Raw genomic sequence first — 112741 nt, forward strand, 5'->3', positions numbered from 1 at the left:
TCGCGGTCGTTGGCCGCGCCCTGCTGCAGGGCCTGGGCGAGCAGCTCCATCTCCTCGGCGACCATCGCCGGGGCGTACAGCTCGACCATCCGCAGCGTGCCCTGCACCTGGTGCAGGTAGCCGGCGCAGAAGCGCATGCGGTTGGCATCCGCCGGGTTCTCGACGAACGCCTCGATCTCCCCGCGCGCCTGGCGCAGGGTCTCGTCCAGCTCGGGCTTGACCCAGCCGAGCACGGCGTGGCTCATCGCGTCGCGCAGCGCGCTCATGCAAGCCTCCATTCCGCGAGGCGGCACAGGCGCGAATAACGGGCCATTTTCATTCCATCGTCCCCTGTCAGGCCCTTCGTCATCAGCCAGGCAGCTTGAAGTCGGCAACCGAACGACGCAGGTCCGCAGCCAGCTGCGCCAGGTGTCCGATCGACTCGGCCGTCTGGCCGGCGCCACGCGACGTCTGCGCGGAAATCTGCCGGACCACGTCCATCGTCTTGGTGATGTCGGCGGCCGCGCCCGCCTGCTGCTGGGCGGCAACCGAAATGTTCTTGATGAGGTCGTTCAGCGCGTTGGACACGCGCTCGATCTCGGTCAGCGCGGTACCGGCGTCCTCGGCCAGGCGGGCACCGGACACCACTTCGGCGGTGGTCTGCTCCATGGAGCTGACCGCCTCGTTGGTGTCGGCCTGGATCGCCTGGACCAGGCCTTCGATTCGCCGGGTCGCGTTGGAGGTGCGTTCCGCCAGTCGCTGCACTTCGTCCGCCACCACCGCGAAGCCGCGGCCCGTCTCGCCCGCCGCGGCCGCCTGCACCGCCGCGTTGAGCGCCAGGATGTTGGTCTGCTCGGAAATGTCGTTGATCAGTTCCACGATCGAGCCGATCTCCTGGGACGACTCGCCCAGGCGCTTGATGCGCTTGGAGGTCTCCTGGATCTGGTCGCGGATCTGGTCCATGCCGTTGATGGTCTCGCGCACCACGCCGGCACCTTCGGCCGCGATGACCACCGAACGCTGCGCCACTTCCGCCGATTCGGTGGAGTTGCGCGACACCTGCTCGATGCTGGCCGCGATTTCGTTGATGCGCTCGGAGGCGGCGGTGATCTGCTCGGCCTGGTGGTTGGACGCCTCGGCCAGCTGCAGCGCGGTGGCCTGGGTTTCCTGCGACGAGGCCGCGACCTGCACCGAGGTGTCGTTGATCGTGGTCACCAGGTTGCGCAGTTCGTCGACTGCGTAGTTGATGGCGTCCGCGATCGCGCCCGTCATGTCCTCGGTCACCGAGGCCTTCACCGTCAGGTCGCCTTCACCCAGCGAGCTGATTTCGTCCAGCAGCCGCATGATCGCCTGCTGGTTGCGGCTGTTGAATTCCACCTGCGCCTGGTAGCGCGTTTCCTGCTCGCGCTGGCGGTTGCGCACCGAGCTCCAGACGAAGCCGATCAGCGCGATCAGCGCGAGGACGCCGGAGACCGCGCCGATGTAGAAGTTCGGGAAGATGCGGGTGTCGCGGACCGAGCCGAAGGCGGCGAACGCGTCGAACAGGCGCTTGCTGTCGTCCAGCATCTTGCCCGAGCCGGCGGCCAGGCTGGCCGACGCGCTCTGCGCCGCGAACAGGTTGCGCGAGCTGGCCAGGATCGCTTCCACGTCCTTGCGCATCTCGTTCCACTGCTCCTGCGATTCCTGCAGGGCGGCCTGCGCGCCGGGGATCTTCACCTGGGCAATGCCCAGTTCCTCGTTGCCCTGCATCAGGCCGTTGAGCACCTGGCCGAACACCACCGAGTCGCGCGCCAGCGCGTCACCGGCGGCGGAGGCACCAGGACCACCTGCACGGATTTCCGTGACGCGGCGGGCCATGGTGCCGGCGACCACGACCTGCTGCAGTGCGTTGAACACCTGCGACGCCGGGGCGCCACCGGCGGTCATCGCGCGCACCACCTCGTTCAGCTGCGCCTGCAGCTGCGGCACGCGGCCGACGAAGCGGTCCGCATTGCCGGCCAGGGCCATCACCGCGTCCTGGGACTCGATGATCTGGTCGGCGTTCTGCGCCAGCGGGCTCCAGGTGCGGCCCAGCTGCTCCAGCGGGCCGGACACGCCCGGCTCGCCGCCGAAGCGCTGCTGCAGGCCGCCCACCGTGTCCACGATCCGGGCGCGGGTCTGGCGGAAGGCCTCGAACGCCTCGGCGTTGCCGCCGACCGCGTCACGGCCCTGGTTGGCAAGCTGCTGCGAGAGCACCTGCAGGTCGGCCGCGCCGGTGCTGGCGCCGGCCAGCCTGCTGCCCTGGTAGGTCGCCACGCCGGTGTTGGTGGCGAACACGACCACCGACAGCACCAGCAGGACCAGCCAGAACCCGGTGCCGACGCCACCCAGGCGGCTGGTCTTGGGAGATTCCGGTGCAGTGCTCATGCGCGTAGTGCCTCGATCGGATGCTTGGAAAGGCCGGCGGTCACGCCGCGGCCTGCCTGAATTCAGGGGTGCGGGCAAGCCGCGAGAGTGAGAAGACCGCCCAGTCGAGGCCTTCGCTGTGGAAGGCGCGTTCGACGAAGCTGGCGTAGCGGCCGCGTGCGAGCGGCTCGGGATCGATCGCCTGCTCCTCGCCGAAGGAGCGCTGGCCGTAAAGCTCGTCGATGGTCAGGGCCACGTCGCCGCCCTGCTGGCGCATGACCAGCACGCGCTGGCCCTCGTGCAGGACGGTGCGCTCGCCTTCCAGGAACAGCTTCAGGTCGACCACGGGGAACAGGTTGCCGCGCAGGTTGCCGATGCCCAGCAGCCACGGCTGCGCCCCGGGGACCGGAGTCACCGGGGGCATGGGCATGATCTCGACGACCTCGCCGAACTGCGAGACCAGCCGCTGGCGGCCGATCCGGTAACCGACGCCACGCCAGGTCTCCTGGCCCAGCTCGCGGGCCGGGAGCTGCACGGCATGCGCCAGGCTGCGGCGCTCGTAGTCGGAAAGGATGTCGAACGGGGTGCGCATCAGGCGGCACCTACGAGCTGGTTGATCCGCGCCATGAGGTCTTCCTCGCGCGGCGGTTTGACGACGTAGTCCACCGCCCCCTGGCGCATCGCCCAGGCGCGGTCGGTCTCCATGCTCTTGGTGCTCACGATCAGCACCGGGATCTTGTTGGTGGTCCCGTCGCGGGTCAGCGCGCGGGTTGCCTGGAAACCGCTCATGCCAGGCAGGACCACGTCCATCAGGACCAGGTCCGGCAACTGCTTGCGGGCCAGTTCAAGTCCGTCCTCGGCGTTGGTCGCGAAGATGACCTGGTGGCCGCCGCGCTCCAGCCATTGCGTGAAGACGGCACGGTCTGTCGGCGAATCTTCGATCAGCAGGATTCGAGCCATGTTTTGCCTGCCCCCCGGTCAGGCGTTGACGTACGTACGGATTGCTCCGAGCAGTTCTTCCCGCGTGAATGGCTTGGTGAGGTACTGCTCCGAGCCGACGATTCGGCCGCGCGCCTTGTCGAACAGGCCGTCCTTGGAGGACAGCATGATGACCGGCGTCGACTTGAATTTCTGGTTGCCCTTGATGAGCGCGCAGGTCTGGTAGCCGTCGAGCCGCGGCATCATGATGTCGACGAAGATGATCTGTGGCTGCTGGTCGGCGATCTTGGCCAGCGCCTCGAAGCCATCACTGGCCGTCACGACCTCGCAGCCCTCGCGCTTGAGCAGGGTTTCGGCGGTGCGGCGGATGGTCTTGGAATCGTCGATGACCAGAACCCGCAGGCCACCCAATGCCCCGGCTGGGGCCGTGTTGTCTGTCATTACCCTGTTTCCCCTTGCGCGCGGCGCTTCTTCATTCCCGGCACCGCTGCTTGGGTGTCTATATCCCAGTACGGGTGAAACCTGTCAAGCCCGACGTTTTTTTGGCGCTACCTGCATCACCGGCGCCATGCGACCTGCTGCCCACATGCCGGACGTGAAGGCCACCACCGGCCGGTCGCGACGGTGGGGATCGGCTAACATCGGCGACCTGCCCTCTCCCTGTTCCGGCCCCGCCCCATGCCCCTGGACGTCGTCGTGGTGATGGACCCGATCGGGTCGATCAAGATCGCCAAGGACACCACCTTCGCCATGCTGCTGGAGGCCCAGCGGCGCGGCCACCGGCTGCACTACGTGCGCCCCGGCGGGCTGTCCCTGCGCGACGGCCGCGCCTTGGCCATCGCCGCCCCGCTGCGGGTGCGCGACGACAAGGCCGGCTGGTTCGAGCTCGGGGACTACGCCGAGCTGCCGTTCGGCCCCGGCCAGGTGGTGCTGATGCGCAAGGACCCGCCGTTCGACGGCGAGTACCTCTACGACACCCATATCCTGGACATGGCCAAGGCTGCCGGCGCCGAGGTGGTGAACAACCCCCAGGGCCTGCGCGACTTCAACGAGAAGCTTGCCGCCCAGCTGTTCCCGCAGTGCTGCCCGCCGACCCGGATCAGCCGCGATCCGGCCGAGCTGAAGGCCTTCGCCGCCGAGCACGGCCGGGTGGTGCTCAAGCCGCTGGACGGCATGGGCGGGCGCTCGATCTTCCTCAGCCAGGCCGGCGATCCCAACCTGAACGTGATCCTGGAAACCCTGACCGAGGGCGGCCGCAAGCTGGCCCTGGCCCAGCGCTACATCCCTGAGATCACTGAGGGCGACAAGCGCATCCTGCTGATCGACGGCGTGCCGGTGGACTACTGCCTGGCGCGGATCCCGCAGGGCGACGAGTTCCGCGGCAACCTGGCCGCCGGCGGCCGCGGCGAGGGTCGCCCGCTGGGCGAGCGCGACCGCTGGATCGCCGCCCAGGTCGGCCCGGAGATGCGCCGCCGCGGCATGCGTTTCGTCGGCCTGGACGTGATCGGCGACTACCTCACCGAGGTCAACGTCACCAGCCCGACCTGCGTGCGCGAGCTGGACGCCCAGTTCGGCCTCAACATCGCCGGGCTGCTGTTCGACGCCATCGAGGCCGGGCCGGCCGCATGAGCACGGCGGAGGTGGCTGCCCCGCGCATCGGCGAGCGCCAGCGCCTGAGCGCGACCCTGGTGCTGTCGGCACTGGTCCACGGGATCGTGATCCTGGGCCTGGGCTTCGCCTTCCGCGGCGAGGCCCCGCTGGTACCGACCCTGGACGCGATCTTCAGCAACACCAGTACCGAACTGACGCCCGAGCAGGCCGACTTCCTGGCCCAGGCCAACAACCGGGGTGGCGGCGAACACGACCAGGCCCAGCGCCCGCGCGACAGCCAGCCCGGCGTGGTGCCGCGGCCCGAGGAAGGCGAGGCCCCGCTGCCGCAGGCGGCGCAGGAGCCGCCCCCCGCCCCCGAGACCCAGGCCCGGGTGGTGACCAGCCGCCGTGGCGAGCAGCCGGTACCGGAACCGCAGCCGCTGCAGCAGGCCGAGACCCTGCCCCCGGTGAGCCCGGCCAGGGCCGCGCGCGACGCCGAGATGGCGCGCCTGGCGGCCGAGGTCTACCTGCGTTCGGAGCTGTACGCCAAGCGCCCGACCCGCAAGTTCGTCTCCGCCAGCACCCGCGAGTACGCCTACGCCAACTACCTGCGCGAGTGGGTGGACCGGGCCGAGCGGATCGGCAACCTCAACTACCCGGACGAGGCGCGCCGTCGCCGGCTGGGCGGCCAGGTGGTGATCAGCGTAGGCGTGCGCCGCGACGGCACGGTCGAGAGCACCCGCATCCTGCGCTCCAGCGGCACCCCGCTGCTGGATGCCTCGGTCGAGCGCATCGTGCGCCTGGCCGAACCCTTCCCGCCGCTGCCGGAGACGAAGGACGGCGTCGACGTGCTGCACGTGACCCGTACCTGGGTGTTCAAGCCCGGCGGCCAGCTGCATACCGAATAGGCGCGCTGCCGGCCTGGCGCAGGAACGGAAAACGCCGGCCCGGGGCCGGCGTTTCCGTGTGCGGGGGTGCGTGGCGGGAGGTGCCGGTCAGTCGCCCTGCCACTTGCCCAGCGCGGCCTGGCCATTGGCGCGGGCACGGGCGTAGACCGCGTCCTGGGCCTTGCGCACGTTGTTCTTCATGTCCCGCGCCCACAGCTGCAGCGCGGCCTGCTGCATGGCACGGCCGTAGGAGAAGCTGAGCGTCCACGGGTTCGGGCCGAGCCGGTTCATCGCGTCCAGGTGCGCGGTGGCCGCCTCGTCCGGCTGGCCGCCGGACAGGAACACGATGCCCGGCAGGATCGCCGGCACCGTGGTCTTCAGGCACATCAGGGTGGACTCGGCCACCTCCTGCACGTCGGCCTGCTCCGGGCAGTCCTTGCCGGAGACGACCATCGAGGCCTTCAGGATCGTGCCTTCCAAGAGCACGTTCTGGTCGTACAGCGAGCCGAACAGCGAGCGCAGCACGGCCTCGGTGACCTCGTAGCAGGTCTCGATGTCGTGCTCGCCATCCATCAGCACTTCCGGCTCGACCACCGGGACCAGGCCCTGCTCCTGGCACAGCGCGGCGTAGCGCGCCAGGGCGTGGGCGTTGACGTCGATGCAGGTGCCGGTGGGGATGTCCTCGCCGATGGTGATCACCGCCCGCCACTTGGCAAAGCGCGCGCCAAGCCGGTAGTACTCCTGCAGGCGCTCGCGCAGGCCGTCCAGGCCCTCGGTCACCAGCTCGCCGGGGTAGCCGGCCAGCGCCACCGTGCCCTTGTCGACCTTGATGCCCGGCAGGATGCCGTGCCCGGCCATGTACTTCGCGAACGGCACGCCGTCGGCGGTGGACTGGCGGATGGTCTCGTCGTACAGGATCGCGCCGGAGATGTGCTCGGACAGCTTCGGCGTGGTCAGCAGCAGCTCGCGGTAGGCGCGGCGGTTCGCTTCGGTGTTGTCGATCCCGACCGCGGCGAAACGCTTGCCGATGGTCGCGGTGGACTCGTCGATGGCGATGATGCCCTTGCCGGGCGCGACGAGCGCCTGCGCGGTTTCGGCCAGCTGTTCGATGCTCATTGGGGGGATCCTGGGCGGGGGAACGGGGGTCCGAAAAGTATAGCGGTCGCCCCATGCAGGCCCGGTGCAGCGCGCGTGTTTCCCGCGCATCCGAAAGCAGACGGGCGCCCCGAAGGCGCCCGTCCGTCACGTCATGCCGCGAAACTTCGGCTTACAGGTCGCCCAGGCCGCTGGCGCGGCCGTCGGCACCGACCTCCAGCAGGCGCAGGGTGTTGGTCGCGCCGTGGGTTTCCATGTGCTCGCCGGAGGTGAACACCACGCGGTCGCCCGCCGCCAGCATGCCGGCGTCGACCAGCACGCGGATGCTGCCGCGCGCGGCCTCGCGCGGGGTCAGGCCACGGCTGTCGAAGTTGATCGGGAACACGTCGCGCATCAGCGCCATGCGCCGGCGCGCGCCGTCGTGGCGGGTGATGGCGTAGATCGGGGCCTTGGCACGGAAGCGCGACAGGTAGCGCGGGGTGCCGCCGGACTCGGTCATGGCCACGATCGCGCGCACGCCGATGTGCTCGGACAGGAACATGGTGGCCATGGCGATGGCCTGGTCCGCGCGCTCCAGGTTGCGCTGTGCGTTGGCGAAGTCGACCTGGCTCTGGAACTGGCGCTCGGCGCCGACGCAGATGCGCGCCATCGCCTCGACCGCCTTGACCGGGTAGGCGCCGGCCGCGGTCTCGGCCGACAGCATCACCGCGTCGGTGCCGTCGATCACCGCGTTGGCCACGTCCAGCACCTCGGCGCGGGTCGGGATCGGGCTCTCGACCATCGACTGCAGCATCTGGGTGGCGGTGATCACCACGCGGTTGCGGGCCAGCGACTCGCGGATGATCTTCTTCTGCAGGCCCGGCAGCTCGGCATCGCCGATCTCCACGCCCAGGTCGCCGCGGGCGACCATGACCACGTCGGAGGCGTCGATGATCTCGGCCAGGTTCTCGATCGCCTCGGTGCGCTCGATCTTGGACACCAGCGCCGCATCGGAGCCGTGCTCGCGGGCGATGCGGCGGGCCTCGTTCATGTCTTCGGCGTTGCGGCAGAAGGACACGGCGATGAAGTCCACGCCGATCTTGGCGACGATGCCGATCAGCTCCTTGTCGCGCTCGGTCAGCGCGCCCAGGGACAGGCCGCCGCCCTGCTTGTTCAGGCCCTTGCGGTCGGACAGCACGCCGTCGTTGAGCACGGTGCAGACGATGCGCACGCCATCGACCTGCTCCACCTTCAGCTGCATCAGGCCGTCGTCCAGCAGCAGCACGTCGCCGGCGGCAACGTCGCCGGGCAGGCCCAGGTAGCTGACGCCGACCTGGGTGGTGTCGCCAGCCGGGGCATTGGCATCGGCCACCAGGTCGAAGCGGTCGCCAGCCTTCAGCACCACCTTGCCCTCGGCAAAGCGTTCGATGCGGATCTTCGGGCCCGGCAGGTCGGCCAGGATGCCGACCTCGGCACCGACCTTCTGCGCGGCGACGCGGACCTCGGCGGCGCGCTTGGCCTGGCCGGAGGGATCGCCGTGGGAGAAGTTGAGCCGGACGACATTGACGCCCGCACGGAAGAGCGCCTCGAGGACGCCGGGCGGGTCGGTCGCCGGGCCGAGGGTGGCGAGGATCTTGGTACGGCGCAGGCGGTCGGTCATGTTGCGAGGTGGCTCCCTGAAAGGCAGGGAAAACTAACACAAAGGCCCCCGCGAACGGCAGCGCTGTCATGGTGCGCAAACCCGCATCAGGCAAGGATTTCTTTCCAGACAGCTACATACGCATGGGAATGGTGTTCAGGCTGGTGGTACCGCTACCAAGGACACCGTCGCATAATCGGGGGCGAACCCGTCTGCGCGCTCCCTCCGGGGGCCGGCCGGCCCGATGCCCGCTCCGCTTTCCAGGAACCGACATGACCAGCACCGACACCTCCTCCCCTTCCCGCCTGCAGCAGCTGCGCGAGCTGTCCGTGGTGGTGGCCGACACCGGCGACTACGACGCCATCGCCCGCCTGCGCCCGGTCGACTGCACCACCAACCCGACCCTGGTGAAGAAGGCCCTGGACCTGCCGGTGTACGCCGAGCTGATCGATCGCGAGCTGGCCTGGGCACGCACCCAGCCTGAAGCCAACCGCGCCGTGGTCGACGAGGTCGCCGACCGCCTGACCGTCGGCGTGGGCACCATGCTCAGCGCCCTGGTCCCGGGCCGCGTGTCCACCGAGGTCGATGCCGACCTGGCCCACGACACCGCCGCCACCGTGGCCAAGGCCCGCAAGTTCATGGCCATGTACGCCGAGCGCGGCGTCGCCCCGGAGAAGATCCTGATCAAGGTCGCCGCCACCTGGGAAGGCGTGGAAGCCGCGCGCCAGCTGCAGGCCGAAGGCATCGACTGCAACCTGACCCTGATCTTCAACCCGACCCAGGCCATCGCCTGCGCCGAGGCCGGCGCGTTCCTGATCTCGCCCTTCGTCGGCCGCATCCTCGACTGGTACAAGGCGCGCGGCCAGGTCCCGGCGACCATCGACGAGGACCCGGGCGTGAAGTTCGTCCGCGGCGTGTACGAGGAGTTCAAGAAGCGCGGTGCCGCCACCGTCGTCATGGGCGCCTCGTTCCGCTCGGTGGACCAGGTGCTGGCCCTGGCCGGCTGCGACCGCCTGACCATCTCCCCGGACCTGCTGGAGCAGCTGGACCAGTCCACCGGCCCGGTCGAGCGCAAGCTGGCCCCGGTGCCGCGCGAGGATCGCACCATCGCCCCGGTCACCGCCGAGAGCTTCGCCGCCGACCTGGCCGCCGACGCCATGGCCAACGAGAAGCTGGCCGAGGGCATCGCCGCCTTCGCCAAGGACCTGGACGCCCTGCGCAACGACATCGCCGCCCGCCTGGGCGCCTGAGCGTCGCGGGGCCCACCGCCGACCGGAATGAAAAAGGCCGCCCCACGGGCGGCCTTTTTCTTTGCGCGTGACCCCCGTAGCCCGGATAAGCGGAGCGCATCCGGGAACACGCAGGAACGGGTGATCCTGGAGACCCCGGATGCGCCACGCGGCCTTCGTCCGGGCCACGCTGACTCCCGCAACCGAAGCCTGGATCTCCACGCCGCGGAGGCCGTCGTCCCGAGGGGGCATGGCGCAAGCAGGCCATGGATGGCCTGCGCTCGCGCGTTGGAGCCACGGACGGCGTAGCCGCGCGATGCGCCGTGCCCCCTTGGGGCGGCGGCCCCGTCCGAAGCCAGCTATACCGCCGCTGCTGTTGCTTCGTTCCGATGGAGATCGGGGAGCGATGAATGACCTGACCGGAACGGGAAAGGCCGCCCCGTGGGCGGCCTTTTTCGTTGCGCCGGACACTTGCAGCCCGGATAGCGGAGCACATCCGGGGACACACCAGAATGGTGAGCCTGTGACCCCGGATGCGGCCTGCGGCCTTACACGGGCTACGCGGACCCCTACAACCGAAGCCTCGATCTCCACGCCCCAGAGGACGCCGCCCCAAGGGGGCATGGCGCAAGCAGGCCATGGATGGCCTGCGCTCGCGCGTTGGAGCCATGGACGGCGGAGCCGCGCGATGCGCCGTGCCCCCTTGGGGCGGCGGCCCCGTCCGAAGCCAGCCATACCGCCGTTGCCGTTGCTGTCACCTTTGCCCGAACGCCGCCCGCCGCCTCAGATCGGGCAGGACACCCCCGTCCCGCCCAGCCCGCAATAACCATTCGGGTTCTTGGACAGGTACTGCTGGTGCAGGTCCTCGGCGTAGTAGAACGGCGGCGCCGGGAACAGCAGCTCGGTGGTGATCGGCGGAAAGCCGGCTTCCGCCAGCGAAGCCTGGTAGGCCTCGAGGCTGGCCTGCGCCGCCGCGTGCTGGGCGCCAGAGTGGCAATAGATCGCCGAGCGGTACTGGGTGCCGACATCGTTGCCCTGGCGCATGCCCTGGGTCGGATCGTGGCTTTCCCAGAACACCTTCAGCAGCGTGGCGAAGTCCACCTGCGCCGGGTCGTAGACCACCCGCACCGCCTCGGTGTGCCCCGTGCGGCCGGAGCAGACCTCCTCGTAGGTGGGATTCGGCGTGCCGCCGCCGGCGTAGCCAACCGCCGTGGTGAACACCCCCGGCACCTGCCAGAACTTGCGCTCGGCGCCCCAGAAACAGCCCAGGCCGAAGTCCGCCACCTCCATGCCCGGGAACTCCCCGCGCAGCGGCCGGCCGTGGACGTGGTGCACGTTGTGCAGCGGCAGCGGCGTGTCGCGGCCCGGCAGCAGGTCTTCCGCGCGTGGCATGCGCTGCTTGTACGCACCGATGCCGAGCAGGGTTTGCAGGTCCATGGGGAGGTTCCTTCAGGCCGGCAGCAGGCCGGGGTCGGCTTCCGGGATGGGGTCCGCCGGGTCGTCCCGCAAGCCCGCCGCCCGCAACGCAGCGTCGGCCTCGGGCAAGGCGGCGTCCGGCACGCAGACCCGCAGCACCCCGAACAGCGGCAGTTCCCCGGCCCCGCCCAGCAGGTTCTCGCCGAACACGAAGGCCGGGATCCCGGCGTCCTCCAGCACGTGTTTCGCCAGATGGGCGTCGATCAGGTTGTGGGCGCGGTAGGCGACCTGCATGCGGACTCGCTCGGGATGGGGCCTGGCCCGAGCATACGCCGGCCCCGGATGGCGGCCCTGAACGGCCGCGCCGGCGCGGCCCGGTGGGCGCGGCGCTCGGCTAAACTTGCGGTTTGCCTTCGCAGCCCCCGCCACGATGTCCGAAGCCACCACGCCCGCCGCCGACGCCGCCCCCGAGAAGCGCGACTTCATCCGCCAGATCGTCCGCGAGGACCTGGCCAGCGGCAAGCACACCGCGATCAAGACCCGCTTCCCGCCCGAGCCCAACGGCTACCTGCACATCGGCCATGCCAAGGCGATCTGCCTGGACTTCGGCGTGGCCGCCGAGTTCGGCGGGCGCTGCAACCTGCGCTTCGACGACACCAACCCGGCCAAGGAAGACCCCGAGTTCGTGCGCGCCATCCAGGACGACGTGCGCTGGCTGGGCTTCGACTGGGCCAGTCTCCGCCACGCCTCGGACTACTTCGAGGTCTACTACCTGGCCGCGGAGAAGCTGATCAAGGACGGCAAGGCCTTCGTCTGTGACCTGTCGGCCGAGGAAGTGCGCGCCTACCGTGGCACCCTGACCGAGCCGGGCCGCAACTCGCCCTACCGCGAGCGCAGCGTCGAGGAGAGCCTGGACCTGTTCCGGCGCATGCGCGCCGGCGAGTTCCCGGACGGCAGCCGCACCCTGCGCGCCAGGATCGACATGGCCAGCGGCAACATCAACATGCGCGACCCGGCCCTGTACCGGATCAAGCACGTCGAGCACCAGAACACCGGCAACGAGTGGCCGATCTACCCGATGTACGACTTCGCCCACTCGCTGGGCGACGCCATCGAGGGCATCACCCACTCCCTGTGCACCCTGGAGTTCGAGGACCACCGCCCGCTGTACGACTGGTGCGTGGACAACGTCGACCTGGCCGGCCACCCCGAGCTGCTGGAGCCGCTGGTCGCAAAGGGCCTGCCGAAGGAAGCGGCCAAGCCGCGCCAGATCGAGTTCTCGCGCCTGAACATCAACTACACGGTGATGAGCAAGCGCAAGCTGACCCAGCTGGTCACCGAAGGCCTGGTCGACGGCTGGGACGACCCGCGCATGTACACCCTGCAGGGCCTGCGCCGCCGCGGCTACACCCCGGCCTCGCTGCGCCTGCTGGTGGACCGCGTCGGCATCTCCAAGCAGAACTCGGTGATCGACTTCTCGGTGCTCGAGGGCTGCCTGCGCGAGGACCTGGACGCCACCGCGCAGCGGCGCATGGCGGTGATCGACCCGCTGAAGCTGGTGCTCACCAACCTGCCGGAAGGCCACGAGGAATCGCTCACCTTCCCGAACCATCCGAAGGACGAGTCGCAGGGCCAGCGCCAGGTGCCGTTCTCGCGCGAGGTGTGGATCGAGCGCGAGGATTTCGCCGAAGTCCCGCCGAAGGGCTGGAAGCGCCTGGTCCCAGGTGGCGAGGCCCGCCTGCGCGGCGCCGGCATCGTGCGCATCGAAGAGGTGGTGAAGGACGAGGCCGGCAACGTGGTCGAGTTGCGCGGCTGGCTGGATCCGGAATCGCGCCCGGGCATGGAAGGCGCCAACCGCAAGGTCAAGGGCACCATCCACTGGGTCAGCGCCCGTCACGCCGTGGCCGCCGAGATCCGCCTCTACGACCGCCTGTTCGTGGTCGAGAAGCCGGACGACGAGTCCGACGGCAAGACCTACCGCGACCACCTCAACCCGGAGTCCAAGAAGATCGTCCGCGGCTGGGTGGAACCGGCCGCCGCCGGCGCCGCGCCGGAGCAGTCGTTCCAGTTCGAGCGCACCGGCTACTTCGTCGCCGACCGTTACGACCACACCGCCGAAGCGCCGGTGTTCAACCGCAGCGTGACCCTGCGCGACACCTGGGCCAACGGCTGAGCGTCCGCGCCTGAAGCCACGTGGCCGGCCCATGCCGGCCACGTTCCACCCGATGTCTCCTTCCGCCGCCAATCCGAACGCGCATCCCGGCCTGGCCCGGGGCGTGGCCAGCGGCGTGGCCGCCGGCGCGCTGTGGGGCCTGGTGTTCCTGGCGCCGCAGCTGCTGCCGGACTTCGGTCCGCTGCAGCAGTCGGTGGCGCGTTACCTCGCCTACGGCCTGCTCGCCCTCGCCCTGCTCGCACCACGCTGGCGCCGCGCCACCGCGCCGCTGGGCGCGCCGGAATGGCGCGCGCTGGTGGTGCTGAGCCTGCTCGGCAACCTGCTCTATTTCGTGCTGCTGGCCAGCGCGATCCATGCCGCCGGCGGTGCCGCGACCGCGCTGATCGTGGGCCTGGTGCCGGTGGTGGTGACCGTGGCCGGTGCACGCCGGCGCCACGCCGCCGGACCGCGCCTGCGCGTGCTGGCCGGACCCTGCGTGCTGTCGGTGCTGGGCATGGTGCTGGTGGCGATCGACGCGGTGCGGGCCGGACGCGGACTCGGCGGCGATGCCGCCAGCAGCGTCGGCGGACTCGTCTGCGCGGTCGGCGCGCTGGTGTCGTGGTCGGCGTATTCGGTCGGCAACGCACGCTGGCTCGAGCGGCGCCCGGACATCTCCAGCCGCGACTGGTCGCTGCTGACCGGCGTGGCCACCGGCGGACTCGCGCTGCTGCTGTTGCCATTGACGCTGTGGAGCGCGACCACGCATGGAAGCAGCGCCTGGCTGCGCCTGCTGGCGATCTCCGGCGCGCTGGCGCTGTTCGCCTCGGTGATCGGCAACGCCTTCTGGAATGCGGCCAGCCGGCGCCTGCCGCTGAGCCTGGCCGGGCAGATGATCGTGTTCGAGACCCTCTTCGCCCTGCTCTACGGCTTCCTGTGGGAATGGCGGCTGCCCGGCCTGCTGGAACTCGCGGCGATCGCCTGCCTGCTGGCCGGCGTGCTGTGGTGCGCCGCGCTGCACGCACCCGGCGACAGGCCGGCCCACGCCGGTTAGCCCCGGTCATGGGCAGGTCGATACACTGCACGCCCCCGCATCCCCCGAAGAGAACCATGCTGCACGCCCAGGTCCACCTCACCCTCCCGGTCTGGATCCACGACGCCGTCGATCCGTCCGCCGTATTCGCTACCGACGAGGAGAAGGTGGCGCTGGCCATCGAGCTGTCGCGCCGCAACGTCGAGGCCCGCAGCGGCGGCCCGTTCGGCGCGGTGGTGTTCGGCCCGGACCACCGCGTGATCGCCACCGGCGTGAACCGCGTCGTGCCGCATACCACCTCGCTGGCGCATGCCGAGAACATGGCCTACATGCTGGCGCAGCAGAAGCTGCAGACTCCGCGCCTCAACGACGTGCTCGCGCCGGTGACCCTGGCCACCTCCTCGCAGCCGTGCTGCCAGTGCTACGGCGCCACCATCTGGGCCGGCATCGACCGCCTGCTGATCGGCGCCCGCGCCGAGGACGTGATGGAGCTGACCGAGTTCGACGAAGGCCCGCTGCCGGCCGACTGGACCGGCGAGCTGGGACGCCGCGGCATCAGTGTGACCCGCGACATCCTCCGCGACCAGGCCCGCGAAGTGCTGCGCGCCTACGGCGAAAGCGGCGGCGAGAAGTACTGATGCCCTCCACGCCGGGAACCCTGCGATGAACGGACTGCTCGGCTACTGCCGCCAGGGTTTCGAGCCGGAACTGGCCGCCGAACTCGGCGAGCGCGCTGCCGCGGCCGGGATCGCCGGCTATCCGCGCGCCAGCCGCGACGATGGCTACGTGCTGTTCGTCACCGGCGACGAAGCCGATGCGCGTGCGTTGGACCGCGCCCTGCCCTTCCGCGACCTGGTGTTCGCACGGCAGAAGCTGCGCCTGCTGGCCGAGCTGCGCGGCATCGATCCGAAGGACCGGCTCACCCCGCTGCTGGCCGCGCTGCCGGAAGGCCTGCGCGTGGGCGACCTGTGGGTCGAGCACCCGGATTCGGACGCGGGCAAGCCGCTTTCCGGCCTGGCGCGCAGCTTCGGCAACGCACTGCGCCCGGCCCTGCGCAAGGCCGGCGTGTTGAGCGCAAGGGAAGACGCGCGCCTGCCCCGGCTGCATGTGTGCCTCCTGGCCGGCGACCACCTGCTGCTGGCCCTGGCCGACCCGCGCGACAGCTCGCCGTGGCCGCTGGGCATCCCGCGCCTGAAGCTGCTGCCCGATGCGCCCTCGCGTTCGGCGCTGAAGCTGGAGGAGGCCTTCCTGGCCCTGCTCGGCCCGGAGGAGCGCGAGCGCCAGCTGAAGCCCGGCATGACCGCCGCCGACCTCGGCGCCGCGCCCGGCGGCTGGACCTGGGTGTTGACCCGCCACCACCTGCGGGTGACCTCGGTCGACAACGGCCCGCTGCGCCAACACGTGCTGGACACGGGACTGGTCGAGCACCTGCGCGCCGATGGTTTCCACTGGAAGCCGGCGCAGCCGCTGGACTGGATGGTGTGCGACATGGTCGAGCAGCCCAGCCGGGTGGCCGCGCGCATGGCGCAATGGTTCGCCGAGGGCTGGTGCCGGCAGGCGGTGTTCAACCTCAAGCTGCCGATGAAGAAGCGCTGGCAGGAGACCCGGCTGTGCCTGGACCTGTTCGCCGCGCAGGCGGGCAAACCGCTCACCATCCGCGCGCGCCAGCTGTACCACGACCGCGAGGAGATCACGGTCCTCGCCATGCCGGCAGGCTGAGCCGTCGGCTTCCGCGTCGCCACCGCATGCGGTGGCGCTGTCGCATCGGGCTTCGCGACAGCACCGGCTGCCGTTTCCGGCAGCCGGGCGTGGCCTATTCGCCCGCTGCGTAGGGCGAGCGCACCGGCTGCGGCTGGCGGCCGAGGCTGCCGCCGTAGCGGTCCAGCAGGAAACGCAGGTACAGGTTGGTACCGAACTGCTGGTAGTCGCGCGCGTTGTTCATGTCCAGGCGGCCGCCCAGGAACAGCTGCCGCGACAGCTGCCATTCGGCGGCCGCGCTCAGGTTGTAGGACACGCCGGTCTTGGTCTGGCCGTCGTACACCGGCTCGATGTACTCCGGGGTCAGGCCCAGCATCGCCGCCAGCGAGGCGGCTTCGTAGGCGGCGGCCTGCAGCTCGGGATTGCCGGGGAAGTACGGCGCCGCGTCGACCTTGAAGTGCTGCACGCCGACGCTGGCATCGACCTGCCAGGCCAGGCGGCGGCTGGCGCTGCGGCCGTTCCAGTGCGCCGGGAAGCCCAGGTCGAAGTAGGACTGCGGGCTGAAGTAGCCGCCGTGGCCGTAGGTGAAGCCGCTGAGGTTGAGGTCGTGGCGCATGGCGGTGAGGTTCAGGCCGGCGGTCAGCGACTGGTTGGCGGTCTCCAGCGCATGCACGTACACGCCCACGCTCGCCTCCTGGCGCTCGTTGGCGGCCACGTTCTCGCCTTCCAGGCGGTGCCAGCCGAAGTTGGCGTAGGTACCGATCAGGCCGTTGTCCATGGTCGCGTCGACCTTGGCGCCGGTGGCGGTCACCCCGCCCCACTGCATGCCGGTGCGCGGATCCTCGACGCCGGCGAAGGACAGCAGGCTGTCGGTCATCGCCCGGCGCGAGGCGGCCACGCCCCAGGTCACGTTGTCGCCGGCCTGGCCGCGGTACTGCACGCCGCCGACCACCTGCGACTCCTGGAAGCCCAGCGGCGAGCTGCCGATGTCCACGCGCAGGCCGCCACGCTCGTAGGCCACCGAGACGCCGGCACCGCTGGCGTCCTGGCTACCGACCGGGCGCGCGCCGGCGGCGTTGGCCACCATCGCGTACAGGGTGTCCTGGAAGGCCAGCGGGGTCTGGCTGGCGCTGGAACCGCGCGCCAGGCCCTGCAGCTGCGCCTGCTGCTCGGCGGTGAGGCCGCGCGCCAGGGTGGCGTTGCCGAGGATCTGCGAGGCGATGTCGCCGATCGGCAGGTTCGCCAGGTCGCGCGAGAGGATGTAGCTCGGCAGCGGATCCTCGTACAGCGCCGCCAGCGCCGCGGCGCGGCGCTCGGCATTGGTCAGGGCGCCGTCGGTCAGGTTGAACAGCTCCTGGTAGCGGCCGCTGGACAGGGCGATGTCGTACAGCAGGTTGCGGGTGGCGTTGGTGTCGCCACGGGTCAACAGCAGCTGGTACAGGCTGGAGCCGACCAGTTCGTCGACCGGCTCGCGGTCGGCGGCCAGGGCACCGGCCAGGGCCGCCTGCGGGCCGCCGCCGAAGCGGCTGGCCACGCCGTACGCGGCGTCCATGCTGCCGGCGTCGAGGATGGTCGGGGTGACGGTCACCCGCAGCTTGCCCTCGCCCACCGCGAAGCGACCTTCCAGCGGCACCTCGAGGTCGTCGAGCCGGCCCAGGCCGGCCTCGCCGTCGCGGCTGCGGTAGGCCGAGGCCACGCCCAGCTGGCTGCTGTTCTGGCCCTGCAGCTCACGCAGCTCGTCCAGCACCGGATTGCCGCTGCCGGGCTGCGGCCGCGCCGCGGTCGCCAGCGAGGGACGCGGCGCGTCGGCCACGGCCACCGGTTGGCCCGGGACCGGCAGCGACAGGCCACCGACCACCGGGGCCGGCTGCAGGTTGGCGGCCTGCGCCACCGCTGGCGGCGGCAGGTCGTTGGCGCGCACTGGCGCCGGATCGTAGGCCACGGCCTGCACCGGCGCCTGCACCGCCACCGGTGCGCTGGAGGCGAACATCGGCGCGGCGGGCGCCGCGGCCACCGGCTGCGCGGCCAGCGGATCGAAGCGCTCGCCACGCAGGGCGTTGCCACGTGCCTGGCCGCCGGTCAGGCCGGCAAACGGGTTGAACGCGCGGCCACCACTGCCGGCCAGCGCGGTGCTGGCGGCCGGATAGCCATGGTCGGTCTGGCCGGCGTTGCGCGCCTGGGCGGCGATGGCGGCGCGGAAATAGCGCTCGGCCTTGCGGTTCTGTCCGGCGGAGCGGTACACGCGGCCGGCGCCGGCCAGCACGTCGGGCGACTGGGGCTGGCGGGCCAGCGCCTGCTCCAGGTAGTACTCGGCCGTCTCCATGTCGCGCAGCGCGGCGGCGCTGCCGGCGGCGGCAACCATCGCGTCGACGTCGCCCGGGGCCAGCTGCTGCTGCTGCTGGTACAGGGCCAGGGCCTGGCGCTGGTCGCCGGCGGCGGCGTACAGCCGCGCCAGCGCGGCCACGGTGCGCGGATCCTGCGGCTGCTGGGCCAGGATCGGGGCCAGGGTCTCGTAGGCGGCCTCGAGGTTGCCCATCTCGCGCAGGGCGTCGACCTGGCGCAGCACGTAGCCGGTGCGCAGGTCCTGGTAACGGCTGGCCTGGGCCGGGGTCATCGGCGCGTCGGCCAGCTTGCGCAGCAGCGCCGACAGCTCCACGTCCTGGCCGGCGCGCAGCAGCACCGAGGCGTACTGCAGGCGTTCCTCGGTTCCGGCGTCGGGGCCGGCCAGCAGGCGCTGCGCCAGTACCAGCGCGCGCTGGCGGCTGCCGATGCCGGCATAGGCTTCGGCCAGGGCGCCGGCGGTCTCCGGGCGCTGCAGGCGGTCGCCCAGCGAGGCCTCCACCCGGGCCAGCAGCAGCTGCGCCTCGCCGGCGCGCTCCTGCGCGGCCAGCTGGCGGGCCTGCGCGGCCTGCACGTGGATCCAGGCCACGTCGTGCAGGGACGACATCGCGCTGTCGCGCGAGGCCGGCGGGATCCGCTCGAGGTTGGCGTAGACGCTGCCCCAGTCGCCCTGCTCCTGGGCGTAGACCGCGGCGGCGTGCAGGGTCTGCGGCGATTCGTCGATGGCCAGCAGGCCGTCCATGATCCCGCGCGCCTGGTCGGGGCGGCCGGCGCGCTGGTACAGGCGCGCCAGTTCCAGCCGCAGCCACGGGTCGCGGCCGTCTTCCAGCAGCGCGTCCTCGAGCTCGATCCGGGCGGTGTCCAGGTCGCCGGCGGCCAGCGCCTCCTGCGCCCGCGCACGGGCCAGCGAGGCACGCAGCGCACCTGCGCCACCGGCGCGCTCGCGCTGCTCCGGGGTCAGGCGTTCGTAGAGTGAGGCGGCCTCGGCGGCACGGCCTTGGCGACCGAGCAGGCCGACCAGGCCCTGCAGCGCGCCGGCGTTGGCCGGATCAAGCTCCAGCGCCTTGCGGTAGCCGGCCTCGGCGGCGGCCGGGTCGCTGCCTTCCTGCAGCTGCGCCAGCAGCACGTGGCCAGCCGGTTCGCGCGGCACCAGCTGCACCGCCGCGGACACCTTGCGCACCGCGTCGGGGCCGCCGTTGCGGGCGCCCTGCAGGGTCACCCAGTACTGCGCGGTGTCGGCGGCCTGCTTCCACTTGCGGTTGGCCGCGGCGGCCGGGCGCAGCAGCTCGCTGGCCTCGGCGAAACGCTGCTGGCGCAGGCGCACCGAACCGAGCCCACCCATCGCCTCCGGATCGCGTGGTCGCGCGCGCAGGACCTGGGCGAACCGCGCCTCGGCCACCGCGTCGTCGCCGCCTTCCAGGGCGCGGAAACCCTCGGCCAACAGGCGCTGGTTCGGGTCCTGCTGGGCTGCACCGCCGGTGGCCTGGTCGCGCAGCTGCGCGCGCTTGGCCGCGACCTCGCGGTCGTTGGGCTGGATCTTCAGGAACTCGTCGTACAGCGCGGCATCGGCGCGGGTGGCGTTGAGCCACAGCAGCGCCTGGCGCCAGGCCGAGCGCGCCGGGCCGCCGACGTCGTCGCGCGAGGCCAGGCCGCGCAGGCGGGTGATGCCCTCGCGCCGGGTCGGCTCGCGGTAGGTCAGCACCTGCCCCAGCGCCAGCGAGGCGGCCGGGCTGTTGCTGTTGCCGGCGACCCGGCGCAGGCCGTCGCGGGCGCGCTCCCAGCCGTCCGGGGTGCCGGCCAGCACCTGGTAGTACTCCAGCGCCAGGTCGTCCGGCGGACCGCCCTTGCCGAAGGCCTGGTCGTAGGCGCGCACCGCCTCGGCGTAACGGCCGGCGGCGGCAGCGCGGCGCGCGGTCTGCAGCGCGTTGTTGCTGCCGCCGCTGCCGCCACCACCGCCCAGGGCCATGCGCAGGCGGGTCGCCTGCGGCGAGTCCGGATGGCTGGACTGCAGCTGGGTCAGCCGGCGCTGCGCCTCGGCACGGCGGCCCTGGTTGAGGTCGATCAGGGCCAGGCCGAGCAGCGCGTCGGGCTGGTTCGGATCCACCGCCAGCAGCTTGCGCCAGGCCTCGGCGGCCAGGTCCTCGCGGCCCTGGTCCTGCCAGTAGTTGCCCTGGTTGACCAGCTGCTGGGTGGCCGAGGGCGACTGCGCCAGCAGCGGCGCCGCCAGCACGGACAGGCCCACCAGGCAGAGCGGTTTCAGCGTTTCACGGAACATGGCGTACTCCAGGCGGGGTGCAGGCGCCCGTCGGCGGCGATACGGTAGCGGCGATCCATCCAGCCCTTGCCGAACAGCACGAGGCAGCGGTCGTAGTAGGTAAGCGAATCGGCGGCCGGGCCGGAGGTCGGCACCAGCGCGGCCTGCGCCCGGGCCAGCGCGTGCTGGCCCTGGCTGGCGAGGTAGGGCAGCAGGGCGGCGGCGAAACCCGGCGGCGGCGCGCCCATGCCGACGCCGTTGCGCACGTCGATCTTCTCGGCGAATGCACCCTGCGCGCGCAGCATCCGCAGCGGCCCGGCCAGCGCGGCCATCAGCGGCTTGCGCAGCGGATCGGACGGACTGGTGATGCCGGCCCACAGGTAGGTGCGGATGGCGTCGTAGCTGCCCATCGGGCCCTTGTCCGGGTCGACCACGAAGGCCTTGCCGTTCCAGCGGGTCCAGTCGGGGGCGAAGCCATTGGGTGAGGCCTGGCGGACCAGGGCCACGCTGCGCTCGGCCAGCCTGCCCCACGGTCCCTTGCGGTCGTGCGCGGCGAAGCGGCGGAACGCGAACAGCGGCAAGTAGCAGGGATTGAGGGTCCAGCTGCCGGCATGCACGTAGCCATGGTTGCCCGGCAGCAGCATGGTGCCGAAGCCGGGCAGCTCGGTGACCTCGGCCTTGTTCATCAGCGCCAGGATCTGGCGCCCGGCCTGGACGAAGCCGGGGCGGTTCCACAGCCGGCCGGCCTCGAGCAGGGCGTAGGCGATCCACAGTTCGCCGTCGGAGGCGGTGTTCTGGTCCAGCACCCGCCAGCTGCCGTCGCCGGACTGGCCCCACAGCCATGCCGGCAGGTACAGGTCCGGACGGCCGTTGCTGAGGTTGCGCCGGGTCCAGGCCAGGATCCGCTCGAACAGCAGCTGGTCGTTGTCGACCAGGGCGAAGAACAGGCCGTAGGACTGCGACTCGGAAGTGCTGCGCAGGTCGGCGTTGACGAAGTCCACCACCCGCCCGTTGTCCTCCACGTGGCGGTCGACGAACCGGCGCCAGTCGGCCCAAGGGCCCAGGCAGGCCGGTGGCTCCGCCGGTGCGGCCAGCACGTGCGCCGGCAACGCCCCGGCGATGGCGGCCGCGACCAGCGCGCGCAACGTGCCGCGGCGCGCCTGGTCCGGGCCTTCGCTCATGCCTTGCATCTTCTTCAACCGCCCGCCCTGGTCCTCGACGCCGCACGACGCTGCAGCAGCCAGCGCGCAACCATCGCCAGCAGCAGGCTGGCCAGGCACACCAGCACCGCCAGCCACAGCGGGTGGTTGCCGAAGAACCAGCGCATCGCCGTCAGCGGCGGCAGCTTGCCGACATGGTAGGTCTGGTTGCCGGCCAGGCTCACGACCTTGTCCCGCTGCAGCAGGACCACGCTGCCCTGGAACGCGGCCAGCTTCTCCGGATCGAACCAGGCCTCGAACAGGCGCGCGACCTGGGCCGGGTCCTCGGCCTGCAGCGCGACCACGCTGCGGCCACTGCGCAGCGGCGATTCGAAGCCCATCAGGACCACGTCGCCGGCTTCCGGACGCACCGCGACCTCGGCCGTGGTCGGCAGGTCGGTGCGGCGCGAGTCGGGCGAGAAGAAGAACGGGGCGTGGCGCTTGAGCCAGTCGGTCAGCGCATAGCTGCGGCTGCCGTCCCGGGTGTTGCCCAGCGGCAGGTGGGAAGCCCAGCGGGTGAACAGCGGCTGCGAGCGGCTGGAGCCCAGCACCACCAGGTCGTGGCCGGCGTACTGCTCGACCTGGGCGGCATTGACCACCTGCGCGCGCAGCGCCGGGTAGCCGGTGGAAGCACCCATGCGCCCGAACAGCGCCAGCGCGTTGGCCACGTCGTCCTGGCCCGGGTTGTCCGGCATCACCACCGCGGTCTCGGCCAGGTCGGCCAGGCGGGTGAACGGGAAGCCTGCATTGCCGAACGCCGCCAGGTTGGGCATGGCGATGAAGTGCGGGAAGCCGCTGACGTCGATGGTCGAATCGCCGTCGATCGCCGCCGACACGTCCGGGAACGTGTTCTTGCAGGCCTCGGCCACCGGGCGGTCGAAGAAGAAGTGGAAGCGCAGCTGGCTGCTGGACGAGAACGGACCGGTCGGCAGCATCAGCGGCTGCTCGATCGGCATCTGGCCCTTGGCCTTGAGGCTGTTCCACAGCCGGACCGGCGCCGGGCGCGCGTGCGGGCGGCCGTTGAGCGGCAGGGTGGTGACGAACGCATCGTTGATGCTGACGTTCATCGCTGACTTGTCCGCGCCCTCCGGCAGGGTGTAGCGGTAGCGCAGGTTGACCGGGATGCCATCGCTCTCCCACACGAACAGGTCAGGCGCCAGCTGCAGGCCGATGCGGATCAGGTCCGGGTGGTAGCCGCGCACGTTGAGCGCGGCCTGGTCGCGCACCAGCTCGTCGAAGCGTACCGGGCGGTCGCTGGGCACCCAGTTGGGGGCGTCGTAGGGCTTGCGCGGCTCGACTTCCCTGTAGCCCTGCACCACCGCCAGCTCGCCCGACAGCGGCGTGCCGAGCGACATGGCGCTGGCGGCGACGCGCAGCTCGGCCTCGTCGCGGCCAAGCACCAGCAGCAGCTTGCCGTTGGGATCCTGCGGATGGTTGGTGATGGCCAGGGTCGGGCCGTTGATCTCGGGCAGCTGGATGCCCGGCGGCGGGTTGCGCGTGGTGCCGAACACCACCGCGTTGCCCTGCACCGGCAGCATGCCGGTGTAGGTCGGGAACAGCGCGCCGCGGTATCCGGCCTGGGCGCCGAACCAGGAGGCGGCCACGCCGGCGGCCTGCACGGTGGCGTTGGACGGCTGGCCCGGGAACACGAACGGCAGTTCCAGGCGCGAGGTGTCGCGCGGGTCGAAGAACGGCAGCGGCAGCAGCGACAGGTCGTTGGCCAGCTGCAGCGGCGCCCACGCCAGCTCGACATAGCTGCCGCGGTCGATATTGGCCCACAGGCTGGTGTGGTCCGGGTCCTCGCAGTCCCGGGTGTAGTGTCCGATCAGCTGCAGGTTGATCCAGTTGTGGTCCACGAACAGGCGCGGATCCAGTTCGATGTCGCGCTCCAGCTCGCGGCCGGCATCCTCGGACGGCACCGGCACGGTGGCCGCGGTGACGCCGTTGACCGTGACCTTCAGGTGCGACAGGTCCGGCAGCAGGGCCGGCGAGTAGCTGTACTTCAGGTGCAGGGTGGCGCGCTGGATCACCTGGTCGCTGCGCACCGGGAACGGCACGCCGGCCGTGCCCTGGATGCCGCGCAGGGTGATCTCGTAGTCGATGCCGAGCTGGCGCAGGGTCGAGCGGCTCTGGCGCAGGTCGGCGGGAACCGGCGCCAGCGGCGCGAGCGGCCCGGTGGCAGGCATCGGATCCACGGCTGCGGCCGGGTCCTGCGCGTGGGCCAGTCCGAACAGGAAGGCAAGGGCGAAGGCGGCCGGGGTTCTCAGGCGCATGCGGTTGGCGGCAGGCTGGTTGGAATGGGAAGTGGTGCTCATGCGTTGTCTCCGGCGCGCGGGCCGCGGAAGCCGGAACGGCTGCTGTCGGCGACATGGCGGCCCAGCGCCATGAAGCCGCGCACGCTGGCGCGCAGCACGCCGCCGAGCGAGCCGAGGAAGGTGTCGCGGTCGTGGCGGCCCCACTGCGACATCCACAGGTCGGCGCGGGCGAAGGTGGAAGCCACCAGCCAGCGCTCCTGCTCCAGGTCCAGTTCCTGGAACTCGATGCTCACGCCCTGCTCGTCGCGGTCCTGACGCACCACCGCCGGCAGTCGGTAACTGCGGCCGCGGTGGCCGAGCTCGACCTGCACCTCGGTGCCGGGCGCCATCGGGTACGGGGAATCCGGGCGCAGGGCCATGCCGCCGGTGGAGAAGTCGACGGTGTGGCAGGGCACGGCGGTGCCGTCGGGCATGTGCAGCACCGCCGGCATGCGCAGCGGCACGCGGTGGGCGCGGCGGATCTGTCGCTGCTCGCTGCAGGTGGCGATGGTCGCGCCGAGGATCATCATGTTGTACGCGGTCCAGCCGAGGTTGAGCCACAGCGTCTGCACCTCGCCGCTGTCGCCACCGAAGACCAGGCGCAGCACGCCGGCGGCCATGCCGGTGAGGTTGAGCACCAGCAGGAACAGGTAGGGCTTGGCGATCTGCGCGTCGAAGTAGCTCTTCCGGACCAGGCCGCCCTTGGCGGTGACGTTGAACTTGCCCAGCTTGGGGTTGATCACCGCCATCGTGGTCGGCAGCAGGATGTACCAGGCCAGGGTGGTCTCGTAGACCTCGTTCCACAGCAGGCTGCGGTAGCGCCCCTGCACCCGCAGGTTGGTCAGGCCCGACTGCAGGATGTGCGGCAGCGCGTAGGCCAGGATCATCAGCGCCGAGGCGTGGATCACGTGCGCGCCGAACAGCAGGAAGGCCAGCGGCGCGGTGAGGAAGATGATCCGCGGCAGGCCGTAGAAGAAGTGGATCATCGCGTTGGTGTAGCAGAGCCGCTGCGCCAGCTTCAGCCCGCGGGTGAACATCGGGTTGTCCACGCGGAAGATCTGGGCCATGCCGCGCGCCCAGCGGATGCGCTGGCCCACGTGCGCCGACAGGCTCTCGGTGGCCAGGCCGGCGGCCTGCGGGATCGGCAGGTAGGCGCTGTCGTAGCCGCGCTGGTGCAGGCGGATCGCGGTGTGCGCGTCCTCGGTCACGGTCTCCACCGCGACGCCGCCGACCTCCTCCAGCGGGCCGCGGCGGATCACCGCGCAGGAGCCGCAGAAGAAGGTCGCGTTCCAGGTGTCGTTGCCGTCCTGGAGCAGGCCGTAGAACAGGTGGCCCTCGTTGGGCACCTTGCCGAAGGTGTCGAGGTTGCGCTCGAACGGATCCGGCGAGAAGAAGTAGTGCGGGGTCTGCACCACCGCCAGGTTGGGATCGCGCACCAGCCAGCCCATCGCCACCTGCAGGAACGAGCGCGAAGGCATGTGGTCGCAGTCGAAGATGGCGACGAACTCGCCCGAGGTCTTCTTCAGCGCGGCGTTGATGTTGCCGGCCTTGGCGTGGCTGTTGTTGGTGCGGGTCAGGTAGTGGACGCCGGCCTGTTCGCAGAACTCGCGCAGCTCGTCGCGGCGGCCGTCATCGAGCACGTAGACGTTGAGCCTGTCCTCCGGCCAGTCCAGCACCGAGGCCGCCAGCACCGTGGTGCGCACCACCGACAGCGGCTCGTTGTAGGTGGGGATGAACACGTCCACCGTCGGCCACAGCGCCTGGTCGGCGGGCAGCGGCACCGGCTTGCGGTTCAGCGGCCAGGCCACCTGGAAGAAGCCGAACACCAGCACGACGAAGGCGTACAGCTCGGCCACCAGCAGGCCGCTGCCCAGCACCATGTCCAGCGGCGTGCCGACGCCCATGGTCTCGGTCAGGCGCCACCAGATGTAGCGGGTGGACATGGTCAGGGACAGGCCCATCAGGGCCAGCACCACCACCGGGCTGGAGCTGCGGCGCAGCAGCAGCGCGGCCACGAACACCGCCGCCGACAGCAGGAACTGGTGCTTTACATCCAGCGGGACGCTGGCGACGAAGCCGATGAGCGACAGCCCGGCCACGCACAACACGGCCAGCGCCAGTTTCTCCAGCGGAGTGCGCGCACCCCGTGTCTTCCCCTGCCCCATCTGCTCTCCCTTCATGCGTGCGGCGCCCCGTCATCCAACCGCGGACATGCCGCCCGCTTCCCGGCTGCTCAGGAACCGCGCAGCCGGCGCAAAGGACTATCGCTGCCCGGACGGGCACCCTCGCCCGCCAGCCGGTCGAACAGCTGCTGCAGCGGGGTGCGCGCCGGTGCCGGCTGGGCCGCCGCCGCGGGGACGGCGTGGATCACGCGGCCGCGCGGGGCGGGTGCTGCCGGTGCCGGTGCCGGTGCCGGTGCCGGTGCCGGTGCCGGTGCCGGTGCCGGTGCCGGTGCAGGCGCGGCGGGTCCGGGAGCGGGCGCCGGTTCGGGCCTGGCCGCGGACACCCGGGAGGGTTCCGGCCGCCTGGGCGCCGGCGGGGCCGGGTGCAGGCGCTCGCCACCGAAGTCGCGGTAGCCCGCGTCGCCGTCGGCTCCGAGGCGCTTGAACAGGGAGGCGACGTCGTCGTCGCCGGAAGTGCTGTCGGGCTTGGACATGGGGGAATCCTCAGGACACGCGGGACAGCACGAAGCTGTCGACATGGTTTGCATCGGCGTGGGTGCAGGCCACGTCCAGCACGGACGCGGTACCGGCGGCGCGGAACCAGGCCCGGTACACGCCTTCCAGGAACGCGGCCAGCCACGGCCGCCCCGCTCCACCGGCGGCGGCCAGCGGCGAGGCGAAATGCCGGATCAGGACGCGGTCTTCCATCTCCTCGAATTCGGCCCTGCCCCACTCGATCGGCGCCCAGACTGCATTGGCCGCGGTCTGCAGCGCGTCGAGGGTCGGCACTTCCGGCAGCGGGTGGTCGCCGGCGAAGCGCTCGCCCAGGCGCGCCATCAGCCGCGCGCGGTCTTCCTCGTCCAGGCCATGCTCCAGCTCGTCGCACAGGGCGCGCATGAAGCCGCGCCACTGCGGGGCACAGCTGCGGGTTCGGTAATGGTCCAGCAGGTCGTCTGGGGTCATGCGGGATCCCACCGGGGCGACCGGGGATTGGGGGAAGAAGGACGGCCGGCATGGAACGCAAGTCCGATGCCATGCATCCGTGATGACTAAAAATATGCGAATTGGGTCGCAAAAACCAGCGGAGGCCGCCCACGGTTTATCGCTTCCTGACGTAACGCGTCACTTTGTGACACACCCTGTCAGGCCGAGGCTTCGGGTACCGGCGGCTCCACGGAGAATACCTGGCGCAGGTACGAGAGGTAGCCAGGGTCGTCGACCATGGTCTTGCCCGGGCTGTCGCTGAGCTTGGCCACCGGCTGGCCGTTGCAGCGGACCATCTTCAGCACGATCTGCAGCGGCTTGGGTCCCAGGTCGTTGGTGAGGTTGGTGCCGACCCCGAAGGACATGCGGCAACGCCCACGGAAGTGGTCGTACAGCGCCATCACCCGTTCGATGTCCAGGCCGTCGCTGAACACCAGGGTCTTGGTGCGCGGGTCGATCCGGTGCGCCTGCAGGTGGGCGATGATCCGCTCGCCCCATTCGAACGGATCGCCCGAGTCGTGGCGCATGCCGTCGAACAGCTTGCAGAAGTACAGGTCGAAGTCGCCCAGGAAGGCGTCCAGCCCGATCACGTCGGTCAGGGCCACGCCGAGGTCGCCGCGGTACTCGCGCGCCCAGGTGTCGAACGCAGCCACCTGCGAGTCGCGCAGGCGCGGGCCGAGGGCCTGGAACGCCTGCAGCCACTCGTGCGCCATCGTGCCCTGCGGCACCAGGCCGTACCTGCGGGCGAAGTGCACGTTGGAGGTGCCGACGAAGTGGGTGCCGAACTCGGCGCGCAGGTGCGGCAGCACCTCGCCGTGCCAGGCGTGCGAGTAGCGCCGGCGGGTACCGAAGTCGGTGATCACGCAATCCTCGAAACCCACCGCCTCGCGCAGCCGCGCGGTCTTGGCGCGGATCCGGCGCAGGCCCTCCTCGCGGTCGGCCGGCCCGAAGGTGCCGGTCATGTACAGCTCGCTGATGATCGCCAACAGCGGCACCTCGAACATGATGGTGTGCAACCAGGGCCCGCGCAGGCGCAGCTCGATGCCGCCGTTCTCGTCCGGGTTGGCGCGCAGCTGCACGTACTTGCGGTCGAAGTGGAACAGGCCGAGGAAGTCGACGAAGTCCGGCTTGATGAAGCGCAGCCCGCGCAGGTAGTCCAGTTCCTCCGGGGTGGCGCGCAGCGCGCACAGCGCGTCGATCTGGTCGGAGATCGCGCCGAGGAACGGGACCAGGTCCACGTCCGGCGAGCGGCAGCGGAACAGGTATTCGACCTGGGCGCCGGGGTGCTGGTGCAGCACCGCCTGCATCATCGTCAGCTTGTACAGGTCGGTGTCGAGCAGCGAGGGAATGATCGGCATGGGCGCCTCCAGGGACGTCATCGGCGCGGCCACATCCGCGGCAGCTTCGCCGCGAAATGGGCCCAGATCGCCGCGAACACCGCGGCACGGACGGCAAGGCCGCGACGCGGGGCCTCGAACCGGAAAAAGTACCGCCACAGCCCGCGGTGCTTGTGCCACTCCACGAACAGCGGCCGCGAACGGCTGGAAACGCCGCGCACGTGCAGCACGGCCACGTCGTTGGCCACCGCCACCAGGGCACCGGCCTGGCGCGCACGGCGGCACAGGTCCAGGTCCTCGGCATGCAGGCGGTAGCCCTCGTCGAGGCCGTCAATGCGGTCGAACAGCTCGCGCGGCATCAGCATCAGTGCGCCGGAGACCGCATCGACCGGCTGCAGGGTGCGCTCAGGGTCGGGCGGGACCTCGAGCTTCACCCCGCCCGTCGGGTTGCGCAGCATCGCGGCGAAATCCGGGTCGCGGCGGCGCGCGGCGCCGTCGTGCATGCCATCCTCGCCGTACAGGTCGGCGCCCAGCAGGCAGGGCCGGCCCTGGGCCAGCGCATGCGCGCGCAGCCGCACCAGCGAATCGCGTTCGACCTGCAGGTCGGGATTGACGAAGGCCAGCCACGGCGCATCGCTGTCGCGGGCGCCCTGGTTGCAGGCCACGGCGAAACCGGGGTTGTCGGGATTGGCGATGAAGCGCACGCGTGGATCGGCCAGCGCGTGCTGGCTGGCGATATCCAGGGTGCCGTCATCCGAGCCGTTGTCGACCACGCGGATCTGGGTGACGCCCTCGGCGATGCGCAGGCGGTGCAGGCAGGCATCGAGGGTGGAGGCGCTGCGGTAGCTCACCACCACCGCGGCGATACCTGCGGTCGTGGCACTCATGCGTCGGCCCCGGCGACATCGAGGTCGAACAGGTCGTCCTGGCGGCTGTCGCGCAGGCGTCCATGCAGCGCTTCCAGCTCGGCGCGGGCGTCGCGCAGCGGGTCGCGCATCAGGAAGTCGGCCAGCCGCGACTGCCATGCCGGCCAGCGCGCGGCCAGCACGTCGAGGTCGCCGGGCGCGGCCCCACCCTCGCCGCCACGGGCGACGAACGCGGTCTCGCACAGCACGTTGCGCCAGCCCAGCCCGGCCAGGCGCAGCGACAGGTCGACCAGGGCTCCGTACCAGGAGCCGAAGCTGGCGGTATCCAGGCCACCGGCGCGGGCGCGCGCCGAGCCGCGCAGGGCCACGGCGTGGTCGACCGCGGCCGGGAGCTCGGGGTGGCGCGGAGGCATCGCCGCGCAGGCCTGCGCGGTCAGCGCCGGCTCGGCTGGCAGCGGCGCGACCTCGCCCAGCCGCGGCCAGCTGGCCAGTTCGCCGGCGTTGCACCACGGCGTGGCGGTGGCGATCGAGGCGTCGCGGCCCAGGCAGGCGGAAAGCTGCGCCAGCCAGCCGGGCAGCGGCCGCGCATCGGCGGAAAGCACCACCACGTCGGCATCGCCACAGGCGGCCAGCATCTGCTGCAGGTGGGCGACCGGACCGACCGGCTGCGGGCGGCGGGTGTACTCGGCGCGCAGGCGGGTGGACTGCAGCCAGCGCTCGACAAGGGCGATGCCACGCGGCCCGGCCTGGGCGTCGTCGGCCAGCCACACCGGGGTGCCGGCCGGGGTGGCGGCATCCAGCGCGGCCAGGCAGGCGTCCAGCGCGTCCTCGTCGGCGGCAAGCGGCAACAGCACGATGGGCAGGTCGCTCACGGTCGGGCGCGGACTCCTGGTAGGGACGGCGCAACTTTAGCAGGGCCGCGGCGAACGGCTGCCGGCGGCGGATACGCGACGGCGCCCCGCAGGGCGCCGTCGTCCACTCCACTTCGCAGCGGTGGCTCAGCCGACCCAGACCCGGGCGTTGCGGAACATCCGCATCCACGGCGAGTCGACGCCCCAGTCGGCCGGATGCCAGCTGAGGTTGACCGTGCGCGCCACCCGCTCCGGATGCGGCATCAGGATGGTGGCGCGGCCGTCCTCGCTGGACAGGCCGGTGATGCCGTCCGGCGAACCGTTCGGGTTCAGCGGATAGGTGGTGGCGATGTTGCCGTCGCCGTCCACGTAGCGCAGGGCCACGCGCGCGGCGGCCTGGTCCAGGGCCGAGTCGAACTCGGCGCGACCCTCGCCATGCGCCACCGCCACCGGGATGCGCGAACCGGCCATCCCGCGCAGCAGCACCGACGGCGACTCGACCACTTCCAGCAGCGCGGTGCGGGCCTCGAACTGCTCGCTGCGGTTGCGCAGGAACTTCGGCCAGTGCCCGGCGCCGGGGATGATGTCCTTGAGCTGGCTCATCATCTGGCAGCCGTTGCACACGCCCAGCGAGAAGGTGTCCTGCCGCCCGAAGAACGCGGCGAACGCGGCACGCAGCTCGGCGCGCTCCAGGATCGAGGTCGCCCAGCCGCGGCCGGCACCGAGCACGTCGCCATAGCTGAAGCCGCCGCAGGCGGCCAGGCCCTTGAACCCGTCAAGGCTGATGCGGCCTGCGATCAGGTCGCTCATGTGCACGTCGACCGGCAGGAAGCCGGCGCGGTCGAAGTTGCGCGCCATCTCGACGTGGCTGTTGACGCCCTGCTCGCGCAGGATCGCCACCTTCGGCCGCGCGCCGGTATTGATGAACGGCGCGGCCACGTCCTCGGCCGGGTCGAAGCTGAGCTTCGGCTTCAGGCCCGGGGCCGCGAAGTCGCGCGCCACGGCGCGCTCCTCGTCGGCGCTGTCCGGGTTGTCGCGCAGCTTCTGCATGGCGTGGGTGACCGACCACCAGGCGTCGAACAGTTCCTCCCACTCCCACTGCGCCAGCAGCGCGCCGGCCTGGCGCACGCGCACGCGCGGGGCCTGGGTCGGGCGTGCGATGCGCTGGGCGCATTCGGTCAGCGCGTGGCGCTCGATGAGGTCGGCGAACGCGGCGCGGTCCTCGTCGGCGACCTGCACGATCGCGCCCAGCTCCTCGTTGAACAGGGTGCGGAACGGATCCTCGCCCCAGCCGTCGAGCACGATGTCCAGGCCCCGACGCGAGGCGAAGGCCATCTCGCACAGCGCGGCGAAGGCACCGCCGTCGCTGCGGTCGTGGTAGGCCAGCAGCAGGCCGGCCTCGCGCGCGTCGCAGATGAGCTCGAAGAAGTTGCGCAGCAGCTCCGGGTTGTCCAGGTCGGGCACTTCGCCGCCGAACGCCGGCAGCTGGCCTTCGGCATGGACCTGCGCCAGGACCGAGCCGCCCAGGCGCTGGCGCCCGCCACCCAGGCCGATCAGCCACAGCTCGCTCTCCGGCTCGTCGGCCAGCAGCGGGGTGAGCTGGGTGCGCACGTCGGCCACCGGCGCGAACGCGGAGATGACCAGCGACACCGGCGACACCGACTTGTGGGCCTGGCCGTCGGCCTGCCATTGCGCCTGCATCGACAGCGAGTCCTTGCCCACCGGGATGCTGATCTCCAGCTCCGGGCACAGCTCCATGCCGACCGCGTGGACCGCGTCGAACAGCAGCGCGTCCTCGCCCGGGTGGCCACAGGCGGCCATCCAGTTGGCGGACAGCTTGACCTGCTCCAGCGCGTCGACCGGGGCCGCGCACAGGTTGGTGATCGCCTCGCCCACGGCCATGCGCGCGGCCGCGGCCGAATCCAGCAGGGCCAGTGGGGTGCGCTCGCCGATGGCCATCGCCTCGCCGGCGAAGCCGTCGTAGTCGGCCAGGGTGATGGCGCAGTCGGCCATCGGCAGCTGCCACGGGCCGATCATCTGGTCGCGCGCGGTCAGGCCGCCGACGCTGCGATCACCGATCGTCACCAGGAACGACTTGGAGGCCACGGTCGGGTGCGCGAGCACGCGCAGGCCGGCCTGGCGCAGGTCCAGCGCGGTGGTGGCCAGCGCCGGCCACGGCGCGGCAGGCGGATGCGCGGCGTCGCGGTGCATCTTCGGCGGCTTGCCGAACAGCACGTCCATCGGCAGGTCGATCGGCGCGTCGGCGGGGATGTTGCCCGGGGTCGCGCCATAGGCCACGACCAGCCGCTCCTCGGCGGTGGCCACGCCCACGGCGGCGAACGGACAGCGCTCGCGCGCGCAGATGTCCGCGAACTCCTGCAGGCGCTCGGCCGGAACGCCGAGCACGTAGCGCTCCTGCGACTCGTTGCACCAGAGTTCCAGCGGCGACAGCGAGGGATCGTCGGTCGGCACCCTGGCCAGGTCGATCACGCCGCCCACGCCCGAGTCGTGCAGCAGCTCGGGGATGGCATTGGACAGGCCACCGGCGCCGACGTCGTGGAAGAAGTGGATCGGGTTGCGCTCGCCCATCGCCACGCAGCGGTCGATGACCTCCTGGCAGCGGCGCTCCATCTCCGGGTTGTCGCGCTGGACGCTGGCGAAATCCAGGTCCTCGGCGCTCTCGCCGGAAGCCACCGAACTGGCGGCACCGCCGCCCAGGCCGATCAGCATCGCCGGGCCGCCGAGCACGATCACCGCGTCGCCGGGCTTGAGCGGGATCTTCTCGACCTGGATGCGGTCGATCGCGCCCAGGCCGCCGGCCAGCATGATCGGCTTGTCGTAGGCGCGGGTCAGCTCGGCGCCTTCCGGCAGCTCGAAGCTGCGGAAGTAGCCAAGCAGGTTGGGCCGGCCGAACTCGTTGTTGAACGCGGCGCCGCCCAGCGGGCCGTCGAGCATGATCTCCAGCGCCGGCGCCATGCGCGGATTGAGCACGCGCTCGCCCTCCCACGGCTGCGGCAGCGTGGGGATGCGCAGGTGGGAGACGCTGAAGCCGGTCAGGCCGGCCTTGGGCTTGCCGCCGCGGCCGGTCGCGCCCTCGTCGCGGATCTCGCCACCGGCGCCGGTGGAGGCGCCCGGGAACGGGGAGATCGCGGTCGGGTGGTTGTGGGTCTCGACCTTGATCTGGAACGCCGAAGGCACCGGCGGCTCGGTCCGGTACTCGCCGGTGGCCGGGTCGGGGCGGTAGCGCGAAGCCACGTGCCCCTCGATCACCGCAGCGTTGTCGCTGTACGCGCTGAGCGTGTGCTGCGGGGTCTTCTGGTGGGTGTTCTTGATCATCCGGAACAGGGAGCGGTCCTGTTCCTCGCCATCGATGGTCCAGCTGGCGTTGAAGATCTTGTGCCGGCAGTGCTCGGAGTTGGCCTGCGCGAACATCATCAGTTCGACGTCCGACGGATCGCGGCCCAGCTCGCCGTAGCGCGTGCGCAGGTATTCGATCTCGTCCTCGGCCAGGGCCAGGCCCAGGCGGCGGTTGGCCGCTTCCAGGTCGGCCAGGGCGATGCGCTCCAGCGGGCGCCGCGCCGGCGCCGAGAACAGCACCGAGGCCCCTTCGCGCGAATCCAGCAGCGACTGGGTCATCGGATCGTGCAGCAGCTTGCCGACCGCGGCCTGGGTGGCGGCGTCGGACGGCCAGCCCACCAGGTCCAGGCGCAGGCCGCGCTCGACCCGGGCGACCGGCTGGCCGGCGCCCTGCAGCAGCTCGGTGGCCTTGCTCGACCACGGCGAGCGCGTGCCCAGGCGCGGGACCACGTAGCGCGACAGCGCGCCCTCGGCGCGCGGTGCCGGCTCGGCGCCTGCCTGGAGGATGCGGTTGAGTGCGTCGGGATCCGGCGTCGCATCGCCCGGCTGGACGAAATAGACGTGCCAGGCACCTTCGATGCGCAGGCCGGGGACGAGGGACTGCAGGCGGGTTTCGAGCCGCTGCCGGCGGAACGGCGAAAGGGCGGGCGCGCCCTCGAGGACGATCATGTCCGGGAGATGTCGCTGGGAAAGGCCGTCCATTGTACCGGAGCCGGCGCGCGGCTTTCCCGGATCGCCCGGGACACGCGACCGGCGGTCATCGCCGCGGCCGGTCCGGGAGCCGTCCAGCAGGTGGCAGGCGGCGCGGGCCGCCCGCCACCGCGGGGTTCAGCGGCTGCCGCCGGCGGTCTTGCCGGCCAGCCGGTCCAGCGCCTTGCGCAGGTCGGCCGGCGGCGAATAGCCGCCCAGCTGGGTGCCGTCGGGCGCGAACACCGCCGGGGTGCCGTTGACCCCGATGCGCTTGCCCAGCGCGTAGTGCATCGCCACCGGGCTGGTGCAGCTGCGGGCCTGGACCGGCTGGCCGGTCTTGGCCCTGGTCAGCGCCTGGCGGCGGTCCGGCGCGCACCAGACCGAGACCATGTCGCGGAAGTCCTGGCTGGCCATGCCCATGCGCGGGAAGGCCAGGTACTCCACCGCGATGCCCTGGCGGTTGTACTCGGCGATCTGGTCGTGCATGCGCCGGCAGTAGCCGCACTCGACGTCGGTGAAGACGGTGACCGTGTAGACCGGGTTCGGCGGGGCGAAGACGATGCGCTCCTCCTTCGCCACCCCGGCCAGGGCCTGGCGGCGGAAGTCGGCCAGGCCGGGGCTGGCGGCCGCGGTCCGGTTCTTCAGGTCGATCGGCGGGGTCTGCACCAGGTAGCGACCGTCGTCGGAGACGTACAGCACCTGGCCGTCGAGCAGCACCTCGCGGAAGCCAGCGAACGGCGCGGCCCCGATGTAGTCCGGCTCGGCATCCGGGATCACCTCGGCCAGCGAGGCACGCACCGCCTGCTCAGCGCCGGGCGACGCGGCGGCCTTGGCGGGAGTGGCGGCCTTGCCGGCGGACGCGGGCGGAGCCGGCTGGGCACAGGCGCCAAGGCTGGTCGCGCAGAGCAGCGCGACGGCAAGCATTCGGAACATCACGGAGAAACCTGTCAGGAAAGTCTGAGGCCGGGGATTCTGGCACAGGGGCCATGAGCGGAGGCCGACACGCCCTCCCCTCGCCCGCCACACGCCCCCCCCGGTGGACGTGCGCCGGGGCGCGGGCCGGGGATAAGGGTTGCGTGGCCAGTGGCGCCCGCACTACCTGCACGCCACTTGGCGGGGACGGGGTCGGCGGGCCGCGCGGCAGTGCCGCGATCGCTTCGCTCGAGGCATTCCGCAGCCGTCCATGGCGTAACCGCGCCAATTCCGGATACCCCTGCCCGGCCATCCATGGCCGGGGGTTCGGCAGGCCGCGCGGCAGTGCCGCGATCGCTCCGATTGATGCATTCCGCAGCCGTCCATGGCGTAACCACGCCAGCTCCGGATACCCCTGCCCGGCCATCCATGGCCGGGCGTTCGGCAGGCCACGCGGCAGTGCCGCGATCTGCGGCACTGGACACGTGGCGCTGCCGTCCATGGCGTGACCCCGTCGGCTCCGGAGGCCCCTGCCCGGCCATCCCTGGCCGGGCGTTCGCCCCTTTTGCGGCATGCCGCAAAAGGGGCTCACCCCCTCGGGTGGTGCCTGGCGTGCAGGCGCTGCAGGTGCTCGCGCGCGACCAGGGTGTAGATCTGGGTGGTGGACAGGCTGGCGTGGCCCAGCAGCAGCTGCAGCGCGCGCAGGTCGGCGCCGTGGTTGAGCAGGTGGGTGGCGAAGCTGTGGCGCAGGCCGTGCGGGGTCACCGTGCGCGGGTCGATCCCGGCGGCGGCGGCGTGGCGCTTGATCGCCCGCCAGAAGTCCTGGCGGGTGGGCGCGCTGCGGCTGGCGCCAATGAACAGCGGCACCTCGCCGCTGGCATCGGCCGGCACCGGGCGACCGCCGGTCAGCGCCGGGCGCGACTCCCGCAGGTAGCGTTCCAGCCAGTCCTGGGACTCCTCGCCCAGCGGCACCAGCCGCTCCTTGGAGCCCTTGCCGCGTACCCGGACCACCCCCTGGCGCAGGTTCACCGCGTTGGCCGGCAGGTTGACCAGCTCGCTCACGCGCAGGCCGGCGGCATACATCAGCTCGAGCATGGCACGGTCGCGCAGGCCTTCCGGGATGGACACGTCCGGCACCCCCAGCAGGGCCTCGACCTGCGACTCCGACATGGCCTTCGGCAGTGGCCGCGGCATCCGCGGCGGGTCGATCAGCGCGGCCGGATCGTCCTGGCGCACGCCGGCCAGGACCAGGTGCGCATAGAACGCGCGCAGGCAGGCACGCAGCCGGGCATTGCTGCGCGGGCCGTAGCCATGTCCCGCGCGCCAGGCCAGGTAGCCGAACAGGGCTTCGCGATCGGCACCCACCAGCCCGCCACCAGTGCCGTCGCGCCAGCGCGCCAGCAGTTCCAGGTCGCGGCGGTAGGCGTCCAGGCTGGCCCGGGCCAGGCCGCGCTCGGCCCAGGTGGCGTCGAGGAAGCGGGCGATGGCGCGCGCGTCGTCCTCGCGCAGCGGCGGCAGGGACATCGCCAGTTCGCGGCGCTCGGCCGGGGTGCGTGGCCTTGCGCTCACCGGGTGGTTCCGGCGAGGTGGTGGCATGGGAAGCGGCAGCTCATCGCCCACAGGATACGTCGCCGCGCCGCTATCCTTTGCGCCATGCAAGCCACCCCGCCTCCTGCTTCCGACGCCGCCACGACCACCGACGAGCGGCCTTCCGCCCTGGTCCCGTGGCGCCTGCTTTCGCTGTTCTACGACCTGTGGCCGGTGGTGGCGCTGTGGATGCTGGTGGCGATCCCGTTCGTGCTGGCCGACGTGGCCATGAGCGGCGGCGACACCCGCCACAACATCGAGCCTTTCAGCCTGATGGCGTGGATGGAGTGGATCGCGTGCTGGGTGGTCACCGGGTTGTACGCCACGATCAGCTGGCGCCGCGGCGGCCAGACCCTGGGCATGCGCCCGTGGCGGCTGAAGCTGCAGGGCGGCGACGGCGGCGCGCCCTCGTGGCGGGCGCTGTGGCTGCGCTACGCGGTCGGCACCATGTCGCTGCTGGCCGCCGGACTCGGCTTCTGGTGGGCGCTGTTCGACCGCGAGCGCCTGGCCTGGCACGACCGCGCCAGCGCTACCCGCCTGGTGCGGCTGCCGAAGCGGAAGAAGTGAGTCCTCAGCCGGACTTGCGCCGGAACAGGAACCACGAGGTCGCCAGCATCAGCACCGGCGGCAGCGCGTAGGCGATGCGGTAGTCGAAGCGGAAGGCACCGGCCAGCCGCCCGAACTGCATCTGCAACAGCATGAAGCCCAGCGCGAAAACGATGCCCAGGAACAGGCGCTTGCCCATGCCGCCGCTGCGCAGGCTGCCGAAGGCGAACGGCACCGCCGCCAGGCACAGGGCCAGCACGTTGAGTGGGTAGAACCAGCGGCTCCAGTAGGTGTCCTCGTAGTCGCGCGCGTCCAGGCCGTTGCGGCGGCGGTACTCGATGCTGGCCTGCAGGTCGGAGGCGGACAGGTTGCGCGGACGGGTCACGCCGGCGGCCAGGGCGTTGGCATCCAGCTCCGAATCCCACTTCTGCTCTTCGGCGGTCTCCTCGACCGCGCCGGCGCCGGTGAACGCCACCCTGCGCACGTCGCGCAGCTGCCAGCCGTTGGCGTCGTGCACGACCAGGCCGGCGCGGGTCAGCGAGCGCACCTCGCCCTCCTCGCCGACCTCGTAAAGGCGCACGTCGCGCAGCTCCAGCACGCGCTGGCCGCCCTCGACCCGCTCCTGGCCGTCGATGGCATTGAGGAAGGTGTCGCCCTCGCGCGCCCACAGGCCGGAGTAGCGGGCCATGGCCACGTTGTTGTTCTTGGCCGCCAGCTTGAGCTGGTCGGCCTGGCGCTGGCCCCACGGAGCCAGGGTCTCGCCGGTCACGACCATCAGTCCGGTCAGCAGCACCAGCGCCGCGGCCACCGAGATGGACAGGCGCCGCCGCGACAGGCCCAGCGCGCGCAGCGCGGTCAGCTCCGAGGTGCCGGCCAGCTGGCCCAGGCCCAGCAGCGAGCCGATCACCGCCGCGTAGGGGAAGATCGTGTACGCACGCCGCGGCACCGAATAGGCGACCACCGCCAGCGCGGTCGGGAAGTCGTAGCTGCCCTTGCCCAGGTCGCCGAGCTGGCCGGACAGGGCCAGGACCACGTCCAGGCCGACCAGCACCGCCCAGGTCAGCAGCACCGAGGCCAGCACCACCCGGCCGATATAGAGGTCATGCAGGCGGATGGGCAGCCTCATGCGGCGGCCCTCCGCGCACGCGGCAGCCGGCCATCGCGCAGGTACAGCCAGATCGCCAGGGCCATCAGCGGCAGGGTCAGCCACCACAGGCCGACCGGCGCCGGGAGCTTGCCGTCGGCCAGCATCCGCACGCCGATGAACATCAGGTTGAGCCCCACCAGGTAGGCGAGGAAGCCGAGCATCAGCCGGCCGTAGCGCTGCTGGCGCGGCGAACTGCGCGCCAGCGGCACGGTCAGCAGGGCGAAGGCCAGGGCCATCAGCGGCGGGGTCAGGCGGCCATGCAGCTCGGCGATCGCCGCCGGGCGGCCGTCATTGAACAGGGACAGGGTCGGGGCGATGGCCGGGTCGTCGTCGGCGCGCTCCTCGGCCCGGTCCGGCAGGGCGACCTCGTTGACCGCGTAGCGCATCAGGCGGAAGTCCAGGCCCTGCTCCAGCGGCCCTTCCAGGCGCCTTCCGTCGGCAAGTCGCAGGAAACGGTCGCGATCGCCGCCGAACTCCAGGCTTCCGGTGCGGGCGGTGACCACGTCTACCCGGCCGTCCCGCTCGCGCTGCAGGAACACGCCCTGCAGGGTGCGGCCGTCCTCGCTCATGCCGTCGATGTAGACGATGCCGCCGCCATTGGGCAGCGAGGTGAAGCGGCCCGGCTCCAGCCCGGCCACGATCAGGCTGCGGTTGGCCTGCTCGATCATGTTCGCCGCGGTGCGCTGGGCCCAGGGTCCCAGCCACAGCGAGCACATGCCCACCGCGACCACCACCGGGACCACGGCCATCAGCAGCGGCCGCAGCAGGCGCTTCGGACCCACGCCCACGGCGTTGAGCACGGCCATCTCCGAGTCCCGGTACAGGCGGGCCACGGCCAGCATCAGGCCCAGCATCAGCGCCAGGGGCAGCACCAGCGGCAGGTAGACCAGCAGCTGCAGGCCCAGCTGGGACAGCAGCAGGCGCGCCGGCAGGCCGCCGTCGGCGATCTCGCCCAGCACGTCGACCAGGACCCCGCCCAGGCTCACCGTGAGCAGCACGATCAGGGTCGCCAGGAAGCTCTGGACGAAATCGCGCAGCAGGTATCGATCGAGCTTCGGCATCGGCGGGGCCAGTCCTATAAAATCCCGGGTTCGCTTCGCGGACCCCGCCGGCCGGATCTTCCGGCCCATGATCGAGGGGCGATCCGCGATTGTACGTACCTGTCGTAACGATCTGGGAATCTGCTCAATGGCCCTGCAATTCACCCTGAACCGCGAGGCCGCCGCGGCGGCCGCCCTCGACTGCGTCGTCATTGGCGCCTTCGCCGACAAGACGCTCACGCCCGCGGGCCAGGCGATCGACGAGGCCAGCGGCGGCCGCCTGCGCGCCCTGCTGGAGCGTGGCGACCTCAGCGGCCGCACCGGCAGCAGCCTGGTCCTGCACGACCTGCCGGGCGTCACCGCCCCGCGCGTCCTGGTGCTGGGCCTGGGCGAGAAGGCGAAGTTCGGCGTGCCCCAGTACATCAAGGCCGCCGCCGACGCGGTGCGCGCGCTGAAGACCGGCCCGGTCGCCCGCGCCCTGTTCACCGTGTCCGAGGTCGAGGTCGCCGGCCGCGACCAGGCCTGGAACGTGCGCCAGGCGGTGGTCGCCGCCGACCACGCCGCCTACCGCTACACCGCCACCCTGGGCAAGAGGAAGGACGAGCCCGGGCTGCGCGAGCTGGCCATCAGCGGCGAGGACGCCACCGCCCTGGCCCAGGGCCAGGCTATCGCCGAGGGCGTGGCCTTCACCCGCGAGCTGGGCAACCTGCCGCCGAACATCTGCAACCCGGCCTACCTCGCCGCGCAGGCCCAGGCCTTCGCCGCCGCCCACGAAGGCGCCGAGGCCGAGATCCTCGACGAGCAGCAGATGGAGGCCCTGGGCATGGGCTCGCTGCTGGCCGTGGCCCGCGGCTCGGCCAACCGGCCGAAGCTGGTGGTGCTTAAGTGGAACGGCGCGGCCGACAAGACCGCCAGGCCCTACGTGCTGGTCGGCAAGGGCATCACCTTCGACACCGGCGGCGTCAACCTGAAGACCCAGGGCGGCATCGAGGAGATGAAGTACGACATGCTCGGCGCCGGCAGCGTGCTGGGCACCTTCGTCGCCGCGGTGAAGATGAAGCTGCCGCTGAACCTGGTGGTCATCGCCCCGGCGGTGGAGAACGCGATCGACGGCAACAGCTATCGCCCGTCCGACGTCATCACATCCATGTCCGGCAAGACCATCGAGGTCGGCAACACCGACGCCGAGGGCCGCCTGATCCTGTGCGACGCCCTGACCTACGCCCAGCGCTTCGAGCCGGAGGCGCTGGTCGACGTGGCCACCCTCACCGGCGCCTGCATGGTCGCCCTGGGCAAGTTCGCCACCGGCCTGATGAGCAAGCACGACGACCTGGCCAACGAGCTGCTGGTCGCCGGCGAGCACGTGTTCGACCGCGCCTGGCGCCTGCCGCTGTGGGACGAATACCAGACCCTGCTGGATTCTACCTTCGCCGACGTCTACAACATCGGCGGCCGCTGGGGCGGCGCGATCACCGCCGGCTGCTTCCTGTCGCGCTTCGCCGAAGGCCAGCGCTGGGCGCACCTGGACATCGCCGGCTCGGCCAGCGACGAGGGCAAGCGGGGCATGGCCACCGGCCGCCCGGTCGGCCTGCTGAGCCAGTGGCTGCTGGACCGCGTCGCCGAAGGGACCGCCGCTTAAGCGGCCGCCCATGCCCCGCGCCGACTTCTACCTGATCGCCAAGCCCCGGTTCGCGGAGCAGCCGCTGCTGCTGGTCTGCGAGCTGGCCAAGCGCGCCCATGCCGCCAACCAGTTCACCCTGGTGCTGGCGCGCGACGCGGCCCAGGCCGAGGAGATCGACGACCTGCTGTGGTCGTTCGAGCCCGACGCCTTCATCCCGCACCAGATCGCCGGCGACGAGGAGGACGAACTGACCCCGGTCCTGGTCGTCCCGCCGGAGATCGAGGCACCGCCGCGTCCGCTGGTGATCAACCTGCGCGACGCGGCCTGGACCGAGCCCTGCGAGCGGGTACTGGAAGTGGTGCCCGCCGACCCCGCCGCCCGCGCCCCGCTGCGCGAGCGCTGGAGGCAGTACCAGGCGCTGGGCTACGACCTCAACAAACATGACATGTGAGGAGCCGTGATTCGGGATTGGTGATTGGTGATTCGAAAAGGCGACAGCAAAGCCGCCTGCACCTCATCCGAACCGACGAAGCACTGCTCTTTCCAATCACGAATAACGAATCACCAATCACGGCCCTTATGTCCACTCTTCCCTCCGGCTACGAACCCAAGACCTTCGAATCGCGGCTTTATGCCGAGTGGGAGACCAGCGGCTGCTTCACCCCGCGCGGCGAGGGCAAGCCCTATTCGATCCTGCTGCCGCCGCCGAACGTCACCGGCACCCTGCACATGGGCCACGCCTTCCAGCACACGCTGATGGATGCGCTGGTGCGCTTCCACCGCATGGACGGCCATGACGTGCTGTGGCAGATGGGTACCGACCACGCCGGCATCGCCACCGAGATGGTGGTCAGCCGCAACCTGGCGCTGGAAGGCAAGGGCGAGACCCGCGACTCGCTGGGCCGCGAGGGCTTCATCGCCAAGGTCTGGGAGTGGAAGGCCACCTCGGGCGACACCATCGAGCGGCAGATGCGCCGCCTGGGCGCCTCCGGCGACTGGTCGCGCAGCACCTTCACCATGGATCCGCAACCTTCGGAGGCGGTGGTCGAGGCCTTCGTGCGCTGGCACGAGGAAGGCCTGATCTACCGCGGCCAGCGCCTGGTCAACTGGGACCCGGTGCTGAAGACGGCGATCTCCGACCTGGAGGTGGAGAACGTCGAGGAGGACGGCTTCCTCTGGTCGATCCGCTACCCGCTGGCCGATGGCGCCAGCTACGAGCATGTCGAAGTCGATGCCGACGGCAACGAGGTCCTGCGCGAGGTCCGCGACTACCTGGTCGTGGCCACCACCCGCCCGGAGACCATGCTCGGCGACACCGCGGTGATGATCCATCCGGAGGACGCGCGCTATCCCGGCCTGATCGGCAGGGAGGTGGTGCTGCCGCTGACTGGCCGCCGCATCCCGGTGATCGGCGACGACTACGTCGACCGCGCCTTCGGCACCGGCGTGGTCAAGGTCACCCCGGCGCACGACTTCAACGACTACCAGGTCGGCCAGCGCCACAAGCTGCCGCTGATCAACATCTTCACCCCGGAAGCCAAGATCGTTGGTTCTCCGACGGATCCGATTGCCCAGATCGTAGCGAGTGCCGACAAGTCGCTGGGTACCGGTCACCGCTGGGTTGAAGCCATCCCTGCTGCCTACCGCGGCCTGGATCGCTATGAGGCCCGGAAGGCAATCATTGCGGACCTGGAAGCCGAAGGCCTGCTGGTCGAGACCAGGCCGCACAAGCTGCAGGTGCCACGCGGCGACCGCACCGGCCAGGTGATCGAGCCCTACCTCACCGACCAGTGGTTCGTGAAGATGGACGCACTGGCCAAGCGCGGCCTGGGGCTGGTCGAGTCGGGCGAGGTGAAGTTCGTCCCGCCGAACTGGATCAATACCTACCGCCACTGGATGGAGAACATCCAGGACTGGTGCATCAGCCGCCAGCTGTGGTGGGGCCACCGCATCCCGGCGTGGTTCGACGCCGAGGGCAAGTGCTACGTCGGTCGTAGTGAAGCCGAGGTCCGCGAGAAGAACGGCCTGGGCGCGGACGTCGTCCTGAGCCAGGACAGCGACGTGCTGGAGACCTGGTTCTCCTCGCAGCTATGGCCGTTCTCGACCATGGGCTGGCCCAACCAACAGGCGATGGCCGAGCGCGGCTTCGACCGCTACCTGCCGTCGTCGGTGCTGGTCACCGGCTTCGACATCATCTTCTTCTGGGTGGCGCGCATGATCATGGCCACCGACCACTTCACCGGGAAGGTGCCGTTCCGCGACGTCTACATCACCGGCCTGATCCGCGACGCCCAGGGCCAGAAGATGTCCAAGTCCAAGGGCAACGTCCTGGACCCGCTGGACATCATCGACGGCATCTCGCTGGAGGACCTGGTCGCCAAGCGCACCCGCGGGCTGATGCAGCCCAAGCTGGCGGAAAAGATCGAGAAGGCCACGCGCAAGGAATTCCCCGAGGGTATCGCCGCCCACGGTGCCGACGCGCTGCGCTTCACCATCGCCGCGCTGGCCGGCCACGGCCGCGACATCAAGTTCGACCTCGGCCGCGCCGAAGGCTACAAGAACTTCTGCAACAAGCTGTGGAACGCCACCCGTTTCGTGCTCATGAACACCGACGGCGCCAGCTTCGGCGGCGCGCCGCAGCCGGTGACCGATGCCGAGAAGTGGATCCTGGCGCGCCTGGCCGCGGTCACCGCCGAGGCCCGCGCGCAGTTCGCCGCCTACCGCTTCGACCTGCTTGCGCAGGCGCTTTACGAGTTCGCCTGGAACGAGTTCTGCGACTGGTTCGTGGAGCTGGCCAAGCCGGCGCTCGGCGGCGATGACGCCGCCGCCGCGGCCAGCACCCGCCACACCCTGCTGCATGTGCTGGAGTCGCTGCTGCGCCTGCTGCACCCGCTGGTGCCGTTCGTGACCGAGGAGCTGTGGCGCCAGGTCGCACCGCGCCTGGGCATCAACGAAGCCACCATCTCGCTGCGCCCTTATCCGGCCGAGGCCGACTTCGCCGGCCAGGACTACGCCGCCGCGGAGGCCGACATCGAGTGGTTCAAGGCCATGGTCTCCGGCCTGCGCCGCGTGCGCAGCGAGCTGGGCGTGTCGCCTGGCAAGCCGGTGCGCCTGCTGCTGGCCGACGGCGTCGATGCCGACCGCTCGCGCGTGGCCCGCTTCGAGTCGCAGCTGCGCTTCCTGCTGCGGCTGGAGTCGGTCCAGTGGCTGGATGGCGCCACCGCCCCGGCCTCGGCCGCGGCCGTGGTCGGCGAGCTGAAGCTGCTGGTCCCGCTGGAAGGCCTGGTCGACCTCGACGCCGAGCGCGCGCGCCTGGACAAGGAAATCTCCCGCATCGCCAGCGAGAAGGAAAAGAGCGAGGCCAAGCTGGCCAAGTTCAGCGACAAGGTGCCGGCGGCGGTGGTCGAACAGGAGCGCCACCGCCTGGCCGACTGGACCACCAAGCTCGCCGCCCTGACCGAGCAGCGCGCGCGGTTCTGACCGCGCCCGCTGAGCCCCTCTTCCAAGAAGAGGGAAACCGGACGCGCGCGAAGCCGCGGCAACGCGGACGCATGCCGCAAGCGGCACATGGACGTGCCGCGGTCGCGCATTGGAGCGGACGGAGCCACGCGATGCGGCATGCCCCTGCGCTGCTGCGGCTCCGTCCAGAGCCGACTCACCCGGCGTTCTTCGCTTTTACTGTCGATTCCCGCGCCGCCTAAAGCGGCGGCATCCGGTCGATCTCGCCGGAGACCAGCTCCATCGCCATCACCAGCGCGTCCTCGCGGCCGTTGTGGGCCGGGTAGTAGCGCGGGCGGCGGCCGATCTCGTTGAAACCCTCGCTGAGGTACAGCGCGATGGCCGGCGGATTCGAAGGACGCACCTCGAGGAATACCCGGTGGGCGCCGCGGTCGCGCGCGGTCTTCAGCAGCGCCCGCAGCAGGTGGCGGCCGAGGCCGCGCGACTGCCGCTCCGGGGCGGTGCACAGGTTGAGCACGTGGGCCTCGTCGGCGGCGATGCTCATCACCCCGTAGCCGGCGGGCATGTCGTCGGCCAGGGCCAGCAGCGAGGGATAGCCGGCCAGCAGGCAGTCGCGGAAGATGCCGCGGCTCCACGGGAACGGATAGGCCCGCTTCTCGATCGCCATCACCGCATCAAGATCGCCCTCGCGCATCGCCCGCAGCCGCCAGTGCGGCTTCGCGGTCTCGCGATAGGCGGCGATGCTCACGCAGGCCTCCGCAGCGCGCGCAGCAACGGCCACAGCCGGCGCTTGGCGGAGGGATCGGCGCGCAGCATCTCGCTGGGCCACTCGGCCAGCAGCGCCTGCACCCGCGGATCGGTCGGCGGCAAGCCGGAAGCGCGCAGCACGGCCAGCTGCAGGCGGTCAGGCAGGGCTGCAGGACGACGCATCGCCCCGTGGCGCGGCAGCGCGGCCGGCGCCGCGGCGGGTTCCGCGACGCGCGGTTCCGGCGACATCGGCGGAGCCCGGCGCGGTGCCGGCGGCGCGACATCGCGATCCAGCGGCGATGCCTGGCGCACCTGCATCCGCTCCTGACGCGCGGGCTCCTCGACCGGCGCGGCCGGCGCGGCCAGCGGCTCCTCGTCGCCGGCCACCCGCATCACGTTGCAGCCCAGCGCCTGCAGCCAGTAACGCTGCTGCGGGCTCCAGGGACCGCCGGCTTGGGCCTGCATGGTCAGGCCGCCTCCCGCGACGGCCGGAAGCGAAGCCAGGCCCACATGACCGGACCGGACAGCGCATAGAGGACGCCCACCGCCAGCAGCGCGCGCGGCAGGTCGATGACCAGCACCGCGATCACCACCGGCACCACCAGCAGCACGGCGAACGGCACCTTGTCGGCGCGCGCACCGCCCTCGCCACTGCCCTTGAAGCTCCAGTAGCGGATCTGGCTGACCATCAGCAGGGCCGCGCACAGGGTCACGCCGAGGGCGACATAGCGCAGCTCCTCGCCGCTCCAGCCCAGCTCGCCGTCGGCGAAGGCCCAGACGAAGGACATCATCAGCCCGGCCGCGGCCGGGCTGGCCAGGCCGATGAAGAACCGCTTGTCGACCACGCCGACCTGGGTGTTGAAGCGTGCCAGGCGCAGCGCAGCGCACGCGGCATAGAGGAAGGCGATCGCCCAGCCCACCCGGCCGGCGACGCTGCCGTCGAACTTCAGCGAGGACAGCGACCAGTGGTACATCACCAAGGCCGGGGCCAGGCCGAAGCTGACCAGGTCGGCCAGCGAGTCGTACTGCACGCCGAAGGCGCTGCTGGTGCCGGTCAGGCGCGCCACCCGGCCGTCGATGCCGTCGGCGATCGCGGCCACGAACACGGCGATGGCCGCCGCGGTGAACTGGCTGTTGGCCGCCGCGATGATCGCGTAGAAGCCCGCGAACAGGCCGCAGGTGGTGAACAGGTTGGGCAGCAGGTAGATGCCGCGGGAACGCGGTGGCGGGCGGTCGAGATCCATGTCGCCAGTGTACGGGGCCGCCGCCCGGCTGCGAACTGGTCCCTTGCCACGCGGGCCCCCGGATGCTGCAATCGGCCCCTCACCGCCCGCCTGGAGCCCTGCCCGATGCGCCCGACGACCCGCGCCTGCCTGCTGCTGCTCGTGGCCGCCACTTTCGCCAGTGGCACCGCCCTGGCCTCCACCATCTACAAGTGGAAGGACGCCAATGGCGTCACCCACTCCTCCGACCAGCCGCCCCCGGGCCAGCGCTACGAGACCCGCAAGATCAACGGCGGCGGCTACGCAGTGGAGACCCCGGACGCCGAGGAAGCCCCGGAAAGCGCAGCCTGTGCCAGCGCCCGCAAGAGCCTGGGTGCCTTCGACAGCTCCCGCCCCGTGCAGGTGGACACCGACGGCGACGGCAAGGCCGACCGCACCCTGAGCGACGAGGAGCGCCAGTCGCATCGCAGCGTCGCCGAGGCCGCGGTCAAGGCCAACTGCCCGGGCGGCTGAGCCCGTTGCCGGCTGTGCCGGCATCTTCGAGCATCACCCCGATCCCCCGCCCGGCGCGGGGGATCGGCGTTTCCGGCCCACCCTTTCTCCGGCCCAGGCCAGTCGCCGCCAGTCGGCAAGGCGGTAGAGGCGTCCAGCACCAGGATCGGCAGCGCGCCGAAGACGGTGTAGCCGATGTTCCGGGACAGGTAATCCGCGCCCTTTCCCGGGGAAACAGGTGTCCCTTCCACTCCCGTCCCCGGGCCCGGCCGCGACCCCATGTATGGATCCGCCGTCCGCTGGCCCCGGGACAAGCCAGTGGAGATACCCGGCCGGCTACAGCCGGGGCCCTTGCGCGCACCGGGGCCGGCCACGGCTGGCCGCCGATCACCGCGCCCGCGGCCCGCCACGGCCCCGGTGCTGGCAGAATGTCGGGTTTCCGCACCCTTCCCCGGCATTCCGATGCGTCTTTCCCGCTTCCACCTGCATACCACCAAGGAAACCCCGGCCGACGCCGAGCTGGTCAGCCACAAGCTGATGCTGCGCGCCGGCATGATCCGCAAGCTCGCGGCCGGCCTGTACACCTGGACCCCGCTGGGCCTGCGCGTGCTGCGCAAGGTCGAGGCGGTCGTGCGCGAGGAAATGAACCGCGCCGGCGCGGTCGAGCTGCAGCTGCCGACCATCCAGCCGCGCGAGCTGTGGGAGGAAACCGGACGCTGGGGGAAGTTCGGCGGCCAGCTGCTGAAGATCAAGGACCGCAAGGAAGCCGAATACTGCTTCAGCCCGACCGCCGAGGAGGCGATCACCGATTTCGCCCGCCAGGAACTGAGCAGCTACAAGCAGCTGCCGGTGAACTTCTACCAGATCCACACCAAGTTCCGCGACGAGATCCGCCCGCGCTTCGGCGTGATGCGCGCGCGCGAGTTCCTGATGAAGGACGCCTATTCCTTCCACGTTTCCGACGAGGACCTGGCGCGCGAATACGAGAACATGAAGGCCGCCTACATCCGCGTGTTCGGCCGCCTGGGCCTGGAGTTCCGCGCGGTGCAGGCCGATTCCGGCGCCATCGGCGGCGACGCCTCGCAGGAATTCCACGTGCTGGCCGATTCGGGCGAGGACGCGCTGGCCTTCTCCACCGCCTCCGATTACGCGGCCAACGTGGAAACCGCGCAGGCCGCCGCGCCGGGCCCGCGCCCGGCTGCGACCGAGGAAATGCGCAAGGTGGAAACCCCGGTGCAGAAAACCTGCGAGGACGTGGCCGCGCTGCTGGGAATCCCGCTGCAGCGCACGGTCAAGTCGGTCGCGGTATTCGGCGAGCAGGGTTTTGTCCTGGCCCTGGTCCGCGGCGACCATTCGGTAAACGAAATCAAGCTCGCCAAGGTTGACGGAATCGGTGAATACCGCCCGGCGACCGAGGCGGAAATCCTCGAGCACCTCGGCAGCGAGCCGGGTTTCCTCGGCCCGGTGAGCCCGAAGAAGGCCATCCGCCTGGTTGCCGACCGAGAGGTCGCGGCGATGGCCGATTTCGTCGTTGGCGCCAACGAGGCCGGTTTCCACCTGGCCGGCGTGAACTGGGGCCGCGACCTGGCCGAGGCCGACGTGGTCGCCGACATCCGCAACGTGGTTGCCGGCGACCGCGCCGCGGACGGTGGCGAGATCCGCCTGGCCCGCGGCATCGAGGTGGGCCACGTGTTCCAGCTCGGCCGCAAGTATTCGCAGGCCATGGGTTTCACCGTGCTGGACGAGAACGGCAAGGCCGTGGTCCCGGCGATGGGCTGCTATGGCATTGGCGTTTCCCGCATCGTCGCCGCGGCGATCGAGCAGAACCACGACGAGGCCGGCATCGTCTGGCCGGTGCCGATGGCGCCGTGGACCGTGGCGGTATGCGTGATCAACCCGAAGAAGGACGCGCAGGTCGACGAGGCGGCCGAATCGCTGCTGGTCGAGCTACAGGCCGCCGGCATCGACGCGGTGCTGGACGACCGCGGCCTGCGTCCGGGCCCGATGTTCGCGGACATGGAGCTGATCGGCATCCCGCACCGGGTGGTGGTTTCGGCGCGTGGGCTGGAGGCCGGCACCTACGAATACCGCGCCCGCAGCGGTGGCGAAGCCGAGGCGCTGGACCGTGCGCAGCTGCTGGAACGCCTGCGCCAGGCCTGATTCCACGCGCCGGCCTGCGGCCGGTTTGCACCACCGCAGGCCAATATGCAGCGGCCCGATTATCCCGATGGATAATCGGGCCGTTTGCATTATTGACACGGCATTCATTGCCCCCGGTATTTTCCTGCATTAAGCTGCGCGGGATTGCATTGCCTACGGACGGGCTATTTCCCTCGATTGAACGGAGAACCTGATGTCGATCGACCTGAATAACCTTTCCCCGCGGGAACTGGGTTCCCTCATCGCCACCGCCAGGAAGCGCCAGGCCCAGCTTTCCAAGCGCGCGCCCATCACCAAGGTCCGCGCCAAGCTGACCAAGCTGGCCAAGGCCGAGGGCTACACCATCGAGGAGCTGTTCGGCGGCTCCGGTGCCGGCACCCGTGCCAGCGCCGCCGCGCCCGCCCGCGCCCGCAAGCTGGGCAAGGTCGCGCCGAAGTACCGCAACCCGGAAAACCCGAAGGAAACCTGGACCGGCCGTGGCAAGCAGCCGCGCTGGCTGGCGGCCTATACCGCCCAGGGCCGCGACCTGGGCGAGTTCCTGATTCCCGGTGTCGCCGCGCCGACGCCCGCCAAGGCCGCCAAGGGCGCGCGCAAGCGGGTGGTCAAGAAGTCCCGCGGCAAGTAATCCGCTGCAAACGGAAACGCCGGCCCCCGCCGGCGTTTCCATTCGGGTTCCCGCCACCGCGTATCCGCGGCGGCTCAGAGATTCTTGCGCGCCGGCAGCAGCAGGTTGCCGAACAGCAGGCCCGCGACCAGGGCCACGACGATATTGATCACCAGCAGCATGGCGCTCTGCCCGGCGTCCACGTCCTGCTGCTGGACCATGGTCAGCAGCCCGCGCAGGCTGGCGCTGCCGGGCACCAGCATGATGATGCCGGGCAGGCGGATCAGTGCACCGGGCCGCTGCAGCCAGCGGCCGAACCCGTTGCCGGCCGCGGTCAGCACCAGCGCCGAGAGGAAGATCCCGACCGGGCTGCCCCAGGCGTGGCCGGCGTAGCGCGAGATCAGGTAGCCGGTGATCGCCGCCCCCATCACCCACGGGTAATCGCGGGCGCTGGCCTTGAACAGCACCGCGAAGGCGAACGAGGCCACCACCATCGACAGCCACTCCACCGCTTCCGGCTGCGGCCGCAGCGCGCGCGCCTGTGGCTCCAGCCCGACCACGTCCAGCAGGGTCACCGCCACCACCGCGCCCACGGTCAGCTTCAGCACCGTGGTCAGGGCGCCGGCGAAGCGCACCGTGCCCGAGACCCAGTGCTGGCTGGACAGCTCGTTCATGGCGTTGGTGATCGCCATACCGGGGAGCAGCGCGACCAGCGAGGCGATGACCACGGTATTGATGTTCAGCGGCGCCACCAGGGCCGCGACCAGGCTGACCACCGCGCCGGCGGCCAAGGCCGAGACCGCCTCGCTGGCATCCTTGAGTGCCGGGCGGCGGCCGCTGTACTGGTCGAGCAGGCCGATGAGCACGCCGGTGACGGCGGCCACCGCGATATCCAGCCACGGCAGCCGCCACAGGCCGGCCACGCCGGCCGCGGCCAGGCCGAAGCCGATCACCTGCATCACGCTCGCCAGCATCGAGGGCGGCCGGTCCAGCACGCGCAGGGCGGTATGGCCCTGGGCGATGGTCAGCTGGCCGTTGGCCACCGCCTCGGCCACGCGGTCGGCCTCGCACAGCTTGTGCAGGTCGTTCTCGCCCGGCGAGAGCCGGATCACCCGGGTGGTGTCGGTGCTGCCCAGCGGCTTGCCCGGGTCGCTGAAGCTGAGGATCAGGCCGGTCGGGTTCGACCAGGCCTCGCATTCCAGGTCCAGCCGCTGCGACAGCGCGGTGATCGCCGCCTCCAGGCGCTGCGCGGTGGTGCCATAGCGGTGCAGGCGCACCGCCATTTCCGCGACGAAGGCGATGCGCTGGGGGTAGCTGGCCTGCGGCCGCGAAGGTGCACTGGACATGCGCCTAGTATCGCCCGGCGGTCGGCGCAGCAGTCACCCGCTTGCCTGTATGCTGCGGCCGGCATGGACCCGACCCCCACGACTCCCCCAGGCTGGACGCAGGCACCCGAGGCCGGGCAGGTCCGCCTGCAAGGCGACTGGATCCTCGACCACGCGCTGGAGATGGCCGCGCGGCTGCGCGAGATCCCCGGGGACGTGGCTTCCGTGGACGCCAGCGGGGTCGGCAGGATCGACTCGGCCGGGATGATGCAGCTGGCGCGCTTCGCCCGCCGGCGGGAGCTTGCCGACGACGCGCTGCATTTCAGCGAAAGCCACCTGCCGCTGGTCCAGCTGATCGAGGACGTGCCCGACGACCGCCCCCGGCGCAAGCGCGACTACGGCTTTGCCGCCGCGCTCGAGCGCCTGGGCCGGGCAACCCATACGGTCGGCCGCAACATCGTCGAGCTGCTGGGCTTCACCGGCGAGAACCTGGTCAAGCTGCTGCGCCTGCTGCGCCAGCCGCGCCGCTTCCGCCTGACCGCCACAGTCTCGCACATGGAACAGGTGGGCCTGGACGCGCTGCCGCTGGTGGCCCTGCTGTCCTACCTGGTCGGCGCGGTGATCGCGTTCCTCGGCTCGACCATCCTGGCCGACTTCGGTGCCGAGATCTTCGTGGTCGAGCTGGTGTCGATCGCCTTCCTGCGCGAGTTCGCGGTGCTGCTGACCGCGATCGTGCTGGCCGGCCGCACCGCCTCGGCCTTCACCGCGCAGATCGGCTCGATGAAGGCGCGCGAGGAGATCGACGCCATCCGCACCCTGGGCCTGGACCCGATCGAGCTGCTGGTGATCCCACGCCTGGTCGCCCTGCTGGTGATGCTGCCGCTGCTGACCTTCGTGGCGATGATGGCCGGCCTGGCCGGCGGCGTGACCGTCGGCGCGTTCGACCTGGAGATCCCGCCCCAGATGTACCTGGCCCGGATGGAGGAGACCATGCAGGTCCGCCATTTCCTGGTCGGCATGTCCAAGGCGCCGGTGTTCGCGATGGTCATCGGCCTGATCGGCTGCCTGGAAGGCATGCGGGTCCAGGGCTCGGCCCAGTCGGTCGGCGAGCGCACCACCTCCAGCGTGGTGCAGACGATCTCGCTGGTGATCATCATCGATGCACTGGCGGCACTATGGTTCATGAATATGGGGTGGTGAGGAGCCGGGATTGGTGATTGGTGATTCGTGATTCGTGATTCGTGATTCGTGATTCGTGATTGGTGATTGGTGATTGGTGATTGGTGATTCGATGAATGGTGATTGGTGATTCGTGATTGGTAATTCGCAAAAGCCGGAAGCAGGCAGCCGGGCAACCGGAGGGGATGCCTTTGCTGTTACGAATCACGAATCACGAATCACTAATCCCGAGCCCGCGGACACGGATGGCGGCTCGGCCGCCATCCGTGTCCGCGGGCTGATCAACCGGTTCGGCTCGCAAACCGTCCACGACGGGCTGGACCTGGACGTGCGGCGCGGGGAGATCATCGGCGTGGTCGGCGGGTCGGGTACCGGCAAGTCGGTGCTGATGCGGACCATCCTCGGGCTGCAGCGGCCGACCGATGGCGGGATCGAGGTGCTGGGCGCGGATGCGCGTTCGGACGATCAGCGCCAGCGCCAGTTCATCCAGCGCAGCACCGGGGTGCTGTTCCAGGACGGCGCGCTGTTCTCATCGCTGACCGTGGGCGAGAACGTGGAGGTGCCGCTACGCGAGCACCATCCGGAACTTCCGGACACCTGGCGCCGCGAGCTGGCGCTGCTCAAGGTCAAGCTGGCCGGCCTGCCGGCGGACGCGGCGTCCAAGCTGCCGTCTCAGCTGTCCGGCGGCATGCGCAAGCGCGCCGGCCTGGCCCGGGCGCTGGCGCTGGATCCGCCGCTGCTGTTCCTGGACGAACCCACGGCCGGCCTGGACCCGATCGGTGCGGCCGCGTTCGACAACCTCCTGCGCACCCTGCAGCAGGCCCTGGGCCTGACCGTGTTCCTCATCACCCACGACCTGGACACCCTGTACGCTATCTGCGACCGCGTGGCGGTACTGGCCGACCGCAGGGTCGTGGTCAACGCACCGCTGGCGGAGGTCGAGCACTTCGACCACCCCTGGGTCCAGGAGTACTTCCACGGCCCGCGCGCCCGCGCCGCGCGCAACGACGGCGCCCCGCGCCAGGAGTCGGACTGAGATGGAAACCCGCGCCAACTACGTGTTGATCGGCGCCTTCACCATCGTGGTGTCGGTGGCCCTGCTGCTGTTCGGCCTGTGGGCGGCCAAGTACTCGTCCGAGCGCAGCTGGCAGCGCTACATGATCGTGTTCGACGAGGCGGTCACCGGCCTGTCGGCGGGCAGCACCGTGCAGTACAACGGCATCAGCATCGGCTCGATCGACAAGCTGTCGCTGGACCCGCAGGACCCGCGCCGGGTGGTGGCGATCATCCGCGCCGACGCCAGCGTGCCGGTCAAGACCGATACCCGCGCCAAGCTGGCCATCACCAGCCTCACCGGCCCGGCCATCATCCAGCTCTCCGGCGGCTCGCCGGGCGCGCCGCTGCTGACCGCGGTGGATACCCGCGACACCCCGCAGATCCAGACCGCGCCGTCGGCCCTGCAGAACATCGCCGACACCGCCAACCGCATCGTCGAGCGCCTGGACCAGGTGCTCAGCGACCAGAACGTGGCCCACATCGGCCGCACCCTGGAGAACATCGAGCAGATCAGCGCCAGCCTCGCGGCCAAGGACGAGGGCATGCAGGACCTGCTGGCCACCGCGCGCGACGCCGCGCGCAGCCTCGACGTCACCCTGCAGAACACCAACGCCACCGTGCAGCGCGTCGACCAGAACCTGGTGCAGGAACTGCCGGCGCTGATCAGCCGCCTGGATTCGACCCTGGCGCGGCTGGACTCGGCCGCCGGCAATGCCGACGCGATCCTTGGCGAGAACCGCGCGGCGATCAACAGTTTCGCCAACGACGGCCTGGCCCAGCTCGGCCCGACCCTGACCGAGCTGCGCGGGCTGATCCGCGACCTGCGCCAGATCAGCGACCGCCTCGAGAACAACCCGGCGCGCTTCCTGCTCGGCCGCGACGGAGCCAAGGAGTTCGAACCCAAATGACGTCCCTCCCCGCCCACTGGCCGGCCCGCGCCGCGCGCGCCGCCGCCCTCCTCGTCCTGGCCGTGGCCATCGCCGGCTGCTCGCTGGGCGGCAAGCGCCGCGACGCGGTCACCATCTACGCGCCGGAGGCCATTGCCGTGGCCGACCCGTCCTGGCCGACGGTGGACTGGCAGCTGGCCATCGCCCGTCCGTCCGCGCCACGCCTGCTGGACTCGCCGCGGATCGGCGTCCGGCCGGTGCCGGGCGAGCTCCAGGTATACAAGGGGGCGGTCTGGGCCCAGACCCCGGCGGACATGCTCGAGGCCTCGGTGCTGCGCGTGCTGGAGGACTCCGGGAAGATCGAGGCGGTTGGCCGCCAGGCCGCCGGCCTGCGCGCCCACTATCGCCTGACCATGGATATCCGCCGCTTCGAGGCCGACTACCGCGGCGGCGACATGCCCGTCGCCAGCCTCGAGGTGGTGGCCAAGCTGGTCCACAACATCGACCAGCGGGTGGTCGCCAGCCACAGCTTCGCCCGCACCCTGCCGGCCTCTTCCACCGGGATCGCCAGCGTTGCCGCCGCGTTCGACCAGGCCCTGGCCGAGGTCAGCGGCGAGATCGCCGGCTGGACCCTGGCCGAGGGCCAGGCCGACACCGCACAGCGCCACGCGCGCTGACGGCTAGGTGCCGGGACGCGGGGCGATCTGGCGGAAGGTCAGGTTGATCCGCGGGCCCACCGGCCGCGCGGTACGCGGCAGGGCGTGTTTCCAGTAGCGCTGGGTGGTCCCGCCCATCAGCAGCAGGCTGCCCGGCTCCAGCCCAAGCGCCAGCTTCCGGCCTGGATCGTCGCGCCGGCGCAGGACGAAGCGGCGCACCGCGCCCAGGCTCAGCGAGGCGATCAGCGGCTCCGGCCCCAGTTCCGGCTCGTCATCGCTGTGCCAGCCCATGGCGTCGCGGCCGTCGCGGTAGAGGTTGGCCAGCACGCTGTTGAACGGCTGTTCCAGCTCGTCCCGCAGGCGGGTACGCAGTGCCTCCAGCCCAGGCGGCCAGGAGTGCGGCACGAAGCGGCTGCCCGAATAGCGGTAGACCGCGTCCGGGTCGCCGATCCAGCAGCTGAGCCGGGGGGAATCGACCTCGCGCCCGAACAGGCGGATCCGGTGGACCTCCCACGGCAACCCCGCCAGCAGGTCCTGCAGCAGCCGCTCCGCGGCGCCCGGCGGCAGCCAGCCGCGGGCCAGTTCGACCCGCGCACCGGGCAGGTCCAGGCGTTCCCATTCCATGGCCGCCACGCTAGCAGGGCCGGCGCCGCCGGGGCGTGGCGGGAGGCCGTGATTTGCCCCTCACGGCCTGAAACCCGAGAATGCCCGGCCAGCCTGACCGCCAGCGGAGCCGTTGATGTCGGAAACCACAGCCTCCATGCCCACGCCCGAAGTCGAGCGCGACGTGATGGAGTACGACGTCGTCACCGTCGGCGCAGGCCCCGCCGGCCTGGCCTTCGCCATCCGCCTCAAGCAGCTCAACCCGGAGCTGTCGGTCTGCGTGATCGAGAAGGCCAGCACCGTCGGCGCGCACATCCTGTCCGGTGCGGTGATCGAGCCGGGCCCGCTGGATGCCCTGCTGCCGGGCTGGCGCGATAACCCGCCGCCAGTGTGCGTGCCGGCCACCGAGGACGAGTTCTGGCTGCTGACGAAGGATGGCGGCACGAAGCTGCCGGTCGTCCCGCCGGGCATGCGCAACCACGGCAACTTCATCGTCAGCCTCGGCGCGATGTGCGCCTGGCTGGCGCCGCAGGCCGAGGCCCTGGGCGTGGAGATCTACGCCGGCTTCGCCGCCGCCGAGACCCTGCATGCCGAGGACGGCACCGTGCTGGGCGTGCGCATCGGCGACATGGGCGTGGCCAAGGACGGATCGCACAAGCCCGGCTACACCCCGGGCATCGATATCCGCGCCAGGGTCACGGTGCTGGCCGAGGGCGCGCGCGGTCACCTGACCAAGCGCCTGGTCAAGCGCTTCGGCCTGGATGCGGACAGCGACCCGCAGAGCTACTCGATCGGCATCAAGGAGCTGTGGCAGCTGCCGGAAGGCCGCACCAGCCCCGGCAGGATCGTGCACAGCTTCGGCTGGCCGGCGGACAACAACACCTACGGCGGCAGCTTCCTGTACCACCTGGAGAACAACCAGGTGGCGATCGGCTATGTCAGCGGCCTGGACTACAAGGATCCGGAATACAGGCCGTGGGAGGCCTTCCAGCAGTGGAAGAACCACCCGCACGTCAAGCCGCTGCTGGAAGGCGGCAGCATCCTGTCGGCGGGCGCCCGCGCCATCGTCACCGGCGGCTACCAGGCCCTGCCGAAGGTGGAAATGCCCGGCGCGCTGCTGATCGGCGACACCGCCGGCCTGCTCAACGTGCCCAAGGTCAAGGGCACCCACCAGGCAATCCGCAGCGGCATGCTCGCCGCCGAACACCTGGCCGCCAGCAACCTGGACCCGGTCGGCTTCGACGCCAGGCTGCGCGCCTCCGAGGCGGTGGCCGAGCTGAGGAAGGTCCGCAACATCAAGCCCGCCTTCAAGAAGGGCCTGTGGCTGGGCATGGCCAACGCGGCCTGGGAGACCGTCACCGGCGGCGCCTCGCCGTGGACGCTCAAGGGCTCGCCGGACTGGTGCACGCTGGACAGGCTGGGCGAGCACGAGCAGCCGAAGCGCGACTACGTCGAGCGCACCCTGCCCCCGCGCGACCGCCTGCAGGGCGTGTACTACGCGGCCACCGAGCACGACGAGGACCAGCCGGTGCACCTGAAGGTGGCCGACACCTCGATCTGCGTGGAGCGCTGCACGGTCGAATACGGCAATCCCTGCACCCGCTTCTGCCCGGCCGGGGTGTACGAGATGGTGGAAGACGTCACGCCTGATGGAAGCAAGGGTCGCCGCCTGCAGATCAATGCCGCCAACTGCGTGCACTGCAAGACCTGCGACATCAAGGATCCGTACGAGATCATCACCTGGGTCACGCCCGAGGGCGGTTCCGGTCCCAATTACCAGAACCTGTAGGCACCAGAACGAAGAAGGCCGGCGGATCCGCCGGCCTTCTTCGTTATCCGCCGCATGCGTCTCAGGCGAGGATCGGAACGCCGGTCTTTTCGCGCAGCTCGTCGATGCCCACGCCCGGTGCGGCCTCGACCAGCTCCAGGCCTCCGGCGGTGACGTCGAACACGCCCAGGTCGGTGATGATGCGGTGGACCACGCCCACGCCGGTCAGCGGCAGGGTGCACTCGGGCAGGATCTTGTGCTCGCCGTTCTTCGCGGTGTGCTCCATCAGCACGACCACGCGCTTGACGCCCGCCACCAGGTCCATGGCCCCGCCCATGCCCTTGACCATCTTGCCCGGCACCATCCAGTTGGCCAGGTCGCCCTTGTCGGTGACCTGCATGGCACCGAGGATGGCCAGGTCGATATGGCCGCCGCGGATCATGGCGAAGGAATCGTGGCTGCCGAAGTAGCTGGCGCCGGCACGCGCGGTCACGGTCTGCTTGCCGGCGTTGATCAGGTCGGCGTCGACCTCGTCCTCGGTCGGGAACGGGCCGATGCCCAGCAGGCCGTTCTCCGACTGCAGCCACACGTCCACCCCCTCGGGGATGTGATTGGCGACCAGGGTTGGCAGGCCGATGCCCAGGTTCACGTAGGCGCCGTCGGTCAGCTCGCGCGCGGCGCGTGCGGCCATCTCGTCACGGGTCCAGGCCATCACTTGTTCTCCTGGCGCACGGTGCGCTGTTCGATCCGCTTCTCCGGCGTGGGGTTGTGCACGATGCGGTCCACGTAGATGCCCGGCAGGTGGACCTGGTCCGGGTCGATCGCGCCGACCTCGACGATCTCCTCGACCTCGGCCACGCAGACCTTGCCGGCCATGGCGCAGGCCGGGTTGAAGTTGCGCGCGGTCTTGCGGAACACCAGGTTGCCGGCGGTATCGGCCTTCCACGCCTTGACCAGGGCCACGTCGGCCACCAGCGCGGTCTCCAGCACGTAATGCTTGCCGCCGAACTCGCGGGTTTCCTTGCCCTCGGCCACCACCGTGCCGTAGCCGGTGGCGGTGTAGAAGGCGGGGATTCCCGCCCCGCCGGCGCGCAGGCGCTCGGCCAGGGTGCCCTGCGGGTTGAACTCCAGCTCCAGCTCGCCGGACAGGAACTGGCGCTCGAACTCCTTGTTCTCGCCCACGTAGGACGAAATCATCTTGCGGATCTGGCGGGTCTCCAGCAGCAGACCCAGGCCGAAGCCGTCCACGCCCGCGTTGTTGGAGATCACGGTCAGGTCCTTCACCCCCGAGTCGCGCAGGGCCGCGATCAGTGCCTCGGGGATGCCGCACAGGCCGAAGCCGCCGACCGCCAGCGTCTGCCCGTCGGCGACCAGGTCGGCCAGCGCGGTGCGCGCGTCGGCCACGACCTTGCCGCGGGATGTCCGGTTGCCCATCTGAGTCCTCGCCAATGCCGGGATGGGCCCATTCTAGTGGGTCCGCCGGGGCTTTCGCCGGCCCCGTTACGGCGCCGCCGACACGCGGCCGGGTAGAATCGGGGCCAGTCCCCACTCAAAGGAATGACCGATGACCCTTCCCGCCTTCAAGGCCTACGACATCCGCGGCCGCGTTCCGGACGAACTGGACGAGGAGCTGGCGCGCCGGATCGGCGTCGCCCTCGCCGACCAGCTGCGCCCGGGCCCGGTGGTGCTGGGCCACGACGTGCGCCTGAGCAGCCCCGGCCTGCAGGCGGCGCTGTCGGCCGGCCTGCGCGGCAAGGGTCGGGAGGTCATCGACATCGGCCTGTGCGGCACCGAGGAGGTCTACTTCCAGGTCGACCACCTCGACGCCGCCGGCGGCGTGATGGTCACCGCCAGCCACAACCCGATGGACTACAACGGCATGAAGCTGGTGCGCGAGAACGCGCGCCCGATCTCGTCGGACACCGGCCTGTTCGCCATCTCCGACGCTGCCGAGGCCGATACCGCCCCGGCCGCCGCGCCGACCGCCGGCGAGACCTCGCGTACCGACAAGACCGCCTACATCGAACACCTGCTGTCCTACGTGGACGTGGCCACGCTCAAGCCGCTGAAGCTGGTGGTCAACGCCGGCAACGGCGGCGCCGGCGCCATCATCGACCTGCTGGCCCCGCACCTGCCGCTGGAGTTCGTGCGCATCAACCACGAGCCGGACGGCAGCTTCCCCAACGGCATCCCGAACCCGCTGCTGCCCGAGAACCGCCAGGCCACCATCGACGCGGTGCGCGAGCACGGTGCCGACTTCGGCATCGCCTGGGACGGCGACTTCGACCGCTGCTTCTTCTTCGACGAGCAGGGCCGCTTCATCGAGGGCTACTACCTGGTCGGCCTGCTGGCCCAGGCGATCCTGGCCAAGCACCCCGGCGGCAAGGTCGTGCACGACCCGCGCCTGGTCTGGAACACCGTCGAGCAGGTGCAGGAAGCCGGCGGCGTGCCGGTGCTGTGCAAGAGCGGCCACGCCTTCATCAAGGAGAAGATGCGCGCCGAGGACTGCGTCTACGGCGGCGAGATGAGCGCGCACCACTACTTCCGCGAGTTCGCCTACGCCGACTCCGGCATGATCCCGTGGCTGCTGATCGCCGGCCTTGTCTCCACCAGCGGCCGCAGCCTGGGCGACCTGGTCGAGGCGCGCGTGCGCAAGTTCCCGTGCAGCGGCGAGATCAACTTCCGCGTGGCCGACGCCAAGGCCGCGGTCGCGCGGGTGATGGACCACTTCGCCGCGCAGTCGCCGGCGCTGGACCACACCGACGGCATCAGCGCCGACTTCGGCGACTGGCGCTTCAACCTGCGCAGCTCCAATACCGAGCCGCTGCTGCGGCTGAACGTGGAGGCGCGCGGCGACGAGGCCCTGCTGAAGGCGCGCACCGAAGAGATCTCGCGCCTGATCTCCGCCTGAGCCACGACCCATGAACGACCTGCTCCCCGTCCTGCTGTCCGGCGGCTCCGGTACGCGGCTGTGGCCGCTGTCGCGCGAGTCCTATCCCAAGCAGTTCCTGCCGCTGCACGGGGAGCTGACCATGCTCCAGGAGACCTGGCAGCGGGTGGCGCCACTGGCCACCCGCGCGCCGCTGGTGGTGGCCAACGAGTCGCACCGCTTCGTCGCCGCCGAGCAGCTGCACCAGGTCGGGGCGGAGCCGCAGGCGATCCTGCTGGAGCCGGCCGGGCGCAATACCGCCCCGGCCATCGCCGTCGCCGCGCTGGAAGCCGGCGCCGGCGGCGAGGATCCGGTCCTGCTGGTGCTGCCCTCCGACCACGTGGTGCGGGACGCCGAGGCCTTCCGTCGTGCCGTGGCCCTGGCCCTGCCCGCGGCCGAGGCCGGCCGCCTGGTCACCTTCGGCATCGTGCCTACCGGTCCGGAGACCGGCTACGGCTACATCCGCGCCGCTTCCGGCGAGGGCGTGCGCGCAGTCGAGCAGTTCGTGGAGAAGCCGGACCTGGCCACCGCCGAGGGCTACGTCGCTTCCGGCGACTACTTCTGGAACAGCGGCATGTTCCTGTTCCGCGCCTCGCGCTACCTGGCCGAGCTGGAGCGGTTCAATCCGGCGATGCTGGCAGCGGTGCGCGAGGCCTGGGCCGGCGCGCGCCGCGACTCGGACTTCGTGCGCCTGGATGCCGGGGCCTTCGCCGAGGTCCCGTCGGACTCCATCGACTACGCGGTGATGGAGAAGACCGACCACGCCTCGCTGGTGCCGCTGGATGCCGGCTGGAGCGACGTCGGCTCGTGGACCGCGCTGCGCGAGGTCTCCGAGCGCGATGCCGACGGCAATGCCCATCATGGCGACGTGATCGCGATCGACTGCCGCAACACATTCGCCTACGGCGAGCGCCTGGTTGCACTGGTCGGGCTGGACGACGTGGTGGTGGTCGAGACCGCCGACGCGGTGCTGGTCGGCCGCGGCGACCGGATGCAGGAAGTCAAGGAGGTCGTGGCCCGGATCCGCGCCGAGGGCCGTCCGGAAGCCAGCGTCCACCGCAAGGTCTACCGCCCCTGGGGCGCGTACGACTCGATCGACAGCGGCGGACGTTTCCAGGTCAAGCGGATCACGGTCAAGCCCGGCGCCAGCCTGAGCCTGCAGATGCACCACCACCGCGCCGAGCACTGGGTGGTGGTCAGCGGCACCGCCGAGGTCACCCGCGGCGACGAGGTCATCCTGCTGGCCGAGAACCAGAGCACCTACATCCCGCTGGGCGTGACCCACCGCCTGCGCAATCCCGGCAAGCTGCCGCTGGAACTGATCGAGGTCCAGTCCGGCAGCTACCTGGGCGAGGACGACATCGTCCGCTTCGAGGACACCTACGGCCGCACCTGAGGCGGCCGCGGACGGCGACGCGACTCAACGGAAGAAGAAGCTGCCGGCACACGCCCGCCTGAGCGGCAGGCGCCTGTCCTAAGCGGCAGGCGACGCGACCCGGGCAGTCGCCAGCTCCGCCATCACCGGCACCAGCGCCTCGCGCCAGTGCAGCAGCTGGACACCGAAATCGCGCTGCAGCGCGCTGGTATCCAGACGGGAATACGCCGGGCGCCGCGCAGGGGTCGGGAACTCGGCACTCGTCACCGGATGCACCGTCGGCGCCCTCGCCAGCACGCCCGCCGCCACCGCTTCGGCGAAAATCGCCTCGGCGAAGCCGTGCCAGCTGGTGTGGCCATCGGCGACCAGGTGCCAGGTGCCGGAGACGCCGGCATCTCCCAGCGCACGGCGAAGGGCCACCGCGGTGACATCGGCGATCATTGCGGCCGGCGTCGGCGTACCGACCTGATCGTCCACCACCCGCAGTTCATCGCGCTCTGCTCCCAGTCGCAGCATGGTGCGCAGGAAGTTGTGGCTGTGCGCGGCGTAGACCCACGCGGTGCGGAACACCAAGTGCTGGCCGCCCGCCGCGCGGATCGCTTCCTCGCCGGCCAGCTTGCTGGCGCCGTACACGCCCAGCGGCGCGGTCGGGTCGTCCTCGCGATACGGGCGCGTGCCCTGGCCGTCGAACACGTAGTCGGTGGAGTAATGCACCAGCGGGATGCCCGCGGCGGCGCAGGCCTGGGCCAGCACGCCGGGCGCCTCGCCATTGATGCGGAACGCGGCTTCCGGCTCGGACTCAGCCTTGTCGACCGCGGTGTAGGCGGCGGCGTTGACCACCGCGTCCGGGGCGACCTCGCGGACTACGGCTGCCAGTCGCTGCGGCTCGTCCAGGTCCGCGGCGATGGCGCTGCCGCCATCGTGGAGGCGCCCATCGCGCGTCATGGCCACGACCTCGCCCAGTGCGATCAGGCTACGGCGCAGCTCGCGCCCGAGCTGGCCGTTGCCGCCGACGAGCAGGATCCGGGTCACGGCGTGTACACCGGCAGGCGGTCCTCGGCGATCTCGGCCAGGAACGGCGCGTTGGCATCCTTGGCCGACAGCACCGGCTCGGCGATGGGCCAGTCCACGCCAATGTCGCCATCGTTCCAGCGCACCGCGGCGTCGTTCTCCTTCACGTACACGTCGGTGCACATGTAGTTGAAGACCGCGTGCCCGGACAGCACCGCGAAGCCGTGCGCGAAACCTTCCGGGATCCAGAACTGGCGCCGGTTCTCCGCACTGAGCACCACCGCCTCCCAGCGGCCGAAGGTCGGCGAGCCGCGACGGATGTCCACCGCCACGTCGTACACCTCGCCCTCCAGCACGCTCACCAGCTTGCCCTGCGGCCGCGGCCACTGGTAATGCAGGCCGCGCAGCACGCCACGGGTGGAGGTGGACACGTTGCTCTGCACGAACCTGGTCGGCAGACCCTGCTGGCCGAATCGCTCCGCGTTCCAGGTCTCGAAGAACACGCCGCGCTCGTCGCCGAACACCGCCGGCTCGATCACCACGCAGCCCGGCAGGGAGGTCTGGATCACCTTCATCGCACTACCCCGCGCTTGACCAGGCCAAGCAGGTACTGGCCGTAGCCGTTCTTGGACAGTGGCGCGGCCAGCTTCTCCAGCTGGGCGCCGTCGATCCAGCCATTGCCGTAGGCGATTTCCTCCGGGCAGCACACCTGCAGGCCCTGGCGGTCCTGGATGGTCTGGATGAAGTTGGAGGCCTCGTGCAGCGACTGGTGGGTGCCGGTGTCGAGCCAGGCGTAGCCGCGGCCCAGCTGCTCCAGGTACAGCGCACCGTCGTCCAGGTAGCGCTTGTTGAGGTCGGTGATCTCCAGCTCGCCACGCCTGGAAGGCTTGAGCTCGGCGGCGTAGTCCGGGGCCTTGCCGTCGTAGAAGTACAGGCCGGTCACCGCGTAGTTGGAGCGCGGCCGGGCCGGCTTCTCCTCGATACCCACAACCTTGCCGCTGGCATCGAACTCGGCCACGCCGTAGCGCTCCGGATCGTTGACCCAGTAGCCGAACACGGTCGCGCCCTCGGTGCGCTCGCTGGCGCGGGCCAGCCGGTCGGTCAGGCCATGGCCGTGGAAGATGTTGTCGCCCAGCACCAGGCAGCTGGGCTGGCCGGCGACGAAGTCGCGGCCGATCAGGTAGGCCTGGGCCAGGCCATCGGGACTGGGCTGCACCGCGTAGCGGATGTCCATGCCCCACTGCGAGCCGTCGCCCAGCAGGCCCTGGAACAACGCCTGCTCATGGGGAGTGTTGATGATCAGCACTTCGCTGATGCCCGCCAGCATCAGCACGCTGAGCGGGTAGTAGATCATCGGCTTGTCGTACACCGGCAGCAGCTGCTTGCTGACGCCCTTGGTGATCGGATACAGCCGGGTGCCGGAACCGCCGGCGAGGATGATGCCCTTGCGTGCCATCGTGATTTTCCTTTGGAAGTCCGCACAGGGACGTGCGGGCTCTTGCGAGGGACTCGCGATCAAGCCGCGGTGCCGATGCGTTCGAGGCGGTAGCTGCCGTCGAGCACCCGGTTGACCCAGTCCTGGTGTTCCAGGTACCAGTCGACGGTGGCGGCAATGCCCTGCTCGAAGGTGTACTTCGGCTCCCAGCCGAGCTCGTTCTTCAGCTTGGAGGCATCGATCGCGTAACGGCGGTCATGGCCGGGGCGGTCGGCGACGTGGGTGATCTGCACCTCGCGCGGCTGGCCGTCCTCGCGCGGACGACGCTGGTCGAGCAGGCGGCAGATCGTGCGCACGACCTCGATGTTCTGCTTCTCGGCGTTGCCGCCGACGTTGTAGGTCTCGCCCACCCGGCCCTTGGCCAGCACGGTGCGGATCGCTTCGCAGTGGTCGCTGACGTACAGCCAGTCGCGCACCTGCCTGCCGTCGCCGTAGACCGGCAGCGGCTCGCCGGCCAGGGCCTTGGCGATCACCAGCGGGATCAGCTTCTCGGGGAAGTGGTAAGGCCCGTAGTTGTTGGAGCAGTTGGTGGTCAGCACCGGCAGCCCGTAGGTGTGGTGGAACGCGCGCACCAGGTGGTCGGACGCGGCCTTGGACGCCGAGTACGGCGAGTTGGGCGCGTAGGGCGTGGTCTCGGTGAACTTGCCGGTCTCGCCGAGGGTGCCGTAGACCTCGTCGGTGGACACGTGCAGGAAACGGAAGTCCTGCTTCGCCCCGCCTTCCAGCCGCTTCCAGTAGTCGCGCACCGCCTCGAGCAGGCCCAGGGTGCCGACCACGTTGGTCTGGACGAAGGCGGCAGGGCCGTCGATGGAGCGGTCGACATGGCTCTCGGCGGCGAAGTTCAGCACCGCGTCGGGGCGATGCTCGGCGAGCAGCCGCGAGACCAGGGCGCGGTCGCCGATGTCGCCATGCACGAACACGTGGTCCGGGTTACCCTCCAGCGAGGCCAGGGTGTCGAGGTTGCCGGCGTAGGTCAGCGCATCGAGGTTGACCACCTTGATGCCGCGCGCCACGGCCTCCAGGACGAAATTGCCGCCGATGAAACCGGCGCCGCCGGTCACGAGCCAGGTTGCCAAGCAGGATCTCCCGTCTGCGGCGCGATGCGCCCGAGCCGGCAAGCATACTGACCGCCCTTGAATCCCAGCTGTTCACGCCATGGGCCGGACCGGCGCCGGTCGTGGACCATACGTGATCGCATGGTGGGCTCCGGCCCGGTAGAATCGGGATCCGCCCCGGATCGGCCGCCGCGACCGGGCTGTTCCCCGTACCAGCTCAAGGATTCCGTACACGATGAAGATCCTCGTCGCCTACAAGCGCGTGGTGGACTACAACGTCCGCATCCAGGTCAAGCCGGACGGCTCCGGCGTGGTGACCGAGGGCGTCAAGCTCTCGCCCAACCCGTTCGACGAGATCGCGCTGGAGGAGGCCCTGCGCCTGCGCGACAAGGGCGTCGCCACCGAGGTGGTGGTGGCCACGATCGCCCCGGCCGACGCCCAGGCCCACCTGCGCAACGGCCTGGCGATGGGCGCCAACCGCGCCATCCACGTGGTCACCGACCAGGCGGTGCAGCCGCTGGCCGCCGCCCGCACCCTGCTGAAGCTTGTCGAGAAGGAGCAGCCGGACCTGGTGATCCTGGGCAAGCAGGCGATCGACGACGACGCCAACCAGACCGGCCAGATGCTGGCCACCCTGTGGGGCCGGCCGCAGGCCACCTTCGCCAGCAAGCTGGAAGTGGCCAACGGCAAGGCCACGGTGACCCGCGAGGTCGATGCCGGCCTGGAGACCCTGGAAGTGGACCTTCCGGCAGTGGTGACCACCGACCTGCGCCTCAACGAGCCGCGCTTCATCAAGCTGCCGGACATCATGAAGGCCAAGAGCAAGCCGCTGGAGACCCTGCAGCTGGCCGACCTCGGCGTGGACGCCGGTCCGGGCCTGGAAACCACCGCCTACGCCCCGCCGCCGAAGCGCAGCCGCGGCGTGATGGTCAAGGATGCGGCCGAGCTGGTCGCCACCCTCAAGGCCAAGGGCCTGCTCTGATCCTTCCGGCCGCGCCGGGCGCCTGGCGCCGCGCGGCCCCCTGATTCGCGGAGACCGCTCCAATGTCCAAGATCCTCGTCGTCGCCGAACACCTGGACGGCAAGCTCAACCCCTCCACCGCGCGCACCGTCAGCGCCGCCCAGGCCCTGAACCCGGAAGCCATCGACGTCGTCGTGCTGGCCGCCGATCCGGCCGCGGTCGCGGCCGAGGCCGCGCAGGTCGCCGGCGTCAGCCGCGTGCTCACCGTCGCCAACCCGGCCAACGCCCAGGCCATCGCCCAGGTGCTGGGCCCGCAGGTCGCGAAGCTGGCCGCCGGCTACAGCCACGTGTTCGGCCCCTCGACCACCTTCGGCAAGGACCTGATGCCGGTGGTCGCCGCCCTGCTGGGCGTCAACCAGGTGTCCGACCTGATGGCCGTGGAGGGCGAGTACACCTTCAAGCGCCCGATCTACGCCGGCAACGCCATCGTCACCGTGCAGGCCCCGGCCGGCCACGTCGTGGTCGCCACCGTGCGCACCGCGTCCTGGCCGCAGGCCGCCGGCGGCAACAGCGCGCCGGTCGAAGCGGTGCAGGTCGAGGCCGCGCTGCCCTCGCATACCCGCTACGTCGGCCTGGCCGCCGGCGCGTCCGACCGCCCCGACCTGCAGTCGGCCCGTCGCGTGGTTTCGGGTGGTCGTGGCGTGGGTTCGGAGGAGAACTTCCAGATCGTCTACAAGCTGGCCGACAAGCTCGGCGCGGCGGTCGGTGCCTCGCGCGCGGCGGTCGACGCCGGCTACTGCCCGAACGAGATGCAGGTCGGCCAGACCGGCAAGATCATCGCCCCGGAGCTGTACGTGGCCGTCGGCATTTCCGGTGCGATCCAGCACCTGACCGGCATCAAGGACGCCGGCACGATCGTGGCGATCAACAAGGATCCTGAAGCCGCGATCTTCGAGATCGCCGACATCGGCCTGGTGGGCGACCTGTTCGCCATCCTGCCGGAGCTGGAAGCGGCCCTCGGCTGATCCAGCCAGGTGGCCGCTGGCGGGCGCGGGGCGGCCACCCTGCCCCGCGCGCCGGCTCAGCCGGCCGCGGGACGCACGCGCCGGGCCAGCAGGCCCACGCGCGGACCGTTGCGCTCCTCGCGCACGCCCCAGTTGTCCACCTCGAAACCCGCCTCCTCCAGGATCGACTGCAGGTCCGAAAGGCGCAGCCAGAACGCACCCTTGCCGCGACCCGAGAACGGGTCGTTCCAGCCGCCCTCGCGGTGGGCGTGGCCCAGGTAGGTGCGGCCGCCGGATTCGAGCGTGGCGTCGTCCTCGTCCTCCCGGGCGATATGGGTATCCAGGTAGATCGCGTCGCAGCACGGCAGCAGCTTCCGCAGGTGCCGCACCGGTTCCTCGAGGTGGTACAGCACGCCGCAATGGAACACCACGTCATAGTGCGGCAGCTCCAGCGCCGGATCCTCCACGTCCACCGCGAACACGTCCGCCGACTCGCCATACGCCGACAACCGGGCGTGGGTCTTGATCACGTTGAGCGGACGCAGGTCGACCGCGGTGACCCGCGCGCCGTAGCTGCACAGGCCGAGGGTGTGGATGCCCTCGAAGCAGCCGATCTCCAGTACCGTCCTGCCGGCGAGGCCAAGCTCGCGATCCAGGCGGGTGATGCGCTTGTCCGGGATCGGCTCCACCTGCTCGCGCTTGCCCTTGCGGGCGGTGAGCGAACCGATGATGCGGCCATCCCCCAGCTCCGTGGCCGCGTGCCAGGGCAGCGATTCGTTGATCAGCTTGAGGTCGGCGTCGGGAAGGATGGGTTCGAACCTGGGCATCGCTTTCATCCGTGCACTGGTGGGAAGGATGCGACCGTGGCGGCCGCCGGGACCCCGCCGGCGCGGGCGGAATGCCAGCGGCCGGTCGGCTGCATGCGGGTGGAACCATGGAACTCGCCTTCGACCTTGAAGCGCAGCGGTCGGCTGAGGAACTGCTGGCTGCCGTCGGCACCCAGGCCCACCACCACCCACTGGTAGAAGCCCGGGCACAGCTCCAGCGGGCCGGTCTCAAGCTGGAACGTATCGCCGGGAGCCACGCTGAAGCCGGCGCGCGCGGAGTGCCATTCGGCCACGGTAGGTCCGTTGGCCTCGTGCAGGACCACGCTCAGGCGCATCGGCCCGTCGCCCTGGTGGCGGCCGGCCAGCGCCACCGCTTCGCCATGGCGGATCACCACCGGCTCGCCTTCCAGCGCCTGGCCGCCACGCTGCATCGAGAACTCCACCCGCTCGGGATGGAAGGAGATGTCCTTGGCCGGGCCACGGGTGCCGGTCAGCTCCTGGTAGCGGGCGATCGCCTCCTGCGGGCTGCCCAGCAGCAGCGGCCGCCCCTTGTCGAGCACCAGGCCGCTGCTGGCCATGCGCGAGACATGGTTCATGCCGTGGGTGACCAGCACCACCGCCGAACTGCGGCGCATCTCGTCCACGCGCTCGTAGCACTTCATGCGGAAGCCGAGGTCACCGACCGCAAGCACCTCGTCGATCAGCAGGATGTCCGGCGACATCACCACCGTGGCGGCGAAGCCCAGGCGCGCCTTCATGCCGGAGCTGTAGAACATCACCGGCATGTCGATGTGCGCGTCCAGCTCGGCGAAGTCGATCACCTCGTCCATGCGCCGCGCCGCCTCTTCCTTGCCCAGGCCCAGCAGGCGCGCGCGCAGCTGGATGTTCTCGCGGCCGGTCAGCGAAGGCGCCATGCCGGCCATCAGCTCGATCATCTTCTCCAGCCGGCCCTCGCGGCGGATGCTGCCGGTATCCGGCGCGAGGATGCCCGACAGCAGCTTGAGCAGGGTGGACTTGCCGGCACCGTTGCCGCCCAGCACCGCCAGGCACTCGCCGCGGCGCAGGCTGAAGCTGACGTCGCGCAGCGCCCAGAACTCGTCCTCGCGCAGCACCTCGCCGTGGCGGCGGCCGAGGGCCTCGCTGACCACGTCATGCATGCCATAACGCAAGGACTTGCGCAGGTTGCGCGCGTATTTCTTGCCGAGGCCGCTGACTTCCAGCAGTACGTCGCCCATGTCAGTTCCCCAGCCTTTCGACCACGATCGGCAGCACGCGCCGGCCCAGCGCCGGCACCAGCGCCGCGCCCACCAGGGTGAACACCAGCCAGAACCCGGTGGCAGCAGGCGCCAGCAACGGCACGCCCATCGCCGGGGCGCGTGCGGCGTTGAGCAGCATGCCCATCGGGTTGAGCGCGAAGGCGGCCTTCATCACCGTGCCCGGATCCTCCGGCGGCGGGATGAACACCATGCCGGTGATGATCAGGGCCAGGGCGAAACTCTGGATGGTCTTGCCCAGGTCCGGCGACAGGGTCGAGAACGGCTGCAGCAGCGCGCCGATCACCGCGCCGTTGACCAGGGTGGCGATGCCGAAGCCGACCAGCATCAGCAGGGCCGGCAGGTCGGCGCCGAGCACGAACACCGCCGCGGCAAGCCCCACCAGCAGGCGTGGTACCAGCTGGATCGCCGCGGCAAGCGCGGTCGACAGCACCAGGGTGCCCACGCCCAGCTCGCCTCGCGACATCAGTCCCTTGTTGCGGCGGATGGCGTCCATCTCGGCACGCATCACCTCGAACCAGGACTGCCACAGGATGAAGCCGATGAACACGAACACGCCGAACCGCAGCGGGTCGCCGGCGGCGCCCATGCCGAACATCGGCCGCAGCGCGACCAGGAGGGCGGTGTAGGCCAGCGGCTGCACCAGCGGCCACACCGCGGCCATCCGCGACTGCCTCAGCAGGGCGCGCCACTCGCGCAGCGCGAGCATCCACGCCACCGACAGCGCGCGCCCCGCGCCTTCCATGCTGCCCGTGCTCATCCGGCCACCTCCACCGCCGCGGTGATCGAGGCCAGTGCGGCGGCCACGTGCCGCTCCAGCACCTCGCGGCCGGCGACCGGACGCGACATGTCTATCGCGTGGCGGCCGAGGAACCAATCGACGAAACGCGCATGCCGGCGCTCGCGCTCCTGCGCCGGCTCGGCCAGCGCGGCGCTCCAGACCTCAGCCAGCGTTGCAGGGGTGGCGCGGTGCGCGGCGACGTCGTACTCGGCGCGGCCGAGGCAGACCACCGGCCGGCCGCTGAACAACGCCTCGAAGCCCACCCCGCTGTTGATCACCACCACGCCGGCGCTGTGCCGGGCCAGGTCGTGCACGTGGGCCTCGCTCCAGAGGATGTTGCGCCGGTCGTACTTCTCGCGGAACGGCTTCATCGCCGCCCGGTTGGCCGGGTGTTCCTTGAGCACGAGCGGCAGGCCGGTCTTCTTCGAAAGGCCCGCCACCGCCTCCAGCGCGGCTTCCTGGTCGACGTCGCTGAAGTAGCGGATCGACTGGTCGTGCGGCACCTGCAGCGGATGGAAGATGTACGGGCCACGTGGCACCAGGCCCGCGGCCTGGAGCTCCTCGCGGGTGGCCGGGGCCGACTGGTGGAACTTGGAATCCAGGCGTCCGGACTCGAACCCGCCACGGTAGGCCTCCCATGCACCCGAGGTGGGCTCGGGCAACGCCTCCAGGCTCAACGGGTACACCGAGGAGGCTGCACTCCAGCCCTGCGGATCAAGCACGAACACCGGACGGAAGTACTCCTGCATGTAGAACCACCGCGGCGTGCGCGTCGGCCCGAAGTCGATCGAGCAGCGGTGCGGGATGAAGGCCAGGTCCACGTCTTCGGCATCCACCCGCTCCGGGGTGATCTCCCAGGCCGGGATCTCGACCAGCACCACCTCGGCGCCCTGGTTGCCGAGGATCCGCGCCAGCTCCATGGTGAAGCGCTTCCACCACAGCCGCAGCTGCACCGTGTCCTCGGCCGGTACCGGCGCCCCATTGCGGCCAATGCCGCTGCGCTTCCACGGCAGGTCCAGGCGCGGCAGGAACACCGCGCAGCGTGGCGGCCGCGGCGGGAACGGCACCCGGCGCAGCCGCTGCTCCACGCCCGCTGCCAGTGCAGGCGGCATCAGCGCGGCGAACTCGCGCATGAGTCGGCGGCCGGCATCGCGTCGGGCCGGATCCTCGTCGAACAGGTGGCGCAGCATCAGGTAGCGGATGTCCAGGTACTTGCTGTCGCCCTTGCCGGTCCACACCAGCGCGTTCTCCGACAGCATCCAGTCCGAGAACTTGGTCTTGAGGTTGCGCACCTGGGCGCCGCCGGTCTTAGACTCGATATGCTCCAGCAGCACCAGCTGGTCGACGAACCAGCCGACGTCGCCGGCCGCGAAGCGCGCGCGCAGGCTTTCGGCCACGCCATGCATGAACGCGGCCGCGCCATCGCTGTCGCGCGCCCACACCGCACCGGCGGCCACCCGCAGGTGGTCGGCCACAGGGCCCTTGAGGTCGCGCCGGCGCAGGCAGATCTCCGCCTCCGGCTTGTCGCTGAAGTCCAGGGTCAACGGGGCAACTGCAAGCGCATCGGCATCCAGCGCGAACAGCGGGACCCGGGTTGCCGGATCGGCGAGCAGTTCGGCCATGCGCAGGAAACGCGCGCTGGCGTAGTAGGCCGGCAGGCTGCCGGCATCCGGTAGGCACACCTGCTCGGTCGACAGGTGCAGCCTGAGCGTGCGCAGCGAGCGCGCCACCTGGCGCACCAGCGAGACATCCTCGTCGCGCGGGTTGACCAGGTGCAGCAGCAGGTGGCCGGCACCGACCGCGTCCAGGCTGCGCGCCAGCGCCAGCGCGTGCGGCAGGTAGCCGCCGTCGCAGGCGGTCAGCAGCAGGACCGGCGCGCCGGCCCATGCGGCCGGGTCCGGTTCGATGCGCAGTTCGCGCTGGAATGCAGTCGCTGGTGGAAGCTGGTCGTTCATCAACTCGTTCGGTCGGGGATCGGGCGGCAGGCGCCGGTGGCGCCTGCCATTGGTGGCCTCGCGCGCTCAGCCCGCGCGCTTGGCCTTGGCCGGCGGCATCCCGACGAAGCGCTTGAACGGCGGGGTCCAGGTGGCCTTGCGCTTTGCCAGGTCCTTGGGCGGCGGCAGGCCGATCCAGCCGGGGAACTCGGGCGAGACATGTCCGCGCTCGACCTCCTGGTAGACGTAGTCCGGCGAGAGGAAGCCTTCGGCGATGGCCTCGCGGCAGGCGTCGTAGAACAGGTGGCCGTTCTTGTTCCTGTGCGACACCCACGGCTGGGTGGGCATGTCGGTGTAATGGATCAGCTTGGTCCTGCCGGGCTCGTAGTGCTCCAGCGAGTTCCACTCGAACGGCAGGCCGGCGCGCTTGTGCTCCGGATCGACGATGCACATCTTCTGCATCAGCTCGGCGTAGTCGTAGCGGCCCTCGTCGAAACCCTGGACGATCCTGCGGACGTCCCAGTCGAGGTTGGCGCAATCCAGCAGCAGCACGCTGAACTGGGGCATGCGGCCCTGCGACGCCGGCCCGTCCGCGTAGAGCACGCGCGCGCCGTCGAACGGACGCGCCCACAGGTCGAGGATGTCGCTGAAGACCTGCATGTCGGCGTCCACGTAGATGCCGCGGCCGTGGTAGCGGCACAGCTCCGGGATCTTGAAGCGCGAGAACGAGAAGCCGGTGCGCGAACGGTTGGCCGGGTCGGCCGGCACCGGGATGCCGCGGTCGTCGATCGGCTCGACCTTCACCGAGAGGCTGGCGAACTTCTTGATGCTGTACTCGAGCATCTTCACGCCCAGCATCTGCGCCGCGTCGGTGCCGACGAAGACACGCACCGGGGCATTGATCCACAGCGGCGCATAGAACATGTCGTGGCTGCGCAGGGTGCGGGCGAAACCCTCGAACTGGCGGTCGAAGGAATCGCGGCCGTTGGCCAGCAGGGTCTTGTCGTTGAGGTCGCCGAACTGCTCGGAGTAGCGGTTGCCACCGTCCACGCCAAGCGAACGCACGGTGCGCGCGCCGCACGCGGCCAGCGCGGCCAGCGCTGCCTCGGCGCTGAAGAAGCGCACGTCGATCACCGGCGAGCCCGGCTCGGGCCGCTTCCAGGTGCTGGCGTTGTACCAGGCCAGGCGCCCCTCCCCGGCCAGCTTGCGCAGCACCGGCACTTCCTTGGCCCACTCCCACAGCGGCTTCTCGGAAGGACGGTGGTTGACGTGCGGATGCGCCGGCATCCACAGCACGCCGGCATTGGCGTCCAGCGCGTCGGCGCAGTCGTGGACCACGTCCAGGTCGATGATGTGCGCGACCTCGACCGGCTGCTCGCGCACCACGTGGTTGAGCGACAGCAGCCGGAACGCACTGGCGTCGATGTTGCGCAGCTTGCGGTAGGTCGGGCCCTTGCCGAGCATCAGCCAGGTGCCTTCCTGCATGTCGCGGCTGCGGGACCACTCGATGACGTCTGGAATGCGCATGATCTTCTCCCGGGACCGGCCCGGCTCCTATGGCGGATCCGGAAGCTTCGCTTCCGGCAGGTTGACTGGTTCGACGTCGCGTTCCCGCAGGGCCACGACCGGCACCCAGGGATGGGCGACGCGCAGCGCGAGCTTCTGTGCCACCTCGTCGGTCTTCGACCGCGACGCGCCTACGGCGTGCGTCGCGCGGCAACCGGCCAGGTTGACGTGGCGCCAGCCGGCGGCGGTGGCGCGCAGGCAGAAATCCACGTCGTTGTAGCCCACCGGGAAGGCGAGCTCGTCGAGCCCGCCCAGTTCCCTGTACGCCTGGCGACGCATCGCCACGCAGGCGAACGTGTTGCCGACGGTCATCCGCGAGCGCGCCGCCGCAGCGCCCGATGCTTCCTCCACCGGCGAGTTGGACTCCGCGCCCGGCGTCCTGCGGCAGCGGAACCCACCACCACGCGGCTGCCCTTCCGCATCGACGATGCAGGCGCCGGCGGTGGCGATTCCCGGCACCATCGCCCAGCGCGCCATCGTGTCCACGGCATCGGCGTCCAGCAGCTCGACGTCGTTGTTGAGCATCAGCACCACCTCCTGCGTCGCCGCCTCGATGCCGAGGTTGCACTGGCGACTGTGGTTGAAGGGTGCGTCGTACTCGACCAGGACCGATTCCACGCTCTGGGGCAATGTTCCAAGGTAGCGCCGGATGACGTCCCTAGTGTCTGCGGAAGACTGGTTGTCGACCAGTACCAATTGCAAACGCCCGCTAAACCGCTGTGCGACCACCGAGCGCAGCGCGCGCAGGGTCAGTTCGGCGCGATCGCGGTAGAGCACGACGACCGAGACACCCGTCGCGGCTTGCGCCGGACGCGGTCCGTTGGGCCCGTCCTCGAACGCGACCTTGAACAGGGCTTCGGCGCGATGCGGCGAGAATTCTTGCCCGCAGCCGCCAGGCGGCAGCACCTGCAGCGGTTCCGGGTGCACGTGCGGCGAAGTCGCCGGGTGGCCCATCCGCACCTGCCAGGCCTCTTCCACGCCTGCTCCCGTCCAGGCCGACGCCGGCACGGCGAAGGCGCGCCCGCGCTGGTCGTGGTCCAGTTCGGCCAGGTCGTCGCGCCAGGGCGCACGATGCCGGAACGACAGCGACAACCTGCGGCCGCGACGCTGGCCTTCCAGCCAGTCCCAGGCCACCGCGTCGGCGCCACGGCGTGCCGCAAGCGCGACCACGCCGGCGAGCGAGGGATGCAGCAGGTCGCCTGCGCGGGCAGGCAGCACCCAGTCGGCGATACCGGGCAGGCCGCTGGAAAGACCCGGCATGCACGCCACGTGCATCCCGCGCGCCCGGGCCCACTCGGCCACGGATTGCGCACCGCTGCCCGTCGCCACGAGGACGCAATGCGGCCAGGCCTGCAGGCGCCAGCAGGTGGCGGTGTCGCGAGCGGCCTCCATGTCGCCGGCGCAGTCCAGCAGCAGTGCAACGCGCGGGGACTCGCAGCCTGCCCAGGCCGCGGCCTCGGTGCGCCAGCGCGCCAACGCCTCATCGGGCGACCGCTTGCGCAGCAGGTGCTCGAACGGCAATGCGCGGGCGAAATCGTCCAGCGTGGTCCGGGACCAGGGCCAGCCCATCAGCGGCGTCCCCCGAACAACCGGCGCAAACCACCCAGCAGGCCATCGCGCTGCGCCGGATGCGGCACATCGCCCTCCCCGTCTGACGCACCCGGATGATGCCGGTACGGGCCACCCGGCGACGCCTGGCGCCACTCGACATGGCTGATGGCATGGAATGGTTCCGGACCGACCTCGCGCAGCTGCAGGCCCAGCGCCTCCACCGCGCGCGATACGCCGATCTCGGCGGCGATGCATTCGCCGTAGTTGGCGCCCTGCGGGAAGCCGCCCAGCGCCTCGAGGGTGTCTCCGCGCAGCGCCCAGGCCAGCGAGCGCAGATGGCGTCCGCCCATCCCCGGATCGATCCCGTAGCGGCGCATGTGGTGCAGGTAGACATCGACCCGGTTGGCCGGCTGCCCGTCCAGCAGGTGCTCGCGCAGATCTGCCTTGCCTGGGCCATCGCGCAGCAGTTCCCAGGGCTTGTCCCAGGACGGATTGAGCGACTCGCCGACCATGCCCACCGCCGGGTCGGCCAGCGCCTCGAGGAAGCCGGAAAGCCAGCCGTCGCGCCGTGCGCGGCACTCGTCCTGCAGGAACAGGTACGCCGGGCGGCCGCGCCAGTGGCGCCATGCGCCGTCCCAGGCTCCGATGTTCATGCCGGTGTTTTCGCGTTCGAGCACGCCATGCACGCGGTCGCGGATGCGGGCCGGCAGCGGCTCGCCACCGGCGCTGTTCACCGCGACCACGCGCTCGTGGCCAGCCCCGGCGTCGTAGCGGTCCAGCGTGTCGAGCAGCCGCTCAAGGTCGCACGGATCACGGCGGTCGTAGAACGAGATGGCGACCAGCGGCTTCATGCGCGCGCACCCGTCGCGGCCGCGGCGACCTCGGCGATCGCCTGGCGCAGCCGCTCGAACGAATAGTCCGCGGCGATGATCCGCGCCGCTTCCTGCAGGTGCCGCTCGCGCACCGACGGATCATCGAGGTAGGCAGCGATACCCGCCCCCGGATCGTCCAGCCACACCGCTCCGGCCAGCTCCTGGTAGGCGCGGCTGGGCGTGGCCACGACGGGCACGCCATGCGACAGCGCCTTGAGTCCGCGGTTGGCGGACTTGGTCGCCGAGAACGCATCCAGGCTGTTGGGTACCAGGCACACGTCGGCCAGCGGCAGCAGCGCATCGACGATGGTCGGCGTCCACTCGAAGTAGCGGCTGGCCACCGGCAGCTCGCCGGCCAGGCGCTCGAACTTGCCGCGGTTGTTGCTGACCACCCACAGCTCGGCGCCACGGCTGGCGGCCTCGCACAGCGCCTCGCGGTACAGCAGCAGGTCCTCGAGCCCGAACCTCGCGTACGCGGCCCCGTGGTTGCCGTACCACAGCAGTACCGGGCCGGAGGGCGCGGGAACCGCTTCGGGGCGCCGGCGCAGGCTGCGCAGCGCGGACAGCAGGCCATGGCGCAGGCCGAGCAGGCTCCGCTGCCGCGCGAGCAGGTCCGGGGTCTCGACGATGTCCGGCACCACCAGCACGCGCGCATCCGGCAGGCCGGTCTCGGCCAGCACCACCTCGCGCATCGCGCCGGTCGGCACGGTGACCGCGGACAGGCCGCGCGCCAGCTCCACGAAGCGCTGGCCGAAGGTCCTGCCCTCGCCGGCATAGCCGTCGATGAAGATGTTGTCGCACAGGTCGGCGACCACGGGCACCCCGGCGTCCTGGGCATGGCGCGCCCAGCGCGCGTGCTTCTGCGACAGCGGCTTCACCGCCAGCGCCAGCGTGGTGCCGGCCCGGGGAGGAACGTCGCGGCCGCATACCCGTGCCTTCCAGCCCTCGGCCTTCGCGGCGCAGCCCGGCAACAGCGCCCGGTAGCGGACGCTGGCGAGGTTCAGGTCCCGGCTCGCGACATGGATATGCAAGGTGCCCGTCATGCTGCAAGTCCCTGTCCATGGTTCCCGCCGACCCGTGCCGGCGGGTGCAGCGTCAGCGGATGTCGAGCGGCTCGAAACCCTTCACCAGCTCGTCCAGCGCCTTGATCTGGGCGAGGAACGGATCGAGCCGGTCCAGCGGCAGCGCGCTGGGACCGTCGCAGCGCGCGCGGTCCGGGTCCGGGTGCGCCTCCAGGAACAGGCCGGCGAGGCCGACGGCCATGCCGGCGCGGGCCAGCTCGGCGACCTGGCGGCGGCGACCACCGGAGGCGGCGTCACCGGGGTTGCGGCGCTGCAGGGCATGGGTCGCGTCGAAGATCACCGGCAGGCCGTCGGTGGCCTCGATCATCTCGCGGAAGCCGAGCATGTCGACCACCAGGTTGTCGTAGCCGAAGCAGGTGCCGCGCTCGCACAGGATCACCTGCTCGTTGCCGGCCTCCTTGCACTTGGCGGCCACGTGCGCGATCTGGCTCGGGCTGGTGAACTGCGGCTTCTTGACGTTGACCACGCGGCCGGTGGAGGCGATCGCGTTTACCAGGTCGGTCTGGCGGGCGAGGAAGGCCGGGATCTGCAGCACGTCCACGACCTCGGCCACCGGCGCGGCCTGGTGGACCTCGTGCACGTCGGTGATCACCGGCACGCCGAAGGCGCGCTTGACCTCGGAGAAGATGCGCAGCCCCTCCTCCATGCCCACGCCACGGTAGGAATGGATGGACGAACGGTTGGCCTTGTCGAACGAGGCCTTGAACACGAACGGGATGCCATGGCGGGTGGTGGCCTGGACGAAGGCCTCGCACGCGCGCAGGGTGGAATCCAGGTCCTCGAGGACGTTCAGTCCGCCGAACAGCACGAACGGCAGGCGGTTGCCGACCTGTACGCCCTCGGTGATCCGCACGATGCGCATTCCACTACTCCTTAGGTTCGCGTGTTGTTGGGGGTGCCGCGTCAGCCGGCCAGTGCCTGGTCCAGGTCCTTGCGCAGGTCCTCGAGGTCCTCGATGCCGACGCTCAGGCGCACCAGCGAATCGCTGATGCCCAGGCGCGCGCGGCGCTCGACCGGCACCGAGGCGTGGGTCATCACCGCCGGGTGGTTGAGCAGGCTTTCAACGCCGCCCAGCGACTCGGCCAGGGTGAACAGCTTCGTGCGGGCGCAGAAGCGGCTGGCCGCCTCGAAGCCGCCCTTGAGCACCACCGAGACGATGCCGCCGGAGCCTGACATCTGCCGCGTCGCCAGCCCGTGTTGCGGGTGCGACTCCAGGCCCGGGTAGATCACCTTCCCGACCTTCGGGTGCGATTCCAGCCAGCGCGCCAGCTCCAGGGCGTTGGCGCAGTGGGCGCGCATGCGCAGCGGCAGGGTCTTGGCGCCGCGCAGGGCCAGGAAGCTGTCGAACGGCCCCTGCACCGCGCCCACCGAGTTCTGCAGGAAGGCCATGCGCTCGCCCAGCTCCGCGTCGGCGGTCACCACCACGCCACCAACCATGTCGGAGTGGCCGTTGAGGTACTTGGTCGCCGAGTGCAGGACCAGGTCGGCGCCCAGCGCCAGCGGGCGCTGCAGGGCCGGCGAGGCGAAGGTGTTGTCGACCACCACCAGCAGGCCGTGGCGGTGCGCGATCTCCGCGACCGCGGCGATGTCGACGATCTTCAGCATCGGGTTGGTCGGGGTCTCGATCCAGACCATGCGGGTGCGCGGGGTGATCGCCGCGGCGAATGCGTCCAGGTCGGCCAGGTCGACGAAGCTGAAGTCCAGCGCCGCGCTGCGCCGGCGCACGCGCTCGAACAGGCGGTAGCTGCCGCCGTAGAGGTCGTCCATCGCCACCACATGGTCGCCGCTGTCCAGCAGCTCCAGCACGGTGGAGGTGGCCGCCATGCCCGAGGCGAAGGCGAAGCCGCGGCTGCCGCCTTCCAGCGCCGCGACGCAGCGCTCCCAGGCGAACCGGGTCGGGTTGTGGGTGCGGGAGTATTCGAAGCCCTGGTGCTCGCCCGGCGCCGACTGCGCGTAGGTCGAGGTGGCGTAGATCGGCGGCATGACCGCGCCGGTGGACGGGTCGGGCGACTGCCCACCATGGATGGCCAGGGTGGCGAACGCGAGGGCGTCCGGATGCAGGCCGTCGCGGGAGGACTGGTCGGTCATGGCGGCTCTCTTCGAGGTAGCCGCGGATTCTAGCAACCGCCCCTTAACCAAAGCTTGGCGCCGGCCCTCCCGGGACCGGCGCCGGCCATGCCGTCACTGCACCCGGCGGCGCAGGTAGTTCAGCAGGTCGATGCGGGTGATCAGGCCGAGGAAGCGCTCGCCGTCGGTGATGATCGCGACCTGGCCGCGGTCGAACACCGGCAGCAGGGCCTCGATCGGCGACTTGACGTCGAGCTTCTCCAGCTTGCTGACCATGGCCACCGAGACCGGATCGCGGAAGCGGGCCTCGTCGCCATACACGTGCAGCAGCACGTCGCTCTCGTCGATGATGCCCACCAGGCGGTCGCCCTCCATCACCGGCAGCTGGGAGACGTCGTACAGCTTCATCCGCTGGTAGGCGGTGGTGAGCAGGTCGCCCGGGGCCACGACCACGGTGTCGCGCTGGCTGTACGGCCGCAGGATCAGGTCGCGCAGGTCGCCGTGCTGCTCGCGCTGCAGGAAGCCGTTGTCCAGCATCCAGTAGTCGTTGTACATCTTCGACAGGTACTTGTTGCCGGTATCCGGCACCAGCACCACGACCTTCTTCGGCGTGGTCTGCTCGCGGCAGTAACGCAGCGCCGCGGCCAGCAGGGTGCCGGTGGACGAGCCGCCGAGGATGCCTTCCTTCTCCAGCAGCTCGCGCGCGGTGTGGAAGCTCTCGCCGTCCGGGATCGCGTAGGCCTTCTTCACCCGCGAGAAGTCCGAGATCGACGGCAGGAAATCCTCGCCGATGCCCTCGACCAGCCAGCTGCCCGACTTGTCGCTGAGCACGCCCTCGTTGATGTACTGGGCCAGGATCGAACCCACCGGGTCGGCCAGCACCATCTCCACGTCGGGCGCCTGCTCGGCCAGGCAGCGCGACAGGCCGGTCATGGTGCCGGAGCTGCCGCAGCCGAACACGATGGCGTCGAAGCCGCCCACTTCGGCCATCTGCCCGATGATCTCCGGGCCGGTGCCGTACTGGTGCGCGGCCGGGTTGTCCGGGTTGCCGAACTGGTTGATGAAGTACGCGCCCGGGGTCTCGGAGGCGATCTTCTCGGCCAGGTCCTGGTAATACTCGGGATGGCCCTTGCCCACGTCGGAACGGGTCAGCACCACCTCGGCACCCATCGCCTTGAGGTTGAAGATCTTCTCCCGGCTCATCTTGTCCGGGACCACCAGGACCAGGCGGTAGCCCTTCTGCTGGGCGACCAGGGCCAGACCCAGGCCGGTGTTGCCGGCGGTGCCTTCGACCAGGGTCGCGCCGGGCTTGAGGTCGCCGCGGCGCTCGGCCGCCTCGATCATCGACAGGCCGATGCGATCCTTGATCGAGCCGCCCGGGTTGAAGTTCTCAAGCTTGAGGTACAGCTCGCACGGGCCGGTGTCCAGGCGGCGCGCCTTGACGATGGGGGTGCGGCCGATGAGTTCGAGCACGGAGGCGTGCAGGGCCATTCTCGGATCCGGTTCATGGGCGCCGCTGGAACGCGGCGGAACCGGGATTATCGGCCGGATTACCCGTGCACGGTAAGCGGAAGGATTTACGGCGCCGGAAAGATTGCGCGGGCGGTGGCGGCCGACGAGGAGGCCACCACCGCCCGCGGCGGTGAAACACTTGGCAGGGGCGCGCTCAGTGCGACCGGTCGTAGATGCTTAGCAGTCGCTGCTTGGCGGCAAGCTTCTCGCGCTTCATCTGGCCCAGGGTCATGTCGTCGATGGGGAGCACTCCCAGTTCGGCCTGCATGCACTTCTTGTCCAGCAGACGGTGTCGCTGGTAGAGCTGCTTGAACTCGGGATTGCTCTTGATCAGAGCGTCGATTTCGGCCTGCGGTTGCCCTTCGAACATCTGTGCACCTCCTGGGGTCGGTACGTCCCTGACGGCTACATGTCGGCCACTCCTGGCCGGCGCCGGAAAACAAACGCCCCGGGCCAGGGGCCCAGGGCGCGGGGGTATCCGGATGGCGGATGCGGCATCTTCCGCTCCCCACCCCGCAGCCGCGGCGGAAGCCCGGCACAGGGGAAAGCGGGAGAAGCGGGAAGCTGCATCGGCGCGGACTCCGGTTCAGGCGGATGGACCCGGATGGACCACCCGCATGACCGACCCTACTCCCAAGCCGGAGGGGCTTCAAGGGTCCTGCGCGTGAATGCAGGAGATCTGCTACCGATGCCTCTTGCGGTCCCGCCAGGCGGCGAGACGGGACGCTCAAGTGCTTGATTTCATGAAACTAAATAGGACCTCAGGGCGCGACCGTGACCTCGGCCGCGCGCTTGGCGGTGGCCGGATCCTTGACCCCGTCGGCCTTGATCCGGCCCTTGTCCACCCCGGCGGCGACCAGGGCGTCGCGCAGGGCCGCGGCACGGGACTGGGCGACCTTGGGATCCTTGTCCCAGGCCCGAATCCGGACCTGGCGCTTGCTGCCGATCTGCAGGTAGGCGGCGAGCGCGGCGGCCGCGTCCTTGCCACTGGCGGTCAGGCTCGACTTGCCGCTGGCATAGGCCGAGCCGGGCACCACGAACACTTCGCCGGCGTTGCCGAAGCTGGACGGCGGCAGCTTCTTGCCCGAGACCAGCTCCGCCTCCTGCCGGGCCAGCTCGGCCTCCTTGCGCCGGGCCGCGCTCAGCTGCGCGGTCTGGCGGCCGGCCGCCTGGCCCAGCGCCTCCTCGGCCTCGGTGCGGGCCAGCGCCTCGGCCTCCGCGGCCAGGCGCAGGCGCTCGGTCTCCTCGGCGTGGATCTGGGCCTGGATGCGCAGCTGCTCGGCCTCGCGCCGGGCCTTCTCGGCCTCGCGGCGGCTGGCCTCGACCAGCAGGTCGGCACGCTGCAGGTCCAGCCGCGACAGCTCGGCGCGGGCGGCGCCGGCACGGGCCATGGTCTCGGCGATCTCCAACCGGCGCTCGGCCAGGTAGAGCGCGTCGGGACGGTCGCCGCGGCGGGCGGCGTCCAGCGCGTTCACCGCCTGCAGGGCCTCCAGCAGTTCCAGCCCGGCGCCGCGCGACAGCACCGGATCGGCCTGCAGCGCGGACAGGCGGGCGCGCAGGCGCGCTACGTCCGGGTCATCGGCGGCCAGGGCGGGAACCGAGGCCATGGCCAGCACCAGGATGGCCGCCCCCAGCGGGCGGAACATGCCGCGGGCGCTCATCGGCCACCCTCCTGGCCGGTTTTGCCAAGCTGGCGACGCAGCTCGGCGATCTCCTGCCGCCGCTGGGTGAGCCCGGCCTCGGCCTTGGCCTCCTCCGAGCGGGCCCGGGCCAGGTCGGCATCGGCGGCCACCCGCAGGGCCAGGGCCTCGGCCTTGCGCTGGTCGGAGCGGCTGCGCGAGGCGCCCAGGGCCTGGGCCTCGATCAGCCCCTGGCGGGCGGCTTCGATCAGGTCGGGGGCGTACTGGTCGGCGAACGCGTCCTGGGCCTGCAGCACGGCCCGTTCGGCCTGCTGGACCGCGGGCAGCAGGGCCTGCGCCTGGGCCGTGACCGCCAGCCCGAAAGCGCATACCAGGCCGTACAGGCCCTTGCGGAAGTGTGCGAAGCTAGGATCGTTCATCGGGGAATGTCGCGTCCTCATGGTCGCGGCCATTGTCGGAAGCCACGGGCGTCCATGCAAATGGAGGCACGGGCGCCATACAGAATTGGGGATCGTCATTTAATGGATATCGGCTACTTCCTGAAGCTGATGACCGAGAAGAATGCCTCGGACATGTTCCTGACCACCGGGGCGCCGGTCTATATCAAGATCGAGGGGAAGCTCTATCCGCTCGGCAATACCGGCCTGCCGCCGGGCATGGTCAAGAAGATCGCGTATTCGTTGATGGACGAGGGCCAGGTGCCGCAGTTCGAGCGCGACCTCGAGCTCAACATGGCCATCGCCGTGAACGACGCCGGCCGCTTCCGCGTCAACGTGTTCAAGCAGCGCGGCGAAGTGGGCATGGTGATCCGCGCCATCCGCAGCACCATCCCCTCGATCGAGGAGCTGAACCTGCCGGAGGTCCTGAAGGACATCATCATGACCCCGCGCGGCCTGGTCCTGATCGTCGGCTCGACCGGCTCGGGCAAGTCGACCTCGCTGGCGTCGATGATCGACTACCGCAACAGCAACATGACCGGCCACATCCTCACGATCGAGGACCCGATCGAGTACCTGCACAAGCACAAGAAGTCGATCGTCAACCAGCGCGAGGTCGGCCTGGACACCCATGCCTTCCACAACGCGCTGAAGAACGCGATGCGCGAGGCGCCGGACGTGATCCTGATCGGCGAGATCCTCGACGCCGAGACCATGGAGGCGGCGATCGCCTTCGCCGAGACCGGCCACCTGTGCCTGGCGACGCTGCACTCCAACAACGCCGACCAGACCATCGAGCGCATCCTCAACTTCTTCCCCGAGAGCGCGCACAAGAACGTGCTGATGAACCTGGCCCTGAACCTGCGCGCGGTTGTTTCGCTGCGCCTGGTCAAGGGCGTGGACGGGCGCCGCCTGCCGGCGACCGAGGTCCTGCTCAACACGCCGATGATCCGCGACCTGCTGCGCCGCGGCCAGGTGCACGAGATCAAGGCGGCGATGGAAGGTTCGCTGGAGGAAGGCATGCAGACCTTCGACCAGTGCCTGTTCCGGATGGTCAAGCAGGGCCGCATCGACCAGGAGGAGGCGCTGCGCGCGGCCGACTCGCGCGACGGCCTGGCCCTGAAGTTCCGCCTGTCCGAGGGCGCCGAGGGCGAGCACGACCCCTACGCCGACCTCAACCAGGCCGCCGGCGGCATCAGCCACGGCTTCGGCTGAGGGCCCTACTTCCAGAGACAGGGAGGGCCGCGCACCGCGCGGCCCTTTTCTTTCGTGCGCTCAGGAACGCGGTCCGTCCGGCTGCGCTTCCGGCACGGCCGCGGCGAAGGCCGGCAGCGCGGCGCAGGCCGCGTCGATCCGCGCGATCACCGGCCATCCGGCCAGGTCCAGGCCGAAGCGCCGCGCGTTGTACAGCTGCGGCACCAGCACGCAGTCGGCCAGGCCCGGCGCATCGCCGTGGCAGAAGGCACCGGTGCCCGGATCGCCGGCCAGCAGCTTCTCCACCGCATCCAGGCCGCTGCCGATCCAGTGCCGCACCCAGGCCTCGCGTGCCGGCGCCGCGACATCCAGTTCGCGCTCCAGGTACTGCAGCACGCGCAGGTTGTTGAGCGGATGCACGTCGCAGGCGATCGCCTGGGCCAGCGCCCGCACCCGCGCGCGGCCGCCGGCATCGGCCGGCAGCAGCGCCGGTTTCGGCCAGGTCTCGTCGATGTATTCGAGGATCGCCAGCGACTGGCGCAGCACCTGGTCGCCATGGCGCAGCACCGGCACCAGCTCCTGCGGGTTGAGCGCGGCGAAGGCGGCGGCGTGCTGCTGGCCGCCGTCCTGCACCAGGTGCACCGGCTCGCTGGCGTACTCCAGCCCCTTCAGCGCCAGGCCGATCCGCACCCGGTAGGCAGCGCTGGAGCGCCAGTAGGTGTAAAGCGTCAGTTGACCGGACATCCTGCCTCCCGGCGCCATGCGCCCTGGTGGTGCGGCCGCCGGCTCAGGCCGGCAGCGGCTGCTGTTCGATGCGCTGCTCGATCGCGCCGAAGATGCTGTTGCCCTCGCGGTCCAGCATCTCGATCCGCACCCGGTCGCCGAACTTCATGAACGGGGTCGACGGCTTGCCGTCGCGCAGGGCCTCGACCGTCCGCTTCTCGGCGAAGCACGAGGCACCGCGGGACACGTCCTGGTTGGCGATGGTGCCGGAGCCGACGATGGTGCCGGCCGCCAGCGGACGGGTCTTCGCGGCATGGGCGACCAGCTGGGCGAAGTCGAACTGCATGTCCTCGCCCGCTTCCGGCGCGCCGAACCACTCGCCGTTGTAGTGGGTGACCAGCGGCAGGTGCAGCTTGTTGCCGCGCCAGGCATCGCCCAGCTCGTCGGGGGTCACGAACACCGGCGACAGCGCCGAGCGCGGCTTGGACTGCAGGAAGCCGAAGCCCTTGCCCAGTTCGGCCGGGATCAGGTTGCGCAGGGACACGTCGTTGACCAGGCCGACCAGCTGGACATGGCCGGCGGCCTGCTCCGGCGTCACCGCCATCGGCACGTCGTCGGTGACCACCACGATCTCGGCCTCCAGGTCGATGCCGTAGTCCTCGCTGACCACCCGCACCGGGTCCCGCGGGCCGAGGAAGCCGGCGGCGGTGGCCTGGTACATCAGCGGGTCGGTGTAGAAGCTCTCCGGGACCTCGGCGCCGCGGGCGCGGCGCACGCGCTCCACGTGGGGCAGGTAGGCGCTGCCGTCGACGAACTCGTAGGCGCGCGGCAGCGGCGCGGCCAGGGCGGCCGGATCCAGCTCGAAGGCGTCGGCGGCCTGGCCCTGCTCCAGCGCCTCGGCCAGCGCCACCAGGCGCGGCGCGGCGACCTGCCACTCGTCCAGGGCCTGCTGCAGGGTCGCGGCGATGCCGGTGGCGCGCACGGCGCGGGCCAGGTCACGGGAGACCACGACCAGGGTGCCGTCGCGGCCGCCTTCCTTGAGGGTTCCGAGCTTCATTGCGGGCTCCAGCGGGCAGGGATGCCGGATTGTAGCGGCTCCCCGGCGACGGTTTCACTCGAAACATTGCCGCCTGAACGCTTCCCGCGGGTCCGGCGGGCGCTGGCCACGGCTTTGCCGTAGAATCCGCGCACCGATCTGCCAGCGGCCGTCCGTTTCCCTCCGGGACCGGCAGCGCCGGACCAGCTCCGGCGTCCGCTCCACCCCGACGCCTTCCGCCTGGCATTCGCGCCGGTACCACCGGCCTGTCCCCTCTCGCAGCGCGGATTCACGGGAACGCTCCGAGTCACCGACCTAGACGGTCAGCACCTGCGGCAATCGCCGCGGGTATCCATGGAGTGTTCCTTGATGTCTTTCGAATCGCTGGGCCTGGCGCCCTTCCTGCTGCGCGCGCTCGCCGAGCAGGGCTACGAAACCCCCACCCCGATCCAGCAGCAGGCCATCCCGCTTGCCCTGGCCGGCCATGACCTGCTCGCCGGCGCCCAGACCGGCACCGGCAAGACCGCCGCCTTCGGCCTGCCGCTGCTGCAGTACCTGGGCACCGAGCCGCAGAAGGTCGGCCCCGGCCCGCGCAAGCCGCGCGCCCTGGTCCTGACCCCCACCCGCGAGCTGGCCACCCAGGTGCATGACAGCCTGCGCGGCTACAGCAAGTACCTGCGCATCCCCAGCGCCGTGATCTACGGCGGCGTCGGCATGGGCAACCAGCTGGACAGCCTGCGCCGTGGCGTGGACATGGTGATCGCCTGCCCGGGCCGCCTGATCGACCACATCGAGCGCCGCAGCATCGACCTGTCGGGCATCGAGGTGCTGATCCTGGACGAGGCCGACCGCATGCTCGACATGGGCTTCCTGCCCTCGATCAAGCGCATCCTGGCCAAGCTGCCCAAGCAGAACCGCCAGACCCTGCTGTTCTCGGCCACCTTCCCGGAGTCGATCAAGCAGCTGGCGATGGAGTTCATGCGCAACCCGCGCGAGGTCCAGGTGACCCCGCAGAACACCGTGGCCGAGACCATCGCCCACCGCGTGCACCCGGTCGACACCGCGCGCAAGCGCGAGCTGCTGCTGCACCTGCTGGGCCAGGACGCGCGCGTGCAGACCCTGGTGTTCGCCAAGACCAAGCACGGCAGCGACAAGCTGGCCACCCACCTGGAGAAGGCCGGCATCCAGGCCGCCGCGATCCATGGCAACAAGAGCCAGGGCCAGCGCCTGCGCGCGCTGGGCGACTTCAAGTCGGGCAAGGTCAAGGTGCTGGTGGCGACCGACATCGCCGCGCGCGGCATCGACATCGACCAGCTGCCGCGGGTGATCAACTACGACCTGCCGATGGTCGCCGAGGACTACGTGCACCGCATCGGCCGCACCGGCCGCAACGGCGCCAACGGCGAGGCCCTGTCGCTGGTCTCGCAGGAAGACGCGAAGTACCTGCGCCAGATCGTACGCATGCTCGGCCGCGACATGGAAATCCGCGACCTGCCAGGCTTCGAGCCGCAGGTCCCGATCCGCTGGGGCAACAGCGCCCCGGGCAAGGCCGAGCAGCCGGGCGGGCAGCGTCCGCCGCGCAAGCCGGGTGGCGGCCGTGGCCGTCGTCCGTCGGGCGGTGGCGAAGGCCAGGCCCACGCCCACGCCGGCAACCGCGGCGGCAACGGCCGTAGCGGCGCCCGCGCTCCGGCGGCGGCGCATGCGCACCAGCGCAACCAGCAGCGCAACGGCGGCGGCCCGCGCCGCGACGCCAACCGCTGATCCGCACGGGTCACCGGCATGAAGGAACGGCAGCCTCGGCTGCCGTTCCTGTTCATGGCTCCCCGGGTCCCCACGCACTACCCCGCATGCGGCATTGCCCGCCTGCCCCGGCCAGCACGACAATCACCCCCATGGAAATCTTCAAGGTCTTCACCCTCGAGGCGGCGCACCGCCTACCCAACGTGCCGCAGGGCCACAAGTGCTCGCGCCTGCACGGCCACTCGTTCCGGGTGGAGCTGCACGTGGAAGGTCCGGTCGATCCGCAGGCCGGCTGGGTGATGGACTTCGCCGACCTCAAGGCCGCGTTCAAGCCGCTGTACGAGCAGCTGGACCACCACTACCTCAACGACATCCCCGGCCTGGACAACCCGACCAGCGAGAACCTGGCCGCGTGGATCTGGGACAAGCTCAAGCCTGCGGTGCCGCTGCTGAGCGAGGTCGTGGTCCACGAGACCTGCACCTCCGGCTGCCGCTACCGCGGCTGAGCCCTGCCGCGCGACCCTGCCCGCGGCTGCCTGCGACCGGCCGGGCCCTGGCCGTGCATCCCCAACCCGAAGCCCTGCCCCCGCCCACCGGGGCGTTTACGTGCGCGCCTTCACAAACCCGGCTACCGCCATACCGGGAATGTTGCAATGCACAAAGGACGTGGGTATGCTGCATCGCACCATAAGGTGATCCGTCAGGGAGCCGACCATGTCCTACCAGTTCAACGAGCAGTTCAGCGCCTACACCCACCAGTTCGCCGCCGTCGCCGCGCGGATGAACCGCCTGGCCCTGGAGAACGCCGAGACCCTGTTCGGTGTGCAGCTGCGCACCCTGGAGAAGAACGTCGAGGCCACCACCAGCTACCTCGGCGAGCTCGCCGAGGCCCGCGACCTGGATGCCTACCGCAGCCTGCTGCCGAAGGGCCTGCAGATCGCCCGTGACAATGCCGAGCGTGTCGCCGCCGCCGGCCAGGAAGTCATCGGCCTGACCCTCAAGACCGGTGAAGCCCTCGGCGAGCTGGCCAAGAACCAGTTCGAGGCCGCCACCAGCCAGGTGCAGGCCACCGTCGCCAAGGCCGCCCGCAAGCGCTGAGGCGTCACCGGGCTCCGGCCCGGGAAACAGTTCCAAGTCTTTGCGCGGTTCCCCTCCCCCGCGCAAACCCAGGCCCGACAGCATCCCCTCCCGCTGTCGGGCCTTTTTTTGTCCGCGATTCCAGAGGGCGGGCTTTGCTGCGCTGCGCTTCAGGCGCCCAGCGACAGCGCCGCCGCCAGCCGCGCCGGATCCGGCGCCGGCGAATACGGCAGCCGCCCCAGGCAGGGCGCATCCAGCCGCGCCCGAAGCAGTTCGAAGTTCCCGTCGCGGCAGGCCATGTCCGGGTCGACCTCGCTGGCGATCCAGCCGGCCAGCCGGAAGCCATCGGCGGCGATCGCCCGCGCGCTCAGGCGGGCATGGTTGAGGCAGCCCAGGCGCATGCCGACCACCAGCACCACCGGTGCATCCAGCGCGCGCGCCAGGTCGGCCTGGTCGATACCGGCCGCCAGCGGCGCGGCCCAGCCGCCCACGCCCTCGACCACGACCACGTCGGCCTGCGCGCGCAGGCGGGCGAATGCCTCCAGCAACGGCGGCAACGTGACCTCGACGCCGGCCGCGCGCGTGGCCAGTTCCGGTGCCAGCGGCTCGGGCAAGGCGAACGGATTGAGGTCCGCGTAGGCCGGCCGCGGATCGCTCGCCGCCTGCAGGGCCAGCGCGTCCTCGTTGCGCCAGGCGCCTTCGATGCGTTCGCAGCCGCTGGCCACCGGCTTCATCCCAACGGCACGGCGTCCGACCGCGCGCAGGGCATGCAGCAGGGTGCAGCTGGCGAGGGTCTTGCCGGCGCCGGTATCGGTGCCGGTGACGTAGAGGCGATCGACGTTGCGCAGGTCCATGCCGGTTCCAGTGGGCCGCCAGGTGCGGCCGGCGGATCATACGCGCCACGCAGCATCCCGCCTCGCGCCGCGATGGCGGGTGGAGGCTGCGGGTAACATTGCGCACATGTCATTCACCACCATCCCGCTTACCGGCAGCAAGCCGGAACAGTACGACCAGCTCCTGTCCCAGGTGCGTGGCCTGCTGCACGGCGAACGCGACCGCGTCGCCAATGCCGCCAACCTGTCCTCGCTGGTCTACCACGCCCTGCCCGCGCTCAACTGGGTCGGCTTCTACTTCTACGACGGTACCGAACTGGTCGTGGGGCCGTTCCAGGGCCTGCCGGCCTGCGTGCGCATCCCGCTGGACAAGGGCGTATGCGGCGCGGCCGCCAGCACCCGCCAGACCCAGCGCGTGGCCGACGTGCATGCCTTCCCGGGCCATATCGCCTGCGACTCGGCCTCGCGTTCGGAACTGGTGGTGCCGCTGGTCGATGGCGACACCCTGGTCGGCGTGTTCGACCTGGACAGCCCCGAGCCTGGCCGCTTCGATGCCGAGGACCAGGCCGGCCTGGAAGCCATCGCCGCCGCCTTCGTGCAGTCGCTGCGCTGACCGCGGGCACGGCCGCACGGCATGCCTGCCATCCCTCTCCTTTGCCCGCCCTCGCCGATAGGCATAGACTGCGCGCACTTTCGGGTGACCGCGGCATGGGCCGCGGTTGAAACGGGAAGCCGGTGACGCCGGCGCGGCCGCCAGGCCACGCGGACATTCCGGCGCTGCCCCCGCAACGGTAAGCAGGACAAGTCCGGGCACACCGCCACTGTGCAAACGCATGGGAAGGCGCCCGGATGGAGCAGGCCACGCGCCTGTTCGCCCGCGAGCCCGGAGACCGGCCCGGAAGACGACTGGTTGCGATGCGGAGGGCATTGCGGGCGGCAGACGCGTGTCGCCCTCGCGCACGTGCCTGGCGTTTGCATCGTCTCCTGCCTGCAGCCTCCACCGATCCGTCGCGCGGGCGTGCGCGACTCCAGGAGAGATGCATGAAATCTTCCCCGTTCCCTCCCCTCTGCCTTGCCGTGGCCGCTGCCCTGGCGCCTGCCAGCGCCTCTGCGCTGGATGCCGCCACCGACCTCGACGAGGTCGTGGTCACTGCCACCCGTACCGTCCAGTCCGTGCACGAGGCACTGGTGCCGGTGCAGGTGATCGACCGCGCCACGATCGAGCGCAGCCAGGCCAGCTCGCTGCAGGACCTGCTGCGTGGCCGCGCCGGCATCAACCTGTCCAACCAGGGCGGGCACGGCAAGGTCAGCGCGCTGATGCTGCGCGGCACAGAATCCGACCATGTGCTGATGCTGGTCGATGGCATGCGCATCGGCGCGGCCAGCAACGGCATGCCGGCGCTGCAGGACATACCGCTGGACCAGATCGAACGGATCGAGATCGTGCGCGGCCCGCGCTCCAGCCTCTACGGCTCGGAGGCGATCGGCGGCGTGATCCAGGTGTTCACCCGCGGCGCCGGACAAGGCCTGCGCCAGGACCTGCGCATCGGCGTGGGCAGTCACGAGCTGCGCGAGGCCAGTGCCGGCCTGTCCTGGCGCGGCAGGCGCGGCTGGGTCTCGGCCCGCGCCGGGCATCGCGAGGAGGAAGGCATAAACGCCTGCCGCGGCACTGCCGCCGGCTGGGGCGCGGGCTGCTATGTCGACGAGCCCGACCGCGACGGCCATCGCAACACCTCGATCAACCTGCGTGGCGGCATGAAGCTGGGCGAGGACGTGGAAGTGCAGGCCCACGTGCTGGATTCGGACAGCCGCAACGAGTACGACGGCAGCGTGTTCGGTGGCAACGAGGCCGACAACCTGCAGCAGGTCGTCGGTGGCCGGCTCGACTGGCGCATCGCCGAGCGCGTTTCGCTGCAGGCCCAGCTCGGTCGCACCCGCGACGACGCATACGGCTACCACCGCGAGGGCGCCAGCCGCAGCCTGGTGAACGTGTTCCGCACCCGCCGCGACCTGGCCTCGGTGCAGATGGATGCCGGCTTCGGCGAGGAACAGCTGCTCAGCGCCGGCCTGGACTGGCAGGACGACCACGTCACCAGCGCCAACGGCTTCGACCGCGACCGCCGCGACAACCTCGGCGCCTTCGTCGAGTACCAGGGCCGCTTCGGCGCGCATTCGCTGCAGGCCAGCGTGCGCAACGACGACAACGCCCAGTTCGGCGACCACGCCACCGGCAGCCTCGGCTACGGCTTCGCCATCAACGGGACATGGCGCCTGGCCGCCAGCGCCGGCACCGGCTTCAAGGCACCGACCTTCAACGACCTGTACTACCCCGGCTTCAGCAACCCGCTGCTTGAGCCGGAGGAGTCGCGCAGCGTGAACCTCGGCGTGCACGGCCAGGGCGATGGCTGGAGCCTGGGCGTGGACGTGTTCCAGACCCGGATCGACGAGCTGATCGGCTACGACACCGGCTTCAACCTGGTGAACATCGACCGCGCCCGCATCCGCGGCGCCGAGCTGACCGCGGCCACCGCGCTGGCCGGCTTCGACCTGGCGCTGGAACTGAGCTGGCTGGACCCGCGCAACGAGAGCGACGGCATCAACGACGGCAACTGGCTGCCGCGCCGCGCACGCCGCACCGGCCGCATCGACGTGGACCGCCGCTTCGGCGTATTCAACGCCGGCCTGAGCGTCACCGGCGCCAGCAACCGCCATGACGATGTCGCCAACACCACCCGCCTGGGTGGCTACGGCCTGGTCGACCTGCGCCTGGAGTGGGAGCTGTCGCCGGCCTGGACCCTGCAGGCCAAGGCCAGCAACGTGTTCGACCGCAGCTACGAGACGGTGGCCTGGTACAACCAGCCCGGCCGCGAATACGCCCTCGCCCTGCAGTACCGCACGCCGTAGGCCCGGATGGCAGGCGCCGCGATGGCGCCTGCCGCCGCGCGGCGGTCCGTCAGCGCTTCGCCTTCTCCGCCGCGATGAAGGCGCGCACCTCGCGCTCCAGGGTCGACAGTGGTACCGCGCCCAGGCCCAGCACCTTGTCGTGGAAGGCCTTCTGGTCGAAGCGGTCGCCGAGTTCGTGCTCGGCCTCGCGGCGCAGGTCCAGCAGGGTGCGGTAGCCGATGTAGTAGGACAGCGCCTGGCCCGGCCAGGAGACGTAGCGGTCGACCTCGTTGACCACGTCGATCTGCGCCAGCGCGGTATGGCTGGCCAGGTAGTCGATCGCCTGCTGCCGGCTCCAGCCGTACTCGTGCAGCCCGGTGTCGATCACCAGGCGGGCGGCGCGCCACATCTCGAAGGTCAGGCGGCCGAACTCCTCGTAGGGAGTCTCGTAGATCCCCATCTGCGTGCCCAGCCACTCGGTGTACAGGCCCCAGCCCTCGCCATAGCCGGAGAAGTAGACCTGCTGGCGGAACTCCGGGCGCTCCGGCGCTTCCAGCGCCAACGCCGCCTGCAGGCTGTGGCCGGGCGCGCACTCGTGCAGCACCAGCGCCGGCAGGTTGTACAGCGGCCGCGACGGCAGGTCGTAGGTGTTGAACAGGCACGACTCCAGGCCGCCACGGCCGGAGGTGTAGTTGGGGGCGATGTCGTCCGGCACCGGGCGGATGGTGAAGCGGTAGCGCGGCAGCGTGCCGAGCACGTGGTTGAGCTCGCCGTCGATGCGCTTGGCGTGGTACGAGGCGGCGGCGATCAGCTCGCGCGGGGTTTTCGCGTAGAACCGCGGATCGGTGCGCAGGAACTGCAGGAATTCGGCGAAGCTGCCCTTGAACCCGACCCGCTCCATCACCTCGCGCATCTCCGCCGAGATCCGCTCCACCTCAGACAGGCCGAGCTGGTGGATCTGCTCCGGGGTCATGTCGAGGGTGACGTATTCGCGGATCTGGCTGCGGTAGAAATCCGCCCCGCCCGGCAGGTCGCGTGCGGACACCGTGGTGCGGGTGCGCGGCAGGTACTCGTTGCGGAAATAGTCCAGCAGCCCGGCGTAGGCCGGCACCACCTGTTCCAGCACCACCTTGCGGCCTTCCTCGCGCAGGGCCTGGCGCACCGCTGGCGGGATCGACGCCGGGATCTGGTCGAACACGTCCAGCGCGGGGTTGCCGGCGCCGGTGCGGGTGTACGGCTCGATGGTGCGGTCACGGCCGTCCAGCGAGGCGCGCGGCACGCTCCAGCCGCGGGCCAGGCCGGCTTCCATGTTGGCGCGCTGGTCGGCGAAGTAGCGCGGCACGTCGCGCAGTCGTTCGATGAAACGCCGCCACTCCGCCTCGCTGCGGTACGGCGCCCACGGCACCACCTCGGCCCAGAAGAAGCTGTCGCTGTTGAACGGCGCCTCCCATGTACGCCAGCGCGCGTTGTCGAGGTCGGCCTCGACCATCGCCCGGAACACCTCGGCGTTGATGCGCTCCTCGCCCGCAAGTCCGCCGACCGGGATCCGGTCCAGCCTGCGCAGCACCTCCTCCCACCAGGCGATGCGTCGCTCCCAGTCGGCCGGGGCTACGCCCGGCATCCGCTCGCCCTGCTGCCAGCGGCCATCGACGCGGACATGGCCGTACTCGGCCTGGCGCCGTTCCCACTCCTCGGCGTACAGCGCGTGCAGGGCCTGCACCGCGGCATCGGCGGAAGCGGCTACCGGCCCCGCGGGCGCGGCCACGGCGGACGGGGCCAGGCCGGCGGCCAGCGTGGGCGTCAGCAGCAGGGACAGGACGAGGACCGGCAGGCGGCGGGAGGAAGGTGGCATGGACTCTCCGGAAGGCGGAACGGCAGCGGCCATGCCGGTCCGCACTGCGCGGACCGGAACGGCCATGGGCATGTTAGCCGGGCAGTCCGCTCAGCCGGCCACGGCGAACAGGTCGCCCTGCGGCATGGCCTCGTCGGCGTCGCGGAACCCGGACAGCCCCACGCCCACAAGGCGGTAGCGGGTTTCCGCCGGCAGCGACACCCGCTCGCGCAGTGCGCAGGCCAGGTCGGCCAGCTCGGCGGCCGAGGCTGGCGGCCGCTCGAGGGTCAGACTGCGGGTGAGGATGCGGAACTGCGCGGTCTTGAGCTTGAGCACCACGGTGTGGCCGTCGCGCCCGGCGCGGCGCGAGGCGTTCCAGGTCTTTTCCGCCAACTGCCGGATCGCCGGTTCCAGTGCCTCCAGCGGCAGGTCCCCGGCGAAGGTGTCCTCGGAGGAGACCGAACGCACCGGCTGGTCCGGCTCCACCGGGCGCTCGTCGATCCCGCGGGCGCGCCGGTACAGGGCCGCACCGAAACTGCCGAAGCGCTGCTGCAGCTCCTCCAGCGGCCGCGACCGCAGCTCGCCCACGGTGGCGATCCCCAGCTCCGCGAGCTTGCCCTGCATGACCTTGCCCACCCCCGGGATGCGCTCCACCGGCAGCGGGGTCAGGAACCGCTCCACGTGCTGGGGACGGATCACGAACAGGCCGTCGGGCTTGTTCCAGTCCGAGGCGATCTTGGCCAGGAACTTGTTGGGCGCCACCCCGGCCGAGGCGGTCAGCCCGGTCTCGGCGCGGATCTTCGCGCGGATCGCCTCGGCTACCGCGGTGGCGCTGGGCAGGCCGGTCCTGGGCGTGGTGACATCCAGGTAGGCTTCGTCCAGCGACAGCGGCTCCACCAGGTCGGTGTGCTCGAGCATGATCTCCCGCACCTGGCGCGAGACCGCCTTGTAGCGGACGAAATCCGGCGGCACGAACACCGCGTCCGGGCACAGGCGCTCGGCACGCAGCGCCGGCATGGCCGAGCGCACCCCGAACTTGCGGGCCTCGTAGGAGGCGGCGCAGACCACCGAGCGCGCCCCGCGCCAGGCCACCACGACCGGGCGGCCGCGCAGCGAGGGGGCGTCGCGCTGCTCCACCGACGCGTAGAACGCATCCATGTCCACGTGGATGATCTTGCGCTGGGCGGGAACGGGCGGGGACTGCATCGCCCGCCATTGTCGCCCACCCGGGCGCACGGGGTGCGACCGGAAGCCGCACGGCTTGGCCTGCCCGCTCCGGACCCCGGCGGATGGCGCCTCCGGCGTGAACCGCATCCCCGCCTTCACGGGTTAAACATTTGATTGAAACGCCGGCCTCGGGCACGCTTCAGTGCTTTCTCCACCGGATTCCGCATGAACCGCGCTTCTTCGTTCACCCGCGAGCAGCTGGAGGCCAGCGGCCGCGGTGAACTGTTCGCCACCGGCGACGCCCGCCTGCCCGCCGACCCGATGCTGATGTTCGACCGCATCGTCGAGATCAACGAGGACGGCGGCAAGTACGGCAAGGGCTTCATCCGCGCCGAGCTCGACATCCGCCCGGACCTCTGGTTCTTCCAGTGCCATTTCATCGGCGATCCGGTGATGCCCGGCTGCCTGGGCCTTGACGCCATGTGGCAGCTGGTCGGCTTCTACCTGACCTGGCTGGGCGCCCCGGGCCGCGGCCGCGCCCTGGGCTGCGGCGAGGTCAAGTTCTTCGGCCAGGTGCTGCCGACCGCCAGGCTGGTCACCTACGAGATCGACATCAGCCGCGTGATCAACCGCAAGCTGGTGATGGCCCAGGCCGATGCGCGCATGCTGGTCGACGGTCGCGAGATCTACACCGCCAAGGACCTGCGCGTGGGCCTGTTCACCTCGACGGAGGACTTCTGACCATGCGTCGCGTCGCCATTACCGGCATGGGCATCGCCTCCTGCCTGGGCAACGACCTGGACACCGTCTCGGCCGCGCTGCGCGAAGGGCGCGCCGGCATCCGCCACCTGCCCGACGCCGCCGAGCACGGCCTGCGCAGCCAGGTCGGCGGTGCGGTGGACCTGGACCTGGACGCGGTGATCGACCGCAAGCTCAAGCGCTTCATGAGCGACGCGGCGGCCTACAGCTACGTCTCCCTGCGCGACGCCGTCGCCGACGCCGGCCTGGACGAGGCCCTGGTGAGCCATCCGCGCACCGGCCTGGTCGCCGGTTCCGGCGGCGGTTCCAGCCACTGGCAGGTGGAGACCGCCGACCTGCTGCGCGCCAAGGGCGTGCGCAAGGTCGGCCCGTACATGGTCCCGCGCACGATGTGCTCGACGGTGTCCGCCAACCTCGCCACCGCGTTCAGGATCAAGGGCGTCAGCTATTCGATCAGCGCCGCCTGCGCGACCTCGGCGCACTGCATCGGCGCGGCCGCGGACCTGATCCGGCACGGCGCGCAGGACATCGTGTTCGCCGGTGGCGGCGAGGACCTGGACTGGACCATGAGCGTGATGTTCGACGCCATGGGCGCGCTGTCGTCCTCGTACAACGAAACCCCGGAGAAGGCCTCGCGTCCCTACGATGCCGGCCGCGACGGCTTCGTCATCGCCGGCGGCGGCGGCATGCTGGTGCTGGAGGACTGGGACCACGCGGTGGCCCGCGGTGCGCGCATCCACGCCGAGCTGGTCGGCTACGGCGTGACCTCCGACGGCGCCGACATGGTGGCCCCGTCCGGCGAGGGCGCGGTGCGCTGCATGCACATGGCGATGGAGAACCTGGGCGGCCGCAAGGTCGACTACCTCAACACCCACGGCACGTCGACCCCGCTGGGCGACATCGTCGAGCTCAATGCGGTGCGCGAGGTGTTCGGCGACGACCTGCCGCCGATCTCCTCGACCAAGGCGCTGTCCGGGCACTCGCTCGGTGCGGCCAGCGTGCACGAGGCGATCTACAGCCTGCTGATGATGCGCGACGGCTTCATCGCCGGCTCGGCCAACATCGAGACCCTGGACCCGAAGGCCGAGGGCTTCCCGATCGCGCGCGAGAGCCGCGATGCGCAGCTGGACGTGGTGATGTCCAACAGCTTCGGCTTCGGCGGCACCAACGCGACCCTGGTGTTCGCGCGGGTGTAACCCGCACTGCCGTAGCGGCATGCGGAAAAAGCCCGGCGCAAGCCGGGCTTTTCTTTTTGCGGAAGAACGTCACTCACCATCGCCGCCGGGCTGCCACGGCAGCATGGTGATGGCCGTGGATGTGACGACGTGCGCTGATGCGGACAAGGCAACTGACGCAGTATCGGGACTCGTCGTTGCCGGGAGCCCTCCCTTGCATTCCCGATTCCGCCGCCGTGCCTGCAGGGCACTGTTCGCCTGCCTGGCAGCCGTCGCCGCCGTCGCCGCCGCGCCGGCACTCGCCCGGCCGGCCGTTCCGGAGCAGGAAACACTCGCCTTCGTCGATGTCCATGTCCTGCCGATGGACCGGCCCGGCGTACTGCACAACCACTCGGTACTGGTCGATGGCGGCCGCATCGTCGCCGTAGCCCCGTCCCTGGAGATACCCGAGGGCGCGCGCGTGGTCGACGGCAAGGGGCGTGCCTGGCTGCTGCCGGGGCTGGCCGACATGCACAACCACGCCCACGCACCGCAGGACCAGGAGTTGCTGCTGGCCCTCGGCATCACCACGACGCTGCACATGGGCGAAGCACCCAACAGCTTCGTCGGGCGCATGCGCCACGCGGTGGCCAACGGCGAGAGCGCCGGGCCGAGGATCCTGGCGGCGCTGGCGGTCGATGGATCCCCGCGCTATGGCCACCTCGTGGTCGCCGATGCGGGAGACGCGCAGGCCGCGGTGCGGCTCGCCTCCAGGAACGGCTACGACTTCATCAAGGTCTACAACACGCTGTCCGCGCCGGCTTTCGAGGCGTTGGCCAGGGAGGCGCGGGAGCACGGCGTCGGACTGGTCGGCCACGGCGTGAAGGACGTCGGGCTGCAGCGACAGCTGGAAGCGGGGCAGTCGCTGGTGGCGCATGCGGAGGAATTCCTCTACGCATTCTTTCCCGAGCCATCGGATGCGGATCCGAACGCGGCACCGGGAGAGGAGCAGATGCAGGGCGCCATCAGCCTGCTGCGCCGGCACGGTGCAACCGTCGTCGCCGACCTGGTGACCTACGAGGCGATCGCCCGGCAATGGGGTCGGCCGGAGGTGGTCGAATCCTTCCTGCGCTCGCCGGAATCGCGCTACCTGCCGCCGCAGATGCGTGTGTGCTGGCCCAGGCAGGGCTACAGCCGCCGGGATGGAAGCCTCGACGCACGCCTGCAGTTCCTGCACCGCTTCACCAAAGCCATGGACGAGGCGGGCGTGCCGCTGCTCTCGGGTACCGATGCCCCCAGCATCCCCGGCCTGGTCACGGGCTTTGCACTGCATCGCAACCTCGCCGCGCTGGTCGAGGCCGGGCTTACGCCACATGCGGCGCTTGCGACCGCCACCCGCACGCCCGGCGAGTTCCTGCGTCGGCATCGCCCCGAGCTTCCGCTAACGGGCGTGGTGGCAGGAGGTGCGCGCGCAGACCTGCTGCTGGTGGCCACCGATCCACTGCGCGACCTCGCCACCCTTGCATCACCCCTGGGCGTGATGGCCGACGGCCGCTGGTATCCGCGGGACGACCTGGAGGCGCGCAAGGCGGCCATACGCGCAGCCTATGCCGCGGCAGCCGCCAGCGCGCGGGAAGCGGAGGCTGGCGCAGCCCGCTGATCCGACCCTGCCCCCCCTCCCCTCCCCCGCCGGGGAGGGGGATGCCTCACGCCGCCATGCCGTTGTGGCGCAGCAGGGCGTCGAGGCTGGGCTCGCGGCCGCGGAAGGCCTTGAAGTTCTCCAGCGCGCTGCGGCTGCCGCCGCGGGAGAGGATCTCGCGCAGGAAGCGGGCGCCGGTTTCGGCCAGCTGCCCCGGGGTTTCCTCGAACGCGGCGTAGGCGTCGGCGCTGAGCACTTCGGCCCACTTGTAGCTGTAGTAGCCGGCCGCGTAGCCGCCAGCGAAGATGTGGCTGAACTGGTGCGGGAAGCGGTGCCAGGACGGGGTGCGGTTGACCGCCACCTCGTCGCGCACGCGCTCCAGCAGCTGCAGCACGCTGTCCCGGGCCGGATCGAAGCGGCTGTGCAGCTCCATGTCGAACAGGGCGAACTCCAGCTGGCGCACGGTGAACATGCCGGCCTGGAAGTTCTTCGCCGCCAGCATCCTGTCGAACAGTTCGCGCGGCAGCGGCGCGCCGGTGTCCACGTGGGCGGTCATGGCCTGCACCCGCTCCCACTCCCAGCAGAAGTTCTCCATGAACTGGCTGGGCAGTTCCACCGCGTCCCACTCCACGCCGTTGATGCCGGCCACCGGCAGCTCGCCGATCGCGGTCAGCAGCTGGTGCAGGCCGTGGCCCATCTCGTGGAACAGGGTCGTCACTTCGTTGAAGCCCAGGGTCGCCGGCTTGCCCGCCACCGGCTTGCCGAAGTTGCAGACCACGTAGACCAGGGGCGTCTGCACGCCGTCGGCGCGGAGGCGGCGGTTGCGGCAGTCGTCCATCCAGGCGCCACCGCGCTTGCCCTCGCGCGCGTACGGATCGAGGTAGAACTGGCCGAGCAGGCGGCCCTGCGCGTCCTCGACGCGGTAGAAGCGCACGTCCTCGTGCCACAGCGGCGCGGTGTCCGGCTTCACCTTCACCTGGTAGAGCGACTCGATCACGCCAAACAGGCCGGCCAGCACCTTGGGCTCGGTGAAGTACTGCTTCACCTCCTGCTCGGAATAGCTGTAGCGCGCCTGCTTGAGCTTCTCGCTGGCCCAGGCCAGGTCCCAGGGCTGCAGCTCGTCCAGGCAGAGCTCGTCGCGGGCGAAGGCTTCCAGCTCGGCGCGGTCGCGGCGTGCGAACGGCAGCGCGCGGCCGGCCAGGTCGCGCAGGAAGCCCAGCACCTCGTCGGGGGTCTGCGCCATCTTGGTCGCCAGCGAGTACTCGGCGTAGCTGGAAAAGCCCAGCAGCGCCGCCAGTTCGCCGCGCAGGGCGACGATGCGGTCGATGTTGCCGCTGTTGTCCAGCTCCGCCGGACCGGCCTCGGAAGCGCGCAGGCCGTGGGCGCGGTACAGCGCCTCGCGCAGGCTGCGGTCCTCGGCGTAGGTCTGCACCGGCAGGTAGCACGGCATCTGCAGGGTCAGCTTCCAGCCCGGCCTGCCGTCCTTTTCCGCGGCCGCGCGGGCGGCTGCGACGACCTCGGCCGGCAGGCCGGCCAGGCGCGATTCGTCCTCCACGTACAGGGCGAAGGCGTCGGTGGCATCGAGCACGTTCTGCGAGAACTTCGCCGACAGCGCGGCCAGCTCTTCCTGGATCGCGGCGAAGCGCTGCTTGGAAGCCTCGTCCAGCTCCGCGCCGCCGAGGCGGAAATCACGCAGGGCGTTGTCGACCACCTTGCGCCGCACCGGGTCGTAGCCGGCGTACTCCGGCGACTCCGCCAGCGCCTTGTACTGCGAGTACAGGGCCAGGTTCTGGCCCAGCGAGGAGCCGAAGCGCGTCACCCTGGGCAGGTTGGCGTTGTAGGCCTCGCGCAGCTCCGGCGTGTTCACCACCGCCTGCAGGTGCGAGACCTGGCCCCACGCCCGCCACAGGCGCTCGGTGGCGTCCTCCAGCGGGGTGACGAAGCTGTCCCAGCTGACCGGGCTGACCGTCCCGGCCTGCTCCACCGCGGCTTCGGCCTGCTCCAGCAGGGCATCGATCGCCGGTCCGATGTGTTCGGGCCGGACCTCGGAGAAACGTGGCAGGCCGGAGAAATCCAGCAACGGATTGGCAGGGGACATGGGGGGCTCCGCGATCGGGAAAGTCCCCTCCTAGATGCGTCCCCGCGGCGGGAAAATCAACCGAGCAATGCGGCCTAGCCCCGTCCTCCGCGAGGCCAGGCGATGCTGCCACCGGCGTAGCTGCCCGGACGCTCGCGAAGAGGCGTCGTGGCGGGCATACCGGGCAGCGGCCATGGATGTGCGGCCCGGGCGGCCCCGGCACGCCTGGCATGGCGCGCTCCTTCCGGCGGCTGCGCTTTCCCTGCCGGCTGATAGGCCCCGTGGATGACAGCAGACGCCTTCGATCGTGCCGCTACCGTCGTCCCTCGCCTGCCTCCGCTTCGCGTCCCGGTTCGCGCCCGCAGGTCGCGGGCGTCCGGCGGCATGCGCGCCTGTGGCGCGATGCATGTCGCCTCGCCCCAGAGGAGGAGGGAAACGGCTGCGCGACATGTCGCGCACCGCTCAGATGTCCCCGCAGGCCTCCAGCGCCAGCGGCTCGCCGGCGACGGCACGGGCGATCGCCTGGTCGGCCGCCTCCACCTCGATGCCGTGGCGCGCGTACCAGGCCGGGTCGTAGTAGCTGTGGGCGTAGCGGTCGCCGCTGTCGCAGAGGATGGTCACGATCGAGCCACCCTGCCCCGCCTCGCGCATGGCCTGGGCCGCGCGCAGCACGCCGACGAAGTTGGTGCCGGTCGAGCCACCCACGCGCCGCCCCAGCACCGCGCTGACGTGGCGCATCGCCGCCAGGCTCAGGGCATCGGGCACCCTGGCCATCGCGTCCACGCAGGAGGGAATGAAGCTCGCCTCCACCCGCGGCCGGCCGATGCCTTCGATGCGCGAACCACCGGGCAACGCCAGCGACGGATCGGCGCGCCCCTCCAGCGCACCGCGGTAATAGTCGTAGAACACCGAGTGCTCCGGGTCCGCGCACAGCACCTTCGTGCCGTGGCGGCGATAGCGCACGTAGCGGCCGAGGGTGGCGCTGGTGCCGCCGGTGCCGGGTCCGCACACGATCCATGCCGGCACCGGATGCGGTTCCTCGGCCATCTGCTTGAAGATGGACTCGGCGATGTTGTTGTTGGCCCGCCAGTCGGTGGCCCGTTCGGCGTAGGTGAACTGGTCCATGAAATGGCCGCCGGTCTCGCGCGCCAGCCGGGCCGAAACCTCGTTGATCGTGCACGGGCTGTCGACCAGGTGGCAGCGGCCGCCCTGGAACTCGATCGCCGCGATCTTCTCCGGCGAGGTCGAGGCCGGGATCACGGCGATGAAGGGCAGCCCCAGCAACCGCGCGAAATAGGCCTCCGACACCGCGGTCGAGCCGCTGGAGGCCTCGATCACCGTGCTGCCCTCGCGCAGCCAGCCGTTGGCCAGCGCATACAGGAACAGCGAGCGCGCCAGTCGGTGCTTCAGGCTGCCGGTCGGGTGGCTGGATTCGTCCTTGAGGTAGACGTCGATGCCGGGATAGCCGGGCAGCGGCATCGGGATCAGGTGGGTATCGGCCGAACGGTTGAAATCGGCCTCGATCTTGCGGATGGCGGCGGCCACCCACTCGCGCTGCGACATGGCGATCCACGGCGATGGAAAGCCCGATTATCCGCCCCGCGGCGCGCAACCGGAACCGCTGCGCGCCGCCGCCATGGCGACGGCGACCGGCAACCGTTCAGTGCCGGGTCTGTCCCTGCATCGCCGGCCAGGCCTGCGGCAGGCGCGGTTCGCCACGCAACCCGCCCAGTACCTCCACCAGTTCGCGGTAGCCCTCGGCCAGCTGGCCGAACAGCGCGGCGTAGGCGGCGCGGCTGGCCTCGGCCACCTCGCGGTAGGCGCCACGGCCGAGGTCGACGAAGTAGTCCACGCTCACCCGCCGGCGCGCGGCCAGGCCCGGGAACAGCCCCGCCACCAGCAGGCAGCGGTCACCCACGTCGCGCAGGGCATCGGCGCGCAGCCGCCCCACCTGCTCCTGGGCGTGCAGCCAGTCCAGCGCATGGGTATGCGCAAGAAGCCGGGCGTCGCCCTGGTAGCGCAGCAGCACGAACACCAGGTAGGCCTCTCGCGATTCATCCAGCGGGTGGCCGGTGCGTCCGGCCGCGTCCCGCACCAGCGCCTGCCACAGCTCGGCCGGCGCCCCCTGTTTCATCTCGAACATGTCTTCCTCCTGCCATGAAGACAGGTTCGAGACTAGTACTGTCCGGCGCGCCGTGCTGGCAGCCGCCCGGGCCGAGTGCCAGCCAGGGCAGGCCTTCCGTTCAGCGACGTGGTCAGGTCGTCGCGCCGGTCTCGCGCGCCAGGCGTTCAAGCTCCCCGGCCAGCAGTTCCGGGTGCAGGTCGAACTGGTCGGACAGCAGCAGCTCGCGCGCCGCTTCCTTGACCTCGATCCGCTCAGCCTGGAGCAGGTCGCCGTCGCGGAACAGCTCGATGTAGCTGTCCAGCACGCCCGACAGCGTGCCCTGCGCGGTGTCCGGCGCGGCCAGCACCAGCTGCAGCCCCAGCGAGCGCAGGTAGTTGGTGGTGGCGCGTGCGTTCTGGGCGTCGATCTTGTCGCCGAACTCGTCCAGCAGGATCACGCCGATGCCGCCCGGATGCGCCTCGCTCTTGCCGTAGGCCGCGGCCAGCGCGGCGCCGGCGATCACGTACAGCGGCGCGCGGTGCTCGCCACCGGAGCCCGAGCGCATGCGCTCGCTGAGGGTGCCGATCACGCGGTCGTCCTGGCGGATCTCCACGCCGAAGTGGAAGAAACGGCGGTAGTCGTCCAGCGGCGAGGCGGCCAGCTTGGCTGCGGCGCTGTCCTCGATCAGCTGGCGGAACGCCTCCGGAACCTCGCCGGCGCTGCCGAACAGGGTGTCCTCGGCGCCCACGTCCGCCACCTTCTGGATGAAGCGGTGCAGGTCGCGGTACTCGGCCACCACTTCGTAGTGGAAGCGGTAGCGCTCGTTGTTGGAGAACGCCGGGCTGTTGCGCAGGGTGCGGTTGAGCGCGTCGATCTGCGCTTTCAGCCGCACGAAGTTGTCGTGCAGGGTGTTGGCGACGTTGGAGCGGAAGGTCTCCACCGCGGTCTCGTAGGCGCGGTCGGCCTCGGCGCGGTAGTTGACCAGCTCGGTCTCGCGCAGCTGCACCAGCTCGCGCTGCATCAGCGCGCGCGCCGGCTTCCAGGCGTCGGCGGCGAAGTCCAGGTCCAGGCCATGGCTGCCGGCGTAGCGCTGCAGCTGGCTCCAGGCCTCCGGCAGCAGCGCGGCCAGCTGGCGGTCGTTGTCCTGGGCGCGGCGCTCGCACAGGTTGCGCGCCTCCTCCAGGCCGGTGCCCTTGGCCTCCAGCTCCTCGCGCAGCTGTTCGACCCGGTTGGGATCGACATGCGGATCGCGGAAGGCCTCCACCGCATTCCGCGCGACGATCTCCTCCTGCGCCTGCAGCGCGCGCAGCAGCGCCTGGCGCCGCTCCAGTTCGCCCTGGGCCAGGGCCTCGGCGCGCACCAGCGACTCGATCGTGGACTCGGCCTTCTGCACCTGCGCCTTCAGCGCGGTGGCGCGCTCGCCCAGGCGCAGCAGGTCCGGATCGACCGCGTCGGCATGGCTGCGCTCCATCGCCTGGTAACGCGCCAGCACCTGGCGGTACTGCAGCAGCAGTTCGTGCAGGCTGCGGGCGACGTCGTCGCCTTCCAGCCGTGCCAGCTTCTGGCGCAGGCCCTCGGCGCGGCGCGCCTCCGGTTCGCACTGGCGCAGTTCGCGCTCGGCGTTCTCCAGCTCGGCGCGCAGCAGGCGCAGGCGCTCGCCGTCCTGGGCCACGCCGATCTTCAGCTCGCCACTGGACGGCAGGCGCCGGCGCTCGATGCCGCCGCCCTTGGCCACCAGGCCGTCGCGGGTCAGGCCCTGGCGCGTGCGCACCACCTCGGCCTCGGTCTCCACGCAACGCAGGTCGCCAAGCTGGCGGCGCAGGTACGCCACCGCATCGGCGTTGTCGCCCTCGATGAGGGCGGCGACGCTGTCCTCGGCCAGGCGCTCCTGGCGATGGCTGCGTGCCTGGCTGGGCAGGGCCAGCTTCACGCCGTAGACGGCGCGGGCGCCCTGCAGCGAACGATAGACGCGCACCGCGTCCTCCTCGCGTCCGGCCGGCACCAGCAGGGCCTCGACATGGCTGCGCAGGTAGGCCTCGATCGCCGGCTGCCAGCGCTTGTCGGTCACGCGCACCAAGTCGCACACCGGCTGCGCCTCGATCCCGGCCTCGCGCAGGTGGTTGACCAGGCGCATGACCTCGTCGCGCAGGTTGGCCTGGCCGGCATCCAGGCGCTGCTGGTTGCCGCGCAGGGCGTCACGGCGCGCGCGCGCCAGCTGCCAGGCCTCGTGCGACTGCCGCGCCCACGCGGCGACGGTGGACTGCACCGGCGCGGCCGCGGCCAGCGCCTGCTTCAGGCGCGCGTGGAATGCATCGGGTGCCGGACCTTCGCCGTCGCCCTCTGCGCTGGCGGCGACTTCCGCATGCAGTTCCTCCAGCGGCGCCAGCGCCTTGCCCAGCCCGGCCTCATCCACGCCCGGCAGGCGCAGCCCGGCCAGTTCCTGCAGCGGCTCGCGCAGCTGCTCGAGGCGACGCTGCAGGTCCGACTGCAGGCGCTGCAGCTGTTCGCGGTCGCGGGTGGCGAGTTCGCGGAACGAGGCCTGCTCGCCGTACGCGCTGCTGCCCTGCAGCTGCTCGCGAACGCGCTCGTATTCTTCCTGCAGGCTGCGCCGCTCGGCGCGCGCCTGCTCCAGGGCCAGGCCGGCGGCGGCCAGTTCCTCGCGGCCGGCATCGCAATCGGACTGCGCCTGCTCGACCTGCTCGCCGAGCAGGTCGCGCGCGTACTCGGCGGCCAGCGCGCGGTAGGAGGCGGCGCGTACCGCCTGCGCGGCGACCTTGCCGTACTGCGCGTCCACCGCCTCGGCCTCGGCGATGCGGCGTTCCAGCTGCTCGATGCGTTCCTTGATCTGGCGGAAGCTGTCCAGCAATGCCTTGAAGCGGGCAATGTCGGTAGGCCGGTCCTCGGCCACCAGGGTGCGCACGAACAGGTCCACGTCCTCGACGCGCTGCAGGTTGAGCGCGTTCTGGAAGGCCTTGCGGTAGGCGTTGAAGTCCACGCCGGCGCCGCTGCCGGGACGCAGGCGGTGCAGCAGGTCCTTGACGAAGCGCTCGCCACTGGCGTGGAACTCCGGCGTGGTGCCGGCCTTGCGGCAGCGTTTGGCGGCCAGCTCGCGGAAGCGGCTCCACTCCAGCGGCAGCTCGCGGCCGTCGACCCGCTCCAGGTGCTCTTCCAGCTCCAGGGCCACGCCCGGCAGCAGGAACAGGCCGTGCTGGCGATGCTCGGGCTCGTCTACCGAGGCGCCCAGCGAAATGCCCGCGGTCAGCGGCGTGCCGGTCTCCTCGTCGCGGAACACCAGGGTCACGTAGGTGGTGGCGGTGCGCCGCTTGCGACCGTCCTCGCCACTGCGGTACACGCCCAGGCAGTAGTCGCGGATGCTGCGCGCACGCGCCTTGCCGCCGGCCTGGGCATTGAAGTGGATATGGCGGCGGTCGCCGCCGAGAAGGACCAGCTGCAGCGCGTCCAGCAGCGCGCTCTTGCCCGCGCCGTTGGGCGCGATGATGGCCGAGGTGCGGTCCAGCTGCAGGGTCTTGGCCTCGAACAGGAAGTACTGCACCAGGTGCATGCGCTCAAGCAGCTGCATGGTCGTCCTCCGCGTCCAGGGTGTCGGCGTCGCCATCGGGGTCGCCTTCGGCATCGGGCCCGCCGCCGCCCAGGTTGTGCTGGTCCAGGCGGTGCAGCCACTGCTCGCCGACGATGTCCACGATCGCCGGCCGCACCACCAGGTGGAACGGCTGCAGGTCGTCCGGCTCGCCCTCGACCAGGCGGCACACGCCCCAGCGGCGCGCGGTGGCGGCCAGCGCGCGCAGCGCGCCGACCTCAGGCATCGGCCGCCCGGTCAGCGCCGGCCAGGCCTCCTGCAGGTCCGGCAGCTCGACTACCACCTCGCCCAGCTCCTCGACCAGGCCCTGCTTCATGCCCTCGTCGTAGCGCTGGCGCAGGACCAGCAGCAGCAGGGTTTCGTCCAGGCGCACCGGCGTGCCCTCGCCGTGCCTGGGCAGGGCGACCACGTAGCGGTGGTGGGCGTTGCGCTCCAGGCGGATGCCCAACGGGTCCAGCGCGGAGGCGAAGTCCTCGAGGTAGGCCTCCACCAGGTGGTAGGCGCTGCGCGAGCGCGCATCGCTGGCGTACAGCACCTGCTCGGTGACCAGGCGGTAGGCGGCGCGCTCGAAGTCGGCCACGGCGTACATGCCGTTGGACTGCTGGCTGAGGGTGTTCCAGGAACGTTTCATGCGGGATCGGGCTCGGCCTGCGCCGTGGTGCGCGCGGCATTGGAAGCGGAGGGGCCGCGGCCTGCGGCGTGGTGGACGACGAAGCGCGGGGCGCGCAGCCAGCCGTTGTCGCCGGGCTCGCCGCCGTCGACCAGTTCGACCCGGAAGCCGCGCAGCAGGCGGCCCAGCGGGTCGTCGCGGCGCAGGCCGCCGGGGCGGCTGCCGCGCAGGGCCAGGGTCAGCAGGGTCTGGTAGGCGCGCAGGTCCTGGATGCTGGCCACGTCCAGGGTTTCGGAATCGATGCTGCCGCCGGGCGGCAGCTGCCTGCCGACGTAGGCCGCCATGTCCTCGGCGGTGACCAGGCGCACCCGCTTCATCCGCCGCAGCAGGCCCAGCCGCGCGATCTGCTCGGCGCTGGGCTGGGCATTGCTGTTGGCACTGCGCGGGATCGGCTGCGGACGGCGGCGCGGCGCACGCAGCTGGGTCTCGTCCATCAGCCCACCCGGACCGACCGGCATGCGCAGCGCGTTCTCGTCGGCGGCCAGCGCACCCCTGGCGGCGCGGTGCAGCAACACGTCCAGCCGGTCCGGCGCACGCAGGCGGTAGTCCAGGAACGCCAGCGCGCGGCGGTTGGCCTGGCGCATGTCCTCGTCCAGGCGTGCGAGGTACTCATCGATGCGCTCGAGCTCGCGCAGGCGCATCAGGCTGCGCTGCAGCAGCTGGCCGGCACGGGCATCGTCGCCCTCGGCCACGTGCTCGCGGTACCAGGCGGCAATGGCCTCGTGCAGCGGGCCGTTCTCGATCTCCTGCACCATCAGCAGGATCTGCGCGCGCCGCGCCAGCGGGTGGTCGGCGCGGTGCAGGTCGGCGTAGTCGCGGATGAAGAACTGGGCCACGTAGCGCTCGAACCACTGCCGCGCGAACTGCGCGGTGGTCTCCGAGCGCACCAGCTCGGGCATCAGGTCGCGCACCTGCAGGCTCATCGCCGCCAGCGAGGACAGCAGCCGGCGCGCCTGCTCGGCGGCCTCGTCCAGCGCCTCGCCACCGGCGCGGCCTTCCACCACCTGCTGCAGCTGCAGCTCGATCGAGCGGATCTTGGCCGAGACGAAGGTCGGCCCGCGGTCGGCGAACTCCACCAGGGTGGCCAGCAGCTGGGCCAGGGACGGCGGCATCAGCACCATCTCGCGCGCGCCGAGCTTGTCCTGGCGCAGCCAGCCGGCCTGGCGCAGGCGCTCGTAGACGGCCGTGGCGCGCGCGGCCAGGCCGCCGTGCAGGGGCGCATCGCCCTCGTCCTCCCAGATTTCCTCGGCCAGCAGGTAGCGCTCCAGCGCGGCCACGATCTCGCGCCGGGCAAAGCCGTGGCTCGGCGGCAGCGGCGCGTCGGGGCCGAAGTATTCGTCGAACAGCCGGCACAGCAGGCGCCAGTAGCGCTCGCGGTTGGGCGAGGCCAGCGGCCCGAAGGCCGCCGAAGGCACATGCGCGAACAGGGACGGGAACGCGGTACTGCTCAAGCGGGAATCCTGCCGGGCGCCGGGCCCGGATCGGCCGCCATTTTCCCAGATCGCGGCCTCCGCCGCGCACGCCGCCGCGGTTGACCCCGTCCCCGGGAACCGGCTACCTTCTCCGCGCCGAAGGTTTCATCGCTTCATCCAGATGTAGCGATGAATTAAAAGGGAAGTCCGGTGCGTCCTGCCCTGCAGGACAATTCCGGCGCTGCCCCGCAGCGGTAATTGGAAACGAACCCCGCCATCGCACTGGCCCACCGGCCGGGAAGCGGCGGACAGTAGGCACGCGGCCTTCGCCGCCCGTCCATGAGCCCGAAGACCTGCCCCGGCCGGAAGACGCGTCCGTCTTCCGCCTGACCTGGAGCCTCCGCGGGGAGGTGGCCGGAGGCATCGCGTGGCCGTGGCCACGCAGTGTTCCCGCGCCCGTCCCCGTGGCTGCTCCGGCTCGCCCGCGGGGGCGAAGGTCGCCATGGCGGCGTACGCGGTGTCCAGCCGCGCACGCCGCCGGTCCTTCGTTCCTCATCGTCCACGCATGAGGAATCACATCGATGACACTGACCACCAACCTCGGCTTTCCCCGCATCGGGCCACGCCGCGAACTGAAGCAGGCCCTGGAAGCCCACTGGCGCGGCGAGATGCCGGCCACGCAACTGCTCGACACCGCGCGGCAGCTGCGCGCCCGCCACTGGCGGCTGCAACGGGAGGCCGGCATCGACCTGCCGCCCTCCAACGACTTCTCGCTGTACGACCAGGTCCTGGACACCGCGTTCCTGTTCGATGCGATCCCGCGGCGCTACCGCGCCCTGGTCGACGCGGCGCCGCTGGCCGGCTACTTCGCCATGGCGCGCGGACTGCAGCGCCCGGGCACCGACCTGCACGCGCTGGAGATGACCAAATGGTTCGACACCAACTACCACTACCTGGTGCCCGAGCTGGAGGCCGGCCAGGACTTCGCCCTGCGCGGCGACGCGCCGGTGGCGCAATACCTGGAGGCGCGCAGGCTCGGCATCGAGACCCGGCCGGTCCTGATCGGGCCGGTCACCTTCCTGTGGCTGTCCAAGACGGTCGACGGCAGTGACCGCTTTGCGCTGCTGGACCGGCTGGTCCCGGCCTATGCGCAGCTGCTGGAGAAACTGCACGCGGCGGGCGCGGGCTGGGTCCAGGTCGACGAGCCGGCGCTGGTGCTGGACCTGCCGGAGCCGGTTCGCGACGCCTGCCGCCGGGCCTATGCGGCTCTGGCAGCCGGCCCCCGGCCGAAACTGATGCTCGCCTCCTACTTCGGCGCGCTCGGCGACAACCTGCAGCTGGCCGCATCGCTGCCGGTGGACGGCCTGCACCTGGACCTGGTCCGCGCCCCCGAGCAGCTGGAAGCGGCGCTGGATGCGCTGCCGCCCGGGCGCATGCTGTCGCTGGGCCTGGTGGACGGGCGCAACGTATGGCGCACGCGCCTGGACAACGCGCTGCTGCTGGCGCGGTACGCACGCAACCGGGTCGGCGCGGACAACCTGTGCCTGGCGCCGTCCTGTTCGCTGCTGCACGTACCGGTGGACCTGGAAGGCGAAAAGGCGCTGGATGCGGACCTGAAGTCCTGGCTGTCCTTCGCCAGGCAGAAACTGGGCGAGGTCCGCGTGCTGGCAGATGCCCTGGAAGGCCGCCCGGGCGCCGAAGCAGCTTTGGAGGACGCCCGCCTCCGGTTCGAGTCGCGCCGGACTTCGGCGCGCGTGCACCGGCCCGAGGTGGCGCAGCGCCTGGCCACGATCAGCCCGGCCCTGGCACAACGTGGCTCGCCCTACCCGGCGCGCCGCCAGGCCCAGCAGGCGGCCCTGGCATTGCCGCCGTACCCGACCACGACCATCGGCTCGTTCCCGCAGACCCGCCAGGTGCGCGAGGCGCGGGCGAAGTTCAAGTCGGGCAAGCTGGAGGGGGCGGCCTATGAGGCGTTCCTGGAGGCGCAGACCGAACAGTGCGTGCGCTTCCAGGAGCAGGTCGGGATCGACGTCCTGGTCCACGGCGAGTTCGAGCGCAACGACATGGTCGAGTATTTCGGCGAACAGCTGGACGGCTTCGCGTTCACCAGGCTGGGCTGGGTGCAGAGCTACGGCAGCCGTTGCGTGAAACCGCCGATCATCTTCGGCGACGTGGTCCGGCCGGCGCCGATGACCGTGCGCTGGTCGACGTTCGCCCAGTCGCTCACCGCGCGACCGATGAAGGGCATGCTCACCGGCCCGGTGACCGTGCTGCAGTGGTCGTTCGTGCGCGACGACCAGCCCCGCGCCGACACCTGCAGGCAGATCGCACTGGCCCTGCGCGACGAAGTCCTGGACCTGGAGGCGGCCGGCATCCGGGTGATCCAGATCGACGAACCGGCCCTGCGCGAGGGGCTGCCACTGCGGCGCGCGCACTGGGACGCCTACCTGGAATGGGCGGTCGAATGCTTCCGCCTGTGCGCGTCCGGGGTGGACGATGCCACCCAGATCCACACCCACATGTGCTACGCCGAATTCAACGACATCATCCAGGCGGTGGCGGCGATGGACGCGGACGTGATCTCGATCGAGACCTCGCGCTCGCGGATGGAGCTGCTGGATGCCTTCGCCAGGTTCCGCTACCCCAACCAGATCGGCCCGGGCGTGTACGACATCCACTCGCCGCGCATCCCCACCACCGCCGAAATGGTGGAACTGCTCGAAAAGGCGCGGAAGGTGCTGGCACCGGACCAGCTGTGGGTGAACCCGGACTGCGGACTGAAGACACGCGGTTGGGAGGAAACGGAAGTGGCCCTGCGCAGGATGGTCGAAGCGGCGGTGGTCATGCGCGGGTCGGCGACCCAGTGAGGCGGCGGGGTGGCGCCATGGCGCCACCCTCGTGCAGGCCGCGCCCGGCTGGCGCCCTCCGGGTGCCGGCCTATTCCACCGTGACCGACTTGGCCAGGTTGCGCGGCTTGTCCACGTCGGTGCCGCGGGCCAGGGCGGTGTGGTAGGCCAGCAGCTGCACCGGGATGGTGTGGATCACCGGGCTCAGCACGCCGGAATGGCGCGGGGTGCGGATCACGTGCACGCCCTCGGAGGCGGTGAAGTTGCTGTCCTGGTCGGCGAACACGAACAGCTCGCCGCCGCGCGCGCGCACTTCCTGCATGTTCGACTTGACCTTCTCCAGCAGGCGGTCGTTGGGCGCGATCACCACCACCGGCATGGCCGCGTCGACCAGGGCCAGCGGGCCGTGCTTGAGCTCGCCGGCCGGGTAGGCCTCGGCGTGGATGTAGGAGATCTCCTTGAGCTTGAGCGCGCCTTCCAGGGCGATCGGGTAGTGCAGGCCGCGACCCAGGAACAGGGCGTTCTGCTTGGCCGCGAAGCGCTCGGCCCAGGCCTGGATCTGCGGTTCCAGGTTCAGCGCGTGCTGCACGCTGCCCGGAAGCATGCGCAGCTGCTCCAGGTAGCCGGCTTCCTGCTCCGGGGTGACCCGGCCGTGCAGCTTGCCCAGCACCACGGTCAGCTGGAACAGCGCCGCCAGCTGGGTGGTGAAGGCCTTGGTCGAGGCCACGCCGATCTCGGCGCCGGCGCGGGTGTAGCAGACCAGCTCGCTGGCGCGCGGGATCGCGCTCTCGGGCACGTTGCAGATCGACAGGGTGTGGGCGTGGCCCAGCGACCTGGCGTACTTGAGCGCCTCCATCGTGTCCAGGGTTTCGCCGGACTGGGAGATGGTGACGACCAGGTAGTCCGGGTCGGCGTAGGCGTCGCGGTAGCGGTACTCGCTGGCGATCTCCACGTTGCAGGGCAGGCCGGCGATGGCCTCGATCCAGTAGCGCGCGGTCAGGCCGGCGTAGTAACTGGTGCCGCAGGCCAGGATCTGCACGCCCTTGACCTTGCGCAGCACCTCTTCGGCATTGGCGCCGAACAGGGTCGGCTCGAAGCCGCCGGCGTCGATCACCGCCTCGACGGTGTCGGCGATGGCGCGCGGCTGCTCGTGGACCTCCTTCTGCATGAAGTGCCGGTACGGGCCCAGCTCCAGCGAGGCCAGGGACACGTCGGACACGTGCACCTCGCGCTGGACCTGCTGGTCGCGGCCGTCGAACAC

93 protein-coding genes and 2 riboswitches (2 of these 95 cut by a window edge) are annotated in these 112741 nt (G+C 70.8%); of the genes, 33 read left to right on the forward strand and 60 right to left on the reverse strand.

From position 1 onward, the window contains the following. From PSESU_RS12025 to pilG, 5 genes are all read right to left on the reverse strand, one after another. Positions 1–266 carry the beginning of an Hpt domain-containing protein gene (locus PSESU_RS12025; RefSeq protein ID WP_013536055.1) on the reverse strand. 6667 nt of this gene lie to the left of the window's left edge, so only the first 266 of its 6933 coding nucleotides appear in the window; the start codon lies at positions 264–266; its stop codon lies beyond the left edge, outside the window. Positions 267–348: 82 nt separating this feature from the next. Further along, positions 349–2385: a methyl-accepting chemotaxis protein gene (locus tag PSESU_RS12030; RefSeq protein ID WP_013536056.1), complete on the reverse strand. Its 2037-nt coding sequence runs from the start codon at positions 2383–2385 to the stop codon at positions 349–351. A gap of 40 nt (positions 2386–2425) precedes the next feature. Beyond that, entirely contained in the window at positions 2426–2956 is a 531-nt protein-coding gene (locus PSESU_RS12035; protein WP_013536057.1) for a chemotaxis protein CheW, read from the reverse strand. Further along, positions 2956–3324 carry a response regulator gene (locus PSESU_RS12040; protein ID WP_013536058.1) on the reverse strand — a complete coding sequence of 123 codons (369 nt, stop codon included), beginning with the start codon at positions 3322–3324 and terminating at the stop codon, positions 2956–2958. The genes PSESU_RS12035 and PSESU_RS12040 overlap by 1 nt, the downstream gene beginning before the upstream one ends. An 18-nt stretch (positions 3325–3342) precedes the next feature. Then, positions 3343–3744: a twitching motility response regulator PilG gene (gene pilG / locus PSESU_RS12045; protein ID WP_013536059.1), complete on the reverse strand. Its 402-nt coding sequence runs from the start codon at positions 3742–3744 to the stop codon at positions 3343–3345. Between the two features lie 237 nt (positions 3745–3981). Between pilG and gshB the strand changes: the two genes are divergently transcribed. Further along, a complete protein-coding gene (gene gshB / locus PSESU_RS12050) occupies positions 3982–4932 on the forward strand; it encodes a glutathione synthase (protein WP_013536060.1) in 951 nt (316 codons plus the stop codon). Then, positions 4929–5801, forward strand: a complete 873-nt coding sequence (locus tag PSESU_RS12055; protein WP_013536061.1) for a TonB family protein — start codon at positions 4929–4931, stop codon at positions 5799–5801. Before gshB ends, PSESU_RS12055 begins: the two co-directional genes overlap by 4 nt. A gap of 87 nt (positions 5802–5888) precedes the next feature. Here PSESU_RS12055 and PSESU_RS12060 read toward each other — a convergent pair whose 3' ends face one another. Further along, on the reverse strand, positions 5889–6896 hold the full coding sequence (locus PSESU_RS12060) for a class I fructose-bisphosphate aldolase (protein WP_013536062.1): 1008 nt from the start codon (positions 6894–6896) through the stop codon (positions 5889–5891). Between the two features lie 151 nt (positions 6897–7047). Continuing rightward, a complete protein-coding gene (gene pyk, locus PSESU_RS12065; protein ID WP_013536063.1) occupies positions 7048–8514 on the reverse strand; it encodes a pyruvate kinase in 1467 nt (488 codons plus the stop codon). Between the two features lie 251 nt (positions 8515–8765). On the opposite strand from pyk, the gene PSESU_RS12070 reads away from it, so the two are divergent. Beyond that, on the forward strand, positions 8766–9743 hold the full coding sequence (locus PSESU_RS12070; protein WP_013536064.1) for a transaldolase: 978 nt from the start codon (positions 8766–8768) through the stop codon (positions 9741–9743). A 762-nt stretch (positions 9744–10505) separates the two neighbouring features. Here the strand turns inward: PSESU_RS12070 and msrA are convergent. Together msrA and PSESU_RS12080 are read right to left on the reverse strand one after the other, a co-directional pair. Next, positions 10506–11144 carry a peptide-methionine (S)-S-oxide reductase MsrA gene (gene msrA / locus PSESU_RS12075; RefSeq protein WP_041764930.1) on the reverse strand — a complete coding sequence of 213 codons (639 nt, stop codon included), beginning with the start codon at positions 11142–11144 and terminating at the stop codon, positions 10506–10508. A 27-nt stretch (positions 11145–11171) separates the two neighbouring features. Beyond that, a complete protein-coding gene (locus PSESU_RS12080; protein ID WP_013536066.1) occupies positions 11172–11432 on the reverse strand; it encodes a DUF2007 domain-containing protein in 261 nt (86 codons plus the stop codon). Between the two features lie 136 nt (positions 11433–11568). On the opposite strand from PSESU_RS12080, the gene PSESU_RS12085 reads away from it, so the two are divergent. The 4 genes from PSESU_RS12085 to rlmM are packed head-to-tail and all read left to right on the forward strand — an operon-like array spanning position 11569 to position 16039. Beyond that, positions 11569–13311 (forward strand): glutamine--tRNA ligase/YqeY domain fusion protein, encoded by a 1743-nt coding sequence (locus PSESU_RS12085; RefSeq protein ID WP_013536067.1) that lies wholly within the window; start codon positions 11569–11571, stop codon positions 13309–13311. 52 nt (positions 13312–13363) lie between these two features. Then, on the forward strand, positions 13364–14341 hold the full coding sequence (locus PSESU_RS12090) for a DMT family transporter (RefSeq protein ID WP_049782348.1): 978 nt from the start codon (positions 13364–13366) through the stop codon (positions 14339–14341). A gap of 56 nt (positions 14342–14397) precedes the next feature. Then, on the forward strand, positions 14398–14958 hold the full coding sequence (locus PSESU_RS12095) for a nucleoside deaminase (RefSeq protein ID WP_013536069.1): 561 nt from the start codon (positions 14398–14400) through the stop codon (positions 14956–14958). Positions 14959–14983: 25 nt separating this feature from the next. Continuing rightward, the gene (gene rlmM / locus PSESU_RS12100; protein WP_013536070.1) at positions 14984–16039 is read left to right on the forward strand and encodes a 23S rRNA (cytidine(2498)-2'-O)-methyltransferase RlmM; all 1056 of its coding nucleotides are present in this window, start codon (positions 14984–14986) and stop codon (positions 16037–16039) included. Between the two features lie 94 nt (positions 16040–16133). On the opposite strand, the gene PSESU_RS12105 is transcribed toward rlmM, so the two are convergent. The 12 genes from PSESU_RS12105 to xerD all read right to left on the reverse strand — a co-directional run bounded on the left by PSESU_RS12105 (position 16134) and on the right by xerD (position 36860). Next, on the reverse strand, positions 16134–20633 hold the full coding sequence (locus PSESU_RS12105; protein WP_013536071.1) for a cellulose biosynthesis protein BcsC: 4500 nt from the start codon (positions 20631–20633) through the stop codon (positions 16134–16136). Then, positions 20615–21802 (reverse strand): cellulose synthase complex periplasmic endoglucanase BcsZ, encoded by a 1188-nt coding sequence (gene bcsZ / locus PSESU_RS12110; protein WP_013536072.1) that lies wholly within the window; start codon positions 21800–21802, stop codon positions 20615–20617. The genes PSESU_RS12105 and bcsZ overlap by 19 nt, the downstream gene beginning before the upstream one ends. 5 nt (positions 21803–21807) lie before the next feature. After that, positions 21808–24084, reverse strand: coding sequence for a cellulose biosynthesis cyclic di-GMP-binding regulatory protein BcsB (gene bcsB, locus PSESU_RS12115; RefSeq protein ID WP_041764936.1), 2277 nt, complete (start codon positions 24082–24084; stop codon positions 21808–21810). Positions 24085–24122: 38 nt separating this feature from the next. After that, positions 24123–26270 (reverse strand): UDP-forming cellulose synthase catalytic subunit, encoded by a 2148-nt coding sequence (bcsA, locus tag PSESU_RS12120; protein WP_013536074.1) that lies wholly within the window; start codon positions 26268–26270, stop codon positions 24123–24125. A gap of 68 nt (positions 26271–26338) precedes the next feature. Beyond that, positions 26339–26761, reverse strand: a complete 423-nt coding sequence (locus tag PSESU_RS12125; RefSeq protein WP_013536075.1) for a hypothetical protein — start codon at positions 26759–26761, stop codon at positions 26339–26341. Positions 26762–26771: 10 nt separating this feature from the next. Further along, on the reverse strand, positions 26772–27230 hold the full coding sequence (gene bcsD, locus PSESU_RS12130; protein WP_013536076.1) for a cellulose biosynthesis protein BcsD: 459 nt from the start codon (positions 27228–27230) through the stop codon (positions 26772–26774). A 179-nt stretch (positions 27231–27409) separates the two neighbouring features. Further along, positions 27410–28609: a nicotinate phosphoribosyltransferase gene (gene pncB / locus PSESU_RS12135; RefSeq protein ID WP_013536077.1), complete on the reverse strand. Its 1200-nt coding sequence runs from the start codon at positions 28607–28609 to the stop codon at positions 27410–27412. Between the two features lie 17 nt (positions 28610–28626). After that, on the reverse strand, positions 28627–29475 hold the full coding sequence (locus PSESU_RS12140) for a glycosyltransferase family 2 protein (protein WP_013536078.1): 849 nt from the start codon (positions 29473–29475) through the stop codon (positions 28627–28629). Beyond that, on the reverse strand, positions 29472–30326 hold the full coding sequence (locus PSESU_RS12145; RefSeq protein WP_013536079.1) for a glycosyltransferase family 2 protein: 855 nt from the start codon (positions 30324–30326) through the stop codon (positions 29472–29474). The genes PSESU_RS12140 and PSESU_RS12145 overlap by 4 nt, the downstream gene beginning before the upstream one ends. Positions 30327–30452: 126 nt before the next feature. Further along, positions 30453–34331: a phosphoribosylformylglycinamidine synthase gene (purL, locus tag PSESU_RS12150; RefSeq protein WP_013536080.1), complete on the reverse strand. Its 3879-nt coding sequence runs from the start codon at positions 34329–34331 to the stop codon at positions 30453–30455. A 159-nt stretch (positions 34332–34490) separates the two neighbouring features. After that, the gene (locus tag PSESU_RS12155; protein ID WP_013536081.1) at positions 34491–35285 is read right to left on the reverse strand and encodes a thioredoxin fold domain-containing protein; all 795 of its coding nucleotides are present in this window, start codon (positions 35283–35285) and stop codon (positions 34491–34493) included. Positions 35286–35852: 567 nt separating this feature from the next. Next, positions 35853–36860 carry a site-specific tyrosine recombinase XerD gene (xerD, locus tag PSESU_RS12160; RefSeq protein ID WP_049782449.1) on the reverse strand — a complete coding sequence of 336 codons (1008 nt, stop codon included), beginning with the start codon at positions 36858–36860 and terminating at the stop codon, positions 35853–35855. A gap of 57 nt (positions 36861–36917) precedes the next feature. Here xerD and PSESU_RS12165 point away from each other — a divergent pair, with 57 nt between their 5' ends. Next, a complete protein-coding gene (locus tag PSESU_RS12165; RefSeq protein ID WP_013536083.1) occupies positions 36918–37418 on the forward strand; it encodes an RDD family protein in 501 nt (166 codons plus the stop codon). Positions 37419–37422: 4 nt separating this feature from the next. On the opposite strand, the gene lptG is transcribed toward PSESU_RS12165, so the two are convergent. Both lptG and lptF read right to left on the reverse strand, forming a co-directional pair. Then, a complete protein-coding gene (gene lptG / locus PSESU_RS12170; protein ID WP_203415203.1) occupies positions 37423–38574 on the reverse strand; it encodes an LPS export ABC transporter permease LptG in 1152 nt (383 codons plus the stop codon). Further along, a complete protein-coding gene (gene lptF, locus PSESU_RS12175; RefSeq protein WP_013536085.1) occupies positions 38520–39605 on the reverse strand; it encodes an LPS export ABC transporter permease LptF in 1086 nt (361 codons plus the stop codon). Before lptF ends, lptG begins: the two co-directional genes overlap by 55 nt. Positions 39606–39732: 127 nt before the next feature. Between lptF and PSESU_RS12180 the strand changes: the two genes are divergently transcribed. From PSESU_RS12180 to PSESU_RS12190, 3 genes are all read left to right on the forward strand, one after another. Next, entirely contained in the window at positions 39733–41223 is a 1491-nt protein-coding gene (locus PSESU_RS12180) for a leucyl aminopeptidase (protein WP_013536086.1), read from the forward strand. Positions 41224–41233: 10 nt separating this feature from the next. Continuing rightward, positions 41234–41656 carry a DNA polymerase III subunit chi gene (locus PSESU_RS12185; protein WP_013536087.1) on the forward strand — a complete coding sequence of 141 codons (423 nt, stop codon included), beginning with the start codon at positions 41234–41236 and terminating at the stop codon, positions 41654–41656. A gap of 128 nt (positions 41657–41784) precedes the next feature. Then, complete coding sequence (locus tag PSESU_RS12190) at positions 41785–44685, forward strand: valine--tRNA ligase (RefSeq protein WP_013536088.1); 2901 nt, start codon at positions 41785–41787, stop codon at positions 44683–44685. Between the two features lie 217 nt (positions 44686–44902). On the opposite strand, the gene rimI is transcribed toward PSESU_RS12190, so the two are convergent. The 3 genes from rimI to pssA are packed head-to-tail and all read right to left on the reverse strand — an operon-like array spanning position 44903 to position 46655. Next, positions 44903–45358, reverse strand: coding sequence for a ribosomal protein S18-alanine N-acetyltransferase (gene rimI / locus PSESU_RS12195; protein WP_049782451.1), 456 nt, complete (start codon positions 45356–45358; stop codon positions 44903–44905). 50 nt (positions 45359–45408) lie between these two features. Next, complete coding sequence (locus PSESU_RS16565) at positions 45409–45876, reverse strand: hypothetical protein (RefSeq protein WP_013536090.1); 468 nt, start codon at positions 45874–45876, stop codon at positions 45409–45411. A gap of 2 nt (positions 45877–45878) precedes the next feature. Beyond that, the gene (gene pssA, locus PSESU_RS12205; protein ID WP_013536091.1) at positions 45879–46655 is read right to left on the reverse strand and encodes a CDP-diacylglycerol--serine O-phosphatidyltransferase; all 777 of its coding nucleotides are present in this window, start codon (positions 46653–46655) and stop codon (positions 45879–45881) included. A 105-nt stretch (positions 46656–46760) separates the two neighbouring features. Between pssA and PSESU_RS12210 the strand changes: the two genes are divergently transcribed. From PSESU_RS12210 to PSESU_RS12220, 3 genes are all read left to right on the forward strand, one after another. Continuing rightward, on the forward strand, positions 46761–47147 hold the full coding sequence (locus PSESU_RS12210) for a DUF4124 domain-containing protein (RefSeq protein WP_013536092.1): 387 nt from the start codon (positions 46761–46763) through the stop codon (positions 47145–47147). 441 nt (positions 47148–47588) lie between these two features. After that, entirely contained in the window at positions 47589–49286 is a 1698-nt protein-coding gene (locus tag PSESU_RS12215) for a proline--tRNA ligase (RefSeq protein ID WP_013536093.1), read from the forward strand. A gap of 193 nt (positions 49287–49479) precedes the next feature. Continuing rightward, on the forward strand, positions 49480–49911 hold the full coding sequence (locus PSESU_RS12220) for an H-NS family nucleoid-associated regulatory protein (protein ID WP_013536094.1): 432 nt from the start codon (positions 49480–49482) through the stop codon (positions 49909–49911). A 74-nt stretch (positions 49912–49985) separates the two neighbouring features. Here the strand turns inward: PSESU_RS12220 and PSESU_RS12225 are convergent, their stop codons facing one another. Next, positions 49986–51236 carry a threonine/serine ThrE exporter family protein gene (locus PSESU_RS12225; RefSeq protein ID WP_013536095.1) on the reverse strand — a complete coding sequence of 417 codons (1251 nt, stop codon included), beginning with the start codon at positions 51234–51236 and terminating at the stop codon, positions 49986–49988. A 63-nt stretch (positions 51237–51299) separates the two neighbouring features. On the opposite strand from PSESU_RS12225, the gene PSESU_RS12230 reads away from it, so the two are divergent. From PSESU_RS12230 to PSESU_RS12245, 4 genes are all read left to right on the forward strand, one after another. Then, entirely contained in the window at positions 51300–52415 is a 1116-nt protein-coding gene (locus PSESU_RS12230) for an ABC transporter permease (RefSeq protein ID WP_013536096.1), read from the forward strand. A 196-nt stretch (positions 52416–52611) separates the two neighbouring features. Continuing rightward, positions 52612–53430, forward strand: coding sequence for an ABC transporter ATP-binding protein (locus PSESU_RS12235; protein ID WP_041764939.1), 819 nt, complete (start codon positions 52612–52614; stop codon positions 53428–53430). A gap of 1 nt (position 53431) precedes the next feature. Further along, positions 53432–54358: an MlaD family protein gene (locus PSESU_RS12240; RefSeq protein ID WP_013536098.1), complete on the forward strand. Its 927-nt coding sequence runs from the start codon at positions 53432–53434 to the stop codon at positions 54356–54358. Further along, positions 54355–55014, forward strand: coding sequence for an ABC-type transport auxiliary lipoprotein family protein (locus PSESU_RS12245; RefSeq protein ID WP_013536099.1), 660 nt, complete (start codon positions 54355–54357; stop codon positions 55012–55014). Before PSESU_RS12240 ends, PSESU_RS12245 begins: the two co-directional genes overlap by 4 nt. A 3-nt stretch (positions 55015–55017) precedes the next feature. On the opposite strand, the gene PSESU_RS12250 is transcribed toward PSESU_RS12245, so the two are convergent. Continuing rightward, positions 55018–55617, reverse strand: a complete 600-nt coding sequence (locus PSESU_RS12250; RefSeq protein WP_013536100.1) for an alpha-ketoglutarate-dependent dioxygenase AlkB family protein — start codon at positions 55615–55617, stop codon at positions 55018–55020. 115 nt (positions 55618–55732) lie between these two features. On the opposite strand from PSESU_RS12250, the gene PSESU_RS12255 reads away from it, so the two are divergent. Next, a complete protein-coding gene (locus PSESU_RS12255) occupies positions 55733–57385 on the forward strand; it encodes an electron transfer flavoprotein-ubiquinone oxidoreductase (protein ID WP_013536101.1) in 1653 nt (550 codons plus the stop codon). A 61-nt stretch (positions 57386–57446) separates the two neighbouring features. Here PSESU_RS12255 and PSESU_RS12260 read toward each other — a convergent pair whose 3' ends face one another. Continuing rightward, positions 57447–58076, reverse strand: a complete 630-nt coding sequence (locus PSESU_RS12260) for a CoA transferase subunit B (RefSeq protein WP_013536102.1) — start codon at positions 58074–58076, stop codon at positions 57447–57449. After that, positions 58076–58798, reverse strand: a complete 723-nt coding sequence (locus tag PSESU_RS12265) for a CoA transferase subunit A (protein WP_013536103.1) — start codon at positions 58796–58798, stop codon at positions 58076–58078. The genes PSESU_RS12260 and PSESU_RS12265 overlap by 1 nt, the downstream gene beginning before the upstream one ends. Before the next feature lie 130 nt (positions 58799–58928). Here PSESU_RS12265 and PSESU_RS12270 point away from each other — a divergent pair, with 130 nt between their 5' ends. Next, a complete protein-coding gene (locus PSESU_RS12270; protein WP_013536104.1) occupies positions 58929–60275 on the forward strand; it encodes a phosphomannomutase/phosphoglucomutase in 1347 nt (448 codons plus the stop codon). 10 nt (positions 60276–60285) lie between these two features. Beyond that, entirely contained in the window at positions 60286–61689 is a 1404-nt protein-coding gene (locus tag PSESU_RS12275; RefSeq protein ID WP_013536105.1) for a mannose-1-phosphate guanylyltransferase/mannose-6-phosphate isomerase, read from the forward strand. A gap of 78 nt (positions 61690–61767) precedes the next feature. Here the strand turns inward: PSESU_RS12275 and rfbD are convergent, their stop codons facing one another. The 4 genes from rfbD to rfbB are packed head-to-tail and all read right to left on the reverse strand — an operon-like array spanning position 61768 to position 65250. Then, positions 61768–62700 (reverse strand): dTDP-4-dehydrorhamnose reductase, encoded by a 933-nt coding sequence (rfbD, locus tag PSESU_RS12280; protein WP_013536106.1) that lies wholly within the window; start codon positions 62698–62700, stop codon positions 61768–61770. Next, positions 62697–63254, reverse strand: coding sequence for a dTDP-4-dehydrorhamnose 3,5-epimerase (gene rfbC, locus PSESU_RS12285; RefSeq protein WP_013536107.1), 558 nt, complete (start codon positions 63252–63254; stop codon positions 62697–62699). The genes rfbD and rfbC overlap by 4 nt, the downstream gene beginning before the upstream one ends. Beyond that, entirely contained in the window at positions 63251–64135 is an 885-nt protein-coding gene (rfbA, locus tag PSESU_RS12290; protein ID WP_013536108.1) for a glucose-1-phosphate thymidylyltransferase RfbA, read from the reverse strand. The genes rfbC and rfbA overlap by 4 nt, the downstream gene beginning before the upstream one ends. A gap of 59 nt (positions 64136–64194) precedes the next feature. Beyond that, positions 64195–65250, reverse strand: coding sequence for a dTDP-glucose 4,6-dehydratase (gene rfbB, locus PSESU_RS12295; RefSeq protein ID WP_013536109.1), 1056 nt, complete (start codon positions 65248–65250; stop codon positions 64195–64197). A 214-nt stretch (positions 65251–65464) separates the two neighbouring features. On the opposite strand from rfbB, the gene PSESU_RS12300 reads away from it, so the two are divergent. After that, on the forward strand, positions 65465–66211 hold the full coding sequence (locus tag PSESU_RS12300) for an electron transfer flavoprotein subunit beta/FixA family protein (protein ID WP_013536110.1): 747 nt from the start codon (positions 65465–65467) through the stop codon (positions 66209–66211). Positions 66212–66273: 62 nt separating this feature from the next. Further along, positions 66274–67215: an electron transfer flavoprotein subunit alpha/FixB family protein gene (locus tag PSESU_RS12305; RefSeq protein ID WP_013536111.1), complete on the forward strand. Its 942-nt coding sequence runs from the start codon at positions 66274–66276 to the stop codon at positions 67213–67215. Positions 67216–67271: 56 nt separating this feature from the next. On the opposite strand, the gene PSESU_RS12310 is transcribed toward PSESU_RS12305, so the two are convergent. The 14 genes from PSESU_RS12310 to PSESU_RS12375 all read right to left on the reverse strand — a co-directional run bounded on the left by PSESU_RS12310 (position 67272) and on the right by PSESU_RS12375 (position 82719). After that, on the reverse strand, positions 67272–68021 hold the full coding sequence (locus PSESU_RS12310) for a class I SAM-dependent methyltransferase (protein ID WP_013536112.1): 750 nt from the start codon (positions 68019–68021) through the stop codon (positions 67272–67274). A gap of 5 nt (positions 68022–68026) precedes the next feature. After that, positions 68027–69256 (reverse strand): ABC transporter ATP-binding protein, encoded by a 1230-nt coding sequence (locus PSESU_RS15750; protein WP_013536113.1) that lies wholly within the window; start codon positions 69254–69256, stop codon positions 68027–68029. A gap of 1 nt (position 69257) precedes the next feature. Further along, complete coding sequence (locus tag PSESU_RS12320; protein ID WP_013536114.1) at positions 69258–70055, reverse strand: ABC transporter permease; 798 nt, start codon at positions 70053–70055, stop codon at positions 69258–69260. Beyond that, positions 70052–72031: a capsule polysaccharide biosynthesis protein gene (locus PSESU_RS12325; RefSeq protein WP_013536115.1), complete on the reverse strand. Its 1980-nt coding sequence runs from the start codon at positions 72029–72031 to the stop codon at positions 70052–70054. Before PSESU_RS12325 ends, PSESU_RS12320 begins: the two co-directional genes overlap by 4 nt. A 66-nt stretch (positions 72032–72097) precedes the next feature. After that, positions 72098–73537: a hypothetical protein gene (locus tag PSESU_RS15755; RefSeq protein ID WP_013536116.1), complete on the reverse strand. Its 1440-nt coding sequence runs from the start codon at positions 73535–73537 to the stop codon at positions 72098–72100. A 27-nt stretch (positions 73538–73564) separates the two neighbouring features. Then, on the reverse strand, positions 73565–75145 hold the full coding sequence (locus PSESU_RS12335) for a glycosyltransferase (RefSeq protein ID WP_013536117.1): 1581 nt from the start codon (positions 75143–75145) through the stop codon (positions 73565–73567). Then, complete coding sequence (locus PSESU_RS16385; RefSeq protein ID WP_013536118.1) at positions 75145–75978, reverse strand: hypothetical protein; 834 nt, start codon at positions 75976–75978, stop codon at positions 75145–75147. Before PSESU_RS16385 ends, PSESU_RS12335 begins: the two co-directional genes overlap by 1 nt. Next, positions 75975–77042 (reverse strand): hypothetical protein, encoded by a 1068-nt coding sequence (locus tag PSESU_RS12345; protein ID WP_013536119.1) that lies wholly within the window; start codon positions 77040–77042, stop codon positions 75975–75977. The genes PSESU_RS16385 and PSESU_RS12345 overlap by 4 nt, the downstream gene beginning before the upstream one ends. Before the next feature lie 52 nt (positions 77043–77094). Further along, positions 77095–77943: a 3-deoxy-8-phosphooctulonate synthase gene (gene kdsA, locus PSESU_RS12350; RefSeq protein ID WP_013536120.1), complete on the reverse strand. Its 849-nt coding sequence runs from the start codon at positions 77941–77943 to the stop codon at positions 77095–77097. 41 nt (positions 77944–77984) lie between these two features. Further along, positions 77985–79169 carry a cystathionine gamma-synthase gene (locus PSESU_RS12355; protein WP_013536121.1) on the reverse strand — a complete coding sequence of 395 codons (1185 nt, stop codon included), beginning with the start codon at positions 79167–79169 and terminating at the stop codon, positions 77985–77987. Between the two features lie 93 nt (positions 79170–79262). After that, on the reverse strand, positions 79263–80639 hold the full coding sequence (locus PSESU_RS12360) for a pyridoxal-phosphate dependent enzyme (RefSeq protein WP_013536122.1): 1377 nt from the start codon (positions 80637–80639) through the stop codon (positions 79263–79265). Between the two features lie 175 nt (positions 80640–80814). Then, entirely contained in the window at positions 80815–81030 is a 216-nt protein-coding gene (locus PSESU_RS12365) for a YdcH family protein (RefSeq protein WP_013536123.1), read from the reverse strand. A 391-nt stretch (positions 81031–81421) separates the two neighbouring features. Beyond that, positions 81422–82321, reverse strand: a complete 900-nt coding sequence (locus PSESU_RS12370) for an OmpA family protein (RefSeq protein ID WP_013536124.1) — start codon at positions 82319–82321, stop codon at positions 81422–81424. After that, the gene (locus PSESU_RS12375) at positions 82318–82719 is read right to left on the reverse strand and encodes a DUF4398 domain-containing protein (protein WP_013536125.1); all 402 of its coding nucleotides are present in this window, start codon (positions 82717–82719) and stop codon (positions 82318–82320) included. The genes PSESU_RS12370 and PSESU_RS12375 overlap by 4 nt, the downstream gene beginning before the upstream one ends. A 102-nt stretch (positions 82720–82821) precedes the next feature. Here PSESU_RS12375 and PSESU_RS12380 point away from each other — a divergent pair, with 102 nt between their 5' ends. Further along, positions 82822–83952 (forward strand): PilT/PilU family type 4a pilus ATPase, encoded by a 1131-nt coding sequence (locus PSESU_RS12380; protein ID WP_013536126.1) that lies wholly within the window; start codon positions 82822–82824, stop codon positions 83950–83952. A gap of 60 nt (positions 83953–84012) precedes the next feature. Here the strand turns inward: PSESU_RS12380 and maiA are convergent, their stop codons facing one another. Then, complete coding sequence (gene maiA / locus PSESU_RS12385; protein ID WP_013536127.1) at positions 84013–84675, reverse strand: maleylacetoacetate isomerase; 663 nt, start codon at positions 84673–84675, stop codon at positions 84013–84015. Between the two features lie 43 nt (positions 84676–84718). Next, the gene (locus tag PSESU_RS12390) at positions 84719–85711 is read right to left on the reverse strand and encodes a fumarylacetoacetate hydrolase family protein (RefSeq protein ID WP_013536128.1); all 993 of its coding nucleotides are present in this window, start codon (positions 85709–85711) and stop codon (positions 84719–84721) included. Positions 85712–86059: 348 nt separating this feature from the next. Between PSESU_RS12390 and PSESU_RS12395 the strand changes: the two genes are divergently transcribed. The 3 genes from PSESU_RS12395 (at position 86060) to PSESU_RS12405 (ending at position 88528) form a co-directional block, all read left to right on the forward strand. Further along, the gene (locus PSESU_RS12395; protein WP_013536129.1) at positions 86060–87451 is read left to right on the forward strand and encodes a DEAD/DEAH box helicase; all 1392 of its coding nucleotides are present in this window, start codon (positions 86060–86062) and stop codon (positions 87449–87451) included. Positions 87452–87582: 131 nt separating this feature from the next. Then, positions 87583–87936, forward strand: a complete 354-nt coding sequence (gene queD / locus PSESU_RS12400) for a 6-carboxytetrahydropterin synthase QueD (protein WP_013536130.1) — start codon at positions 87583–87585, stop codon at positions 87934–87936. A gap of 208 nt (positions 87937–88144) precedes the next feature. After that, positions 88145–88528, forward strand: coding sequence for a phasin family protein (locus PSESU_RS12405; RefSeq protein ID WP_013536131.1), 384 nt, complete (start codon positions 88145–88147; stop codon positions 88526–88528). Positions 88529–88677: 149 nt separating this feature from the next. Here PSESU_RS12405 and bioD read toward each other — a convergent pair whose 3' ends face one another. Continuing rightward, on the reverse strand, positions 88678–89361 hold the full coding sequence (gene bioD, locus PSESU_RS12410; RefSeq protein WP_013536132.1) for a dethiobiotin synthase: 684 nt from the start codon (positions 89359–89361) through the stop codon (positions 88678–88680). Between the two features lie 106 nt (positions 89362–89467). Here bioD and PSESU_RS12415 point away from each other — a divergent pair, with 106 nt between their 5' ends. Continuing rightward, the gene (locus PSESU_RS12415) at positions 89468–89953 is read left to right on the forward strand and encodes a GAF domain-containing protein (RefSeq protein WP_013536133.1); all 486 of its coding nucleotides are present in this window, start codon (positions 89468–89470) and stop codon (positions 89951–89953) included. 65 nt (positions 89954–90018) lie between these two features. Continuing rightward, positions 90019–90253: riboswitch (cobalamin riboswitch) on the forward strand. Between the two features lie 128 nt (positions 90254–90381). Further along, on the forward strand, positions 90382–92244 hold the full coding sequence (btuB, locus tag PSESU_RS12420) for a TonB-dependent vitamin B12 receptor (RefSeq protein WP_013536134.1): 1863 nt from the start codon (positions 90382–90384) through the stop codon (positions 92242–92244). Between the two features lie 49 nt (positions 92245–92293). On the opposite strand, the gene PSESU_RS12425 is transcribed toward btuB, so the two are convergent. Further along, positions 92294–94075: a DUF885 domain-containing protein gene (locus PSESU_RS12425; RefSeq protein WP_013536135.1), complete on the reverse strand. Its 1782-nt coding sequence runs from the start codon at positions 94073–94075 to the stop codon at positions 92294–92296. 90 nt (positions 94076–94165) lie between these two features. After that, positions 94166–95260, reverse strand: a complete 1095-nt coding sequence (dinB, locus tag PSESU_RS12430) for a DNA polymerase IV (protein ID WP_013536136.1) — start codon at positions 95258–95260, stop codon at positions 94166–94168. Between the two features lie 186 nt (positions 95261–95446). Here dinB and fabA point away from each other — a divergent pair, with 186 nt between their 5' ends. Genes fabA through PSESU_RS12445 form a run of 3 tightly spaced genes read left to right on the forward strand, consistent with a single transcriptional unit; the run spans position 95447 to position 98794 of the window. Further along, the gene (fabA, locus tag PSESU_RS12435) at positions 95447–95962 is read left to right on the forward strand and encodes a 3-hydroxyacyl-[acyl-carrier-protein] dehydratase FabA (RefSeq protein ID WP_013536137.1); all 516 of its coding nucleotides are present in this window, start codon (positions 95447–95449) and stop codon (positions 95960–95962) included. Between the two features lie 2 nt (positions 95963–95964). Then, on the forward strand, positions 95965–97176 hold the full coding sequence (gene fabB / locus PSESU_RS12440; protein ID WP_013536138.1) for a beta-ketoacyl-ACP synthase I: 1212 nt from the start codon (positions 95965–95967) through the stop codon (positions 97174–97176). A 19-nt stretch (positions 97177–97195) separates the two neighbouring features. Beyond that, positions 97196–98794, forward strand: a complete 1599-nt coding sequence (locus PSESU_RS12445) for an amidohydrolase family protein (RefSeq protein WP_155942768.1) — start codon at positions 97196–97198, stop codon at positions 98792–98794. 46 nt (positions 98795–98840) lie between these two features. On the opposite strand, the gene PSESU_RS12450 is transcribed toward PSESU_RS12445, so the two are convergent. The 6 genes from PSESU_RS12450 to PSESU_RS12475 all read right to left on the reverse strand — a co-directional run bounded on the left by PSESU_RS12450 (position 98841) and on the right by PSESU_RS12475 (position 108673). Further along, a complete protein-coding gene (locus tag PSESU_RS12450; RefSeq protein ID WP_013536140.1) occupies positions 98841–100871 on the reverse strand; it encodes a M3 family metallopeptidase in 2031 nt (676 codons plus the stop codon). A gap of 441 nt (positions 100872–101312) precedes the next feature. After that, on the reverse strand, positions 101313–102413 hold the full coding sequence (locus PSESU_RS12455) for a PLP-dependent cysteine synthase family protein (protein WP_013536141.1): 1101 nt from the start codon (positions 102411–102413) through the stop codon (positions 101313–101315). Between the two features lie 97 nt (positions 102414–102510). Next, a complete protein-coding gene (locus PSESU_RS12460; protein WP_013536142.1) occupies positions 102511–102993 on the reverse strand; it encodes a hypothetical protein in 483 nt (160 codons plus the stop codon). A 112-nt stretch (positions 102994–103105) separates the two neighbouring features. Then, positions 103106–106534 (reverse strand): SbcC/MukB-like Walker B domain-containing protein, encoded by a 3429-nt coding sequence (locus tag PSESU_RS12465; protein WP_013536143.1) that lies wholly within the window; start codon positions 106532–106534, stop codon positions 103106–103108. Next, positions 106521–107183, reverse strand: coding sequence for a DUF4194 domain-containing protein (locus PSESU_RS12470; RefSeq protein WP_013536144.1), 663 nt, complete (start codon positions 107181–107183; stop codon positions 106521–106523). Before PSESU_RS12470 ends, PSESU_RS12465 begins: the two co-directional genes overlap by 14 nt. Continuing rightward, entirely contained in the window at positions 107180–108673 is a 1494-nt protein-coding gene (locus PSESU_RS12475) for a Wadjet anti-phage system protein JetA family protein (protein WP_013536145.1), read from the reverse strand. The genes PSESU_RS12470 and PSESU_RS12475 overlap by 4 nt, the downstream gene beginning before the upstream one ends. 103 nt (positions 108674–108776) lie before the next feature. Further along, a riboswitch (cobalamin riboswitch) is annotated at positions 108777–109009 on the forward strand. Positions 109010–109215: 206 nt separating this feature from the next. Here PSESU_RS12475 and metE point away from each other — a divergent pair. Beyond that, entirely contained in the window at positions 109216–111501 is a 2286-nt protein-coding gene (gene metE / locus PSESU_RS12480) for a 5-methyltetrahydropteroyltriglutamate--homocysteine S-methyltransferase (protein WP_013536146.1), read from the forward strand. Positions 111502–111571: 70 nt separating this feature from the next. Here metE and glmS read toward each other — a convergent pair whose 3' ends face one another. Continuing rightward, a protein-coding gene (glmS, locus tag PSESU_RS12485) for a glutamine--fructose-6-phosphate transaminase (isomerizing) (protein WP_013536147.1) crosses the window boundary here: on the reverse strand, positions 111572–112741 show its 3' portion. The gene runs 663 nt beyond the window's last position; only the last 1170 of its 1833 coding nucleotides appear in the window; the start codon falls outside the window, past its right edge; the stop codon is at positions 111572–111574.

The sequence above is a fragment of the Pseudoxanthomonas suwonensis 11-1 genome (assembly GCF_000185965.1).
Classification (GTDB): Bacteria; Pseudomonadota; Gammaproteobacteria; order Xanthomonadales; family Xanthomonadaceae; genus Pseudoxanthomonas; species Pseudoxanthomonas suwonensis_A.

What these genes read in the sequence shown, in the direction of transcription:
- PSESU_RS12355 (WP_013536121.1), bottom strand. Translation starts at nt 79,169, where the DNA reads ATGACCGACCAGTCCTCCCGCGACGGCCTGCATCCGGACGCCCTCGCG.
- PSESU_RS12305 (WP_013536111.1), top strand. Translation starts at nt 66,274, where the DNA reads ATGTCCAAGATCCTCGTCGTCGCCGAACACCTGGACGGCAAGCTCAAC.
- PSESU_RS12030 (WP_013536056.1), bottom strand. Translation starts at nt 2,385, where the DNA reads ATGAGCACTGCACCGGAATCTCCCAAGACCAGCCGCCTGGGTGGCGTC.
- PSESU_RS12380 (WP_013536126.1), top strand. Translation starts at nt 82,822, where the DNA reads ATGGATATCGGCTACTTCCTGAAGCTGATGACCGAGAAGAATGCCTCG.
- metE (WP_013536146.1), top strand. Translation starts at nt 109,216, where the DNA reads ATGACACTGACCACCAACCTCGGCTTTCCCCGCATCGGGCCACGCCGC.
- PSESU_RS12215 (WP_013536093.1), top strand. Translation starts at nt 47,589, where the DNA reads ATGCGTCTTTCCCGCTTCCACCTGCATACCACCAAGGAAACCCCGGCC.
- PSESU_RS12190 (WP_013536088.1), top strand. Translation starts at nt 41,785, where the DNA reads ATGTCCACTCTTCCCTCCGGCTACGAACCCAAGACCTTCGAATCGCGG.
- PSESU_RS12465 (WP_013536143.1), bottom strand. Translation starts at nt 106,534, where the DNA reads ATGCAGCTGCTTGAGCGCATGCACCTGGTGCAGTACTTCCTGTTCGAG.
- PSESU_RS12250 (WP_013536100.1), bottom strand. Translation starts at nt 55,617, where the DNA reads ATGGAATGGGAACGCCTGGACCTGCCCGGTGCGCGGGTCGAACTGGCC.
- rimI (WP_049782451.1), bottom strand. Translation starts at nt 45,358, where the DNA reads ATGCGCGAGGGCGATCTTGATGCGGTGATGGCGATCGAGAAGCGGGCC.
- PSESU_RS12365 (WP_013536123.1), bottom strand. Translation starts at nt 81,030, where the DNA reads ATGTTCGAAGGGCAACCGCAGGCCGAAATCGACGCTCTGATCAAGAGC.
- PSESU_RS12445 (WP_155942768.1), top strand. Translation starts at nt 97,196, where the DNA reads ATGCGGAAAAAGCCCGGCGCAAGCCGGGCTTTTCTTTTTGCGGAAGAA.
- PSESU_RS12390 (WP_013536128.1), bottom strand. Translation starts at nt 85,711, where the DNA reads ATGAAGCTCGGAACCCTCAAGGAAGGCGGCCGCGACGGCACCCTGGTC.
- bcsB (WP_041764936.1), bottom strand. Translation starts at nt 24,084, where the DNA reads ATGCGCCTGAGAACCCCGGCCGCCTTCGCCCTTGCCTTCCTGTTCGGA.
- PSESU_RS12060 (WP_013536062.1), bottom strand. Translation starts at nt 6,896, where the DNA reads ATGAGCATCGAACAGCTGGCCGAAACCGCGCAGGCGCTCGTCGCGCCC.
- PSESU_RS12185 (WP_013536087.1), top strand. Translation starts at nt 41,234, where the DNA reads ATGCCCCGCGCCGACTTCTACCTGATCGCCAAGCCCCGGTTCGCGGAG.
- btuB (WP_013536134.1), top strand. Translation starts at nt 90,382, where the DNA reads ATGAAATCTTCCCCGTTCCCTCCCCTCTGCCTTGCCGTGGCCGCTGCC.
- lptF (WP_013536085.1), bottom strand. Translation starts at nt 39,605, where the DNA reads ATGCCGAAGCTCGATCGATACCTGCTGCGCGATTTCGTCCAGAGCTTC.
- PSESU_RS12460 (WP_013536142.1), bottom strand. Translation starts at nt 102,993, where the DNA reads ATGTTCGAGATGAAACAGGGGGCGCCGGCCGAGCTGTGGCAGGCGCTG.
- PSESU_RS12345 (WP_013536119.1), bottom strand. Translation starts at nt 77,042, where the DNA reads ATGACGGGCACCTTGCATATCCATGTCGCGAGCCGGGACCTGAACCTC.
- bcsZ (WP_013536072.1), bottom strand. Translation starts at nt 21,802, where the DNA reads ATGCAAGGCATGAGCGAAGGCCCGGACCAGGCGCGCCGCGGCACGTTG.
- rfbC (WP_013536107.1), bottom strand. Translation starts at nt 63,254, where the DNA reads ATGAAGGTGATCCAGACCTCCCTGCCGGGCTGCGTGGTGATCGAGCCG.
- PSESU_RS12370 (WP_013536124.1), bottom strand. Translation starts at nt 82,321, where the DNA reads ATGAGCGCCCGCGGCATGTTCCGCCCGCTGGGGGCGGCCATCCTGGTG.
- PSESU_RS12040 (WP_013536058.1), bottom strand. Translation starts at nt 3,324, where the DNA reads ATGGCTCGAATCCTGCTGATCGAAGATTCGCCGACAGACCGTGCCGTC.
- PSESU_RS12080 (WP_013536066.1), bottom strand. Translation starts at nt 11,432, where the DNA reads ATGCAGGTCGCCTACCGCGCCCACAACCTGATCGACGCCCATCTGGCG.
- PSESU_RS12360 (WP_013536122.1), bottom strand. Translation starts at nt 80,639, where the DNA reads ATGGCCCTGCACGCCTCCGTGCTCGAACTCATCGGCCGCACCCCCATC.
- PSESU_RS12210 (WP_013536092.1), top strand. Translation starts at nt 46,761, where the DNA reads ATGCGCCCGACGACCCGCGCCTGCCTGCTGCTGCTCGTGGCCGCCACT.
- PSESU_RS12095 (WP_013536069.1), top strand. Translation starts at nt 14,398, where the DNA reads ATGCTGCACGCCCAGGTCCACCTCACCCTCCCGGTCTGGATCCACGAC.
- fabA (WP_013536137.1), top strand. Translation starts at nt 95,447, where the DNA reads ATGAACCGCGCTTCTTCGTTCACCCGCGAGCAGCTGGAGGCCAGCGGC.
- PSESU_RS12405 (WP_013536131.1), top strand. Translation starts at nt 88,145, where the DNA reads ATGTCCTACCAGTTCAACGAGCAGTTCAGCGCCTACACCCACCAGTTC.
- PSESU_RS12165 (WP_013536083.1), top strand. Translation starts at nt 36,918, where the DNA reads ATGCAAGCCACCCCGCCTCCTGCTTCCGACGCCGCCACGACCACCGAC.
- PSESU_RS12140 (WP_013536078.1), bottom strand. Translation starts at nt 29,475, where the DNA reads ATGAGTGCCACGACCGCAGGTATCGCCGCGGTGGTGGTGAGCTACCGC.
- bcsA (WP_013536074.1), bottom strand. Translation starts at nt 26,270, where the DNA reads ATGGGGCAGGGGAAGACACGGGGTGCGCGCACTCCGCTGGAGAAACTG.
- pyk (WP_013536063.1), bottom strand. Translation starts at nt 8,514, where the DNA reads ATGACCGACCGCCTGCGCCGTACCAAGATCCTCGCCACCCTCGGCCCG.
- PSESU_RS16385 (WP_013536118.1), bottom strand. Translation starts at nt 75,978, where the DNA reads ATGAAGCCGCTGGTCGCCATCTCGTTCTACGACCGCCGTGATCCGTGC.
- PSESU_RS12455 (WP_013536141.1), bottom strand. Translation starts at nt 102,413, where the DNA reads ATGTCGCAGCGCGAGTGGGTGGCCGCCGCCATCCGCAAGATCGAGGCC.
- PSESU_RS12300 (WP_013536110.1), top strand. Translation starts at nt 65,465, where the DNA reads ATGAAGATCCTCGTCGCCTACAAGCGCGTGGTGGACTACAACGTCCGC.
- PSESU_RS12320 (WP_013536114.1), bottom strand. Translation starts at nt 70,055, where the DNA reads ATGAGCACGGGCAGCATGGAAGGCGCGGGGCGCGCGCTGTCGGTGGCG.
- maiA (WP_013536127.1), bottom strand. Translation starts at nt 84,675, where the DNA reads ATGTCCGGTCAACTGACGCTTTACACCTACTGGCGCTCCAGCGCTGCC.
- PSESU_RS12085 (WP_013536067.1), top strand. Translation starts at nt 11,569, where the DNA reads ATGTCCGAAGCCACCACGCCCGCCGCCGACGCCGCCCCCGAGAAGCGC.
- PSESU_RS12240 (WP_013536098.1), top strand. Translation starts at nt 53,432, where the DNA reads ATGGAAACCCGCGCCAACTACGTGTTGATCGGCGCCTTCACCATCGTG.
- bioD (WP_013536132.1), bottom strand. Translation starts at nt 89,361, where the DNA reads ATGGACCTGCGCAACGTCGATCGCCTCTACGTCACCGGCACCGATACC.
- PSESU_RS15755 (WP_013536116.1), bottom strand. Translation starts at nt 73,537, where the DNA reads ATGCGCATTCCAGACGTCATCGAGTGGTCCCGCAGCCGCGACATGCAG.
- PSESU_RS12395 (WP_013536129.1), top strand. Translation starts at nt 86,060, where the DNA reads ATGTCTTTCGAATCGCTGGGCCTGGCGCCCTTCCTGCTGCGCGCGCTC.
- PSESU_RS12220 (WP_013536094.1), top strand. Translation starts at nt 49,480, where the DNA reads ATGTCGATCGACCTGAATAACCTTTCCCCGCGGGAACTGGGTTCCCTC.
- PSESU_RS12070 (WP_013536064.1), top strand. Translation starts at nt 8,766, where the DNA reads ATGACCAGCACCGACACCTCCTCCCCTTCCCGCCTGCAGCAGCTGCGC.
- PSESU_RS12230 (WP_013536096.1), top strand. Translation starts at nt 51,300, where the DNA reads ATGGACCCGACCCCCACGACTCCCCCAGGCTGGACGCAGGCACCCGAG.
- PSESU_RS12035 (WP_013536057.1), bottom strand. Translation starts at nt 2,956, where the DNA reads ATGCGCACCCCGTTCGACATCCTTTCCGACTACGAGCGCCGCAGCCTG.
- rfbA (WP_013536108.1), bottom strand. Translation starts at nt 64,135, where the DNA reads ATGGCACGCAAGGGCATCATCCTCGCCGGCGGTTCCGGCACCCGGCTG.
- rlmM (WP_013536070.1), top strand. Translation starts at nt 14,984, where the DNA reads ATGAACGGACTGCTCGGCTACTGCCGCCAGGGTTTCGAGCCGGAACTG.
- purL (WP_013536080.1), bottom strand. Translation starts at nt 34,331, where the DNA reads ATGATCGTCCTCGAGGGCGCGCCCGCCCTTTCGCCGTTCCGCCGGCAG.
- pncB (WP_013536077.1), bottom strand. Translation starts at nt 28,609, where the DNA reads ATGCCGATCATTCCCTCGCTGCTCGACACCGACCTGTACAAGCTGACG.
- PSESU_RS12275 (WP_013536105.1), top strand. Translation starts at nt 60,286, where the DNA reads ATGAACGACCTGCTCCCCGTCCTGCTGTCCGGCGGCTCCGGTACGCGG.
- PSESU_RS12105 (WP_013536071.1), bottom strand. Translation starts at nt 20,633, where the DNA reads ATGTTCCGTGAAACGCTGAAACCGCTCTGCCTGGTGGGCCTGTCCGTG.
- PSESU_RS12055 (WP_013536061.1), top strand. Translation starts at nt 4,929, where the DNA reads ATGAGCACGGCGGAGGTGGCTGCCCCGCGCATCGGCGAGCGCCAGCGC.
- PSESU_RS12450 (WP_013536140.1), bottom strand. Translation starts at nt 100,871, where the DNA reads ATGTCCCCTGCCAATCCGTTGCTGGATTTCTCCGGCCTGCCACGTTTC.
- pssA (WP_013536091.1), bottom strand. Translation starts at nt 46,655, where the DNA reads ATGGATCTCGACCGCCCGCCACCGCGTTCCCGCGGCATCTACCTGCTG.
- PSESU_RS12155 (WP_013536081.1), bottom strand. Translation starts at nt 35,285, where the DNA reads ATGTTCCGAATGCTTGCCGTCGCGCTGCTCTGCGCGACCAGCCTTGGC.
- PSESU_RS12180 (WP_013536086.1), top strand. Translation starts at nt 39,733, where the DNA reads ATGGCCCTGCAATTCACCCTGAACCGCGAGGCCGCCGCGGCGGCCGCC.
- bcsD (WP_013536076.1), bottom strand. Translation starts at nt 27,230, where the DNA reads ATGACCCCAGACGACCTGCTGGACCATTACCGAACCCGCAGCTGTGCC.
- PSESU_RS12425 (WP_013536135.1), bottom strand. Translation starts at nt 94,075, where the DNA reads ATGCCACCTTCCTCCCGCCGCCTGCCGGTCCTCGTCCTGTCCCTGCTG.
- dinB (WP_013536136.1), bottom strand. Translation starts at nt 95,260, where the DNA reads ATGCAGTCCCCGCCCGTTCCCGCCCAGCGCAAGATCATCCACGTGGAC.
- PSESU_RS12245 (WP_013536099.1), top strand. Translation starts at nt 54,355, where the DNA reads ATGACGTCCCTCCCCGCCCACTGGCCGGCCCGCGCCGCGCGCGCCGCC.
- queD (WP_013536130.1), top strand. Translation starts at nt 87,583, where the DNA reads ATGGAAATCTTCAAGGTCTTCACCCTCGAGGCGGCGCACCGCCTACCC.
- PSESU_RS12225 (WP_013536095.1), bottom strand. Translation starts at nt 51,236, where the DNA reads ATGTCCAGTGCACCTTCGCGGCCGCAGGCCAGCTACCCCCAGCGCATC.
- PSESU_RS12265 (WP_013536103.1), bottom strand. Translation starts at nt 58,798, where the DNA reads ATGGGCAACCGGACATCCCGCGGCAAGGTCGTGGCCGACGCGCGCACC.
- xerD (WP_049782449.1), bottom strand. Translation starts at nt 36,860, where the DNA reads ATGCCACCACCTCGCCGGAACCACCCGGTGAGCGCAAGGCCACGCACC.
- PSESU_RS12415 (WP_013536133.1), top strand. Translation starts at nt 89,468, where the DNA reads ATGTCATTCACCACCATCCCGCTTACCGGCAGCAAGCCGGAACAGTAC.
- PSESU_RS16565 (WP_013536090.1), bottom strand. Translation starts at nt 45,876, where the DNA reads ATGCAGGCCCAAGCCGGCGGTCCCTGGAGCCCGCAGCAGCGTTACTGG.
- PSESU_RS12255 (WP_013536101.1), top strand. Translation starts at nt 55,733, where the DNA reads ATGTCGGAAACCACAGCCTCCATGCCCACGCCCGAAGTCGAGCGCGAC.
- kdsA (WP_013536120.1), bottom strand. Translation starts at nt 77,943, where the DNA reads ATGCGCATCGTGCGGATCACCGAGGGCGTACAGGTCGGCAACCGCCTG.
- fabB (WP_013536138.1), top strand. Translation starts at nt 95,965, where the DNA reads ATGCGTCGCGTCGCCATTACCGGCATGGGCATCGCCTCCTGCCTGGGC.
- PSESU_RS12310 (WP_013536112.1), bottom strand. Translation starts at nt 68,021, where the DNA reads ATGCCCAGGTTCGAACCCATCCTTCCCGACGCCGACCTCAAGCTGATC.
- PSESU_RS12335 (WP_013536117.1), bottom strand. Translation starts at nt 75,145, where the DNA reads ATGGGCTGGCCCTGGTCCCGGACCACGCTGGACGATTTCGCCCGCGCA.
- PSESU_RS12375 (WP_013536125.1), bottom strand. Translation starts at nt 82,719, where the DNA reads ATGAACGATCCTAGCTTCGCACACTTCCGCAAGGGCCTGTACGGCCTG.
- PSESU_RS12090 (WP_049782348.1), top strand. Translation starts at nt 13,364, where the DNA reads ATGTCTCCTTCCGCCGCCAATCCGAACGCGCATCCCGGCCTGGCCCGG.
- gshB (WP_013536060.1), top strand. Translation starts at nt 3,982, where the DNA reads ATGCCCCTGGACGTCGTCGTGGTGATGGACCCGATCGGGTCGATCAAG.
- PSESU_RS12125 (WP_013536075.1), bottom strand. Translation starts at nt 26,761, where the DNA reads ATGTCCAAGCCCGACAGCACTTCCGGCGACGACGACGTCGCCTCCCTG.
- PSESU_RS12260 (WP_013536102.1), bottom strand. Translation starts at nt 58,076, where the DNA reads ATGGCCTGGACCCGTGACGAGATGGCCGCACGCGCCGCGCGCGAGCTG.
- PSESU_RS12270 (WP_013536104.1), top strand. Translation starts at nt 58,929, where the DNA reads ATGACCCTTCCCGCCTTCAAGGCCTACGACATCCGCGGCCGCGTTCCG.
- PSESU_RS12470 (WP_013536144.1), bottom strand. Translation starts at nt 107,183, where the DNA reads ATGAAACGTTCCTGGAACACCCTCAGCCAGCAGTCCAACGGCATGTAC.
- pilG (WP_013536059.1), bottom strand. Translation starts at nt 3,744, where the DNA reads ATGACAGACAACACGGCCCCAGCCGGGGCATTGGGTGGCCTGCGGGTT.
- PSESU_RS15750 (WP_013536113.1), bottom strand. Translation starts at nt 69,256, where the DNA reads ATGGGCGACGTACTGCTGGAAGTCAGCGGCCTCGGCAAGAAATACGCG.
- PSESU_RS12325 (WP_013536115.1), bottom strand. Translation starts at nt 72,031, where the DNA reads ATGAACGACCAGCTTCCACCAGCGACTGCATTCCAGCGCGAACTGCGC.